General features: G+C 40.2%; 117 protein-coding genes, 2 tRNA genes and 6 pseudogenes (2 of these 125 cut by a window edge). 53 read left to right on the top strand and 72 right to left on the bottom strand.

Annotation, left to right across the window (positions count from 1 at the left end):
• Together C228_RS0100885 and tnpA are read left to right on the top strand one after the other, a co-directional pair.
• Positions 1-703, top strand: the end of a protein-coding gene (locus C228_RS0100885; protein WP_018650846.1) for a GDYXXLXY domain-containing protein. The gene continues 1,703 nt to the left of window position 1, outside the view; the window shows 703 of its 2,406 coding nt (coding positions 1,704-2,406); the start codon falls outside the window, past its left edge; the stop codon is at positions 701-703.
• A 185-nt stretch (positions 704-888) separates the two neighbouring features.
• A pseudogene (tnpA, locus tag C228_RS13075) lies at positions 889-1,173 on the top strand (IS200/IS605 family transposase); the annotation flags it as partial.
• Positions 1,174-1,381: 208 nt separating this feature from the next.
• Here tnpA and C228_RS0100875 read toward each other — a convergent pair.
• The 9 genes and pseudogenes from C228_RS0100875 to radC form a co-directional block, all read right to left on the bottom strand.
• A tRNA-Ser gene (locus tag C228_RS0100875) sits at positions 1,382-1,471 on the bottom strand.
• Positions 1,472-1,553: 82 nt separating this feature from the next.
• A tRNA-Ser gene (locus tag C228_RS0100870) sits at positions 1,554-1,643 on the bottom strand.
• 105 nt (positions 1,644-1,748) lie between these two features.
• Positions 1,749-2,855: a tRNA (uridine(54)-C5)-methyltransferase TrmA gene (gene trmA / locus C228_RS0100865; RefSeq protein WP_018650844.1), complete on the bottom strand. Its 1,107-nt coding sequence runs from the start codon at positions 2,853-2,855 to the stop codon at positions 1,749-1,751.
• Between the two features lie 151 nt (positions 2,856-3,006).
• Complete coding sequence (locus C228_RS0100860) at positions 3,007-3,339, bottom strand: MaoP family protein (protein WP_018650843.1); 333 nt, start codon at positions 3,337-3,339, stop codon at positions 3,007-3,009.
• A gap of 198 nt (positions 3,340-3,537) precedes the next feature.
• The gene (ddc, locus tag C228_RS0100855; RefSeq protein ID WP_018650842.1) at positions 3,538-5,073 is read right to left on the bottom strand and encodes an L-2,4-diaminobutyrate decarboxylase; all 1,536 of its coding nucleotides are present in this window, start codon (positions 5,071-5,073) and stop codon (positions 3,538-3,540) included.
• A 133-nt stretch (positions 5,074-5,206) separates the two neighbouring features.
• Positions 5,207-6,571, bottom strand: coding sequence for a diaminobutyrate--2-oxoglutarate transaminase (locus C228_RS0100850; RefSeq protein ID WP_018650841.1), 1,365 nt, complete (start codon positions 6,569-6,571; stop codon positions 5,207-5,209).
• Between the two features lie 370 nt (positions 6,572-6,941).
• On the bottom strand, positions 6,942-7,112 hold the full coding sequence (rpmG, locus tag C228_RS0100845) for a 50S ribosomal protein L33 (protein WP_005624479.1): 171 nt from the start codon (positions 7,110-7,112) through the stop codon (positions 6,942-6,944).
• An 11-nt stretch (positions 7,113-7,123) separates the two neighbouring features.
• Complete coding sequence (gene rpmB, locus C228_RS0100840; RefSeq protein WP_018650840.1) at positions 7,124-7,360, bottom strand: 50S ribosomal protein L28; 237 nt, start codon at positions 7,358-7,360, stop codon at positions 7,124-7,126.
• 155 nt (positions 7,361-7,515) lie between these two features.
• Positions 7,516-8,201, bottom strand: a pseudogene (radC, locus tag C228_RS13070) (RadC family protein).
• A 203-nt stretch (positions 8,202-8,404) separates the two neighbouring features.
• On the opposite strand from radC, the gene coaBC reads away from it, so the two are divergent.
• From coaBC to crp, 5 genes are all read left to right on the top strand, one after another.
• Positions 8,405-9,610, top strand: a complete 1,206-nt coding sequence (coaBC, locus tag C228_RS0100830; protein WP_018650839.1) for a bifunctional phosphopantothenoylcysteine decarboxylase/phosphopantothenate--cysteine ligase CoaBC — start codon at positions 8,405-8,407, stop codon at positions 9,608-9,610.
• A gap of 8 nt (positions 9,611-9,618) precedes the next feature.
• Entirely contained in the window at positions 9,619-10,074 is a 456-nt protein-coding gene (gene dut / locus C228_RS0100825) for a dUTP diphosphatase (RefSeq protein WP_018650838.1), read from the top strand.
• 102 nt (positions 10,075-10,176) lie between these two features.
• A complete protein-coding gene (slmA, locus tag C228_RS0100820) occupies positions 10,177-10,785 on the top strand; it encodes a nucleoid occlusion factor SlmA (protein ID WP_018650837.1) in 609 nt (202 codons plus the stop codon).
• 5 nt (positions 10,786-10,790) lie between these two features.
• Positions 10,791-11,009: a YheU family protein gene (locus C228_RS0100815; RefSeq protein WP_018650836.1), complete on the top strand. Its 219-nt coding sequence runs from the start codon at positions 10,791-10,793 to the stop codon at positions 11,007-11,009.
• 70 nt (positions 11,010-11,079) lie between these two features.
• Entirely contained in the window at positions 11,080-11,763 is a 684-nt protein-coding gene (gene crp, locus C228_RS0100810) for a cAMP-activated global transcriptional regulator CRP (RefSeq protein ID WP_018650835.1), read from the top strand.
• A gap of 48 nt (positions 11,764-11,811) precedes the next feature.
• On the opposite strand, the pseudogene C228_RS13065 reads toward crp, so the two are convergent.
• Positions 11,812-12,098 (bottom strand): annotated as a pseudogene (locus tag C228_RS13065) (MazG nucleotide pyrophosphohydrolase domain-containing protein).
• A gap of 62 nt (positions 12,099-12,160) precedes the next feature.
• Here C228_RS13065 and C228_RS0100800 point away from each other — a divergent pair.
• Positions 12,161-12,721 (top strand): LOG family protein, encoded by a 561-nt coding sequence (locus C228_RS0100800; RefSeq protein ID WP_018650833.1) that lies wholly within the window; start codon positions 12,161-12,163, stop codon positions 12,719-12,721.
• Between the two features lie 35 nt (positions 12,722-12,756).
• On the opposite strand, the gene hflX is transcribed toward C228_RS0100800, so the two are convergent.
• The 5 genes from hflX to mutL all read right to left on the bottom strand — a co-directional run bounded on the left by hflX (position 12,757) and on the right by mutL (position 18,622).
• Positions 12,757-14,124, bottom strand: a complete 1,368-nt coding sequence (gene hflX / locus C228_RS0100795; RefSeq protein ID WP_018650832.1) for a ribosome rescue GTPase HflX — start codon at positions 14,122-14,124, stop codon at positions 12,757-12,759.
• A 37-nt stretch (positions 14,125-14,161) separates the two neighbouring features.
• On the bottom strand, positions 14,162-14,440 hold the full coding sequence (gene hfq, locus C228_RS0100790) for an RNA chaperone Hfq (RefSeq protein WP_018650831.1): 279 nt from the start codon (positions 14,438-14,440) through the stop codon (positions 14,162-14,164).
• A 67-nt stretch (positions 14,441-14,507) separates the two neighbouring features.
• Positions 14,508-15,452, bottom strand: coding sequence for a tRNA (adenosine(37)-N6)-dimethylallyltransferase MiaA (miaA, locus tag C228_RS0100785; protein WP_018650830.1), 945 nt, complete (start codon positions 15,450-15,452; stop codon positions 14,508-14,510).
• A 127-nt stretch (positions 15,453-15,579) separates the two neighbouring features.
• Positions 15,580-16,629 carry an alcohol dehydrogenase AdhP gene (gene adhP / locus C228_RS0100780; RefSeq protein WP_018650829.1) on the bottom strand — a complete coding sequence of 350 codons (1,050 nt, stop codon included), beginning with the start codon at positions 16,627-16,629 and terminating at the stop codon, positions 15,580-15,582.
• A 139-nt stretch (positions 16,630-16,768) separates the two neighbouring features.
• Entirely contained in the window at positions 16,769-18,622 is a 1,854-nt protein-coding gene (gene mutL / locus C228_RS0100775; RefSeq protein WP_018650828.1) for a DNA mismatch repair endonuclease MutL, read from the bottom strand.
• Between the two features lie 322 nt (positions 18,623-18,944).
• On the opposite strand from mutL, the gene C228_RS0100770 reads away from it, so the two are divergent.
• Together C228_RS0100770 and C228_RS0100765 are read left to right on the top strand one after the other, a co-directional pair.
• Positions 18,945-20,177 (top strand): transferrin-binding protein-like solute binding protein, encoded by a 1,233-nt coding sequence (locus tag C228_RS0100770; protein WP_018650827.1) that lies wholly within the window; start codon positions 18,945-18,947, stop codon positions 20,175-20,177.
• Between the two features lie 17 nt (positions 20,178-20,194).
• Positions 20,195-21,139 carry a transferrin-binding protein-like solute binding protein gene (locus C228_RS0100765; RefSeq protein WP_018650826.1) on the top strand — a complete coding sequence of 315 codons (945 nt, stop codon included), beginning with the start codon at positions 20,195-20,197 and terminating at the stop codon, positions 21,137-21,139.
• 245 nt (positions 21,140-21,384) lie between these two features.
• Here the strand turns inward: C228_RS0100765 and C228_RS0100760 are convergent, their stop codons facing one another.
• Positions 21,385-23,679 (bottom strand): TonB-dependent hemoglobin/transferrin/lactoferrin family receptor, encoded by a 2,295-nt coding sequence (locus tag C228_RS0100760; RefSeq protein ID WP_018650825.1) that lies wholly within the window; start codon positions 23,677-23,679, stop codon positions 21,385-21,387.
• Positions 23,680-23,879: 200 nt separating this feature from the next.
• On the opposite strand from C228_RS0100760, the gene proA reads away from it, so the two are divergent.
• Entirely contained in the window at positions 23,880-25,118 is a 1,239-nt protein-coding gene (gene proA / locus C228_RS0100755) for a glutamate-5-semialdehyde dehydrogenase (RefSeq protein ID WP_018650824.1), read from the top strand.
• Positions 25,119-25,162: 44 nt separating this feature from the next.
• Here proA and C228_RS0100750 read toward each other — a convergent pair whose 3' ends face one another.
• Entirely contained in the window at positions 25,163-25,507 is a 345-nt protein-coding gene (locus tag C228_RS0100750) for a hypothetical protein (protein ID WP_018650823.1), read from the bottom strand.
• A gap of 386 nt (positions 25,508-25,893) precedes the next feature.
• Between C228_RS0100750 and C228_RS0100745 the strand changes: the two genes are divergently transcribed.
• Together C228_RS0100745 and dtd are read left to right on the top strand one after the other, a co-directional pair.
• On the top strand, positions 25,894-26,727 hold the full coding sequence (locus C228_RS0100745) for a virulence factor BrkB family protein (protein ID WP_018650822.1): 834 nt from the start codon (positions 25,894-25,896) through the stop codon (positions 26,725-26,727).
• Positions 26,724-27,158, top strand: coding sequence for a D-aminoacyl-tRNA deacylase (dtd, locus tag C228_RS0100740; protein ID WP_018650821.1), 435 nt, complete (start codon positions 26,724-26,726; stop codon positions 27,156-27,158). Before C228_RS0100745 ends, dtd begins: the two co-directional genes overlap by 4 nt.
• Before the next feature lie 35 nt (positions 27,159-27,193).
• On the opposite strand, the gene C228_RS0100735 is transcribed toward dtd, so the two are convergent.
• Both C228_RS0100735 and nhaA read right to left on the bottom strand, forming a co-directional pair.
• Positions 27,194-27,688, bottom strand: a complete 495-nt coding sequence (locus C228_RS0100735; protein ID WP_018650820.1) for a ricin-type beta-trefoil lectin domain protein — start codon at positions 27,686-27,688, stop codon at positions 27,194-27,196.
• A 141-nt stretch (positions 27,689-27,829) separates the two neighbouring features.
• A complete protein-coding gene (gene nhaA, locus C228_RS0100730) occupies positions 27,830-29,014 on the bottom strand; it encodes a Na+/H+ antiporter NhaA (protein WP_018650819.1) in 1,185 nt (394 codons plus the stop codon).
• Positions 29,015-29,184: 170 nt separating this feature from the next.
• On the opposite strand from nhaA, the gene C228_RS0100725 reads away from it, so the two are divergent.
• The 6 genes from C228_RS0100725 (at position 29,185) to glnA (ending at position 34,288) form a co-directional block, all read left to right on the top strand.
• Positions 29,185-29,613, top strand: a complete 429-nt coding sequence (locus C228_RS0100725; protein ID WP_018650818.1) for an EamA family transporter — start codon at positions 29,185-29,187, stop codon at positions 29,611-29,613.
• A gap of 59 nt (positions 29,614-29,672) precedes the next feature.
• Positions 29,673-30,401, top strand: coding sequence for a 4'-phosphopantetheinyl transferase family protein (locus C228_RS0100720; protein WP_018650817.1), 729 nt, complete (start codon positions 29,673-29,675; stop codon positions 30,399-30,401).
• Positions 30,394-30,813: a phosphate-starvation-inducible protein PsiE gene (gene psiE / locus C228_RS0100715; protein WP_018650816.1), complete on the top strand. Its 420-nt coding sequence runs from the start codon at positions 30,394-30,396 to the stop codon at positions 30,811-30,813. The genes C228_RS0100720 and psiE overlap by 8 nt, the downstream gene beginning before the upstream one ends.
• Positions 30,814-30,822: 9 nt before the next feature.
• Positions 30,823-31,446 (top strand): ADP-ribose diphosphatase, encoded by a 624-nt coding sequence (nudF, locus tag C228_RS0100710; RefSeq protein WP_018650815.1) that lies wholly within the window; start codon positions 30,823-30,825, stop codon positions 31,444-31,446.
• Positions 31,447-31,650: 204 nt separating this feature from the next.
• Positions 31,651-32,478 carry a 3',5'-cyclic-AMP phosphodiesterase gene (gene cpdA, locus C228_RS0100705; RefSeq protein ID WP_018650814.1) on the top strand — a complete coding sequence of 276 codons (828 nt, stop codon included), beginning with the start codon at positions 31,651-31,653 and terminating at the stop codon, positions 32,476-32,478.
• A gap of 394 nt (positions 32,479-32,872) precedes the next feature.
• Positions 32,873-34,288, top strand: a complete 1,416-nt coding sequence (gene glnA, locus C228_RS0100700) for a type I glutamate--ammonia ligase (RefSeq protein ID WP_018650813.1) — start codon at positions 32,873-32,875, stop codon at positions 34,286-34,288.
• 56 nt (positions 34,289-34,344) lie between these two features.
• Here the strand turns inward: glnA and yidD are convergent, their stop codons facing one another.
• The 3 genes from yidD to rpmH are packed head-to-tail and all read right to left on the bottom strand — an operon-like array spanning position 34,345 to position 35,139.
• Positions 34,345-34,650, bottom strand: coding sequence for a membrane protein insertion efficiency factor YidD (gene yidD, locus C228_RS0100695; RefSeq protein WP_018650812.1), 306 nt, complete (start codon positions 34,648-34,650; stop codon positions 34,345-34,347).
• Positions 34,608-34,973: a ribonuclease P protein component gene (gene rnpA / locus C228_RS0100690; protein ID WP_050560369.1), complete on the bottom strand. Its 366-nt coding sequence runs from the start codon at positions 34,971-34,973 to the stop codon at positions 34,608-34,610. Before rnpA ends, yidD begins: the two co-directional genes overlap by 43 nt.
• A 31-nt stretch (positions 34,974-35,004) precedes the next feature.
• On the bottom strand, positions 35,005-35,139 hold the full coding sequence (gene rpmH / locus C228_RS0100685; protein ID WP_018650810.1) for a 50S ribosomal protein L34: 135 nt from the start codon (positions 35,137-35,139) through the stop codon (positions 35,005-35,007).
• Between the two features lie 273 nt (positions 35,140-35,412).
• Between rpmH and hemH the strand changes: the two genes are divergently transcribed.
• The gene (hemH, locus tag C228_RS0100680) at positions 35,413-36,372 is read left to right on the top strand and encodes a ferrochelatase (RefSeq protein WP_018650809.1); all 960 of its coding nucleotides are present in this window, start codon (positions 35,413-35,415) and stop codon (positions 36,370-36,372) included.
• 39 nt (positions 36,373-36,411) lie between these two features.
• Here hemH and C228_RS0100675 read toward each other — a convergent pair whose 3' ends face one another.
• The 8 genes from C228_RS0100675 to truD all read right to left on the bottom strand — a co-directional run bounded on the left by C228_RS0100675 (position 36,412) and on the right by truD (position 41,911).
• Positions 36,412-36,975 (bottom strand): DNA-3-methyladenine glycosylase I, encoded by a 564-nt coding sequence (locus C228_RS0100675; protein ID WP_018650808.1) that lies wholly within the window; start codon positions 36,973-36,975, stop codon positions 36,412-36,414.
• A gap of 52 nt (positions 36,976-37,027) precedes the next feature.
• Positions 37,028-37,390 carry a hypothetical protein gene (locus C228_RS0100670; RefSeq protein ID WP_026313119.1) on the bottom strand — a complete coding sequence of 121 codons (363 nt, stop codon included), beginning with the start codon at positions 37,388-37,390 and terminating at the stop codon, positions 37,028-37,030.
• A gap of 68 nt (positions 37,391-37,458) precedes the next feature.
• On the bottom strand, positions 37,459-38,694 hold the full coding sequence (locus C228_RS0100665; RefSeq protein WP_018650806.1) for a peptidoglycan DD-metalloendopeptidase family protein: 1,236 nt from the start codon (positions 38,692-38,694) through the stop codon (positions 37,459-37,461).
• Between the two features lie 27 nt (positions 38,695-38,721).
• Positions 38,722-38,919 carry a hypothetical protein gene (locus C228_RS0100660; protein ID WP_018650805.1) on the bottom strand — a complete coding sequence of 66 codons (198 nt, stop codon included), beginning with the start codon at positions 38,917-38,919 and terminating at the stop codon, positions 38,722-38,724.
• Between the two features lie 80 nt (positions 38,920-38,999).
• Positions 39,000-39,539: a LysM peptidoglycan-binding domain-containing protein gene (locus tag C228_RS0100655; protein ID WP_018650804.1), complete on the bottom strand. Its 540-nt coding sequence runs from the start codon at positions 39,537-39,539 to the stop codon at positions 39,000-39,002.
• A 9-nt stretch (positions 39,540-39,548) separates the two neighbouring features.
• On the bottom strand, positions 39,549-40,133 hold the full coding sequence (locus C228_RS0100650; protein ID WP_018650803.1) for a YqaA family protein: 585 nt from the start codon (positions 40,131-40,133) through the stop codon (positions 39,549-39,551).
• Entirely contained in the window at positions 40,134-40,898 is a 765-nt protein-coding gene (surE, locus tag C228_RS0100645; protein ID WP_018650802.1) for a 5'/3'-nucleotidase SurE, read from the bottom strand.
• On the bottom strand, positions 40,898-41,911 hold the full coding sequence (gene truD, locus C228_RS0100640; RefSeq protein ID WP_018650801.1) for a tRNA pseudouridine(13) synthase TruD: 1,014 nt from the start codon (positions 41,909-41,911) through the stop codon (positions 40,898-40,900). Before truD ends, surE begins: the two co-directional genes overlap by 1 nt.
• A gap of 257 nt (positions 41,912-42,168) precedes the next feature.
• Between truD and tpiA the strand changes: the two genes are divergently transcribed.
• Positions 42,169-42,939, top strand: coding sequence for a triose-phosphate isomerase (gene tpiA, locus C228_RS0100635; protein ID WP_018650800.1), 771 nt, complete (start codon positions 42,169-42,171; stop codon positions 42,937-42,939).
• A 175-nt stretch (positions 42,940-43,114) separates the two neighbouring features.
• On the opposite strand, the gene C228_RS0100630 is transcribed toward tpiA, so the two are convergent.
• The 5 genes from C228_RS0100630 to pgaA all read right to left on the bottom strand — a co-directional run bounded on the left by C228_RS0100630 (position 43,115) and on the right by pgaA (position 53,252).
• A complete protein-coding gene (locus tag C228_RS0100630; protein WP_018650799.1) occupies positions 43,115-46,702 on the bottom strand; it encodes an autotransporter domain-containing protein in 3,588 nt (1,195 codons plus the stop codon).
• Between the two features lie 805 nt (positions 46,703-47,507).
• A complete protein-coding gene (locus tag C228_RS0100620; RefSeq protein WP_018650797.1) occupies positions 47,508-47,792 on the bottom strand; it encodes a peptidyl-prolyl cis-trans isomerase in 285 nt (94 codons plus the stop codon).
• Between the two features lie 4 nt (positions 47,793-47,796).
• Positions 47,797-49,032, bottom strand: coding sequence for a poly-beta-1,6-N-acetyl-D-glucosamine synthase (gene pgaC, locus C228_RS0100615; protein WP_018650796.1), 1,236 nt, complete (start codon positions 49,030-49,032; stop codon positions 47,797-47,799).
• A gap of 13 nt (positions 49,033-49,045) precedes the next feature.
• Complete coding sequence (gene pgaB / locus C228_RS0100610) at positions 49,046-50,818, bottom strand: poly-beta-1,6-N-acetyl-D-glucosamine N-deacetylase PgaB (RefSeq protein WP_018650795.1); 1,773 nt, start codon at positions 50,816-50,818, stop codon at positions 49,046-49,048.
• A gap of 13 nt (positions 50,819-50,831) precedes the next feature.
• Positions 50,832-53,252: a poly-beta-1,6 N-acetyl-D-glucosamine export porin PgaA gene (pgaA, locus tag C228_RS0100605; protein WP_018650794.1), complete on the bottom strand. Its 2,421-nt coding sequence runs from the start codon at positions 53,250-53,252 to the stop codon at positions 50,832-50,834.
• Between the two features lie 154 nt (positions 53,253-53,406).
• On the opposite strand from pgaA, the gene C228_RS0100600 reads away from it, so the two are divergent.
• Positions 53,407-55,185, top strand: coding sequence for an AMP-dependent synthetase/ligase (locus C228_RS0100600; RefSeq protein WP_018650793.1), 1,779 nt, complete (start codon positions 53,407-53,409; stop codon positions 55,183-55,185).
• 61 nt (positions 55,186-55,246) lie between these two features.
• Here the strand turns inward: C228_RS0100600 and C228_RS0100595 are convergent, their stop codons facing one another.
• The 3 genes from C228_RS0100595 to C228_RS0100585 form a co-directional block, all read right to left on the bottom strand.
• Entirely contained in the window at positions 55,247-57,214 is a 1,968-nt protein-coding gene (locus C228_RS0100595) for a site-specific recombinase (RefSeq protein ID WP_018650792.1), read from the bottom strand.
• Positions 57,215-57,322: 108 nt separating this feature from the next.
• The gene (locus tag C228_RS0100590; RefSeq protein ID WP_018650791.1) at positions 57,323-58,132 is read right to left on the bottom strand and encodes a D-hexose-6-phosphate mutarotase; all 810 of its coding nucleotides are present in this window, start codon (positions 58,130-58,132) and stop codon (positions 57,323-57,325) included.
• 74 nt (positions 58,133-58,206) lie between these two features.
• On the bottom strand, positions 58,207-58,956 hold the full coding sequence (locus C228_RS0100585; RefSeq protein ID WP_018650790.1) for a phospholipid-binding lipoprotein MlaA: 750 nt from the start codon (positions 58,954-58,956) through the stop codon (positions 58,207-58,209).
• A 168-nt stretch (positions 58,957-59,124) separates the two neighbouring features.
• Between C228_RS0100585 and metJ the strand changes: the two genes are divergently transcribed.
• Genes metJ through panF form a run of 3 tightly spaced genes read left to right on the top strand, consistent with a single transcriptional unit; the run spans position 59,125 to position 61,157 of the window.
• Positions 59,125-59,442 carry a met regulon transcriptional regulator MetJ gene (gene metJ / locus C228_RS0100580; RefSeq protein ID WP_014992209.1) on the top strand — a complete coding sequence of 106 codons (318 nt, stop codon included), beginning with the start codon at positions 59,125-59,127 and terminating at the stop codon, positions 59,440-59,442.
• A gap of 55 nt (positions 59,443-59,497) precedes the next feature.
• Complete coding sequence (locus C228_RS0100575; RefSeq protein ID WP_018650789.1) at positions 59,498-59,737, top strand: YhdT family protein; 240 nt, start codon at positions 59,498-59,500, stop codon at positions 59,735-59,737.
• On the top strand, positions 59,730-61,157 hold the full coding sequence (gene panF / locus C228_RS0100570) for a sodium/pantothenate symporter (protein ID WP_018650788.1): 1,428 nt from the start codon (positions 59,730-59,732) through the stop codon (positions 61,155-61,157). Before C228_RS0100575 ends, panF begins: the two co-directional genes overlap by 8 nt.
• Positions 61,158-61,237: 80 nt before the next feature.
• Here the strand turns inward: panF and C228_RS0100565 are convergent, their stop codons facing one another.
• From C228_RS0100565 to cysG, 4 genes are all read right to left on the bottom strand, one after another.
• Positions 61,238-62,530 carry a sulfate adenylyltransferase subunit 1 gene (locus C228_RS0100565; protein WP_018650787.1) on the bottom strand — a complete coding sequence of 431 codons (1,293 nt, stop codon included), beginning with the start codon at positions 62,528-62,530 and terminating at the stop codon, positions 61,238-61,240.
• An 82-nt stretch (positions 62,531-62,612) separates the two neighbouring features.
• A complete protein-coding gene (gene cysD, locus C228_RS0100560) occupies positions 62,613-63,539 on the bottom strand; it encodes a sulfate adenylyltransferase subunit CysD (RefSeq protein ID WP_018650786.1) in 927 nt (308 codons plus the stop codon).
• A gap of 14 nt (positions 63,540-63,553) precedes the next feature.
• Positions 63,554-64,288 (bottom strand): phosphoadenylyl-sulfate reductase, encoded by a 735-nt coding sequence (locus C228_RS0100555; protein WP_018650785.1) that lies wholly within the window; start codon positions 64,286-64,288, stop codon positions 63,554-63,556.
• Positions 64,289-64,301: 13 nt separating this feature from the next.
• Entirely contained in the window at positions 64,302-65,762 is a 1,461-nt protein-coding gene (gene cysG, locus C228_RS0100550; protein ID WP_018650784.1) for a siroheme synthase CysG, read from the bottom strand.
• 274 nt (positions 65,763-66,036) lie between these two features.
• Between cysG and C228_RS0100545 the strand changes: the two genes are divergently transcribed.
• The 4 genes from C228_RS0100545 to C228_RS0100530 are packed head-to-tail and all read left to right on the top strand — an operon-like array spanning position 66,037 to position 69,781.
• Entirely contained in the window at positions 66,037-67,041 is a 1,005-nt protein-coding gene (locus tag C228_RS0100545) for a sulfate ABC transporter substrate-binding protein (protein WP_018650783.1), read from the top strand.
• Between the two features lie 18 nt (positions 67,042-67,059).
• Positions 67,060-67,872 carry a sulfate ABC transporter permease subunit CysT gene (gene cysT / locus C228_RS0100540; RefSeq protein WP_018650782.1) on the top strand — a complete coding sequence of 271 codons (813 nt, stop codon included), beginning with the start codon at positions 67,060-67,062 and terminating at the stop codon, positions 67,870-67,872.
• A 12-nt stretch (positions 67,873-67,884) separates the two neighbouring features.
• Entirely contained in the window at positions 67,885-68,700 is an 816-nt protein-coding gene (cysW, locus tag C228_RS0100535; RefSeq protein ID WP_018650781.1) for a sulfate ABC transporter permease subunit CysW, read from the top strand.
• Between the two features lie 10 nt (positions 68,701-68,710).
• Complete coding sequence (locus tag C228_RS0100530; protein ID WP_018650780.1) at positions 68,711-69,781, top strand: sulfate/molybdate ABC transporter ATP-binding protein; 1,071 nt, start codon at positions 68,711-68,713, stop codon at positions 69,779-69,781.
• Between the two features lie 58 nt (positions 69,782-69,839).
• Here C228_RS0100530 and C228_RS13845 read toward each other — a convergent pair whose 3' ends face one another.
• From C228_RS13845 to ilvC, 3 genes are all read right to left on the bottom strand, one after another.
• On the bottom strand, positions 69,840-71,924 hold the full coding sequence (locus C228_RS13845) for an autotransporter outer membrane beta-barrel domain-containing protein (protein WP_245552735.1): 2,085 nt from the start codon (positions 71,922-71,924) through the stop codon (positions 69,840-69,842).
• A gap of 38 nt (positions 71,925-71,962) precedes the next feature.
• On the bottom strand, positions 71,963-72,094 hold the full coding sequence (locus C228_RS14965; RefSeq protein WP_018650778.1) for a hypothetical protein: 132 nt from the start codon (positions 72,092-72,094) through the stop codon (positions 71,963-71,965).
• Positions 72,095-72,215: 121 nt separating this feature from the next.
• Positions 72,216-73,697, bottom strand: coding sequence for a ketol-acid reductoisomerase (gene ilvC / locus C228_RS0100515; RefSeq protein WP_018650777.1), 1,482 nt, complete (start codon positions 73,695-73,697; stop codon positions 72,216-72,218).
• 232 nt (positions 73,698-73,929) lie between these two features.
• On the opposite strand from ilvC, the gene C228_RS0100510 reads away from it, so the two are divergent.
• Positions 73,930-75,186, top strand: a complete 1,257-nt coding sequence (locus C228_RS0100510) for a paraquat-inducible protein A (RefSeq protein ID WP_018650776.1) — start codon at positions 73,930-73,932, stop codon at positions 75,184-75,186.
• Here the strand turns inward: C228_RS0100510 and C228_RS14710 are convergent.
• The 4 genes and pseudogenes from C228_RS14710 to C228_RS0100495 all read right to left on the bottom strand — a co-directional run.
• Positions 75,183-75,413, bottom strand: a pseudogene (locus C228_RS14710) (IS1595 family transposase); the annotation flags it as partial. The gene C228_RS0100510 and the pseudogene C228_RS14710 sit on opposite strands and share 4 nt — an antisense overlap.
• A 59-nt stretch (positions 75,414-75,472) precedes the next feature.
• Positions 75,473-75,679 (bottom strand): annotated as a pseudogene (locus C228_RS13970) (DUF924 family protein); the annotation flags it as partial.
• Between the two features lie 312 nt (positions 75,680-75,991).
• Positions 75,992-77,203 (bottom strand): NADH:flavin oxidoreductase/NADH oxidase family protein, encoded by a 1,212-nt coding sequence (locus C228_RS0100500; protein WP_018650774.1) that lies wholly within the window; start codon positions 77,201-77,203, stop codon positions 75,992-75,994.
• 57 nt (positions 77,204-77,260) lie between these two features.
• On the bottom strand, positions 77,261-77,572 hold the full coding sequence (locus tag C228_RS0100495) for an ArsR/SmtB family transcription factor (RefSeq protein WP_018650773.1): 312 nt from the start codon (positions 77,570-77,572) through the stop codon (positions 77,261-77,263).
• Between the two features lie 1,135 nt (positions 77,573-78,707).
• On the opposite strand from C228_RS0100495, the gene C228_RS0100485 reads away from it, so the two are divergent.
• Genes C228_RS0100485 through C228_RS0100475 form a run of 3 tightly spaced genes read left to right on the top strand, consistent with a single transcriptional unit; the run spans position 78,708 to position 80,444 of the window.
• Positions 78,708-79,808: a transglutaminase-like domain-containing protein gene (locus C228_RS0100485; protein WP_018650772.1), complete on the top strand. Its 1,101-nt coding sequence runs from the start codon at positions 78,708-78,710 to the stop codon at positions 79,806-79,808.
• Positions 79,780-80,133 carry a mercuric transporter MerT family protein gene (locus C228_RS0100480; RefSeq protein WP_018650771.1) on the top strand — a complete coding sequence of 118 codons (354 nt, stop codon included), beginning with the start codon at positions 79,780-79,782 and terminating at the stop codon, positions 80,131-80,133. The genes C228_RS0100485 and C228_RS0100480 overlap by 29 nt, the downstream gene beginning before the upstream one ends.
• Complete coding sequence (locus C228_RS0100475; RefSeq protein WP_018650770.1) at positions 80,130-80,444, top strand: heavy-metal-associated domain-containing protein; 315 nt, start codon at positions 80,130-80,132, stop codon at positions 80,442-80,444. Before C228_RS0100480 ends, C228_RS0100475 begins: the two co-directional genes overlap by 4 nt.
• 237 nt (positions 80,445-80,681) lie before the next feature.
• Here the strand turns inward: C228_RS0100475 and C228_RS14705 are convergent, their stop codons facing one another.
• Positions 80,682-80,987: an aldehyde dehydrogenase family protein gene (locus C228_RS14705; RefSeq protein WP_245552734.1), complete on the bottom strand. Its 306-nt coding sequence runs from the start codon at positions 80,985-80,987 to the stop codon at positions 80,682-80,684.
• Between the two features lie 207 nt (positions 80,988-81,194).
• On the opposite strand from C228_RS14705, the gene C228_RS0100465 reads away from it, so the two are divergent.
• A complete protein-coding gene (locus C228_RS0100465; protein WP_018650768.1) occupies positions 81,195-82,061 on the top strand; it encodes an AraC family transcriptional regulator in 867 nt (288 codons plus the stop codon).
• Positions 82,062-82,338: 277 nt separating this feature from the next.
• Here the strand turns inward: C228_RS0100465 and C228_RS0100460 are convergent, their stop codons facing one another.
• The 7 genes and pseudogenes from C228_RS0100460 to C228_RS0100430 form a co-directional block, all read right to left on the bottom strand.
• Positions 82,339-82,503, bottom strand: coding sequence for a hypothetical protein (locus tag C228_RS0100460; protein ID WP_155877769.1), 165 nt, complete (start codon positions 82,501-82,503; stop codon positions 82,339-82,341).
• A 140-nt stretch (positions 82,504-82,643) separates the two neighbouring features.
• Positions 82,644-82,970 (bottom strand): hypothetical protein, encoded by a 327-nt coding sequence (locus C228_RS0100455; protein ID WP_155877768.1) that lies wholly within the window; start codon positions 82,968-82,970, stop codon positions 82,644-82,646.
• On the bottom strand, positions 82,964-83,176 hold the full coding sequence (locus C228_RS0100450; protein ID WP_018650765.1) for a hypothetical protein: 213 nt from the start codon (positions 83,174-83,176) through the stop codon (positions 82,964-82,966). The genes C228_RS0100455 and C228_RS0100450 overlap by 7 nt, the downstream gene beginning before the upstream one ends.
• Positions 83,177-83,279: 103 nt before the next feature.
• A complete protein-coding gene (locus C228_RS0100440) occupies positions 83,280-83,723 on the bottom strand; it encodes a S6 family peptidase (protein WP_155877767.1) in 444 nt (147 codons plus the stop codon).
• Between the two features lie 12 nt (positions 83,724-83,735).
• A pseudogene (locus C228_RS15105) lies at positions 83,736-83,915 on the bottom strand (hypothetical protein); the annotation flags it as partial.
• Positions 83,906-84,223, bottom strand: coding sequence for a S6 family peptidase (locus C228_RS14960; RefSeq protein ID WP_050560365.1), 318 nt, complete (start codon positions 84,221-84,223; stop codon positions 83,906-83,908). The gene C228_RS14960 and the pseudogene C228_RS15105, both read right to left, overlap by 10 nt.
• A 299-nt stretch (positions 84,224-84,522) precedes the next feature.
• A complete protein-coding gene (locus tag C228_RS0100430; RefSeq protein WP_018650762.1) occupies positions 84,523-85,371 on the bottom strand; it encodes an MBL fold metallo-hydrolase in 849 nt (282 codons plus the stop codon).
• A 272-nt stretch (positions 85,372-85,643) separates the two neighbouring features.
• Here C228_RS0100430 and C228_RS0100425 point away from each other — a divergent pair, with 272 nt between their 5' ends.
• Positions 85,644-86,855: an ATP-binding protein gene (locus C228_RS0100425; protein ID WP_018650761.1), complete on the top strand. Its 1,212-nt coding sequence runs from the start codon at positions 85,644-85,646 to the stop codon at positions 86,853-86,855.
• A 121-nt stretch (positions 86,856-86,976) separates the two neighbouring features.
• On the opposite strand, the gene C228_RS0100420 is transcribed toward C228_RS0100425, so the two are convergent.
• From C228_RS0100420 to C228_RS0100400, 3 genes are all read right to left on the bottom strand, one after another.
• On the bottom strand, positions 86,977-87,963 hold the full coding sequence (locus C228_RS0100420; RefSeq protein ID WP_018650760.1) for a reverse transcriptase family protein: 987 nt from the start codon (positions 87,961-87,963) through the stop codon (positions 86,977-86,979).
• Positions 87,923-88,240, bottom strand: a complete 318-nt coding sequence (locus C228_RS0100415) for a helix-turn-helix domain-containing protein (protein ID WP_018650759.1) — start codon at positions 88,238-88,240, stop codon at positions 87,923-87,925. Before C228_RS0100415 ends, C228_RS0100420 begins: the two co-directional genes overlap by 41 nt.
• A gap of 678 nt (positions 88,241-88,918) precedes the next feature.
• On the bottom strand, positions 88,919-89,812 hold the full coding sequence (locus C228_RS0100400; RefSeq protein WP_018650756.1) for a LysR family transcriptional regulator: 894 nt from the start codon (positions 89,810-89,812) through the stop codon (positions 88,919-88,921).
• Between the two features lie 122 nt (positions 89,813-89,934).
• On the opposite strand from C228_RS0100400, the gene C228_RS0100395 reads away from it, so the two are divergent.
• The 3 genes from C228_RS0100395 (at position 89,935) to C228_RS0100385 (ending at position 91,947) form a co-directional block, all read left to right on the top strand.
• The gene (locus C228_RS0100395; RefSeq protein ID WP_018650755.1) at positions 89,935-90,387 is read left to right on the top strand and encodes a nuclear transport factor 2 family protein; all 453 of its coding nucleotides are present in this window, start codon (positions 89,935-89,937) and stop codon (positions 90,385-90,387) included.
• Positions 90,388-90,487: 100 nt separating this feature from the next.
• A complete protein-coding gene (locus C228_RS14695; RefSeq protein ID WP_018650754.1) occupies positions 90,488-91,009 on the top strand; it encodes a GNAT family N-acetyltransferase in 522 nt (173 codons plus the stop codon).
• Positions 91,006-91,947 carry a GlxA family transcriptional regulator gene (locus C228_RS0100385; RefSeq protein ID WP_018650753.1) on the top strand — a complete coding sequence of 314 codons (942 nt, stop codon included), beginning with the start codon at positions 91,006-91,008 and terminating at the stop codon, positions 91,945-91,947. Before C228_RS14695 ends, C228_RS0100385 begins: the two co-directional genes overlap by 4 nt.
• Before the next feature lie 39 nt (positions 91,948-91,986).
• Here the strand turns inward: C228_RS0100385 and C228_RS0100380 are convergent, their stop codons facing one another.
• Positions 91,987-92,430 (bottom strand): nuclear transport factor 2 family protein, encoded by a 444-nt coding sequence (locus tag C228_RS0100380; RefSeq protein WP_018650752.1) that lies wholly within the window; start codon positions 92,428-92,430, stop codon positions 91,987-91,989.
• 155 nt (positions 92,431-92,585) lie between these two features.
• Between C228_RS0100380 and C228_RS0100375 the strand changes: the two genes are divergently transcribed.
• The 4 genes from C228_RS0100375 to C228_RS0100360 all read left to right on the top strand — a co-directional run bounded on the left by C228_RS0100375 (position 92,586) and on the right by C228_RS0100360 (position 97,422).
• The gene (locus C228_RS0100375) at positions 92,586-93,476 is read left to right on the top strand and encodes a LysR family transcriptional regulator (protein ID WP_018650751.1); all 891 of its coding nucleotides are present in this window, start codon (positions 92,586-92,588) and stop codon (positions 93,474-93,476) included.
• A gap of 1,254 nt (positions 93,477-94,730) precedes the next feature.
• Positions 94,731-94,880, top strand: coding sequence for a hypothetical protein (locus tag C228_RS13965; RefSeq protein WP_018650750.1), 150 nt, complete (start codon positions 94,731-94,733; stop codon positions 94,878-94,880).
• A 61-nt stretch (positions 94,881-94,941) separates the two neighbouring features.
• On the top strand, positions 94,942-95,145 hold the full coding sequence (locus tag C228_RS0100365; protein WP_018650749.1) for a hypothetical protein: 204 nt from the start codon (positions 94,942-94,944) through the stop codon (positions 95,143-95,145).
• A 12-nt stretch (positions 95,146-95,157) separates the two neighbouring features.
• Entirely contained in the window at positions 95,158-97,422 is a 2,265-nt protein-coding gene (locus tag C228_RS0100360) for an ankyrin repeat domain-containing protein (protein WP_018650748.1), read from the top strand.
• A gap of 47 nt (positions 97,423-97,469) precedes the next feature.
• Here C228_RS0100360 and C228_RS0100355 read toward each other — a convergent pair whose 3' ends face one another.
• From C228_RS0100355 to C228_RS0100330, 6 genes are all read right to left on the bottom strand, one after another.
• Positions 97,470-98,096, bottom strand: coding sequence for a glutathione S-transferase family protein (locus C228_RS0100355; protein WP_018650747.1), 627 nt, complete (start codon positions 98,094-98,096; stop codon positions 97,470-97,472).
• 13 nt (positions 98,097-98,109) lie between these two features.
• On the bottom strand, positions 98,110-98,664 hold the full coding sequence (locus C228_RS0100350) for an NAD(P)H-dependent oxidoreductase (protein WP_018650746.1): 555 nt from the start codon (positions 98,662-98,664) through the stop codon (positions 98,110-98,112).
• A gap of 180 nt (positions 98,665-98,844) precedes the next feature.
• On the bottom strand, positions 98,845-99,276 hold the full coding sequence (locus C228_RS0100345; protein ID WP_018650745.1) for an organic hydroperoxide resistance protein: 432 nt from the start codon (positions 99,274-99,276) through the stop codon (positions 98,845-98,847).
• 23 nt (positions 99,277-99,299) lie between these two features.
• The gene (locus C228_RS0100340; RefSeq protein WP_018650744.1) at positions 99,300-100,427 is read right to left on the bottom strand and encodes an NADH-dependent flavin oxidoreductase; all 1,128 of its coding nucleotides are present in this window, start codon (positions 100,425-100,427) and stop codon (positions 99,300-99,302) included.
• A gap of 129 nt (positions 100,428-100,556) precedes the next feature.
• Entirely contained in the window at positions 100,557-100,943 is a 387-nt protein-coding gene (locus tag C228_RS0100335) for a hypothetical protein (protein WP_018650743.1), read from the bottom strand.
• A 42-nt stretch (positions 100,944-100,985) separates the two neighbouring features.
• On the bottom strand, positions 100,986-101,639 hold the full coding sequence (locus tag C228_RS0100330; RefSeq protein WP_018650742.1) for an NAD(P)-dependent oxidoreductase: 654 nt from the start codon (positions 101,637-101,639) through the stop codon (positions 100,986-100,988).
• A 136-nt stretch (positions 101,640-101,775) separates the two neighbouring features.
• Here C228_RS0100330 and C228_RS0100325 point away from each other — a divergent pair, with 136 nt between their 5' ends.
• Positions 101,776-102,660 carry a LysR family transcriptional regulator gene (locus tag C228_RS0100325; RefSeq protein WP_018650741.1) on the top strand — a complete coding sequence of 295 codons (885 nt, stop codon included), beginning with the start codon at positions 101,776-101,778 and terminating at the stop codon, positions 102,658-102,660.
• A gap of 47 nt (positions 102,661-102,707) precedes the next feature.
• Here the strand turns inward: C228_RS0100325 and C228_RS0100320 are convergent, their stop codons facing one another.
• Complete coding sequence (locus tag C228_RS0100320) at positions 102,708-103,499, bottom strand: HpcH/HpaI aldolase family protein (RefSeq protein ID WP_018650740.1); 792 nt, start codon at positions 103,497-103,499, stop codon at positions 102,708-102,710.
• Between the two features lie 10 nt (positions 103,500-103,509).
• Positions 103,510-103,968 carry a ferritin-like domain-containing protein gene (locus C228_RS0100315; RefSeq protein ID WP_018650739.1) on the bottom strand — a complete coding sequence of 153 codons (459 nt, stop codon included), beginning with the start codon at positions 103,966-103,968 and terminating at the stop codon, positions 103,510-103,512.
• Positions 103,969-104,086: 118 nt separating this feature from the next.
• Between C228_RS0100315 and C228_RS0100310 the strand changes: the two genes are divergently transcribed.
• Positions 104,087-104,941: an AraC family transcriptional regulator gene (locus tag C228_RS0100310; protein WP_018650738.1), complete on the top strand. Its 855-nt coding sequence runs from the start codon at positions 104,087-104,089 to the stop codon at positions 104,939-104,941.
• 67 nt (positions 104,942-105,008) lie between these two features.
• On the opposite strand, the gene C228_RS0100305 is transcribed toward C228_RS0100310, so the two are convergent.
• Positions 105,009-105,908 (bottom strand): LysR family transcriptional regulator, encoded by a 900-nt coding sequence (locus C228_RS0100305; protein WP_018650737.1) that lies wholly within the window; start codon positions 105,906-105,908, stop codon positions 105,009-105,011.
• Between the two features lie 90 nt (positions 105,909-105,998).
• Here C228_RS0100305 and C228_RS0100300 point away from each other — a divergent pair, with 90 nt between their 5' ends.
• The 7 genes from C228_RS0100300 (at position 105,999) to accC (ending at position 112,610) form a co-directional block, all read left to right on the top strand.
• Positions 105,999-107,060: an NADH:flavin oxidoreductase/NADH oxidase gene (locus C228_RS0100300; protein WP_018650736.1), complete on the top strand. Its 1,062-nt coding sequence runs from the start codon at positions 105,999-106,001 to the stop codon at positions 107,058-107,060.
• A 78-nt stretch (positions 107,061-107,138) separates the two neighbouring features.
• Entirely contained in the window at positions 107,139-108,176 is a 1,038-nt protein-coding gene (locus C228_RS0100295; protein WP_018650735.1) for an LLM class flavin-dependent oxidoreductase, read from the top strand.
• A 170-nt stretch (positions 108,177-108,346) separates the two neighbouring features.
• Complete coding sequence (dapD, locus tag C228_RS0100290; RefSeq protein WP_018650734.1) at positions 108,347-109,171, top strand: 2,3,4,5-tetrahydropyridine-2,6-dicarboxylate N-succinyltransferase; 825 nt, start codon at positions 108,347-108,349, stop codon at positions 109,169-109,171.
• A gap of 64 nt (positions 109,172-109,235) precedes the next feature.
• On the top strand, positions 109,236-109,700 hold the full coding sequence (gene aroQ / locus C228_RS0100285) for a type II 3-dehydroquinate dehydratase (protein WP_018650733.1): 465 nt from the start codon (positions 109,236-109,238) through the stop codon (positions 109,698-109,700).
• Positions 109,693-110,481, top strand: a complete 789-nt coding sequence (locus tag C228_RS0100280) for a glycosyltransferase family 32 protein (protein ID WP_018650732.1) — start codon at positions 109,693-109,695, stop codon at positions 110,479-110,481. Before aroQ ends, C228_RS0100280 begins: the two co-directional genes overlap by 8 nt.
• Positions 110,482-110,652: 171 nt before the next feature.
• Positions 110,653-111,120, top strand: coding sequence for an acetyl-CoA carboxylase biotin carboxyl carrier protein (gene accB / locus C228_RS0100275; protein ID WP_018650731.1), 468 nt, complete (start codon positions 110,653-110,655; stop codon positions 111,118-111,120).
• Positions 111,121-111,266: 146 nt separating this feature from the next.
• Positions 111,267-112,610: an acetyl-CoA carboxylase biotin carboxylase subunit gene (gene accC, locus C228_RS0100270; protein WP_018650730.1), complete on the top strand. Its 1,344-nt coding sequence runs from the start codon at positions 111,267-111,269 to the stop codon at positions 112,608-112,610.
• 42 nt (positions 112,611-112,652) lie between these two features.
• Here the strand turns inward: accC and mobA are convergent, their stop codons facing one another.
• Positions 112,653-113,744, bottom strand: coding sequence for a molybdenum cofactor guanylyltransferase MobA (gene mobA, locus C228_RS0100265; protein ID WP_018650729.1), 1,092 nt, complete (start codon positions 113,742-113,744; stop codon positions 112,653-112,655).
• 85 nt (positions 113,745-113,829) lie between these two features.
• On the opposite strand from mobA, the gene C228_RS0100260 reads away from it, so the two are divergent.
• Together C228_RS0100260 and dsbA are read left to right on the top strand one after the other, a co-directional pair.
• The gene (locus C228_RS0100260; protein ID WP_018650728.1) at positions 113,830-114,099 is read left to right on the top strand and encodes a YihD family protein; all 270 of its coding nucleotides are present in this window, start codon (positions 113,830-113,832) and stop codon (positions 114,097-114,099) included.
• A 40-nt stretch (positions 114,100-114,139) separates the two neighbouring features.
• Positions 114,140-114,778: a thiol:disulfide interchange protein DsbA gene (gene dsbA / locus C228_RS0100255; protein ID WP_018650727.1), complete on the top strand. Its 639-nt coding sequence runs from the start codon at positions 114,140-114,142 to the stop codon at positions 114,776-114,778.
• Positions 114,779-114,842: 64 nt separating this feature from the next.
• On the opposite strand, the gene C228_RS0100250 is transcribed toward dsbA, so the two are convergent.
• On the bottom strand, positions 114,843-115,343 hold the 3' portion of the coding sequence (locus tag C228_RS0100250; protein WP_018650726.1) for an SPOR domain-containing protein. 438 nt of this gene lie beyond the right edge of the window; the window shows 501 of its 939 coding nt (coding positions 439-939); its start codon lies beyond the right edge, outside the window; it ends in the stop codon at positions 114,843-114,845.

The following is a 115,343-nucleotide window of genomic DNA, read 5'->3' as shown; positions in this document are numbered from 1 at the left end:
TCGCACACTCTTTGGTACAATGTTAGCCTGGCTCCTTTTTTTATTGTGGCGTTTTTATTATTTCCTCACCATACCACTGATTTATAAATCAATATTACTCGGTGTAATGGGGGTAATTTTCCTTATCGGTTATACTCTATTACGAGAAAAAGTGATTGTTTACAAGGTAGAAGCAAAAAAAAGCTACGATTCCCCTATGCTGAAATGGAAAGCAAGCATAGTTGCATCAGGTACTGTGGCATTGCTGGTATTGTTTAATCAGAAAATCGGCATATATGAAGAAGTACTTGCTAGTGGCAAACCGATCATTTTGCAGTTTGTACCGCGCGATCCTCGCTCGCTTATGCAAGGCGATTATATGGAGATGCATTATCAATTGAATAATGAAGTACAATTGCAGCTCAATAGCTCAGAGATTGAATATGGCAAACACTATGCGCTGTTAAGCACCGATAACAATGGTGTGGCGCATTTATGTCGCTTAGAAGATTCTCATCCTACGAATTTCGAGGGTTGTGATGTCGACGTGTATATACCTATGAAAATTAAAGGTTACTGGGATATTACTTTGCCAACACATGAATACTTTTTTCCCGAAGGTAAAGGCGAGTATTTCAGTCAAGCGGAATACGCTGAATACCGCTTCAAAAACGGTAAAGTCTTGCTGTATCGTTTGTTAGATAAGGACCTAAAAGCATTGTAGTTGTAATAAATTAAAAGTGCGGTTAGAAAAATATTATTTTTTCGAAACCACATTATTTGGTAGTGTTTGGGTTCGCTGAATAGGATTAAATGATATAGATACCAAACTAATTTCTCGCTTGTGCATTGGGACTAGTTTAAACACTGCGTATAGCGTACTACTTTTCGCCATCAACAAGAATGTAAAAAATTATAGAAGCGCATACGATGAAAGATCATATTCATATGCTCTTAAAAATTCCGCCTAAATTAACCGTATCTGGTTTTATAGGATATCTGAAAGGTAAATCATCGCCAATGATATTTGAAAGGCATGCAAATCTAAAATACAAATATGGAAATAGAAACTTTTGGGCGAAACACTGCTACGTAAGTACGGTAGGTTTAAGTACCAAAGTGGTCAAGAAATACATCAGAAATCAAGAAAAAGCCGATATGATTCAAAATAATTTAACATATGGCTCCTTTTAAGGGGTAAACTAGAGAGTTATTGTGCGGTTATCAGTTTTTCACATGCCCCTTGAGGGGCTTGTGAAGTCCTAGGCCCTTATAAAGTAGCTAAAAAACCGCATGTTTTACGTGTGGATTATTATCTACAAGCGGTTAAATTTATCTGGAAATTTGCAAAATTTAGCGAAAAAAACCGCTTGCAATTTACACTATAAGCAGCCCTGAAAGATGGCGGAGGAAGTGAGATTCGAACTCACGGAGGGCGTAAACCCTCGCCGGTTTTCAAGACCGGTGCCTTCAACCACTCGACCATTCCTCCGGATTGAAAACATATTCTAAATTGTATTCTCTTTGAGAGAAAAAACTTGCTGATTTATCAAATCAACAAGCTATGAATTTGATGGCGGAGGAAGTGAGATTCGAACTCACGGAGGGCGTAAACCCTCGCCGGTTTTCAAGACCGGTGCCTTCAACCACTCGACCATTCCTCCGTTGAAAACGAGCGGAATAATATAAGTTTTATAAAAATCGGTCAAGCGAAAAATCGTTAAAAATCACCAAGTGATTTATTTTTCAGCATAACCGACTATTTATGCTTACTTCCTAATCAACCACACACCACTTTCTACATGATGAGTATAAGGGAACTGATCAAAAAGTGCCGCACGCTCAATACGATGCGTTTGGGTTAATGGCGCTAAATTTTCTGCTAGCGTATGCGGATTGCACGAAATATATAAAATTCGCTCGTAAGCCTGCACCATATTTAAGGTATCTTGATCTAAACCTGCCCGTGGCGGATCAACAAAGATCGTATTGCAATCATACGCTTTTAAATCAATCCCTTTTAAACGATTAAATTCACGCACACCGTTCATCGCTTGGGTAAATTCTTCCACCGACATTCGAATAATTTGCAAATTATCGATCTGATTCTGCTCAATATTATATTGCGCAGAGTGAACTGAAGATTTTGAAATTTCAGTGGCTAACACTTTGCGGAAATTCTCCGCTAATGCAATCGAGAAATTCCCATTGCCGCAGTAAAGTTCCAATAAATCACCAGTACTATTTTTAGTACAGCTTCTCGCCCATTCTAACATTTTGATATTCATTTTAGCATTTGGCTGGGTAAAGCTGTTTTCTACTTGGCGATAAATTAAATTACGACCGTCCACCGGCAATACTTCTTCAACATAATCACGCTCTAAAGCGATCTTCTGTTTAGTCGCTCGTCCGATAATTTGTACGTTGAAACCCTGATTTTCCAAACGTGTTTTTAAAGCACCGGCTTCTACCTGCCACTCTTCCGTCAATTTCTTGTGGTAAAGCATTGAAACCGCAATTTCACCGCTTAACGTGCTGAGATAATCCACTTGGAATAATTTACGAGTCAGTAATTCATTGCCCTTAATTTCAGCTAGCAAATTACTCATCATTTTATTAATCAGATGATTGGCAATCGGGAATTGATCAACTCGATAACGTTGCTTAGTTTCCTGATCGAACATAATGTGATACAGCTCATTTTCTCCGGCTTCGTTAGTATCATGCCATACTCGGAATTCGGCACGCATACGGAAATGGCTGGTTTCAGACTCAAACACTTCAAGCGCGGGCGGATTAAAAGGCGCAAGTAAAGCGGTCAAATTTTCTGCTTTTTTTGCAAGAAGATCAGAATATTGTTCAATAGGAAGCGTCATAATTTATCACTGCTAATTTACCCAGCCGCTCATAGCGGCTAAGTTAGAAAATAATATAAAAAAAGAAACCACAAAATACCCTGAGCAACACTTGCGTGTTTTCAGCGTATTCCGTGGCACATTTAAAATTGCAAATACTTAGAAATACCTATTATTCAGCAGCGCTGAAATCATCACCGGCATCGTTACCTGCATTACCTGAAAGCGTATAGATACGTTTTGTTTTGCTGGTTAAAGTACGGTATTTTAACCATGATTTTTCAATAATGCTTTCAGCAATTTCATCACCTTTCATTACAGCAACAAAGCGCTCTTCTTCTGCCGTCACTGGGTTACGTTCGCCAGTTTCTAATGCTAAACACGCTTGACCGAATTGCTCTAAAGTTTGAGATTCACGAATGGTGTAATCACCGTGACGAGCAAAACCACGTGGATAATTTTTATCATCAAAGTAACGACGTGTTACGCTAAAACTCTCTGCCATAATATGCCTCTTATAATTTACTGCTGAATTTGAAAAGAAAAAAATCGACCTACCATTAAATCAACAATTCAAAATAAGTCAAGAAAAAACACATAAAGCAAGCGATTTTCTTGCTGGAAGTCGCTCTCAATCGCCTAGAAAAAAAACCACTTGCAAGACAACCTTACAAGCGGTCTTTTTTCACAAAAGTTTTACCAATTAATCAATCGGTGGCACGTAAGTACCGTTTACAATCGAATCTTTAATACGATCCGCTTCCGCTAATACTTGTGCTAATAACGCTTTCACGTTTTCCAAGGTTGCAATCGGGCTTAACGTAGTCATCTTAAGTGATTGTTTGTCGCCCACTTTGGTTACACCGATATTTGCCTCACCACGAGCGAAAAGCTCGTCCGCTACGTTTTGGTTTAAGGTATCGATAAATTCTGCCGGATAGCCTTGCGGTACCACACGGAATAACACCGAAGCGAATTGGCTTGGCACTAACATTTCTAAGCCGTCAGTCGCGTTAATATAGCCTTCTACTTCTTTAGTTAATTTCACACCGTGGTCAATCATTGAAGCATATAAGTCTTCACCTAACGCTTCTACGGTGAACCATAATTTTAATGCGTCAAAACGACGAGTGGTTTGTAATGATTTCGCTACTAAGTTCGGTACACCGTGCGCCTCATCATATTCTGAATTAAGGTAATCCGCTTTATAGTCGATAAAACGATAGTTTGCCTGATCTTTTAATAAGAACGCACCACACGAAATACTTTGGAAGAAGTGTTTGTGGAAATCTAACGTGATTGAGTCGGTTTCTTCAATACCATCTAAGAAATGACGGAAATCTTTAGAAAGTAATAACGCACCGCCCCAAGCTGCATCTACATGTAACCACGCACCGAATTTATTGGTGATTGCACGAATTTCTTTTAACGGATCGATTGCACCAGCGTCAGTCGTACCGGCTGTTGCCACCACACAAGCGATAATCTTGCCTTGTGCGGTTAAATCCGCCAACGTTTTTTCTAATGCCACAACGTCCATTTGAGCGTTTTCGTTGCACGGCACTTTTACCACAGATTGGAAGCCCATACCCATCATTGCCATGTTTTTTTGCACTGAGAAGTGAGCATTTTCCGAACAAACCACTTTCACATTTTGCATTGCGTCCGCAGGAATACCGTCACGTTGCACTGACCATTCCGAGCCGTCTTCGTTTTTCCAGTTTTTCGCAATCGCCCAGTCACGAGCAAGCAATACGCCCATTAGATTTGATTGCGTACCGCCGGAAGTGAACACGCCTGATGTACCAGCACCATAACCCACTTTTTGACGTAACCAATCAATTAAGTGTTCTTCCATAATCGAACCCGCCGGGCTTTGATCCCAAGAGTCCATTGATTGGTTAGTTGCGTTAATTAACACTTCTGCAATTTGACTGGTTACCATTGTCGGGCAATGTAAATGCGCAAGCGAGTGTGGGTGATGTACTTTAAGACTTGGTTTTAAGAAAATTTCCACTAAGTGCTCAAGTGATTTTTGTACACCTACGCCTTCTTTTGACGGATTAAAACCGTCAATCAAAGCACGCATTTGCTTGATTGAACCACCAGTGTACATTTTGTCGTTTTTTAACCAAGCACTTACTGCTTGTACCACATTATTCATCACATTTTCGTAATCAGCGATAGATTGCGGATCGTTACAGAAAAGTGATTGTCTGTGTTTTGAAATATCTGCCATTTTTTCTCTCGCACCTAGCACAAGCCGTACTAGGTTAATTAAGCTCAGCCCCGTTGGGGCTAGGATATAAAAAGAGCCACAAAGTGGCTCAGATAAAGTAACCCTACACGGCTCGTGTAGGGTTAGAATTAGATTAGCCACGTACTGCTTTGATTGCATCTGCCACAGATTGTTTGAAGCGTTTGATAAACTCTTCGCACTCCGCTTGGTTGATGTTTACTGCACAAAGAACACGTACTACGTTACCACCACGGCCACCACGTTCTAACAATAATTTATTGTTGAAACACGCTTTTTGAATTGCTACCGCTAATTCACCGTCTTGCGGGTAAGCGCCGGTTGCATCTTGTGGTTTACGCTCATCAACGATATCGATACCCATCATTAAGCCGCGACCACGTACATTACCGATACATGAGAATTCTTTGCTTAATTCACGCAATGCGTTAGTTAAGTATTCACCACGTTCTTGTGCATTTTGCGCTAAATTTTCTTCACGCATGATTTTTAATGAAGCATAACCGGTTGCCATTGCTAATTGGTTACCACGGAAAGTACCGGTGTGACCTGCTGGTTGCCATGCATCGAATTCTTTACGAATTGCTAATACCGCTAATGGTAATGAACCACCAACCGCTTTTGACATTACTACGATATCCGGCTCAATGCCTGCGTGTTCGAATGCAAATATTTTACCACTGCGGCAGAAACCTGCTTGAACTTCATCCACGATCATTAAGATACCGTGTTTTTTAGTCACTTCACGTACTTTTTGTAAGAAGCTAATCGGAGCTGGGACTACACCGCCTTCACCTTGAATCGCTTCTAAAATTACCGCTGCCGGTTTTACCACACCACTTTCAACATCTTCGATGAAGTTTTCGAAATAGCGTTCAACCGCTTTCGCACCCGCTTCACCACCGATACCGAACGGACAACGATATTCATGCGGATACGGCATAAATTGCACGCCAGCCATTAAGTTTTGCACCGCATTTTTCGCACCTAAGTTACCGGTTAATGATAACGCACCGTGTGTCATACCGTGGAAGCCACCAGAGAATGCAATCACATTGCCACGACCGGTATAAGTTTTTGCTAATTTGATTGCTGCTTCGTTAGCATCCGCACCTGATGGACCGGTAAATTGAAGGATGTATTGATCTTTCGGGAAGAATGAAAGTAATTCTTCTGTGAATGCATCTTTCAACGGAGTAGTTAAGTCAAGCGTATGTAACGGTAAACCGCTTTCCAATACATCTTTGATTGATTGCATTAATACTGGGTGGTTGTGACCTAAGGCAAGTGTTCCTGCGCCCGCTAAGAAGTCAAGGTATTCATTACCCTCAACGTCTGTCACCCAGCAACCTTGTGCTTTTGCGTAAGCAAAAGGTAATTTACGAGGATAACTACGAACATTTGATTCCATTTTATCTTGGCGATCTAAGAAATGTTTGTTTGATGCGAGAACTGCTTTTACAGGAGTGGTAATTGTCATTTGAAATGAGTTTCCTATTGATAGGTGAAAAAAATAAGTCGGGTGCCTTGCGGGAAGCCTAAGCTTTCTGTTTCTGAAAAAACAGATGCCATGGGGCATTTGACTCGCTACTTATTAAAAAAGCGTTTCAGCTTTTTTGTTTTTACCCTGCCCCTAGATTTAACAAAAGAAAGGCGGTGCAGGTTGGAAACAGGCTTAAATGTGGGTTACATTTAAGGACGCATAATAGTACATTTTTTTGGCAAAAAATAAAGTAATTTTTATTAACTAACCTTAGATAACCCAGTCAAATGTCTAAAGATGTAAACGGTTGCCAAGTTGACGTAAAAAACCCAGCTGAAAAGCTGGGTTCTTGAAACATTGAATCAAATTATTTGATTTTAGCTTCTTTATAAACAACGTGTTTACGCACAACTGGATCAAATTTTTTGATTTCCATTTTTTCAGGCATATTACGTTTGTTTTTAGTCGTTGTGTAAAAGTGACCAGTTTCAGCAGTTGAAACTAATTTGATTTTCTCACGATTACCTTTAGCTGCCATTGGTTAGCTCCTTAAATTTTTTCGCCACGAGCACGGATTTCAGCTAATACTGCATCAATGCCTTTTTTGTCGATAATACGCATAGCTTTCGCTGTTAAGCGTAAAGTTACGAAACGATTTTCACTCTCAACCCAGAAACGGTGAGTGTGTAAGTTAGGTAAAAAACGACGACGAGTCGCGTTTAATGCGTGTGAGCGGTTGTTACCAACTGCTGGACGCTTGCCGGTTACTTGGCAAACTCTTGACATTTTAATTCTCCAATTACTTAAGTAATGTTTAAATGGTTCGGGCGATTAGGACTTATATCAGTTTATCTAATTGCCTCGTCAGGCTTAGCCCGACCAAAGTCATATTTAAAGACCATGAATTATACTCGCTTTAATAGCGTTATTCAAGTCTCAATTTATGAATTATTTCGGCGAAACTTCTCTTCTTCAAAGGAAAAATAATCACCTTTTCCGACGACAATATGATCAACAAAGCGAATTTCAACCAAATCACACGCCATTTCAATCTTCTTAGTGAGTATTCTATCCGATTCCGAAGGCATGCAATGACCTGAGGGATGATTATGGGCAACAATAATTGCCGCCGCATTGCATTTTAATGCTTCTTTGATTATTTCTCTAGGGTAAACCGTTGCTTGATTAATCGTACCGTAAAACATTTTTTCTTTTTTAATTAAGCGATTCTGATTATCGAGAAACATCACCATAAACACTTCTCGTTCTTCCGTCGTTCTTCCGATTCCAGTTCTGTCTGAAAACACATCACAGCTAAATAAGGTTCCGTAATGTTTTCTCGCACTTGCATTTGTTGCGCCAAATAACGCTTAGTCATTTCTTTTGAAGCTTGTAATTGAATAAATTGCGTTTGTCCCAATCCTTTCATCTGACAAAATGCTTTTACATCCGCACTAAGTAACCCCCTTAACGAACCGAATTGTTTGAGTACCGTTTCAGATAATTGCATCACCGGCATCCCCTTAATACCGGTACGCAAAAAAATCGCCAATAATTCCTGATCAGTTAATGACTCCGCTCCATAAGCTAATAATTTTTCTCGTGGCATTAATTCTGCATTGCACATTATTTTTTACTCAGTTAGACCAAATAGGGAAAAAGCATAAAGAAGCTAATTATTTGAATCAAAAGGAAAGTTTTATTTTTTCGACACAGATCGCAAAAATCGCTTTATTGTGAGTGAGTACTTATTAAGGTAGAATTATCCAACTCATCTTCTTTGCTTATGCTCAGAAAATGAATAAATATCTTCTTAAAATAGGAATTGCTATGCTCAGTAACAAGCGCATTTTAGTTGGCATTACCGGTGGCATTGCCGCTTATAAAACGATTGAATTAATTCGTCACTTCAAAAAAGCCAATGCGGACGTTCGTGTTGTATTAACACCAGCGGCAGAAGCTTTTGTGGCCCCGCTTACCCTGCAAGCGATTTCGGCAAATGCGGTCTCCAATTCCTTATTAGATCCGCAAGCGGAATTGGCAATGGGTCATATCGAACTGGCAAAATGGGCGGATTTAGTTGTTATTGCACCGGCGTCTGCCGATTTTATCGCTCGTTTACGTGCCGGTATGGCAAATGATTTACTCTCTGCCCTCTGTTTAGCAACCGCCAGCCCAATTTTACTCGCACCGGCAATGAATCAGCAAATGTTCAAACAAGCGGTTACGCAAGAAAATTTAGCGGTTTTGGCAAATCGCGGTGTGCAGATGATCGGCCCAAATAGCGGCTTCCAAGCTTGTGGTGATGTCGGTGCCGGCAGAATGTCCGAACCGAGCGAGATCTTCCAAGCGGTATGCGATCACTTTAGCCACGCGCAAGATCTGAAAAATATCAGCGTGACGATTACAGCCGGGCCAACCCGCGAAGCGATCGATCCGGTGCGTTATATCAGCAATCACAGCTCCGGCAAAATGGGCTTTGCAATTGCTGAAGCATTTGCCAAACGTAGTGCACAAGTGAATCTGATTGCCGGTCCGGTCAATCTTGCCACACCTGCAAATGTCGCTCGAATCAATGTGGAATCTGCGCTAGAAATGGAGCAACAAGCGGTCAAATTTGCCCAAAAATCTGCAATTTTTATCGGTTGTGCTGCCGTTGCCGATTATCGAATGGCTGAAGTCGCTACACAAAAAATCAAGAAAACCACTGATAACGACGAACTGATTCTTAAATTAGTTAAAAATCCGGACATTATCGCCAATGTGGCAAATTTAACCGAAAATCGCCCGTTTACCGTGGGTTTTGCAGCGGAAACGCAAGATGTAGCAAACTACGCTAAAGATAAACTCAAACGTAAAAATTTAGATTTAATTTGCGCCAATGATGTGTCCGGTGGACAAGTGTTCGGGCAAGAGCAAAATTCGCTCCATCTCTTTTGGCAAAACGGTGAGAAAATGCTACCGCTTGCAGATAAAAGCAAACTGGCGGAAGCCTTAGTTCACGAGATTATTGAGCAATTTAAACATGACAAATAGGAACATAAATGAAACAAATCGATTTAAAAATTTTAGATAGCCGTATCGGCAACGAATTTCCATTACCGGCCTATGCAACCGAAGGTTCAGCAGGCTTAGATTTACGTGCATTAACTGAAAGTGCTTTAACCATAGAACCCGGTCAAACCGTACTGATTCCAACCGGTATTTCAATTTATATAGCTGATCCGAATTTAGCGGCGGTGATTTTACCTCGTTCAGGTTTAGGGCATAAAAACGGTATCGTGTTAGGTAATTTAGTCGGTTTAATTGATAGCGACTATCAAGGTCCGTTAATGGTGTCATTGTGGAACCGCAGTGATAAACCTTTTACCGTTGAAGTAGGCGACCGTATTGCTCAGTTAGTTTTCGTACCGGTGGTACAAGCAAGCTTCAATATCGTAAACGATTTTGAACAAACCGAACGTGGTGAAGGCGGTTTCGGCCATTCGGGTAAACAGTAATTCGATACCCAAGCAAGCGGTCGAATTTGTAAAAAATTTTGCAAAAATGACCGCTTGTGACTTCTTTTAATGATGAGCAGATTACTAAAATAAGAGAGATTTATGACACAACCAACTGTTAAGATGCCTAAAAAATCAGTGAAAGAACGTCAGCAACAAGTTCTCGAAGTGCTAATTGGGTTATTAAATTCCGAAGACGGTATGCAACGTGTAACTACCGAACGTTTAGCCAAAGCGGTTGGCGTTTCGGAAGGCGCACTTTACCGTTATTTCCCAAGCAAGACTAAGATGTTTGAGGCATTGATTGAGCGTATTGAACAAACGCTAACCAGTTATATTAATGCAAGTAAACGCAAAGAGAATTCGACTGCATTGACAGTAAAAGCTATCCTCTACACCGTAATTGAATTTGCTCGCAAAAATCCGGGAGTAACTCGTATTCTAACCAGTCATGCGCTAATGTTTGAAGACGATCAATTAAAAGCACGCGTTGCAAAATTTTTTGACGGCTTAGAATTTCAGTTCGCCAACATTTTACAGATGAGTAAATTGCGCGAAGGTAAAACGTTCGAGGATGAACGAGCGCTCGCCGGCTATTTAGTCAATTTTTGTGAAGGTCAATTTTTACGTTTAGTACGTTCTAACTTTAGTTATAACCAACATCAACATTTTGAAAAACAATGGGCATTGATTAAACCATTATTTGAGTAAGCTTTATGATTATTCCATGGCAAGAACTTGAACCCGCAACATTAAATAATGTATTAGATTCATTTATTCTACGAGAAGGCACCGATTATGGCGAAAGAGAACTTTCTTTAGAGGAAAAACGTGAGCACTTATTTGCTCAATTAAAAGCAGATAAAGTCGTAATTATCTGGTCGGATCTACACCAAAGCCTTGATATTAAAGACAAAAAATCTTTTTTAGGTTAAGTGGGCGTCTTGTGATACAATTTTAACATTTAGGATGTCAGATAATTATAAATGATTTATAGAGGTTTTTATGCAGATGCAAGATATTTCAATTTCAGCACCTCAAATGGATGGAGACATCTCAGCTCCGCCATCAATTCATGCTCCTGCTGTAGAGTGGTTTCTGACTCACTGTCATATTCATCGTTACCCGTCTAAATACACACTGATTCACGCTGGTGAAGATGCAGAATCTTTATTCTATATCGTGAGCGGTTCGGTAGCGGTGTTTATCAAAGATGATGAAGGCAAAGAAATGATTCTTTCCCACCTTGGGCAAGGCGAGTTTGTGGGTGAAATCAGCTTATTTGAAGAATCTATTCAACCACGCACCGCTTGGGTCAAAACGAAAGGTGCTTGCGAAATTGCAGAAATCTCGTATAAAAAATTCAAACAGCTTGTGCATTTAAATCCGGATATTTTAATGTATCTTTCCGCACAAATGGCTCGCCGTTTACGTCAAACTTCACGCCAAGTAAGTAATCTTGCCTTCTTAGACGTAACAGGTCGTATTGCACAAACACTAATGAATCTGGCCAAAATGCCGGATGCTATGACCCACCCTAAGGGAATGCAAATTAAAATCACTCGCCAAGAAATCGGTCAAATGGTCGGCTGTTCACGTGAAACTGTCGGAAGAATCTTAAAAATGTTAGAACATGAAGGCTTAATTTCTGCGCATGGTAAAACGATTGTCGTTTATGGCACTCGCTAAATTTTAATAAAGAAAGACCACTTGTTAGTGTTAAACAAACGGTCTTTTTTATCCTTCTTTTACATAGCGTTTAATGAATTTTGCTTGGTGTTTTTCAATCACTTCCTCAATCGAAATATCGTATTTATCCGTCAAAATAAATAAGTTATCCAGCACATCATCCAGTTCTTCGATCAAACATGCTCTTTTTTCTTGGTAAGAGACTTCGGTTTCGTTCGGGTCACTCCCCCGGCTTCTTCGCTTAAAAAGTTCACTCGAATAAACGGATTGTAACGATACTAGTCCTGTGTCTGATAAAATTCTCTGACCCAATTTTGGTAGTATTGAAACTGCATTTGTATTTCCCTATTTTACTTGTTAGACTAATTTTAATTTAATTGGAAAAATAGGAAGGTCAATGAATATTACCGTTTATTGCGGCGCAAATGTAGGAAATAAGCTACAATATCAACAAGCCGCACAATCACTTGGCGAGTGGATTGCAAAACATCAGTACAAATTAATTTATGGGGGAAGAAAATCTGGTTTGATGGGAATTGTTGCCGATAGTGTATTAGCCCATCAAGGTGAAGTCATCGGCATCATCCCAACCTTTTTACAAGAGCGGGAACTTGCCCATTCTTCACTTACCAAACTGATTACCGTTACAAGCATGCCGGAACGAAAATTAAAAATGATTGAATTAGGTGATGCTTATATTGCCTTACCCGGTGGCCCTGGCACATTAGAGGAAATTACCGAAGTGGTTTCATGGGCGAGAATCGGACAAAATAATAATCCTTGTATCTTCTTTGATGTAGAACATTACTATCAACCACTCAAAGCCTTTTATCAACAAATGGTCAACAACGGTTTTTTAACTCAAGCCGATTTGGATTATGTTTTGTTCTCGGACAACTTAGAGGAGATCGAAAAATTTATTCAAAACTACCGTCCACCTCAAATTCACCTCTATTAAATGCAAAAAGCGGTAGCCATACTACCGCTTATATTCTAGTTTTCTTCCCAACTTGCGAATTTAACATATTCCGCTAACTTGGGGAATTGTTTTAGCCATTTATTCCACTGTACTAAATCCACTTCCACCTTAACCAATCGGTCACCAAACTGATTAAAGCTTTCGTCTTTAATACAATGCTGTAGGTGAAATTGCGTATATATTTGCCCCGCAGTTGCCGGTAATAATACTTTCTCACACACTAACTCATTGCGTAAACATTCCCGAATCGCTTCATACAACAAATCAATACCTTGATTGGCTTGTGCAGAAAGATAAACCACCACCGGTTTACCATCGTCATTACGCTCAATATATGGCATTACGCCCTCGAGTTTATCGACTTTGTTATATACCAATAACGTTGGAATTTCTAACGCACCGATTTCATCTAAGACTTGGTTAACCGCATCAATATTTTCATTTTTACGATCGTCCGTCGCATCAATGACGTGTAACAGTAAGCTCGCTTCGGTGGTTTCTTGTAAAGTCGATTTAAATGCAGAAACCAAATCATGCGGTAAGAATCGGATAAAACCGACCGTATCCGCTAAGATTGTGGTACCGACATCTTGAATCTGCATTCGGCGTAACGTCGGATCAAGCGTTGCGAATAACTGATCAGCCGCATAAACACCAGCATTGGTAATCGCATTAAATAAGGTAGACTTCCCTGCATTGGTATAGCCGACTAAAGAAACGGTCGGAATATCCGCTTTCTGACGCGTTTTCCGATTTTGACTGCGTTGTTTATTCACTTTCTCCAAACGATTTTGAAGTTGCTGAATTCGCACTTTAATCAAACGGCGATCGGTTTCAAGCTGAGTTTCGCCCGGCCCGCGTAAACCGACTGACCCACCCTTTTGCTGATCTTGATTGCCCAAACGGCGTACCAAACGTGTTGCCAAATGTTTAAGTTGAGCCAGCTCGACTTGTAATTTTCCCTCGTGTGATCTGGCACGTTGGGCAAAAATATCTAAAATCAGACCAGTTCTGTCCACGACACGACATTCACATAACGCTTGTAAATTGCGGGTTTGTGAAGGGCTCAATTCGTGATTGACCAAGACCACGGTTGCACCGAGCTCCTCAACAGCTTGAGCGATTTCATCGGCTTTGCCTTGTCCGACAAAATATTTGATATGCGGTGCAGAACGAGAAGTGGTTAGCGTGGCAAGAATTTCAACACCAGCCGATTTGGCAAGTGTTTGGAATTCCATCAGATTCTCAATATCTTTATGTTGAGAAAGAAAGAGGTGGACTAAAATTGCTTTATCTTTCGAATGCGATAACGCCTTATCGGCAGTTTTCCCATTCTCGGATAAAGCAAAACCAAATACAGCATTTTCATCTGTATTTGGCATCTGCTCGACAAAAAAAGCTTGCGTAGTAATAGCTTAATTATTCCGCTTTGTCTGCAGGAGCTTCAACTGCTTGCACTTGTTGAGCGTGTGAAGAACCGCCGTTGTTGTGAGAAACTGAACGTGCAGGAACCACTGTTGAAATTGCATGTTTATAAACCATTTGGCTCACAGTATTTTTTAATAAAATTACGAATTGATCGAAAGATTCAATTTGACCTTGTAATTTAATGCCGTTAACTAAATAAATTGAAACAGGAATACGCTCACGACGAAGTGCATTCAAATATGGATCTTGTAGAGATTGACCTTTTGCCATTTTCTTTTCCTTTTTTATTTTTGTGTTAAATATCGTCTTATTGCTGCCAAAGGCAGTAGAGATATTATCATAGATTACGCCATTTTTGCTCGATCTTTTCAACCATTTTCCGCTTCGAACTGGTCGGATCTAAGCTATCTAGCCATTCAATTTCACTTCTCCAACCACGCAACCAAGTGATTTGGCGCTTTGCAAGCTGTCGGGTGGCACAAATACCTTTATACACCGCCTCATCAAGCGAAATATCACCGTCAATGTGTTCCCACATTTGGCGATATCCCACGCAACGAATAGAAGGCAAGTCCTTATGTAAATCCCCTCTTACATGCAGTTTTTCGACTTCTTGTTGAAAGCCAAGTTCCATCATTTTATGAAAACGCTGTTCAATCCGATGATGTAATACCTGTCTATCTTGTGGTGCAATCGCAAACTGAAACACATCGTAAGGCAATGTCTCCCCCGATTGTGCGGTTAGCTCCGTCATGGTCTTACCAGTAAGATAAAAAACTTCTAAGGCACGATTAATACGCTGGCTATCGTTTGGGTTAATTCGCATCCCGGCTACTGAGTCGATTTTCAATAACTCCGTATGTAATCCTCTCCAACCGATTTGTGCGGCTTTTGCCTCAATTTCAGCCCGAATATCCAGATCTGCCGAAGGTAACGGCGAAAGTCCTTCTAATAAAGCTTTGTAATAAAGCATTGTGCCGCCGACTAATAACGGAATATGTCCGCTTTCGCTAATTTCTGCCATTTCACGCAATGCGTCTTCACGAAAATTCATCGCAGAATAACTTTCTAACGGATCTAAAATATCAATTAAACGATGAGGAGCAAGTGCTAACTCAGCCTTACTCGGCTTTGCCGTTCCAATATCCATACCTTTATAAATCATTGCCGAATCTACACTGATCACTTCCACCGGAAGCGTCTGGCGCAAAGCGATCGCCAAATCCGTTTTGCCCGAAGCTGTTGGGCCCATTAAAAAAATTGCAAAAGGTTTTTTATTCATTTTGTTCTATCTAAAGTTATAAGCGGTCGAATTTTAGCGGAAATTTACCAAAAGCCCAAATCGCAGTGTTCATAAAAACAAAAACGACCGCAAATATCGTAATTTACGGTCGTTATCATACTAAAGATTAATGACTACAGCCGCAACCACAACCTTTTTTCATATCAATAACCATTCTGCCTTGAATTTTTCCGTCTCGCATTTCTTGGAAAATATCATTTGCTTCATCTAAACGGCGTAATTGGACTAACGGCACAACCAAACCTTCAGCACCGAATTGGAACGCCTCGGCAAGATCTTGGCGAGTACCGACCAGCGACCCGACAATTTCAATGCCATCTAACACAATACGAGGAATAGAGAGATCCATCGTTTCCGGCGGCAGACCTATAGCAACCACTCGCCCACCAGCGCGTACACAATCTACCGCAGCACTAAATGCCACTTTAGATACCGCAGTAACCACTGCTGCATGTGCACCACCGACTTTTTCTTGAATAACTTTCGCACTGTCTTCTTTTAGCGGGTTAACCGTTAAATCCGCACCGACTTCTTTGGCAAAAGCCAATTTGTCGTCATTAATATCAATTGCAATCACATGTGCGCCAAATACTTTCTTCGCATATTGCACCGCCAGATTACCGAGACCACCGGCACCATAAATCGCAATCCATTGCCCCGCACGCACACCGGAAACTTTAATCCCTTTATAAGTCGTTACACCCGCACAAGTAATACTGCTTGCTTGTGCTGGATCTAAGCCTTCCGGTACTTTTACCGCATAATCCGCCGTTACGACACAGTGGGTTGCCATACCGCCATCCACCGTATAGCCGGCATTTTTCACGCTACGACAAAGCGTCTCACGTCCGGTAGTACAATATTCACATGAACCGCAGCTCTCAAACATCCATGCAATACTCACACGATCACCAACTTTCAAATTGGTAACGTCAGGTGCGATCGATTTAACAATACCGATGCCCTCATGGCCTAATACACGCCCTGGCTTTTTACCGTAGTCGCCAGCGGCAACGTGTAAGTCGGTATGACATACGCCGCAATATTCAACTTCAACAAGGGCTTCGCCATTTTTGATTTCAGGAATGTTTCTTTCAACAATTTCCACTGTTCCGTCACATTGTGGGGCAACCACAGCAGCACGCATTTTCATCATGATTTCTCCTATGAAGTAACAATAACGGTTATGCCTTTATTCTCCGCTTAAAATTCAAGCAAAGAATAGTTTTAGTATGCCTTAGTACTTTTTTTATGCAATCGGATTTTTTCGTTTTTTTGATAAGCCTCACAAAAATTTAACAAGCAGCTAAGAACGGTGAAAAATCAATTTCAACTTTTAGTTTTTCTAGCTCTGCTTTTGCCAGTTGTTCGGTCTCTGCCAGCCAATTTACTGCTTCCGCTAAGCTATAGGTGGTCGGAATCGACGCAAATTTTGCAAAAAATTGAGCTAAATCGACCGCTTGTGAATCTAATAAACCTAATAAGATTTGTTGTAAATTCTGCTCTCGTAATAGTCGCGGTACTTGAGCAATCGAAAGACGAATTTGCCCCTGCCACACTTTCTCACTGATGGAGAAGCCTAATTCTCTCAATGGCGTTTTAAGCATTTGCCAATGCTGTGTTTGCACTTCATCTAAACTTAAATTCAGCGGAATCAATAACGCTTGACTTTCCCCTTTCGCAAGTTGTGTTTGAAAACGTAAGCGAGCTAATTTTTCCAATGAAAGCAAATAAAATTGTTGCTCAGCTTTTAATAACAAAGCTTGATTTTGCACAATAGTTAACGGCTGCCAATGAGCTGTTGTCGCCGATACTGCTTGATCGGGTTTAGGCTCATCTATCTCTTGTGCAAAAATCACAGGCGTAGCAATACTAGATTTGTTTTCCCTGAAACTGGTTATCTGTTGCGGTTTGCCAACCAATTCTCCATACCATTTTTGCGCTGACTTAGAGGTAGTTGTTGTGTGAGGCTGATAACCGAACGCACGAGAAGCGGCCGGTTTTGCAAAATTTTCTGCAAATTCAACCGCTTGTTGCGGTGCTAAAAAGCTATTACTACCGGCAGCAATACGATTCGTATCACGTTGATAACTCGGCAAAGGTTCATTCACTTGATTAGTTACATCAATTTCAGCTTGTCCTTGTAATGCAGTTTGTACACCTTGCAAAATAAAATCATGTACTAAGCGCCCTTGATGAAAACGCACTTCATGTTTTGCCGGATGTACATTGACATCCACTTGGCTTGGATCAATATCAAGGAAAACCACAAACGCCGGATAATGACCAGCTGGCATATTAGTCGCTTCATAAGCTTGGCGAATAGCATGATTAATGGTTTTATCTCGCATCATCCGCCCATTCACATAGCTATAACACAAATCATTTTGCAGTCTGGAAATATTTGGTGAACCAATCCAACCATGTAAATATAAGTGACCGTGTTGCCAGTCGATATGAATCGCATTTTGGATAAATTCATCGCCGCAAATTGCTGCTACTCGGCGCTGTTGCTGCTCGACCGAATTGTCTTGCGCTTTACGATATTGACGTACCGTTTTACCGTTATGGGTTAGAGTAAAACTGATATTCGGTTTTGCTAATGCGATACGGCGCACCACCTCATCAATATGGGCCAATTCGGTTTTATCGGTACGCAAAAATTTACGGCGTGCTGGCGTATTAAAGAATAAATTCGCCACTTCAATTGTCGTGCCGACCGGATGCGAAGCCGGCTGAATTTCAACTTCCATTTCACGCCCTTGCGCATAAGCTTGCCACGCTTCCGCTTGCCCTTCGGGGCGAGAAGTCAATGTAAGTCGTGAAACCGAGCTGATACTTGCCAGAGCCTCACCGCGAAAGCCAAGACTTAAAATCATCTCCAAATCTTCAAGGCTAGAAATTTTACTAGTAGCGTGGCGAGCCAGGGCCAGAGCTAAATCTTGTTTACTAATGCCACAGCCGTTATCTCGAATACGAATAAGTTGCGCACCACCTTTCTCAATATCAATTTGAATCTGATTTGCGCCAGCATCCAAACTATTTTCAACCAATTCTTTTACGACAGATGCAGGACGCTCCACCACTTCGCCAGCAGCAATTTGGTTGGCTAGTTGTGGTGGAAGGATATGGATCATCGGCTTATTCATACTATTTCTCAAATGATGGTAAAGATATGAAACACATTCTAGCGAAAATATCTGCTTTTTTATAGAAAAAGGCATTCTCACTATATTTAAAACTCATACACAAATCTTTTTAATAATCATTTTTATTTGTATTGAAATTCAACTTTAGCACTGATAAAATCAAAAAAATGTAAATTACTATCATTTTCATGTAAATTTACAAATACTTTATTATTTTAGGCTTATCTATACCGCTTACCATTTCAACAGGACGTATTAGGTATAGCCAGATAATAAGGAAAATATCAACGTAAACTCATTACATTTTTAAAAGGATTACTCTATGAATAAACATTTACGTTTAAGTTTTATTGCTATTGCCTGCTCATTAGCAATTACTGCTTGCTCATCAGACAATAAAGGTGCGACTCGTTATGAGGACTTAGTAAAAAATAAAGTTGATGAAGCCAATAAAAAAGCGGAAGAAAAAGCAAAAAAAGATAAAGAATTGGAAACGGCAAAGACACTTTCCGAGTTGGAAAAAAAGCAGAAAGAGTTAGAACAACAATTAAAACAGAAAAACCAAGAAGCTCCTAAAACAGAACCTAAGCAAGAAGATATGCCTAAGGAAGAGGGAGAATCTAAAATGGATCCCAAAAAGGAAAACCCTTCCAAGCCTGAATCTAAAAACGAAGGAACTAAAAATCTAACAATTACAGAAGCAAAAAAAGAGCTAGAAAAAACATTTAAGGATAATGGTATATCAGATGGCACTGCTTTATTAAGCGGAGGATTATCGACAAGTACTCAAAATAGTTTTTCAGGACGGAATATTGAGAATCATTCTAAAGGAATAAATACATTAATAGTTGATGGAAAAGAAATTACTCTTATTAGTGTTGATGATATGAAAAAACATCGCTCAGAATCAGATGATATTTTAGATGATGATAAAAAAATATTTAATAAAATTTTTGAAATCAATACAGAAAACGGACATGGAAAAGTTGGAAGTTTACCTAAGGCTGCTTCGAAAAGTGATTTTGAACAAATGCGTTATGGATATTACACAGATAAAAATGGAGTTACACACCTATTTGTACAAGGATATCTAACACCAAATACATTAAAAGGGTCTGAGAAAGTAAATTCACCATTCAATTATTATTGGATGAGTCGTAATGGGAACAGCAGTGATCATCAATCCTTACGAGAAATGCCAATATCAGGAGTATATGAATATAATGGTAAAGCCTTTTATGGTAAGGGAGGATCTTATGATGAGCTAACAACAAAAGCCTATGCAGACTTCTCTCACCGTAAAGTAAAAGTTGAATTATCAAAAGATTCTATGCAAACACTTACTTTTGGCGGAGATATTAAAGAAAATACATTCTCTGGCTCTCACAATGGAATTGTCACAAAAGGGGGATTCTATGGTTCAAGAGCTAATGATATAGGCGGAATATTCTATAATACCAACAACGGAAATGATGGTGTTTTTGGCGGTTCAGCTAAACAATGTGGGTATAGTGGTGCTTGCACAAATGCCAATCCTATTACTGAAATAAAATAAAATATAGGAATTCATTTATGAAAAAACTTCCTTTAACTATATTAACCATAATAAGTTCACTTGCATTAACCGCTTGTTATTCAAGCGGTGGTGGCGGTGGTTCGGTTCAACCACCTAAAGTAGCGGATAAAACGCCAAATGTTACAACACCACCAGTGGTTGGTAGCAATTCAAGTAGCAATAGCAGCTCGCAAAATGCTAACAGTAAATTCTTTACCACCGTAAATTCTGCATTTGAGAAAAAACCAAGCACAGAAATTTCCGGCACTATTTTAACTGTCGCACAAAACGGTAACTTAACGGCTAAAAGGCCAGAAACATTGGAAGATTTAGATTCGATTATGGTAGGCGGAGTAAAAATTACTCTGTTCACGGCAGGAGACAAACTTTCTAATGTTGCTGTCGGTAAATTAAAACAATCTAATGAGAACGGTGGTAAGCTTTATGTAGGTAGCATGGCGGACAGTTATGGAGCTTATGGTAGTTACCAAGACCCAAATAGCTTTAAAGCAATGCGCTACGGTGCATATATTTTAAATGGTCAAACGCATTTGTTTGTACAAGGTTTCTTAACACCTGAGCAAAATACCATTAACGTGCTTGGTGATACGTTCTATCCGATGCCAAAAGAGAGTACGTATAAATACACCGGCTTTGCATTATACGGTAAAGATAACCAATACGTTCAACTTAACTCCGAAGTTATTGCCGATTTTAGCAATAAAAAGCTTAAAGTTGAGTTAAAAGAAGCAGGCGCAGCAACTGCCAAAGCAACTTTTGGGGGAGACATTACCGGAAATACATTTAGCGGAACCAGAGATGGAATCGAGGCTAAAGGCGCATTCTACGGTTCTTTAGCTCGTGACGTAGCCGGTCTGTTTAATGATACGAAAAATGGTAACAACGGCGTATTCGGCGCCTCCGACAAACGCCCTATTAGCGCTTCGTTAGAAAGTTTCTAAATATAACGAACATCCTCTCAAGCGGTATAATTTGTAAAATTTTTTACAAATCACACCGCTTTTTTAATATTGGTAACAACGAAATATACAAAATACACGGAAATGCTTTATATATTCTAAAGTTTGTTTAATTACATAATTAACACCTTTTCTCACAAAATTTCCTTTACCCATAAAAAAACACGAATTACAACAATACTGTGTAATCCGTGTTTTCTATAGTTTATTAAAACGCTTATATCAAATCAGAAACGAATTTCTACTGAAGCCGAATAGTTACGTCCTGGTGCAACAAAACGTTCTAAACCTCGTAACTCTTTATCAACCGTATTGGTTGTACCTAAGCGATTGATGCCGCGCAATGCGTCCCACGTATGATATTTACGATTGAAAATATTATATAAACCTGCACGTAAAGTCACATTTTTATGTACTTTCCAAAAGCCGTATACATCAAATAAAGTTGCCGAACCATTTAAATATGGGAACGGTTGGCTTACTCGTTTGGTACGAGAATTATCATAAGTAACAATGGTCGCATCTTTGGCGTGTTTAGCGCCTAAATAAGTCCAACGAGAGTGGATAGCCCAAATATCATTCGGATCTTCATAGCTTAAGCCTAAAATCACTTTTACCGGCTGGACAGAAAGTAAGCTTGCCTCCGTGCCGTATAATTTACTTTTCGAATAACCCACGCTGCCTAAGAATTTAAAGCCTTGCGGAATATATGCGGTAACTTGATCTAAATTTACTTTGCTCGTCACTTCCAAACCGGAAATACGTGCTTTATCCACATTAATCGCTTGGTTAAAAATAGTCGGATTAATTGAGTTATAGCCGTAGTATTGACAATGCGCATCACATTCCATCTGAATTAAACCATTAGTTTCTTGTTCAAACAAGAAATCTTTATAGCGAATGTGGTATAGATTCACATTTAAACGCCCAAGCCGGTTTTCGCCTCGAATATTAATTGAGTTATTAACGCTGCGCTCCGCTTTTAAGTACGGATTCGCAAGCCAGTTACCCGATGGGTGTCTATACGAGAAGAACATCTCCGAAGCAGACGGTACACGATAACCGGTTGAAACGTAATAACCTAAATTCCATACCGGTGTTACTTGTGCATTTAAGCCTAATGAACCGGTTAAATTTTTAAATGTCGTCGCTTTACCACGGGGATCGCAATTATAACATTTAGCATTCAGCTCTTGTGGGACAAGTTGTTCTTGGTCATAACGTAAACCTGCCGAACCGGAGAACATTTCATTCCACTGAATTTTATCTTGTGCGGCAAAATAAAACGCACGTGTGCGAATCGGGTGCTGAATCGCATAAGTCAAACTGGATGTTGAGTTAGAAAATAAATAAGTATCGGTATTTTCATTTTTAAAATCACGTTGTGATACTGCTGTGCGTAACGTGACTTGGTGTGTGCCGTAATCCGTTTCAAACGGGATTGAATCTAAACGTAAACCGATACGATGAAATTCATTATTCATATTACGGTCGTAAATTTCATCTAACGATTGCTTAATATGTAATTTTTGGAAATCACTACTTCCTTTGTAGTTAATTGCACGCACATCGGTTTTTTGGTAATCATATTCGGTTTTTAAATAAGATAAATAACCGCTGGTTGGGAAATACTCGTAAGCCACATTAACATTATGACGTTCACCCTCATCATCGGTATCACGCCATGATGAATCATAAAAGTTATAAGAGCGTTCATCGGTAAATGCAGTTGCAAGTTGGTTACTATAAGAAGCGCTTATACGATGTTTTTCGTTAAATAGGTAACCCAATTTCACTAAATTACTGTGATTACGGTGAAATGACGGATCTGGTGCGCCGCTAGAGTTGTTCCAAGCAACTCTGCCGTTACCTAAACTTTTTTGCTCGTGACCGTAACGGGTGGAATATAAGTAGACCGCCTCCAACTTCTCATCTTTATAGGCTGCGCCGGCAGTATGTACCCATTCGCTGTTTTTGCTAGCATAGCTATTTTTTAATAACACACCGAATTTATTGCCGGGTAACACAATATCCGCTGCATCTAAAGTACGATAATTTACTCCGCCGCCAAGCGAACCGCTACCTGTAGCAAATGAATCCGGACCTCGTACAATATCAATCCCTGTGACTAACTCGGGATCAATGGTCAAACGTGAAGTATTAAAGTTACCATAACGTGCGTAAAGCGAGTTTTCTTCCGAATCCGGCAAGTTTACCCCATCAATACTGATTCCTACGCGGTTGCCCTCCACTCCACGCATAGCAAAACCTTTTAAATGACGACCGCTATCGGCAATCCCCACATCAGTGGTATAACGCACTAAATCTTTAGTATCAGCGATTAATTCCTCTTGAATTGCTCGGCGATTTTTCTTAATTTCACCAATTTTTTTCGACTGCTCTTGTTCAGCCGTTACGGTAATTTCCTCTAGTTCTGCCGCTATTTCTTGTGCTTGTGCCGCATTTACTACGCCAAAAGCCGCAAGTAACGTCGCCATTGATATTTTTTGATAGGCCTTCATTGGATTCCCTTCTTATTTTTCTTACAATTGACTTTTATTTTCGTTAAAGACAAATAATTACAATTATAAACATAAATTGCAACTTCAATCCATATAAATGAGAATTATTTTTCTTACCAATTAACCTAAAATTTCTACTTTCATCTAGACAAATAGCTATGATAGACTGTTGAACATTCCAACTATTTAGAGATACCACTATGCAAATGATCACCCTAGCGCAACAAGCTAAAATCGCCAGTGTTGAATTGGCTCAATTCGGAAGCATTCAAAAAAATCAAGCACTACTTACCATTGCTCAACAGCTTGAACAACGCTCGGCTGAAATCCTTGCCGCTAATGCCAAAGATATTGAATTTGCAAAAAATCAGGGAATTTCGACCGCTATCATCGACCGTTTGTTATTAAATGAAAGCCGTTTACAAGGTATTGCCAACGATGTGCGTAACGTAGCGAAATTAGCTGATCCGGTTGGGCAAGTGATTGACGGCGGCGTGTTAAATTCAGGACTGAAAATTGAACGCCAGCGTGTGCCGCTCGGTGTGATTCTTACCATTTATGAAGCACGTCCGAACGTCACGATTGATGTTGCTTCTCTCTGTTTAAAAACTGGTAATGCGGTAATTCTACGTGGTGGCAAAGAAACTAAATTTACCAATGCGGTGTTAGTGGAAGTGGTGCAACAAGCGTTAGAAGCTGCCGGTTTACCGAAACTAGCTGTTCAGACAGTCACCAATCCGGATCGTGCTTTATTACTCGAATTATTAAAACTCGATCGTTACATTGATATGGTGATCCCTCGTGGCGGTGCCGGTTTACATCAATTCTGTAAAGAGAACTCAACCATTCCGGTAATTGTCGGCGGTATCGGTGTTTGTCATATGTTTGTCGAAAAAAGTGCCGACCAACAAAAAGCACTAGAGCTAATTGCGAATGCCAAAACACAACGTCCAAGCACGTGTAACACGCTCGAAACCTTATTAGTTGAAAAGGAAATAGCGGTCGAATTTTTACCGAAACTTGCAAATCGAATGAAAGCGTTAGGCGTAACATTACATGCCGATGATTTGCAAAAAGCTGAGGGAATTGAACCGCTTGATCAAGCAAGAATGCGCCAAGAATGGCTTTCGTTAGATTTAAATGTGGTGGTAGTCGATAACTTAGCCAAAGCGGTGGAACATATTCGTGAATACGGCTCGCAACATTCGGAAGCAATTCTGACTTCCGATTACCAACTTGCCCGCCAGTTTGTCGCCCAAGTCGATGCGGCGGCGGTCTATATCAACGCCAGTACTCGTTTTACCGATGGTGGTGAATTCGGTTTAGGGGCGGAAGTCGCGGTCAGCACCCAAAAACTCCACGCACGAGGTCCAATGGGGTTAGAGGCGCTCACCACCTATAAATGGGTCTGTGAAGGAGATTATTTGGTTAGAAAATAAATATAAAAAGGGCATTGAAATTAGTTCAATGCTCTTACTTTTAATCATCCATTTACCTTTCTATTGAAATAGAAATAGCTTAAACCACCGATCATAGTTCCCCCAAATATCTTAAAGAGGGGGAATAACAAACTAATTCTGAATCTATCCGTTATAGAAATACCAATGGTAAAAAACATTACATAGCAAGTCAGAAACAAGATAAAACTGATAAAAATACCTAGTACTATTTTTACCAACCATAAGTGATAATACTTATCTGCACAATAACTCATTGCATAACTAGACATTCCCCAAGAAAGAATAAAAATAATCGGATTTTGACTTAAAAAAGAATGTGAAATAAACCAACTTATTTCTTTTAGGATTTCAACAATGGCAGATGGCATATTATATCTTTCCCAATATAGTAATCATTCATGGTTGTTCGAGCTTTTAGTTGGTTTAGGCTTGCTACGTCTTACAAGTGCTCTATAGAAAAATGCCTCTTCCTCTGTAATTAATTCTTTAATTTCTATTGACCATTTATCAATAATATCGATTCAGCTCTCTGTTCCCTTTCTGAGGATCTTGTTACTTCTACAGTATCTAATGAAATTGATGATATAAAATATTCCCCTTTAATTATAATAAAACACCACAACAAAATGTAAGTTTAAGTAAAATAAAGTGTATCATCAATAACGTATAATACAATTTATGACAATAGCTTATGTATACAATACGATTAACAATTCTTTTATACTGATATAAAAATAGGTAAAAAATATAGGAAATGCTCTCTTTTACGCTACCACTCTTTCTAAAGTTATTACTCAAACGCTGGAAAATTCACAACATTCCAATTTCAGCCGGCTACTTAACTTACAGTACAACATTAGCGATTGTGCCGTTGGTTATGGTGATATTTTCTATCTTTACTGCTTTTCCCATCTTTCAGGAAGCGACCATTCAGCTGAAAACGCTGATTTATGATAACTTTGCTCCAAATGCCGGCGATATGGTTGAAGAATATATTGATCTGTTTGTGGCAAACTCAAAAAAAATGGGAATTGTGAGTACAATCGGTTTGGTCGTGGTCGCTCTAATGCTGATTAAAAGTATTGATGAAACGCTTAATAAAATGTGGCGTAACCACCGCAAGCGGTCAATTTTTATCTCTTTTTTGCTATATGCCGTCATTTTATTTATTGCACCGTTACTTGCAGGCAGTAGCATTGCGATTAGCTCATATATCTTTTCAATGGCGATTTTTAATGAAGATGGGTTATTATCCTTTAGTCAATATCTTCTGCAACATGCTCCTTTTGTACTAATTTGGTTACTGTTTACGAGTGTTTATTGGCTTGTGCCAAACACTCAAGTCAACATTTTTCACGCTATGATAGGGGCAATTATCGCAGCTATCTTTTTTACCTTAGGTAAACAGGCGTTTATTTGGTACATTACCACTTTTCCGTCTTATCAAGCGATTTACGGCGCATTAGCCGTATTACCGATTATGCTGTTATGGATTCATTTGAGCTGGCAAGTGGTACTGTTCGGCGGACTAATTACCTCTACTCTAAATGTATATAATGAAATGAAAAAAGGAAAACTCAATTTATGATCGGCTTAATCCAACGTGTAAAATGGGCAAAAGTGGAAGTGGAAGGCCAAACGGTCGGTGAAATTTCACAGGGTTTATTAGTATTACTCGGTGTAGAACAAGGTGACGACCAAGCCAAAGCGGATAAATTACTTGAAAAGGTGCTTAACTATCGAGTGTTTTCCGACGAGCAAGGCAAAATGAACTTAAACGTACAACAAGCCGGCGGAAGTTTATTAGTAGTATCGCAATTTACTTTGGCAGCCGATACCAACAAAGGTTTACGCCCAAGTTTTTCGCACGGTGCAGCCCCTCAAGAGGCGAATGCGTTATACGAATACTTCCATCAGCAAGCTGCTCGGAAAATCCATACTCAAACCGGACAATTTGCGGCGGATATGCAAGTCAGCTTGCAAAATGATGGGCCGGTCACTTTTTGGTTACAGGTTTAAAACGAAAAAAGGTGCAATTAATTGCACCTTTTTACTTAATAGAAAAATTGTTGTCCTCGGCTGCCGTCACATTGATAAATCGCCAGTTTATTACCTTGTTTACCAATATCTAAACATTTACCGCTCATAGCACTACGAATTTGCTGCCCGTCTCTAAACCACTGCTGATTTTCACCGCCATGACAACGATAAGTAATCACTTTTGTACCGTCGTCTTGGTGTTCGCCACCAACATCTAAACACTGCCCATTCATCTTAATCTGCGAATTCACGAATTTAAAACGCTGATTCGCTTTACCGTGGCAACGATAAGCAATTACGCCACGATAATTCGAACCGCTTTGATCCAAGCATTGACCGGATGCCGTTCTAATTAATCCTTGGTGCGTTGAACGAGGATAATCATGTTGATTCGGAATAATAATGACATTCGGCTGATGAGTAGGATAGCTACTCGCATCAGTATTAGGCGGGACAACATAAACACAAGCCGGCAACGCCAACATTAGCGGGAATAGGGTTCTTTTCATGCACATCTCCTTTATTATTTTAACTTTTTTAAAGTGATAAGAATGACGTAACGGCTAAAAGTTCCCAAAGGTTAAAATGAAAATGCCCCAACCGAGTCGTTGAGGCATTTAACTTGCGAAAAGTCACTAAAATCAGACCGCTTACGCCGCTTTCATCAAGTTTGACTTCGTTGTCAATTTTAATAGGAAATAACCGATTATCGCCGAAACGAAAGTTCCCATTAAAATACCTAAACGAGCAAACGCTAATAGGTTCTCGTCCGCATGTTCTTCGCCGAAAGCAAGCCCTGCAATAAACATCGACATAGTAAAGCCGATACCGCACAGTACGGCAATCGCAAAAATTTGTTTAAAATTAATGCCTTTCGGTAACTTCGCAATACGCAATAAAACCGCTAAATAACTAAATAAGAATACACCAAGCGGTTTACCGATAATTAAGCCTAAAGCCACGCCTAAAGGTAAAGGGGAAGTGATTTGTTCTAAACTCATACCACTTAACGACACACCGGCATTTGAGAATGCAAATAACGGTAGAATCGCAAATGAGCACCATGGCGCAAGCGCATGTTCAAGATGATGCAACGGCGCTTCACCGTTTTTACCGCGCAATGGAATACAGAAACCGATAATCACACCCGCTAATGTGGCGTGTACACCAGATTTCAACACCGATGCCCATAAAATCGTACCAATAATCGCATAGTTCATTAACCCGACTACTTTATAGCGATTCATACCGATTAAAATCAAAATCGAAATACTCGCAATAATCAGCGCTTGAATACTCATCTCATGTGAGAAGAACAAGGCAATGACCACAATTGCGCCAAGGTCATCAATAATCGCTAAGGCAAGTAAAAACACCTTGAGTGCCGGCGGCACTCGTTTACTGAGTAAAGCAACAATACCTAACGCAAATGCAATATCGGTTGCCATCGGAATTGCCCAACCATCTTTATAAGCGGGGAAATCACGGTTAATCATCCAATAAATTAATGCCGGAATCACCATTCCGCCGATAGCGGCAAAAGCTGGAAAAGCGGCTTTTTGGTAACTGGATAATGAGCCTTCAAACAATTCTCGCTTTACTTCTAAGCCGACTAAAATAAAAAAGACCGCCATAAAACCGTCGTTTACCCACATGAGTAACGGCTTATCAATGCTAAAGGCACCAAACTTAATCGCTACCTCTGTTTGCAAAAAACTAAAATAGAGTTGTTTTAAATCCGTATTCGCAAAAATCATTGCGAGTAAGGCGGAAACCAACAATAAAATCCCACTTGCTGCTTCTAGTTTCAGAAATTTCTGAATCTGTTTGATCATAAAAATCTCCTATCGTTAAATGAGGTTATTATGTTTAAACTTCGTTTTACCTCTTTTCTGACATTAACATTTTTTTAACCTAATACAAAAGTAGAATTCGTAGTAATTTTGTTAAAATAAGGGGTAAATTTCATCTATTTGCTTATTTTTAAACCAAAAGGAGGATCACAATGTCAAATGAATGGCTTTATTGGGCACTCGCTTCCGCATTATTCGCTTCACTTACTGCAATTTTTGCTAAAATCGGCTTACAAGGTATTGATTCGGATTTCGCCACCTTTATCCGGACGGTAGTCATTCTGATCTCTCTCGCCGCCTTTCTGACTTATAGCGGTAAATGGCAGCCGTTCGGCTCTTTGACTGGTAAAAACTGGACATTTTTAATCTTATCAGGACTAGCAACCGGCGTTTCGTGGCTTGCCTATTTCAAAGCATTACAAATAGGGAATGCTTCGCAAGTTGCCCCGATTGATAAATTTAGTATTGTTTTGGTTACCGTATTTGCCGTGATCTTTTTAGGTGAAAGACCGAGCGCTCAAGATTGGATCGGTATTGCGCTTGTCGCAGCAGGTGTTTTAACCCTTGCGATAAAGCGGTAGAATATCGCTAATTTTCTGCAAAATTTCGATTAAATTTAACCGCTTGTAAGACCCCATTTATGGCAGATTCATTCCCAATTATTGAAGTGGTATTTGCTCATTATGATGAGCCGATACCACTTCCTTTTTTACCGCCGGCAGGGCTTTCCGAACGCCAATTAAAACGTTGGAAAAGCCGCAGAACCGCCCATTTTCTATTGACTCAACTGTTTCAAAAATATCAATTACCACTAAATTTATTGGATGATATTCAACGTACGCAAAGCGGCAGACCTTTTGTGCAACATGAGAACATCGATTTTAATATCAGCCATTCCGGCGAATGGGTGGCAGTGATCTTTTGCTATCATAAAAGTAAATTACAAGTGGGGATTGATATTGAATATCCGCAAAAAGTAAGACGTTATACCGATCTGTTACGTCATTACGCCCATGCGGCAGAAATTGAAGGCTTACTTGAGCGAAATCATACACCGTTTACTGAATTAGCCGATCGCTTTTATTTGAGTTGGTGTTTACATGAAGCGGTACTGAAATCACAAGGCGTGGGAATTGTGAAATTGTCTGAAGTACAACATTTTCCACAACAGCGCATTGTTCGTTCGGCATACTGCCCGACTGGGACATTACATTTTTATCATCAACTACCGTTTTACTTATGTTATTTTTATCAAGATTTAGCGAACTCGCTTGCCGTTCTTAGCGAATGGAAAGCAAGGGAATTGCAAAAAATTTCCGATTTTCAACCGCTTGTTTACCAAGTTAATCCAAGGAATTCAAATGCCTAAACTCACATTAGCAGAAAAACACTCCTGCTTTGGAAAAATTATTTCCGAGTTTTTCCAGTGGACGCTCAATATTTCATTATTAGTAGTGGGGTTATTACTCTCTTATTCGCTCTTTTCCGAAGCCTATTCTTTATTCGAATTATTGGCAAACCACAGCGAAAAATTCCAAATTGCCGAGAAAATTGTGATTTTCTTCCTCTATTTCGAATTTTTAGCGTTGATCGTGCAATATTTTAAATATAATTATCACTTCCCTCTGCGCTACTTCCTGTATATCGGGATTACCGCCATGGTGCGCTTAATTATTGTCGATCATTCTAATGCAATGCATACACTGTTATTTGCGCTATCTATTTTAGTGATGATTATTACATTATTTATTGTTCATACAGACCGCTTATGTAAAAGCTAAGGAATTTATATGGCTGAGATTCTTCAATTCTCACAACACGACTTGCATATACTCAAAGAAGAAACCGTATATAAAGGGCATTTTGAACTGAAAAAAATGCACTTTCGCCATAAATTATTTTCCGGCGAAATGAGCAGTGAAATTGTACGTGAATTATTAATTAAAGGGGCAGCATCTGCGCTGATTGCCTATGATCCTGTTTGTGATAGCGTGGTATTAGTAGAACAGGTTCGTATCGGTGCTTATGATCCTCATTCGAATAAATCGCCTTGGCTACTGGAACTGGTTGCCGGCATGGTAGATAAAGGTAACGAAAATCCGGCTGAAGTGGCAATCCGAGAAGCGCAAGAAGAAGCCGGTTTATACGTAGAAAAAGTGGAGCACGCACTGAGCATTTGGGATAGTCCGGGCGGACAATTAGAGCGTTTACATTTATTCCTTGGTTTAGTCGATAGCTCAACGGTTCAATCGGGAGCGGTACACGGTTTAGAAGAAGAAGGCGAGGATATTTTGGTACACGTTGTAAGCCGTGAACAAGCCTATCAATGGGTTTGCGAAGGGAAAATTGACAATGTGATTGCGGTTGTCGGCTTACAATGGCTGCAACTTAATTATCAAAAATATCAAAAGTAAGAAACGGTTTATTCGATTGACTAAAAGTTTTCGCCCTCTTTTGGAGGGCGAATTTGTGGGATAAATGCTCAAAAAACGTAAATTTCTGTGAAAAATGAGGCATAACGCTCATTTTTAATCATCAATAGCTGATAAACTAAAATAACATAGTAAAGTATTGAACCATGAGAGCACAAAAGTAGTCGCTTAATAAGGAGAAAAATAATGAACGGCTTTTATTCACTAGGTAAAAAGGAACCTGTTGTGCGACTACTCCAAATCACTGATCCCCATCTATTTTCCGCTGAGCATGAAAAATTACTCGGCGTAAACACGACCGACAGCTTTCAGGCGGTACTTGATCAAATCCGACAAACTTCATTTAACTACGATTTAGTGCTTGCCACCGGCGATCTTATCCAAGATCACAATCCTGAAGCCTACCATCGTTTTGCAGAAATGGTTAAACCGCTTGCTAAACCGATTTTTTGGTTGGAGGGAAATCATGATAGACAACCGCAAATGAGCCTCTATTTAGCTAGGCATCCGCATATCCAAGCAGAAAAACAAATTCTAGCAGGCTCGCATTGGCAAATACTCTTACTTAACAGCCAAGTCGCAAACGCGCCTAGCGGCAATTTATCTTTCGGACAACTTGCTTGGTTAAATAGCAAATTAGCTGAATATCCTGAACGTTATACCTTAGTTGTACTACATCATAATATTTTGCCGACTAATTCCGCATGGCTTGATCAGCATTGCTTAAAAAATAGTGAGGCACTGGCGAAAGTGCTGAGCCAATATCCGTATGTTAAAGCTATTTTACACGGACATATTCACCAAGAAGTCGATGCCGAGTGGAAAGGTTATCGTGTGTTGGCAACCCCTTCAACTTGCATTCAATTTAAGCCGAATTGCGATGAATTTACTCTAGATCTCTTACCGCAAGGCTGGCGAGAACTCAGTCTATTTGAAGACGGTAAGATAGAAACCGAAGTAAAGCGATTAAATTCGAACGATTTTTTACCGGACTTCCAGTCAAAAGGCTATTAAGCGAAACAGCGTACACAAATAAAAATGGCTAGGTGTAAAGCCCAGCCCATTTGATACATAATGAATAAAATTTTTAACTGTCAGAATCAAGTCCGCACGTATAGATAGACATATTAGCTTTTAAATAGTTCATGCAAATGATTCTTTTTCGTAGAGATCCGACCATAAATCTATTTCGTAACTAAGACCATCTGCTTTCTGCGCAGATGGTTATCTTTTGTCCTTACACAAACGATTAAGTTCCGTTACAAACAGCATTCGAAAGATTTTTACTTTCGAATCGAAAATTTTTGCAAATAAATCTGTTTATCTATTTAAAATTTTCTCAAATTCTTGTATCTTTTTACTTTCGCAAATTCCTGTGAAAATCAACCCGCTTGAAGGAACTTCCACAATGTCTGTAAAAAGAGTATTTGATTTAATCAAAGATAACGATATCAAATTCGTAATGTTAAAATTTACCGATATCAAAGGTAAAGAACACGGTGTTTCACTCCCGGTAAGTTTAATCGGTGACGATTTAGAAGACTTATTTGAAGAAGGTAAAATGTTCGACGGTTCATCTGTTGAAGGTTGGAAAGCAATCAATAAAGCCGATATGCTTTTAATGCCAATCGCTGAAACCGCTGTTGTTGACCCTTTCGCTCGAATCCCTACTCTTACTATCCGCTGTAGCATCTACGACCCAAACACAATGCAATCTTACGACCGAGACCCACGTTCAATTGCTATTCGTGCAGAAAACTATCTGAAATCAACCGGTATCGCTGATAACGTAATGTTCGGCCCGGAACCGGAATTCTTCTTATTTGATGATGTACGTTATAACGTTGGTATGAACAACGTGTCGTACAAAATTGATGATATTGAAGCGGCTTGGAACACAAATCGTAAATATGAAGACGGCAATACAGGCTATCGTCCACTTAAAAAAGGCGGTTACTGTGCAGTCGCACCAATCGACTCGGCACACGATATTCGTTCGGAGATGTGCCTAATTTTAGAAGATATGGGCTTAGTGGTTGAAGCACACCACCACGAAGTGGCGACAGCAGGTCAAAATGAAATTGCGACTAAATTTAACAGCCTAACGTTAAAAGCAGACGAAACACAGATCTATAAATATGTCGTGCAAAATGTTGCGTTAGAACACGGTAAAACAGCTTGCTTTATGCCAAAACCGTTTGCAGGTGATAATGGCTCAGGCATGCACTGTAATATGTCATTAAGCAAAGACGGCAAAAACGTATTTATGGGTGACAAATATGCCGGTTTATCTGAAACTGCGCTTTATTATATCGGCGGTATCATTAAACACGCAAAAGCATTAAATGCGTTTACCAACCCAAGTACAAACTCATACAAACGTTTAGTACCGGGCTTTGAAGCACCAGTATTATTAGCTTATTCAGCGAGTAACCGTTCGGCATCAATTCGCATCCCAGCGGTAACCAGCCCGAAAGCAACACGTGTTGAAGCCCGCTTCCCGGACCCGTTAGCAAACCCATACCTCTGTTTTGCGGCGTTATTAATGGCAGGTTTAGACGGTGTTATTAATAAAATTCATCCGGGCGATGCAATGGATAAAAACCTTTATGACTTACCACCGGAAGAACTTAAAGAAATTCCGGCAGTGGCAAGCTCATTAGAAGAAGCGTTAGATTCACTTGAAGCTGATTATGAGTTCTTAACTCAAGGCAGTGTATTCTCGAAAGAATTCGTGGATGCATATATCAATATTCGCCGTAAAGAAGTTGAGCGTTTAAATATGACACCACACCCGGTAGAATTCGAAATGTACTACGCATAATTGCAAAAAGATCGAAAAAGGCGACCGCTTGGGCGCCTTTCTTATTGCTATTTTAGCTACTGATCTTCGTGCGAATGTTGTTTACTACAACAACCTGGTACCGGATCTTCCCCCCCTTCGCTCCAAGGGTGACAACGTGCAATACGTTTAGTCGCTAGCCACCCCCCTTTTACTGCACCATGTAGCTTTATTGCCTCGACCGCATAAGTTGAGCACGTCGGATAAAAACGACAACGAGGCCCAATTAACGGACTAATGCAATAACGATAAAAATAGATTGATGACAATAATAAACGAGCCCCAATTGAAGGCGCTACTTTTACGCCTGCGGCTTGTTCGCCAGACGGATGTGACGAGCCCATAGCTTCTCCAGCATCACAAAAAGAGTGGCATTATTGAGCTTACCGATACCGCCTTTTGCCACAAACACGAAATCTGCACTTGGTAATTCATGCTGTTTTAAACGAAAGCTTTCACGCACAATACGTTTAATACGATTACGATCGTGAGCACGCTTTAAATGTTTTTTAGCAACAGTTAAACCAAGACGAGGAATATCAAGACGATTATGGCGAGCGAGAATAGTAAGTTCGGGAGTGCTAGCTCGAAGCGGTTGTTCGAACACAGCTTTAAATTGAATAGGAGCTAACAAACGTAGCTCCCGAGAAAAAGTTAGCTTTTTCACTGATGTGATAAGGCTTTGCTTTACCTGCAAATTATGCAGATAAAGATTTACGACCTTTAGCACGACGACGTGCTAAAACTTGACGACCGTTTTTAGTAGCCATACGAGTACGGAAACCGTGAGTACGAGCACGTTTTAATACAGAAGGTTGAAATGTACGTTTCATTGCTATTACCTAAATATTTAAATATGTTGGCTGGAATTAAATCTTTGCCAAACGGGAACCATAAAAAAGAGTCGCGATTTTACCGATAAATTAAATAAAAATCAAGGACGAAAGCAAAATACCCTTCAATTATTTGCAAAGTTTTTCTGAAAAAAGACCGCTTGGTATAGATTATCGCCTACCTCTGTAATTAACGCAAAAATTCTATTTGTGTTCATATCCGAATTAACGCAAAATTCAGTTATTTTAATCCTTATTCAAACGAACATGAGCATGACTTCAAACAAAATCGGCGTACTACTTGCAAATCTTGGCACTCCTGACGAGCCTACTGCTCCGGCGGTAAAACGCTATCTAAAACAATTTTTAAGTGATCCGCGCGTGATCGACTTACCTAAATTCAAATGGCAACTAATCTTAAACGGGATCATTTTACCTAAAAGATCTCCCAAGGTTGCGAAGCTTTATCGTGAGATCTGGACAGAACAAGGCTCACCGCTACTAGCCATTTCACGCCAACAACAACAAGCACTACAAGATTACTTTAATCAACAAAACCAAAATGTCTTGGTGGAACTTGGGATGAGCTATGGTAATCCGTGCATCAAAAGCGCAACCGACCGCTTAATTAAAGCTGGTGTGAATAAAATCATTGTGTTACCACTTTATCCGCAATACAGCAGTACCACAACCGCCTCGGTGTTAGATGCTTTTGCTCACAGTTTAGCTCAACAGCGTAAAATCGTGCCGTTTGAGTTTATCCATAGTTATCACAACGATCCGCTTTATATTCAGGCTCTAGCGAATACGATTCAGTTAGCTGAAGATGAAAAATTATTGTTTTCGTTCCACGGTATTCCTAAGCGCTATCAAACTGAAGGTGATTTTTATCCGGAGCATTGCCAGCAAACCGCACAATTAGTCGCAGACAAATTATCGCTTGCTGGCGAACAATGGTTGGTAACTTATCAATCTCGTTTTGGTGATGAAGAATGGTTACAACCTTATACAGATGAAACCTTGGAAAGGTTACCACAGCAAGGCGTGAATAAAATTGCCGTAATTTGTGCTGGCTTTGCAGCAGACTGTTTGGAAACATTAGAAGAAATTGCCGAGGAAAACAAAGAAAACTTCCTCAACGCAGGCGGGCAATCTTATCGCTATATTCCGGCACTTAATGCGAATGCAGATCATATCAACGCATTAGCTAAGCTGATTGAAGCGAAGATCTAAGTAAAATGCTGGCGCAAGTGCTCTACTTGCGCCAAGCCTTTAAGATTGGCTCAATTTGCAACAGCAATCATTCAGGTGATCATCCACCAATCCCATCGATTGCATAAAGGCGTAACACGTGGTTTCACCGACAAATACAAAACCTTTCTTTTTTAACGCCTTCGACATTGCAGCTGAAACTTCCGTTTTTGCCGGTACGACTGATAAATCTGGTACATCATTAATTTGTGGTTTGCCACCTACAAATGCCCAGATAAACCGGCTGAAATCTTCTCCATTTGCTTGCATAGTAAGATAAGCCTTGGCATTTTTAACAATCGCTTCCAGTTTAGCGCGGTGGCGAATCAAACCGGCATTTTGCATAAGTTGATCGAGATCTTCTTCCGTCATTTGTGAAATACGCTCTGGATCAAACTGGAAAAATGCCTGACGGTAAGCCTCACGCTTTTTCAAAACCGTAATCCAAGAAAGTCCCGCTTGCTGCCCTTCTAAACAAATTTTTTCAAATAATTTGCGGTTATCAAATTCAGGCTTACCCCATTCTTGATCGTGATAATTGATATAAATTTCACTTTCGCCAACCCAGCCACAACGTGTAACCATTTACTATTTTCCTCATAAAAACAACCGCTTCTCAAATAACAAGCGGGCTAATTTATAAATAAATTTTCCAACCTTCGGCACGCTTGATTAATCGGATTCGATTATCTTTTGATAAGTAGCCGCCTTTTACCGCTTCTAAAATTATGCCTTGCGCTAAGTTTGCCGAAAATAATTCCGCTTGAGATTTATCTTCGGATAAGACGACATAAATCGCCAATTGACTATTTATAGGATCAACTAAACGAAGATTCGCCAGCTTGAAAGGTTGTATACATTCTTTCTGCAAAAATGAGTAACTAAAACCGCTTGATGATAAGCAGCTGGACTTGTCTCGTTTTATACCGATACTTCCTTGGTTAATTTCACAAGAAGCCAGAAAGCCAATACATACGTTGATGAGTAATAATGTTCGCATTGTAAAAAATTGATGAAAAAAGACCGCTTGTTCGCACTCACAAGCGGTCATATTTTAACTAAAAATTACTATTTTTTCGGTAAATAACGTGTTGGGTCAACAGACTTACCTTTGTAACGAATTTCAAAATGAAGTTTGTTACTATTGGTGCCGGTGCTACCCATTTTCGCAATGGTTTCGCCAGCACTTACATTATCTTGCTCATCTACTTTGATGCTATCGTTATGTGCGTAAGCACTTAAGAAATCATCGCTGTGTTTAATGATAATTAAGTTACCGTAGCCTTCTAAAGCATTACCTGCATACACAACTTTACCTGCCGCTGCCGCTTTTACGTCTTGACCTTTAGAACCTGCAATATCAATACCTTTATTGCCGCCCTCTGCAGAAGAGAAACCGGATACAACACGACCGGCTGTCGGCCATTGCCATTTAAAGTTTGAAGCCGGTGCAGCTACCGTATTTGATGTAGAGTAATTCGGTGAAGTTGCCGTTGTCGCACGCACAGCCGGAGCGGTTGCTGCGGTTGCCACTACACCACCGGATGTTGCTGTTGCAGCCGTACCTACTGAAGCTTGAATACCATTATTTGCCACTGATGTCACAGCCGGAGCAGCACCAGTACTTGCTTTTACTGGGCCAGTAATATTACCGTCAGAAGAATAAGTGGTTCCGTTTGCACCTTGCTGATAAGTCACTTTCGGCTCAACCGGCACCGTCACTTTTTCTTCTACCGTTACTGTTTCTGTTGCCGATTTACCTGTTTTCAGTTTTTGCCCTACGGTTAATTGATACGGCTCACTCATATTATTGAGTGCGGCAATTTCTTTTACATCTTTACCGATAATATAAGCAATCAAGAACATGGTATCGCCTTTACGTACCGTATAAGTTGAACCATCATAAAAGCCTTTTTGAATTTGGCTATATACCGGTGCATTATTCGCATCACGCGGGATCTCGAAATTTTGATTTACTTTTTTCTCCACTGTTTTTGTCTTTTTAACAATCTTTGTGACTGTTTGAGGCTGAGCCGGTTGCTCGGTAATGACCGGATTGGCTACCACTGGCTGAGAAACAGCAGGCACGCTTGCCGGTGCATTTCCCATTGTTGTAGACATTGATGCCGGCTGAATATCAGACTGCCAACCGTAAGTGGTTGGTGCTATACCAGATACCGGTTGTATGACACCCGGGCTTAATTCCATGCTATCTTTTGCACTCACTACCGGCGCTGGATCATTTGAACTACATGCAGTTAAAATAAGTGCGGCTACAGGCAATAGGAGAAACGATTTCTTCATTTTGTTACGTGTCCTTTTATAAATAGGTTACTTAGTCATCGATGCCGGCATTGGCGCTGATTCCACTTCTGAAGTCCAGCTATAACTGCCTTCTTCTGCACCAGAACCTGAAACAGGTTGCATAACGCCCGGTGCTAGTTCCAACTCATCCTTTGAATCAGATTGATTTGAACCACAAGCGGCTAAACCTAGCACTAACGGGATTAAACACAATACTTTTTTCATTTTGCTTTACTAAATCTATAAACGAATAAAACGACAGTCGTCATCACGGCTGCCGTTAAATAAATGATTATGTTGGCATATTATCTTACGCGCAGTACTTGACCAACTTGTAACTTGGTCGTGGTACTGATGTTATTCAATGCAGCAATTTGCGTCGGTGTTTGACCAGTTAAGTAGGAAATAAGATACATCGTATCACGTTTGCCTACCGTATAGCTGCTGTCGGTATAACAGCCTTTAATCATTTGCGCATATACCGGTGTCCCCATACTATCGCGAACTACCTGACAATTACCGATAGTCTCAGATTGCGCCACAGAAGCAGGTTGAGGCTGAACGGCTACCGGCTGCGATTGTGTAACCGCTTGTGGAGCCGTGTTATAAGTTGTCGGTATCGTATTGTAAGTTGTTGAGGTCTGTCCGATTGTGTGAGTTGGTGCTGAGCTCATTGAAGCCGGCATATCCGTTGCCTGAATAGTTTCAGATGATTGCCAAGTTGGAATCGCAGAAGTGGTTGATGAACCTGCTTCAGCTACGCTTGCTTCAGATTCGGAAGAAGAATTACAAGCGGTTAATCCTAACGAGACCATTAATGGCAAAAGTAAAAGTGACTTTTTCATATAATATCCTTACTTAAATAATTCATAAGCCAGATAAGCGACAACTGCCAATGCAATCGTCCCCCAGCCAATTAATTCGATAGAACGGCGGATTTTTTCTGCATATTTTTCACCGCCCCATGCCGAAAGTTTGGTAACTAAAATAAAACGAGCAAAGCGTGAAATAGCGGCAGTAACCACAAACGGGAAAAACGCCATTTGCATTACACCAGCACAGATTGTAAACACTTTATACGGAATTGGCGAGAAGCCAGCTAAAAAAACAACCGCCACACCCCAAGTTTCAAACCAAGATTTCGCTTTGTCAAAGTTTGCTTGCATTCCCCAATCAGCAATGATGCCTTGCACCCAATCAAACGCATATAAACCGATAAAATAACCGATTATACCGCCTAAAACCGAAGCAACGGTCGTATAAATCGCATATTTAGTTGCATTTTGCGGTTTACTCATCGACATTGGAATCAACATCACATCCGGCGGAATTGGGAAGAAAATCGCCTCAATAAAACTCACAAAGCTTAACCCAAAAACAGCGAAACGGTGTTTAGACCATTCCATCGTTTTATCATAAATTGTACCGAATAGTTTCATTTAGAAAATATCCTCTAACGCTTGGATTGAATAGTGGGCTGTCATATCCGCCTGAATCGGCGTAATTGACACATAATCGTGTTCTAATGCGTAGAAATCCGTCCCTTCGCTGGCATCCACTGGTATGCCATTCGCACCTAACCAATAAATTGTTAAACCTCGAGGATCTTCTCGTTTTACAATTTCCGCAGCTGGCGAACGATGCCCTAAACGAGTCACCATCACGCCTTTTACTTGTTCATAAGGCACATCCGGCACATTGATATTTAAAATCTGACGTGCTGGTAAAATACCTTTTTGTACTTTCGGTAATAAATCCAAGACTACTTTAGCTGCCGTTTCAAAATGATTATTACCGAATAGATGTCCCTGTGACTTTTTACCGACAAGCGAAATTGCTAAACTCGGTAGCGGTAAATGCCGCCCTTCCAAAGCGGCGGCAACCGTGCCGGAATAAACAACATCATCACCTAGATTCGCGCCATGATTGATCCCTGAAATCACTAAATCAAATGCCGTCGGTAAAAAACCGTTGAGCGCTAAGTGTACACAATCTGCCGGTGTACCCGCAATCACTGAATAGTTAAAATCATCAATTTGATGTACACGAATAGGCTCCATCAATGTAAGGCAACTTGAGGCAGCACTGCGATTGCGATCTGGCGCAATGACCGTCACAGAATGTCCTGCATCACGTAATGTTTTTGCGAGTATTTGAATCCCTTGCGCATGATAACCGTCGTCATTGCTGATTAAAATATTCATCACTCTTGTTCCGTTAATTGAATTAATTCACGTACTAGTGCAGTCGCATAACTACCTGAATCTAAAAAGAATTTAAGGCGTAAACCTTCAGACTCAAATTCCCATGAAAAGTTTTGCGGTTTACAGAACATTGCGCGGCGTGCATTTGACATTCGCTCTTTTTTCATTAATTCGACTAACACCGTATGATGAGTAACGATTGCCGTTTCCATTTCATTCGCATTCAAATCTAAGGATTTTTCACCGATTAATGGTGCGGTTAATAACACATCAGCCGAATTGAGTCGCTGTTGAATTTCCGCAATTTCATTTTGTTCGACCACAAAGAAACTGTTCGAACCAGCCAATTGCACATAATCACCAGCTAAAACGGTTTGGGTTAAACGATCTGCAATACGTTGCGAAACAACTAAATTAAACACTTCACTACGTGCTGCTGATAGATAGAAGCTACACTTTTTGCGATCTTTAACGTTAATTTCGCCGTTTGCCCAACGGAGTGCTTGGGTTAAATTATGACCGTCACGCCCAAAGCGTTGTTCTGTAAAATAATTTGGAAATCCGACCGCTTGTAATTGACTTAAACGTTGGTTGAGTTCATCCGATTCGCTTACATCACGTAATAACACCTCAAAATGATTACCGTCTAAGCTCCCGACACGAATCTTACGGTTATGGCGAGTAACCTCTAAAATCTCTACGCCTTCGCATTCAAATTGTGAAAAATTCGGCGTTTCTTTACCGGCCAAATGTAAGCAAAACCATTGTTCGGTAACCGCATGGCGATCTTTCAGCCCCGCATAACTCATATTTTTTGCTGAAATACCAGCAAATTTCGCTAACTGTTCACCGACAAACAGTGTATTTGCATTGGTTTTACGGATTTTTACCGCAACAAATTCACCTTCACCGCTAAGCGGATAACCAAGCTCTTCTCGCACGATAAAATCTGCAAATTCCGCCTTTAATCTGCCCACTTGCTGTGGCTTCCCTAAGAGATAATTTAATTGCATTATACGCCCTTTTATAAAGCATAAAAAAGGTATCCAAAGATACCTTTCAGCCGTTTCTTTCAAATATCGTTATTCTATCAGTTATAGCTAACTTTTAAACCTGCATATTCGGATTTTAGCCAAGAAAAAAGAAAATGTTCCGTTTGATACTTGATATAAATCGTAATTCTTTCAGAAAAGAATCAAATTCTTTTGCAAAATTTGATATAGTTCACACCGCTTATATTTTTATATTCAAACTCAATAGGAGAAATAAAATGGTACGTCGTCCACTTGTAATGGGTAACTGGAAATTAAACGGTAGCAAAGCATTTACAAAAGAGTTAATTGCCGGCTTAAAAGCAGAATTAGCGGATGTTAAAGGCTGTGATGTTGCAATCGCTCCACCGGTAATGTACTTAGCGGAAGCAGAAGCGGCATTAGCGGGTCAATCAGTAATTGCATTAGGCGCACAAAACGTAGATGTAAATGTACAAGGTGCGTTTACAGGTGACATTTCAACAGAAATGTTAAAAGACTTCGGTGCAAAATATATCATTATCGGTCACTCTGAGCGTCGTACTTACCACAAAGAAAGCGATGAGTTTATTGCGAAAAAATTCGGTGCGTTAAAAGCGGCAGGCTTAGTACCGGTATTATGTATCGGTGAAACTGAAGCGGAAAATGAAGCAGGTCAAACAGAAGCGGTATGTGCAAAACAAATTGATGCGGTAATTGATGCGTTAGGCGTTGAAGCGTTTAACGGTGCGATAATTGCATACGAACCAATCTGGGCAATCGGTACAGGTAAATCTGCAACTCCTGCTCAAGCACAAGCGGTTCACGCATTCATCCGTGGTCACATCGCAGCTAAATCACAAGCGGTTGCGGATCAAGTTATCATCCAATACGGTGGTTCTGTAAACGATGCGAATGCAGCGGAATTATTCACTCAGCCGGATATCGACGGTGCATTAGTCGGCGGTGCGTCATTAAAAGCACCTGCATTTGCGGTTATCGTAAAAGCTGCGGAAAAAGCGAAAGCCTAATTAATTTAATGCGTTAACAAGCGGTCGGATTTGTAAAAATTTTGCAAATCCGACCGCTTTTTTTATGGTTATTCATATGGAATGGCATAAATAAAAAATAGGCACAAACCTCTTGTCTGTACCTATTTTATTAATGGAAAGAAATATGTATGTAAATTTAGAGTATATTATTTAATTAAAAACTTATACGCCCCCCCGTTGATAACACATTGTTTTTACCTTTTCCATGCTCAAGTTTTAAGTCATAGTTTAAATACCACGCAGTATTCGGTGTGAATTCAGTTAGCGCGCCAACACCTACCCACGTTTTATTTTTCGCCAGACCAATACCTTTCACACGGAAGTCTGCATTTTGTAAACCGGTATAACTTGCATCGAAGCTTAAATCTTCATTATTAAATGCAGTTTGGTGGTTTACATATCCCTGTAAGGTTGTCTTCACACCACTCTCAAAGTTGATTGCTTGTGACATACGTACACCCGCTAATCCGCTTGTTTGTTGGTAAGTCGCTTTGTCTGCAGTTAAACCAAATTGGCTGTTGGTTTCACTGAATGCACCACGTTTTACCACATTATGGCTCACACCAATATATGGCGTGAAGGTGAAATTACTTTGTTTAAAATCGTAACCTGTTTCGAAGTAACCTGAGATCACTTTATCTTTATGGTTAATTTTCGCAGTACTGCTGTTATTTGAATCTAAGATAATGGTACGTTCCACATCCGAATCAACCCAACCGTAACCTACACGACCTTGGAAGTACCAAGGCGCATTTTTATTACTCCAACGACCGTATAATGATATACCTACGCCTTTCGCATCCGATTTACCACCGTAACGGTCGAAACTCACGTCCGCTGTTGAGTAATTTACTGCGGTACCTAAAATAAAGTTATCGCTGACTAATTTATCGAAACCGATTTGACCTGCGTAAGTTTTCGTTTTACCTTCGCCAAAACCGTTTTCTTTTAACTTACCGTTACCATAGATACCCGATACCCAAACACCTGCAGTATTATCTGCATTGTTTAATGTACCTAACATGGTAAGACGGTTGGTTAAATCTTTATTTACCGTTTCTGCATTTTGGAATGTTAATGCCTGTGCCGATGCATAAATTTGACCAGAAAGGCTGTCTAACACTGCCATTTGACCCGCTGAAACCGCTGCAAGGCTATTTTGTAATAACGCAGCATCCTGTGCGAAAGCGGTCGAATTTTCCGCATTATTTGCATCAATTCGACGATCTAATGCTGAGAATGAACTTTCTAAGTTGCTTGCAACACTTTCAGTCATTGCATCACGTGCTTCGCTGTTAGCAACAAACGTTTCTACGTTTTGACGGCTTAATGTCGCTGCAACTACGTTTTCAGCTGCTTTATTTACCGCCGCATTTAAGAGACCAGTTGTAGTTTCAACCACACCGAAGTCGCCTTTAATTTCGCTATCTGATGTAATTGCCTCAGTCGTTACACCTTTTGCGGTAATATATTGCGCTTGGCCGTCTTTTTCTGCCGTTAACACAAGGGTTGAGTTATTTAAATCCACACCACCTTTAACTGAAAGTTTAGAGTCTAAGCTTGATACTAAAGTACCGTTTGCTGATGCTGCATAGCCGTTCTCAATCACAGTATTACCGTTATTTACCACCACACCATCATTGCTTACACCGTTTGATAATACGGTGCTATTTGCAATTAAAGTACCATTTCTACCTACGTTTACCGCAGAACCATAGCTCTTACCATTAATCGTAATCGCACCTTCATTTAAGATTGTGTCACCGGTAAATGAGCTTGCGCCGGTAAGTACTAATTCACCTTGACCATTTTTCACTAAGCCCACATCACCCGAAATATCATTTTCAAATGTGTAGCTACCTTGTGGGATGGTTACATTTACATCTTCACCCAGCGTGATACGGCTATCAAAACGAGCTGGGCCTTTCACCGCTTTTTCAACGTCAAGTAAACCCCAACCATATACATCATCTACACCACGAGCGCCGATATCAGTCGCAGTCGTAAGAATTGATTGTTTAATTAGGTTACCGTCCATCCACGGATATTTTTGTTTAACAAGTGCTGCCGTGCCTGTTACTGCCGGTGCAGCAAAAGATGAACCACTTGCGATATAGTTGCTGCCTTTCACATTAAATACATAGTCACCCATTGCAGAAATTGTCCAGTTTTTCGCAAGACCTGCTTGTGAATATGGTAATAAGTTAGACCATGAGAAATCACCTAAACGACCATTATCGCGAGCAGCTAATGCAACAACTGATAACCAACCTTTTTCTAATTGCGTTTCAAAATAGGGGAGCGCCGCTTGTGGAAAAGACTCACGTTCACCACGGTTATTACCTGCCGCCCATACAAATAAACCGCCTTTATCAACCGCATCAGTATAGAAATCTAAAAGATCCTGGCTAAATTGGTGACCATAGTAATAAGCAGAACGCGGATTATCATTAAAGTAAGTTACTTGCTTAGGAATACCGTAAGATTGGTTGAAAATACGTGCACCACGGCTCCATAATTGGTTATAAATATCTGCTGTCGCTAAAAGACCGGAAGAACCGTCTGAATTCACTCTTGTAATATCTGCTAAAAGTAAATTAGCTCTAGGTGCCACACCATTTGCAGTATTACCGCCAACCATCTCTGCAACCTGAATACCATGCGTTGCATCCGCTGGCGCATATCTACCAGTATTTAAGATTGTTCCTCGACGACCGAATTTATTTTGAATATCTCTCGCTACAGTAGGATTATTGAAGCCACTGTCTACAACAGCAACCGTTACGCCTTCACCCTTAAGCTCTACATTCGCTTTATTATTTGGATCTTCCGGGTCGTAACCTCTAGAAATATCATTCCAAACTACACCTGTTCTCGGCACATTTCTCGCTTCAATCGGAGAAGTTGGACTTGACGGCTGCGTTGGCTTGATTACAATAGGATACGAAGGGCTAATAGGAGTATCATCTGCAATCGGTTCTACTACTGGCTTCTCTGGCTCAACTACTGGTGGTTCGGTGGTTGGGCCATTTTCATTTCCTGGGTTTGTTACGTCTGTAACCGGCTCTGTTACTGGTTCAGTTGTTGGTGGTTCAACTTCCGGACCATTTCCATTTTCAGGATTTGTTACATCTACAACCGGTTCTGGTTCTGTTACCGGCTCAGTTGTTGGTGGTTCAACTTCCGAACCATTTCCATTTTCAGGATTTGTTACATCTACAACCGGTTCTGGTTCTGTTACCGGCTCAGTTGTTGGTGGTTCAACTTCCGGACCTTTTCCATTTTCAGGTTTTGTTACATCTACAACCGGTTCTGGTTCTGTTACCGGCTCTGTTGTTGGTGGTTCAGTATCCGAAGCATTTCCATTTTCAGGTGGCGTTACCTGCTCAGTTGTCGGCGGATTCATATCTGATCCGGAAACTACGACACCATCTACAATCTTCGTAATCGTCGTAACACCATTCATCGTTTTATAAATTGTTTGAGTCGTAACACCATTACGAGTTTCAGTCACCGTACGAATAGTGCCTTCATTCGTTGTTCTAGTGTGGTCAGTAATTCGAGTACCTGAATTACTAACCGGTCTAAACCAAGAGATTGGTTGATAACGAGAATAAACACCCAAATCTGATTTAATGTTATATAAATCAGTTTTAATATTGTTAGAAAAATTATCAACCTGAGCATAACTTGTGGTCGCCGATATAATGGCAATTGCTAAGGCAGAATATTTTGTTTTCATAGATTTACACCTCTTATTATATGAAAGAACCACAAAACGATCGTTCATTAACCGTTTGCGTGGCAGATTTTACTCATCCATAAATTTAGATCAAGTCAGATGACCGACAAGTCTTAAACTTACATTTGATTGACAAAATGAAATATGTAACCGGATATTTGCATAGAAACGCAAACAAATCAGACAAAAATTATGCAAAATCACTGATAAATCAAATCAGTAATAATTATAATTCGCATAACGTGCTAAAAGGGATTAGGGGATATGTCGGTCGTTAAAAAAACCAGAAGTTTATTCTGTTCAAAAAATCAAAAAAATTCGTATAAATTAAATAAGAATTCAGCCAAATATAATTTTTTATTTTTACAATTATTTACATAATAAATAATTTGATAATATTTTTATATCCATTCTTATTTCAATAAATACGGCATTTAATAGAGTGTATATATGCAAAAATAGTTCACTTTTTTTATTTATTTTTTCTAATTAAATTAAATAAGATATTTTTCAGTTCTAAAAACGAACAATAAAAATAAAAAAATAAGAGCGATAACTCTCTAAAATTCATTTAATTTTGTCTGAATATTGTTTGGCAAGAATAAATTTTTCTACGCTAAGAGAAAGGTATGACCAAGAGAAAGGTTGTAATATTGAGACACACAAAGTAATTTAGTTGCAATAAAATTATTCATAATGCAACACTATATTGTCCATAAATTGGTAAAAAATCATATAAAATTGACCGCTTGATGCCATAAAAAAGCCCCTAGAGCATGCAACTAGGGGCTTTTAAGCATAACGATTAGTGATTCTTACGTCTACTTTTCGCTAAAAATGACCAACAAATGGTACAAAAAATCAGAGCGAATACAATTGCAAACATCATCAGAATAACTTCACCTATGTAATAAACATCCAACACTGGGTTATCTAAAATATGTTGTCGGTATTCATAAACCATAAATGCCATAGATAACCAAACCGCCCAGGTTAAAGCGGTTAAAAACATACTTTTTAAGCGAATCTTCCACCCGAGCTGTTTTGTTTTATTGATGATCATTAGTTTTTGTAATTGTTGTGCTGGCATATCCTTATACTCCTCTATCTGGGCTTGTCCATACTGCTAATCTTGATTTATTACGGAAAATGGCTTTAGGAATGCCACATAACAACGTGACCGTATTTAACATCCAATACCACCATGGATACCATACACATGAGAAAGCGTACTTCACTACCCCTCTTTCATAACGGTTATCGATATAAAGACTGATACTTAATTGAGCAAAAAACGCAATAAATAAAATTGCCATACTCGGCTTTAATGAGCCCCAATTGATAAAGTTTATACTGCCGTCAAAAGCCAATTGGTATGCGCTTGTAATCATCGCGCTCACCAATGAAATCGCCCAAACAGCAGTAATAACATATTCGGCAAACATCGGCCATAAACGGCGATTTTTTAAATGCCAAATTTTAGGGAAATACTTCATCATCGTTTCAGCACCACCCTGTGCCCAACGTAGACGCTGGTTGAACAGCCCCTTTATCGTTTCTGGCATTAATACCCAACATAATGCACGAGGCTCATAAAAGATATCGTAGCCGGATGTTTGAATTTTCCAACTCACATCAATATCTTCTGTGATCATATTGGTACTCCAACCACCAATTTCATGCATCACGTCTTTACGGAACAAACAACACACCCCTGATACGGTAAAAATCGTCCCCATTAGGCACTGCGCCCGTTTAATTAAACCAATAATAGAACTGAATTCCGATACTTGTAAACGGCCTAAAATAGTACTACGATTACGCACACGAGGATTACCGGTTACCGCACCATATTCCAGATTAGATTCTAATGCTTGCACCATATAATCCAGAGCCATGTAATCCAATACCGCATCACCGTCAATACAACCTACGTATTTACCTTTCGCAATTTTTAAACCATTGTTTAGTGCACTTGCCTTACCTGAATTTTTCTGGTGTAAAGCAATGATACGACTATCGGTTTTTGCCCATTTATCAATTAACTCGCCAGTGTTATCACGACTGCCGTCATTGATAAAAATCAGTTCATAATTTGGGTATTTCAAATTCAGTAAGTGTGGCACGGCTTCATCTAAATTATCCGATTCGTTATAACAAGGAACCATCAAACTTACTAGCGGCACATCTTCTTTACTCATCTCACTGAATTTCGGTGGAACTTTTAGTTTTTCCTTAAATAGGAAATAAACCCCTCCCGCTACAGCCCAGTAAAACGCCATTACAGCGGGATAAGCAAATACAAATAAACTCAATACTTCTAGAATCATATCACCACCTTGCTTATTTCCTTGTGATATCTTTATTACTAGATACATAAGGTTTCAACTCTTTAAGCACCGTTTCATCAAATAAGTATCGATTCGGATAATATCCGAAACTCATAATGCCGTTTCGTTCCAATACATTAATCCAGCTGATTAATTCTTTTGTTGAAACATTTTCAGATGTTTTCGGATTTACAATTGAGAAGTCGAATAATACTTTCTTACTTGAAATACCGGTATCTTTAACAATATGAGTGATATCCTTTAACCAGTCTTTCGCTTGTGAGGCTGTTGTTACGCCACCTAAAGAATAAGGTCTTGCATCAATTAATACCCTGTCATATTCTTTGCTGAATCTCACCAAATCTTGGCTAAAGTTTTGTCCGACCGGATTAATATTTCTTAATAACTTTTGGTGACGCGTACCGAAAAATAAATAAGGTTCAGCAGCCGTTTTCAACTCTTTGGTAAATTCAATAGAGGCAGCATCATGGCTTGCCCATTTATCCTTACCAATCTTGCTATCAAAGAATAAACCGTCTCCTTTAGAATACAGCGAAAGATTTTTATACAGTGATTTCATCACGTCCGCACTTCGCACATGGCTTGGCAAGCTTTCAATTGAAGCAGGCATCCAAGCGTAAATTTTAACACCAGCACGAGTTCTTAGCTGCCAAGCAACTTGGCTATATATGTCTGCTTTTACCGGTAAATGCGGATTTGGGAAATAAACACCATTGATAATCCCATCTCTATCCGGATCCGAATAAGCTTTCAGATACACCGCCGTAACGCCATACTGAGCAACACGGCTAATCAGCGCATCGTAATTAGCTTTAAACACCACAGGATCAGGGCTATATACATGGTCTAAATTAATATGTAACTCACGCTGAACGGAAGATTCGTTCTCCGCATCTTCCGTACGATTTAAATAATCCGCAATCACGGCAAAATTAGATTCCGCATCAATCAAAAAACGTCCGATATGAGTGTCACCGACATGATTAACTTTCTCTTTCAAAGTAAAGTGATATGGCATACCCGCTTGTTTTGCCAATGCAATCGCCGTATCATTAAAAGCACCATATGGCCATACCATTACCCTTGGAGCTTTACCCGTATGCTTCTTAATCAGGCTTACCGACATTTTCATATCGTTTAACAGACGAGATTTATATTGAGCTTCCGTCTCATATTTACCGTTTTTATACTCCGGAGCAATCATCGCAGCAAGCTGGCTGCCACCGGGGTTGGCTTTTACGCCATGATGTAAATCATGCGTATGTGAAGCGATTTCGACTAAACCGCTGTTTTGCATCTCATCAATTTGCTGCCAAGTCGTGAAATACTTAGCACGATCCAGCTTTTCATTACCGTATTGGATTTTTCCGCCCATCGGCGTGTCAATCCAACTGGAGACCGGAGCAAAAACAGCCGGATAGTTATACGCTTTTAACAACGGATAAATCACGCTATACATCGTTTCGTAACCGTCATCAAAAGAAATTACTACGGCTTTCGGCGGTAAAGTTGTTTTTCCTTGTTCTGCATCCAGAACTTGTTGCCAGCTCACCACATTGTAGCCTTGCGCTTTAAACCAGTTAAAATGCGAAATCAATTGCTGTGCGGTAATGGTTTGTGAAACATAAAGACGTTTATCCTTAGGCGCACTTTCATCTACTACTGAGTGATAAGCGAGAACGCTATATGTGTCGGCAGCAAATGCCTTTGCAAAAAATAGCGATAAACAGACCGCTAATGTCTGACCGAGTTTTTTTAATATCATTTTGCTTCACCCATTAAAAAGAATATGAAAGATTTATGTTGCCGTAATTATTGAATTCCGCATCACCATCATAGATATTTTTCTTACGACCAATCTCATAAGATAAACTCACTTTCTTGGTAATACGCCAATCATGTCCATAGCTTAACGACCAAGATCGCTCCGCTTTATGTCCTTGCTGTTTATATTGACCAACACTCGCTCGGGTATGGTGTGTTAAAGCCAAACCATAATTCATTGGCTGCCAATAACTGAGATCCGCACCAAATTCTATATTGCGGCTTTTTAATGGGTTGTAATACCATGCTGAAGCAGTTTCTTTATTGCGTTGATAATCAAAGCGCAGATTATTGGTTAAAGTCCAACGATCTTTTCTGAATGTTTCTGCTGAAGCCCATGCATAAAACGATTTACGCAGATTGCCGTCATCAAATTTCATCACATTAATACCGGCACCGACACGGAACAAATCGCGATAGGTATACGTCGTAGTGAAACCAATATCTTTCGTATAAACACCTTGATTAATTGCTTTAATTGGTGTTCCACTCCCATTCAGATTACCTGATAGCTCAAAACGCCAGCGCTGATTAAACTGATAAGAAGTCGCTAATGATAGATAACTTTTATCATGTAATTTAATCCCCTTACCGGCTTCAATATTCACATTAACAGGATACAAATTTACATATGTACCTACACCAATACGACGTTGTTTTAACACTGTATCTTCTGTCGGTACCTTCTCTTCTGCATAATGCACATAAGCATAATGTCCGTCCGCACTTTTCGGCGAATTCAAATAATACTCTTGTGTGGTTTCATTACTTGATTTGTTTTTTGGGGCAGTCTGGCGTTGTACCCCAAATGAAGCGGTGAAGCTTCCTCGACGAGCATCTTCATAATTTTTTAAAACCGACTCAGCACCTTCACGTTCTTCCTCTGTATAGCCGTCTATCAACTTACGAACTTCTCGTAAATTCCCTTGACTAAATGCAATATTGGCACGCTGATTTTTATAAGCGCCTTGCTCTCCTTCACCTAAGAAATGACTTGCTTTATCTGCCAAAAAGTTTGCTCGGTCATGGTTATTACGAGAACTTTCCAAATCGCTTAACGCCAACATTGTCCAAGGATCACCCGGTACTCGGTGCATTAATCTATCCACTAATTTCTCAATCGCCGTACTTTTATCACCACGCCAGTTATACAGATTGACTTGGTTGTAATAAGCTCGCTCATAATTCGAATTGCTTAAACGAGTCGTACGTGTGAAATCCCAAATTGTTTCACTCTCACGAATTTGATCTTGATAATCTTGTGCTTGTTGGAAATAGCCAGCATCGCTTGAAGCACTAATCAATTTAAACAACAGTGCTGTACTAACAACCTTATGTTGCGCGCGTTCTTTTGCTTCAAGCTCTTGATAAATATCTAATGCTTTAAATGCGGAACCTTCTCTTAATAATGTATCCGCATAAGCTTCTTTCACATAATCCGGAATGCCTTTATTTAAAGCAATTAATCGCTGGTAATCCTCTCTTACCAATTCATTATTATTCAAACGATTAGCAACTGCTAAACGGTCTTGGATCGCTTGTTGATACAAAGGATTTTCAGTATCTATATTTTCAATCACGTGTGTTAAGCGTTTATGTGCATTTTGCAGTTCAACTTTTTTCAAACTGCTATTGCCTTTTACCGCCGAAATCACTTTGCTATGCTCTAACCAAGCTTTATCTTTTGCTGTAAACAACTCGGGATAGATTTGCACAAGCTGATCTTGAACCGGATGAACATTCAATTTAGTCGCTAACCGATAAAGCTGTATTGCCAATTTATGATTCGAAGGATTAGCTTTAATCTGCTCCTGCCAACGCCCTAATTTAGCTAATTCAGGTTCCGTTTGATCTAACAGAAAGCTTGATGCGTCCTTGTAACCGCCATCAGCACCAAACTTTTGCTTATATTGAGCAAGATGAATTTGAGCATCTTGATATTTGCCTAATTCCGTTTCAACAAGCGCACTACCTAACAGACCATTTGGATTTTGAGAATAAGAACTGCGTAGCTTCTCATATAACTGAAGGGATTTTGGAAGATTTTGACTTGTGCGATATGCCTTTGCCAAATTTTCTAGCTCGCTTTCCGAGAAACTATTTACATTACATCTCGAACAGACCTGTGTCGCTTCTTTAAATTGACCTTTCCTTACCATCAATGCGATTAAATCGTCGCGAACTTTTTGATCTTGTGTCTTTTTATATAAAGCCGACATTTGAGTAATAGCTTGTTCAAGCTGGCTATCTCCTTGACGTGCGAAAATAACGATTTCTTCACGTTTAACATCAATCGGAGATTGATTTGCAAAAACCGTATTTGCAGCTGTAGTTGAGAGGAGGGCAAGCACAACGTGATTAAATTTGATACCCATAAGATACATCCATAATGTGTTTAAAATTTATAATAATGTAGATTTTCAGCTCACATTTGTTCGCTTTTTGTCTACTTAGGATCTAGCTTTTATCTTTATTAAATATTAAATTAGCATACATGCGTAAGCTTAAACTAATAAATAAAGGGTTTATATGAATCAGCCGTTAGACTTCCATTTCGTTCATCGAGTACGACAACAAGCAAAAAAGCTACAAAACTCGACCGCTTTACGCCATAAGGAAAATGGCACATGGGTGGATATTTCTTGGCAAGACTTTCAATCACAGATTGATAAAGTTTCTCTCGCATTACTAGCTCATGGTATTGGAATACAAGATAAAATTGGCATTTTTGCTCACAATATGCCGCAATGGACTATAGCGGATCTAGGTGCGTTACAGATTCGTGCTGTAACTGTACCCATTTATGCGACAAATACCGCCAAACAAGCTGAATTAATTATTAATAATGCGGACATCAAACTCTTGTTCGTAGGAGATCAAGAACAGCTTGGTGTTGCATTAAAAATTGCTAAAAACTGTCCTTCGCTCGAGAAAATCATTGTCATGAAACCTCATCTTGAGGAAACGCTTGACAATACTTCTTCGTCGTGTGGTTGGAATGATTTCTTAGGAAAAAGTTCCGGAAAATATCACCCTAAACTCATCCGATGTCTAAGCAGCATCCAGCTCGATGATTTATTTACCATAATTTATACTTCCGGAACGACCGGTACGCCTAAGGGTGTAATGTTAGACTTCTCAAATCTGGCTCACCAGCTACAAGCTCACGATTTAGCCTTACCCGAGGTAGGACATGATGATGTGTCACTGTCATTCTTACCTTTTTCGCATATTTTCGAACGCGCTTGGGTAGCTTATTTATTACATAAAGGCGCAACCGTTTGTTACTTGGAAGACACCAATGAAGTACGCTCGGCATTAGCCGAAGTCAAACCAACGCTAATGTGTGCGGTTCCACGTTTATACGAAAAAATGTATAGCGCTATCTTTGATAAAGTAAAACAAGCGCCTTTTTATCGACGAGCGCTTTTCCAATGGGCATTAAAGCAGGGAAAACATTTCGTTCATACACAAAAAGCAACTTTCGCTTACAAACTTGCGGATAAACTGGTGCTTTCAAAATTACGTGCATTATTAGGTGGTAATATCAAAATGATGCCTTGCGGCGGTGCAAAATTAGAACCAGCTATCGGGGAATTTTTTCATAGCATCGGTATTAATGTGAAATTAGGCTATGGTATGACAGAAACAACCGCTACCGTTTCTTGCTGGGCAGATCGCAACTTTGCTTTAAACTCCATTGGCACGCTCATGCCAAATGCCGAGGTAAAAATCGGCGAAGATAATGAAATTCTGGTTCGTGGCGGCATGGTGATGAAAGGCTATTATAAAAATCCGCAAGAAACCGCTAAAGCCTTTACTGAAGACGGCTTCTTACGTACCGGAGATGCTGGCGCATTAGATGAACATGGCAATCTTTATATTACCGACCGTATTAAAGAGCTGATGAAAACCTCAAACGGCAAATACATAGCTCCGCAATATATTGAAGGTAAATTGACTAAAGATAAATTTATTGAGCAAATTGCAGTGATTGCGGATACAAAAAAATATGTATCAGCACTGATTGTACCTTCATTCGAGGCTTTGGAAGAATACGCTAAGCAATTGAATATCAAATATCATGACCGCCTTGAATTAATCAAGCATTCGGCGGTTATTCAATTATTTGAAAAACGTATTGAAGAGTTACAACAAGAGCTTGCCCATTTCGAACAAATTAAAAAGTTCACTCTACTTCCGCAAGCTTTTAGTATCCATATGGAAGAACTCACGCCAACGCTTAAATTACGCCGTAAGGTCATTCTAGAACGCTATCGTCCGCAAATTGAAGCAATGTATAACTAGCTAAAAACAAGCGGTTAAATTTGTAAAAAATTTTACAAATTTAACCGCTTGTATTGTCTTACTACTTATTCAACTGAACCGGTAAAAATAAACTTAACGGGCGCTTACGAATTATTTCCCATAAACATTTTAAAATTTCCCGCCAGCTATCAATTTCGGTATTGCGTGAACGCAATGCAATCCATAGTGTTAGAGAGAAACTAACAATCAAGTTAACCGCACCAATCATCAACACAAAGCAAATGCTTTGCAGTAATACCTGCCAACCCAATGAGTCACTCACCACCGCATAACCGACATTCGCCGAAGAAAAGGCTACATGGCGAATATCTAACGGCAGCCCTAACCAATAACCGATCACACCGGTAATACCAAGCAGCATACCAAATCCTAAGTTACCGATAATCGACCCTGAATTATCATGCACATAGTCGGCACATTTCTCTCGGATGGATAACGGTAAAATCGCCTTTAACCACGGGTGCTGTCTTAACCGCATACGGGTATTTAAATAGTTGCTGCGGTTATCAAAGTAGCCGGAAATAATCCCCGAGCAGAACAACCACAAACCGGCAATTGCCGCAAACCATAACGTCCCTTTGGTCGGGTCAATCGAACTTAGCTGATATTGTACCATTTCACTGTCTAATAACGTTTTGCCGGTGTGTTTTGTATAGCCATAGGCGATCAATGCCGCCACACTCATCGACACAATCACATTCCCCAATACTGCAATGCTTTGTGAACGCAATACATCCACCAACAATTGCGCCAATTTCATATTCACCGCTCTGCCCTGCGGGTTTCGTTCGACTGCCTCGGCAAAACGCGCGGCAGTCATCGCTGGCTGCTTGGTCGCCACGGTAAAATGTAACATAAAGATAATGGTAAAACCGATACCGTAGTTCAAACCTTCCGCAATACCTTTCCAGACTTTATCGTCAATCATTCCGCCTAGATACACTTTAAATAACGCCATAAGCGCAATCAGTACCCCACCGCCAGCAGCGGAATAAAACATACTGAAATATTCTTTTTTATCACGGGTAATATAGTGTTCGCCGTGATCACTGGTGTGTTGAGTAATGCTGCGAGAAAGCATTTTGACACTCTGTTTCCATAAATCGGAAATACTGTACTGCTTTGCCGAAGCTTCCGCCAACATTTTGGTAATTTGCAACACGCGCAAACGAGCAACTCGGTTGGTAGAAAATAATTCCATCAACATGGATAAACGGTCTAACGTTTGGCTTAAACGCTCAAGTAAGTGCGCCACGCCAAGTGACGAACCTGCTGTCGATCCTTTTTTCTGTAAGCGATCCACCAATTCACGTGATTGGCTAAACATCACTTGTAAGTGGCTATCGTCATAGTATTGATTTTGACGGCGAGCCTCCAGCCATTGAAAGACTTCTTTTTGCAATGCAACAAACGGCGAATCCGCATCTAACAGAGTTCGATCCAAACGAATTAACTCCGGCTCCAAATCCTCTGCCGCAATCCAAATTGAAAGCATTTTGATCGCAAATAATCCTTCGTGACGAATATGCTCATACAGCCAAGCTCTATCCTGCTCGCTTACATTGCGATCTAACGTATTTAGAAAATTTAACCAACTTTTGGTCGGAATAGCATTAATCCAATCCACATCATGCCGATCGCAAAACAACAAAATAAACACATCACGTAAATCATTCACATCTTTAAATGACGGGTTGAGCTTCTCATATAAGCGATTACGCATTTCAGGTCCGAAACCTTGGCGACCTAAAATGCCGCTACTGACTAAAATCGGATATAAACGTAACTGGCAAAGCCAACGGCAGATTAGCGTAACAACCGCTTGAGCGAGTTCCGGCTGTTGCTTGAGTAAATTGGTAAAAAATTCTAATTTTTCGACCGCTTGTTCCGGCTTGCCGGCTCTAAGCCACTGACATAAGCCGTTCAATAAAGTAAAAGCATCATTTTGTTCGATTTGTTGGGTAACAAAGGAGGAAAGTGTCATTTCATTTAGTTTTATTTTTGGCATATTTGATTATATTTGTTCCTATCTTTCATTAAATTCAATAATTTTGAACCTATTTTACGGGAAAAAGTTCAAAATAAAACGGTAAGGTTTCTCCTACCGCTCTCACTATTACACTAATTTAAAGATAACTTCAAAACTTTCGCCCTGTTGTAATTTTCGATTTATACGGGCGGTTTCTACACATAACATCGTTTGATAACCAGTTTCACTCATCGCATTTGTCGCTTTATGCCACGGGTTCCATAACACTATATCGCTTGCATCAATATGCTTAATTTGAATCGTACGCTGATTTTTCGCATCTTCAATGCAATTAATAGACTGTTCCGCACTATAAATACAATCCACATTTTCACTGATCTTACGTGGTGAAGGCACTTGTAAAAATTGTTTAGTCAGCGAATCAAAACACTCATGCGGTAAACCTTTCACTTCGGTTTGCTGAATATCCGCCACATTAAAATAGCTATGCAATGCCGCCTGTGCTTCTTGCTCTGCATAATGAGTGAAAATCAAATGGCATTCTTGGCTAAACGCCATTTCAATTTTCGCTTCAATAATATTTTGTTCGTCATAAAGCAAAAATTCCAAATAAGCATACTCCGCATCCATTTCATAATGACTGAGCGACCATTCACGAATACGAGCCGTGCCGTGTGACGGACTTTTTACTGAACCGAACCACGGATAGCAAATCGGCACTCCGCCACGAATCGCATTGCCTTTTTGGAACGGCTCAATCTCCGAAAGCCATAGCACGTCTTGTTTTGCCGCCACAGGCTGCCAACTTAATAATTGTGCGCCTTGCAAAGCAACCAGCGCTGAGCCTAACTTGTGCTCAACACGAATCACATATAATTCATTACATTTTTCAAGGCTGATACCTTGGCTGATTTGGCGAATAAATTCTGTTTTCATTTTTCATTCCTTTCACATTCTCAAAAACAAGCGGTCAAACTTACAACTTTTTTTGCAAATTTGACCGCTTGATCCTAATCAATATTTTGTAATTCTTGTTCAGAGAGCTGTTCTTTACCGTCCTCTTCCGCCACTTTACCATCACTCACCTTAAATTCGAGATTTTGGAAATAAGCCTCACGGAAAGTAATGTATGGATCGGAAGACTGCTGTAATAATGCATCTTGATCTAATAATTTTGAGCGACTATCTACCCCTTGTACGGCAAATTTTGCCACTGTCCAAGGTATAGTCAGCATAGATAATACCGGATAAGCCGAATCTGCCGCTTTACCGACCGCTTGACGAGGTGTGGTTGCACCATAACCAGGTACCATAATATAAGTACCTGCTGGCACATTATAACTGCCTAGCGTATCGCCAAACTCACGATTACCATTATCCAGCTTGAGATCTGGCGTTTGGCTCGCCCAGTCAATTAAACCGCCTAAACCGAAAATTGAGTTAATCCAAAAACGGTTAAAGTGGATCATTGCCTTTTTACCTTCCCCTTCCAACAAGCGGTTAACAAAGCTTGCCGGTTCATCAAGGTTATTCGCCACGTTGGTTAAGCCGGTTTTGATCGGACTTGGTACATAATCACGCCAACCTGTCGCTACCGGTTTTAATACATAAGGATCGATATATTCATAATTCACTTTCCACATCGAGCGGTTAAAACCTTCCAGTGGATCTTTGCGCTCTCTGGTTGCTGGATCAATCGCCGATGAACATGCCGTTAACATCACGATCCCTGTAACTAAGCCTAATTGTTTTAATTTCATTATCTTTACCTTATCAAAGAAATCATTGATGCATTTTAACCAACTCTTCCTAAAACACAAAGCAAACAAGCGCAAAATTCAAAATAGAAATCTAGACGTCTAGATTGCGATATCAAATAGTTTTGATTACAATACCGACAATTTTTATCGAAGATTAGGAATTTAACTATGGCAGATTGGAGTGGCGAATATATTAGCCCGTATGCCGAGCACGGCAAAAAAAGCGAACAAGTCAAGAAGATCACGGTTTCGATCCCAATTAAAGTATTAGAAATTTTAACTAACGAACGTACTCGTCGTCAGATCAAAAATCTACGTCACGCAACGAATAGCGAATTACTGTGTGAGGCTTTTTTACATGCGTTCACCGGACAACCATTGCCGACAGACGAAGATCTGATGAAAGAGCGTAGCGATGAAATTCCGGAAGAAGCCAAAGCCAAAATGCGAGAATTAGGTATTGATCCTGATAACTGGCAGTATTAATTTTTAGTAAGCCTCATTTTATTGAGGCTTTTCTCTAACAACAAAAAGGTATCTTATGCATCATCAACAACTTGCTAGAGAAGCTCGTTGGGCAGTCTGGCTGGCTTTAGTTTACTTATTCGGTTGGATAGCTTTCGCCTATTTCTCGCCGGCAGGACGCGGCATTTTCGGTTTTCCAATTTGGTTTGAACTTGCTTGCATCGCACTACCGCTTGGTTTTACCGCCACGGTGTATTGGGTGGTCAAAAAGGTTTATCAAAACATTGATTTAAATAAGGAACACAGCAATGAATAAAGAGATGTTATTGCCGTTAATCGCTTATTTATGCTTTGTGTTCGGTGTGGCATTTTATGCCTATCGTAAACGCCAAGGCGGCAGCTTTTTATCCGAATATTATGTAGGTAGCCGCTCAATGTCCGGCTTGGTATTGGCGATGACTACTGCCGCGACTTATGTTGGGGCGAGTTCATTTATCGGCGGTCCGGGGGCAGCCTATAAATACGGACTCGGTTGGGTTTTACTTGCGATGATCCAAGTACCGGCGGTATTACTGGCATTAGGGGCATTAGGCAAAAAATTTGCATTACTTGCTCGTAAATATAACGCAGTAACTATTAATGATTTATTGCTTGTTCGCTATCAAAATAAATTTGTGGTTTGGATTTCAGGCTTTGCCCTGTTGCTTTCGTTTTTTGCGATGATGACGGTACAGTTTATTGGTGCGGGGCGCTTACTGGAGACTACACTAGGCGTGCCGTACCAAACGGCGGTGATTATTTTTGCGGTCACAGTTGGGATTTACACCTTTATCGGCGGTTTCCGAGCGGTAGTGTTAACCGATACGATTCAAGGCTTAGTGATGTTAGTCGGTACATCATTATTGCTAGGAGGTGTGATTTATGCCGCCGGCAGTGTTGAAAATGCGATAAACACTTTACAAAGTATTAATCCACAATTAATTGAGCCATACGGCATTGACGAACGTCCGCTAGACTTTACTTTTATGACTTCGTTCTGGGTATTAGTCTGCTTCGGTTTAATCGGTTTACCACAACTTTCAGTACGTAATATGGCATATAAAGACAGTGCTTCATTACATAAAGCGTTAGTCATCGGTACTTTAGTTGTGTCGCTACTAATGTTCGGTATGCACCTTGCAGGTGTGCTTGGACGTGCGGTCATTCCTGATTTAAAAATTCCGGATCAGGTAATTCCAACCCTAATGATTCAAGTGCTACCACCGTTAGTTGCCGGTATTTTCTTAGCGGCACCGATGGCGGCGATTATGTCGTCGATTGACTCATTATTGATTCAATCATCTTCCACCCTAATCAAAGATTTATATTTAGCGGTGAAGCCGGAAGCAGTCGATAACGAAGCAAAGTTAAAGCTCTTCTCAACTATGACTACGCTCACCTTTGCGGTGTTATTGGTGTTTGCGGCATTAAATCCGCCGGATATGTTAATTTGGCTTAACTTACTTTCGCTCGGTGGCTTAGAAGCAACTTTCTTGTGGATGATCGTATTAGGGCTTTACTGGAAAAATGCGAATGCAGCAGGTGCGATTAGCTCGATGTTGGCTGGTTTAACAAGTTACGTGATTTTTACTAGCTTTAAAATCAGCATTTTTAGCTTCCATGCGGTTGTGCCGTCATTAGTTATCGGTTTAATTGCCTTCCTTATTGGTAATCGTTTTGGCAACAAAACCAACTAAGTCATTCTCCCCTCATTAAAAAAGCGGTCAAAATTTGCAAATTTTTAGCAAATTTCGACCGCTTGTTCCTAAGGCGAACCTTATTCGGTAGCAAGAATCATGCCTGCAGCTACCGTGTGATAAGTCGCTTCGTCAATTAAAATAAAAGAACCCGTCGCAACATTTTGTGCATAAGTGGTGGCGGTAATCGGCTTTTGTAAGCTGAGTTGTAACTCACCAATATCGTTTAATTTCAAGCTGTCCGCTTCCGCTGAATTACTCAAGGTTTTCACATCCAGTACGTGATCAACCGAGGTAACTTTCGCAAACACAGTTTGTGTAGTGTGTTTCAGTAAATATTTACGAGCCAGATTTAACGAACGTTGATCAAACCAACATACCGTAGCAGTTAAGCGTTTGGTGGCGGTAATCGGAGAGTGTTGTGCCACAAATGTATCGCCACGGGAAATATCAATATCATCTGCTAAACGAATCGTGACCTGTTCACTGGCGACCGCTTTTTGCACGATACCGTTCGGGCTAATAATTTCCGAAACAGTTGAAGTGTAGCCATTTGACTCAATGCGAATCGTATCGCCAACACTTACTGAACCGGCTTCGATTCTGCCTTGATAACCTCGGAAATCGTCCGCCTTATCTTGATCTAAACGGCTGACCAATTGTACTGGAAAATGAAAATCTTCCGCTTGTTCAGATAAATTCTCGTTGCTTGGTAAGTTTTCTAAAATAGTGAGTAACGGCTCTCCGTCATACCAAGGCGTGCGTTCGCTTTTATGCACGATATTGTCGCCTTGCAAAGCAGAAACCGGTACAAACTGCACCTGTTGAATGCCAAGTTGATCGGCTAATTTACGGTAAGCAGTGGTAATTGCCTCGAATTTTGCAACATCAAAATCAAGCAAATCCATTTTATTTACCGCCACCAAAATATAGGGAGTATTGAGGTGTTTAAGAATTGCCGAATGGCGTTTGGTTTGCGGTAAAAGTTCCAATTCCGCTTGGCTAAAATCTAATTGCGAAGCGTCAATCAACACCACTGCCGCATTGGCGGTGGAAGCTCCAGTCACCATATTTCGAGTATATTGTTCGTGCCCCGGTGTATCAGCAATGATAAATTTGCGTTTTGCAGTAGAGAAATAACGGTACGCCACGTCAATCGTTATACCTTGCTCACGTTCCGCCTCTAAGCCGTCTGTTAGAATCGAGAAATCAATCACTTCGCCGGCATTTTTAGATTTATTCAAACTTAATAACTGGTCGCTTAATAAGGCTTTACTGTCGTAAAGCAAACGTCCGATTAAGGTACTTTTGCCGTCATCTACGCTACCAGCGGTGATGAAACGAAGTGGTGCATATTGGTTTAAATTGCTCATAATTTATTATCCTTTTATTCCTAACACGGCAAAGCCGTACTAGGTTACGTATAGTATTGTCCCGCTGGGGCAAATTGAGTACTTAGAAGTAGCCTTGTTTTTTACGTTGTTCCATTGCCGCTTCGCTGGCTCGGTCGTCCATTCTGGTGGCGGAGCGTTCCGAGATTTCGGCGACTGCGGTTTCTCTAATAATATCGCTTGGCGTTGCAGCGGTACTTGCCACAGGACAGGTGCAACTAATATCTCCCACAGTACGGAAACGCACAGATACAATTTTGCTTTCTTCATTCGCTTGTTTTGGCGTTAACGGAGTAACCGGCACCAGTAAGCCGTTGCGTTCTACTACCTCGCGTTGGTGAGCATAATAAATCGGCGGTAACGCCAATGTTTCACGTTCGATATATTGCCAAATATCGAGTTCCGTCCAGTTCGAAATCGGGAATACGCGCATATTTTCGCCTTTATGTAATTTGGCGTTATAGAGTGACCATAATTCCGGGCGTTGTGCTTTTGGATCCCACTGACCAAATTCATCACGGAACGAGAAAATACGTTCTTTAGCACGGGCTTTTTCTTCATCTCGTCTTGCACCGCCCATTAAGGCATCAAAGCCGTTAGCTTCAATCGTTTCTAATAAAGTGACCGCTTGTGCCGCATTACGAGAATCGGTTTCTTTGCGTAACACCACCGTACCTTTAGCGATTGAATCTTCAACGCGGCCGACTACCAATTTTGCATTTAATTTTTTCACTTGTTCGTCACGGAACTGAATCACTTCAGGATAATTATGCCCTGTGTCGATATGTACTAATGGGAACGGCAGCACTAAATCACGTCCCTCGAGTTGAAATGCTTTACGTGCCAGAGCAAGTAAAACCACAGAATCCTTACCACCGGAGAACAACAGTGCCGGATTGCTACATTCCGCTACCACTTCACGAATGATGTAAATTGATTCCGCTTCAAGCCAATCTAAATGCCCGTTTTCGATATTGTTTTGCGTTGTCATATTTTCAGATCCTTTTATTTATGTAATCCACACTCTTTACTGTCTTTGTTTTCCCACCACCAACGACCGGCTCGGATATCTTCTCCGGCTTTGACCGGGCGGGTACAGGGCTCGCAGCCGATACTTGGGAAACCTTGTTTATACAGCTCGCTGTAAGGAATTTGATGTTTTAAGATATACGCCCAAATCTCCAATTCGGACCAATCAAAAATCGGATTATATTTATCAATGCCTCGGCCGGTATCTTGTTCGTGCAAAGCAAGTTCGGTACGAGTTACAGACTGTTCTCGGCGTTGTCCGGTTAGCCACGCATCCGCATCTTGTAAGGCTTGATTAAGCGGTTCGATTTTACGGATAAAACAACATTCACGGCGTAATTCCACACTTTCGTAAAAAGCGAATTTACCCTTTTGCCGGTCATATTCCGCCGCTTTTTGCGTATCGGGATAATAAAGTTGGAAATTTAAATTCGGGTAATTCGCTTTCACCTTATCGACCAGCGCTAAAGTTTCCGGATTTAAACGTCCGGTTTCTAAGGTAAACACGGTAATGTTTGCTTGGCTTTTGGCGATCACATCGGTAATCAGCATATCTTCCACCGCCAAGCTACTGGCGAATTTTGCATTACGATGCTGTTGGCTAATCTGTTGAATACGTTGATATAAAGCGGTCTCTTTTTGACTAAGATTTGCAAAATCCGCTTCGCTCGGCGTCGGGATTTTCCATAAATTCGGTCTTAAAAAACTCATTACCTTCCTCCTATTACGCTGCCTGTTTCCAGTACGTTTCTTTATTTTGTAATGTTGGTTTCTGCCAAAGTGTTTCTTGAGTCGAAACAAATTGCACCGCTTTTTTACCGAACCAAGCCAAATCTTTTTGTAATTTCACCACTTCGCCAATCACAATCAATGCCGGTGTCGCTGCTTTTTCAGCAAGTTCCGCTAGCTCGCTTAACATACCGGTTTGCACCTGTTGATTTGGTAATGTACCGTTACTGATGATTGCCACCGGTGTATCAGACGCTTTACCGTGTTTCTGTAATTCTATGGATAATTCAGCGGCTTTAATCATCCCCATATAAACCACTAATGTTTGATTGCCTTGGGCGAGTGTCTCCCATTTAAGTTGGCTACCGTCCGGCTTCAAATGACCGGTAATAAACATTGCGGTTTGTGCATAATCACGATGCGTAAGCGGAATCCCTGCATAAGCGGTTGCACCTAATGCGGCAGTAATGCCCGGCACGACACTAAACGGAATATTTTCTGCTTTAAGCACTTCCAATTCTTCGCCACCACGCCCAAACACAAACGGATCTCCGCCTTTCAAACGCACTACACGTTTACCCTGTTTGGCATACTTAACTAACAGCTGATTGGTATCGTCTTGTTTTACGCTGTGTTTGCCGGCTCGTTTACCGACAAACACTTTATCCGCATCACGGCGAACCAATTCTAAAATCGCTTCGGAAACCAGTGCGTCATATAGCACCACATCCGCTTGTTGAATGGTTTGCAAGCCTTTTAAAGTGAGTAAGCCTGCATCGCCCGGCCCCGCACCGACTAACGAAACCTCGCCTAAAACCGGATTATTGTTTTGTAATTCAGCTTCCACTAATGCTTCCGCTTGTTCGATTTGATGATTTTCAGTCAGACGCTGAAAACTTTGATGAGTAAACAATTTTTCCCAAAAACGGCGACGTTGGGTTAATTGTGGGAATTTGGTTTTGACCGCATAACGCCAACGGGTCGCAATATCTGCCATTGCACCCAAATTATACGGAATCAAGGCTTCTAATTTTTCGCGTAATAAACGAATTAAGACCGGTGCCGCCCCACCGCTGGAAATCGCAATTTGTACCGGAGAACGGTCGATAATTGAGGGGAAAATATAACTACAGCGAGGTTGGTCATCTACTACGTTCACTAAGCGTTGCTGGCTTTCGGCGGTTTCAAATACAAGCTGATTTAATGCATTATCATCGGTGGCGGCAATCACTAAATAGTTATTAGCTACTTGATTCGTTTCAAATGCTTTGGCAAACCATTCAACTTTGCTTTCATCAACTAACACTTGTAGCGAAGAATGGAGTTTTTCCGCCACCACTTTGACCGAAGCCCCTGCTTTCAATAGCGCATCAATTTTACGCAGCGCAACGTGTCCGCCCCCCACAACCAGAACAGGACGATTTTTTAAATCAACAAAAATTGGTAAGTAATTCATATTTTCCCCATTCGCTTAAAACAAGCCACGATTTGTTGTATTAAGTTATAAGAGAAATTTTTTATTCTGAAAAATAATAACAGGATATAGATTAGAGTCTTTTGGAATAAAGCTGATTTTTAAACGCTTTGTCCAAGGTCCTTTGATTTAGAACAAGCAATTCGTGATGTTTTTTATAGTTTTTATTCTCTACAGTTATATCAATAAAGTTTCAGTTCTTTGCTAAAGCCGATTATGCCGTTAGATTTTTTAGCCAATATGAGGATGTAGCACGATGATTGTAAAAAAATTCTACTTTTTGACCGCTTGTTTAATGCTGTCAGTACAGGCTTATGCGGTTGAGTTATTAAACGTTTCTTATGATCCAACCCGTGAGTTATATAAGGAATATAACCGCTTGTTTGCGGAATATTGGCAGCAACAAAGCGGCGAGCAAATTACGGTGAAAACCTCACACGGTGGCTCAGGCAAACAAGCTCGTGCGGTGATTGATGGCTTGCAAGCGGATGTTGTTACCTTAGCGTTAGCCGGTGATATTGATGCGTTAAATAAACATCAAGATCTGATCGATCCGAATTGGCAGCAGCGTTTGAGCGAACGCAGTTTGCCGTATCGCTCGACCATTGTGTTTTTAGTGCGTAAAGGAAATCCGAAACGGATCTACGACTGGCAGGATTTAGTGCGAGATCCGAGCATTGAAGTGATTACACCGAATCCAAAAACTTCCGGCGGAGCAAGATGGAATTTTCTAGCGGCTTGGGCGTATGCTCAAGATCATTTCGGTACAGAAAAGCAAGCGTTGGACTTTGTGACTCGCCTTTATCAACAAGTACCGGTATTAGATACCGGTGCAAGAGGTGCAACTACGAGCTTTATCCAACGAGGATTGGGCGATGTTTTACTTGCTTGGGAAAACGAGGCTTATTTAGCGCTACAAGAAGAAGGTGGCGATCAATTTGAAATCATCACACCTAAAGTCTCGATTGTTGCCGAACCGCCGGTCGCTGTAGTGGATAAAGTGGTGGATAAAAAAGGCACTCGTAAACAGGCGGAAGCTTATCTGAACTATTTGTATAGTGAGGCAGCACAACGCCTGATTGCTAAGCATTATTACCGTCCTGCAAGCGGTCAAATTTTAGCGGAATTTCGCCAACAATTTCCCGAGCTAAGATTACTTAAAATGCTCGACATCTTTGGCGGCGGATGGGAATTGATTCAGCCGAAATTTTTTGATGACGGTGCGATCTTCGATCAAATCTTAGAAAAAATTTATCAATAAATAGGCTAAGGAAATGTTATGCAGCAAACTCGAATTATTCCTGGTTTTAACCTTTCGTTAGGTTATACCCTCACATTTTTAAGCCTTGTGGTACTGATTCCACTCGCCGGATTATTTATTTTTTCCGCCCAAATTTCTGCCGAACAATTTGTTAAATTGATTACCAGCCGGCAGTTATTATTAGCGTTAGGCTTATCTTTTAAAAGCGCATTCAGTGCCGCGTTGCTGAACAGTTTTATCGGCTTGCTATTGGCATGGGTATTGGTGCGTTATCAGTTTTGGGGTAAGCGTTTGATGGATACGTTTATTGATATGCCTTTTGCCCTGCCAACTGCGGTGGCAGGCATTGCTCTCACGGCAATTTATTCTCGCAACGGTATCATCGGGCAATTTTTTGAAACGAAAATCGCTTATAGCTCACTAGGCATTACCTTAGCACTCCTATTTGTCACTTTACCCTTTGTGGTTCGTACACTACAACCGGTGCTGGAAGATTTACCGAAAGATGTAGAAGAAGCGGCAAAAATTTTGGGCGCTAGCCCGTTTCAGACCTTTCGCTATGTGATTTTTCCGGCAATTTTACCGGCTTGGATTACCGGTTTTACCCTTGCTTTTGCACGAGGTATCAGCGAATACGGTTCGGTGGTGTTTATTTCCGGTAATTTGCCGTTTAGAACCGAAATCCTACCGCTTGTAATTATGTCAAAACTTGATCAATACGATTATGTCGGCGCAGCAACCATTGGCGTATTAATGCTGATCATCTCATTTGTACTGATTTTTGTGATCAACCTTATTCAGCGTTACTTCGCTAAGCGGACAGCAAAATAGAAGGAAAGGAATATGCAAAGTTTACTCAAAAAACGACCGCTTGTTGAAAGGCTATTAATCGGCTTAGCGATTCTGCTATTTGTGATTTTGCTACTTTTACCATTATTGGTGGTGATTTCACAAGGATTGGCAAAAGGCTTGGATTTTTTCCTTGCGGCAATCGGTGAGGAAGATACGCTTGCCGCGCTAAAACTAACCTTATTAGCCGCCGCTATTGCCGTACCACTGAATATCATTTTTGGCATTGCCGCAGCTTGGGCGGTGACTAAATATCAATTTAGAGGCAGACAGTTTTTATTAACGCTAATTGATCTACCTTTTTCGATTTCACCGGTGGTGGCGGGGCTTATTTATGTATTGTTATTCGGGGCGCAAAGTTGGCTGTATCCACACTTACAAGCGGTCGATTTTCAAATTGTTTATGCGATTCCGGGCATTATTTTAGCTACCCTATTTGTTTCTGTGCCTTTTGTCGCACGAGAACTGATTCCGATTATGGAAGCACAAGGCACAACAGAAGAAGAAGCGGCGGCGGTATTGGGCGCAAACGGCTGGCAAATTTTCTATCACATCACTTTACCGAATATCAAATGGGCGTTATTACACGGAGTGGTGCTCTGTACCGCTCGTGCGTTAGGCGAATTCGGGGCGGTTTCGGTAGTATCAGGTCATATCCGCGGGTTAACTAACACCTTACCGCTGCAAATCGAAATTTTATACAACGAATACAACATTGTAGCGGCATTTTCGGTTGCGATTTTATTACTCGGTTTATCTTTAATTTTATTATTTATTCGTCAGTGGACAGAAGAGAAATTAGCACGATAGTGGGGCAATTATGGCAATTAGCGTTAAACAAATTAATAAGAGCTTTGAACAATTCCAAGCACTCAATAATATTGATTTTACCATTCAAAACGGCGAATTAACCGCCTTACTCGGGCCGTCCGGATGCGGAAAAACCACGTTGTTACGCATTATTGCCGGACTGGAAACCGCAACAAGCGGTCAAATTTTGTTTGATGATTGCGATGTGACCCAGCTATCGGCAAAAGAACGAGATATCGGCTTTGTGTTTCAACACTATGCCCTGTTTCGCCATATGACAATTGCCGACAATATTGCCTTTGGCTTACGAATGAAGCCGAAACAAGAACGTTTATCGGAGGCAGAAATTCAAGCGAAAGTCAAAAATCTCTTGGAACTGATTCAGCTGGAACATATCGGCGGACGCTATCCCGATCAGCTTTCTGGTGGTCAGCGTCAACGTGTTGCCTTGGCAAGAGCGATCGCAACCGAGCCGAAAGTTTTGCTGTTAGACGAACCGTTCGGCGCTTTAGATGCGAAAGTGCGTAAGGATTTACGCCGTTGGCTGCGTGATTTTCATCACGAAATTAACCTTACCAGTATTTTTGTTACCCACGATCAGGATGAAGCATTGGAAGTGGCGGATAAAATCATTCTGATGAATAAAGGGCAAATTGAGCAAATCGGCACGCCGGAACAGGTTTATAAGCAACCGAGAAGTGCGTTTGTGGCAAATTTTCTTGGCGATGTGAATATTTTACACGGCTATATTTTAGCCGGTATGTTACATATTGATACGTTTCAGAAGCCAATCGAGCAATGTTATGCCACTGACGATGTAGTAGTTTATGTACGCCCGCACGAAATCGCTATTAGCAAGACGCATAAAGAAAATTCGCTAAAAGGCATCATATCCCGCATACATACCGCAGGTCCTACGGTATTTTTAGAGGTGCTACATAAAAATCATGAGCCGATAGAAATATCGGTCAGCTACGCTCAATTCGGACAAGAACAATTTTGCGTAGGCGATGAAGTTTATTTCCAACCGTTACTACTCAATTTCTTTATACAAAATGAATTAATTGAATTTATGATTTAAAAAAGCCCATAAGTTAAATCATAACTTATGGGCTTTATTTCAATAGAATTAAGATAAACTACCAGTTATAACGATACGCAAGTTGTACTTTATATGGCTGATCTAAGTATTTGCCATTAGTCAGTGAAGCCTCTAAACCGATACGATGATTGCCTACAACCGCATTCGCACCGATAGCGCTTTCAATTCGACCTTTAGTCTCCGCCACATCAAAACTATATTGATTTACTCGCACTGCATTCTGATTGGTACGAGTGGTAATGCCGTTTAGCTCTGCGTAAGGCTCAAGCTTCCAACCGCTAAAATCAAGATGGTTTGCAACTCGCACGCCTGCTCTAGCGGTTAATGCGGAAATGCCGTCTTCATCCGTTTTGCTTGAAAGTTTTGTCCAAGCAGCTTGTAACTGTGGCGTAATTGTCCAACGACCTAATGTATGAATACGTCCGATTTCACTCGAAAGAGTATGTGCATTGTAATGGCGTTTACCGGTCTGGGTAGATTTTGCCGTAATGCGTTCATATTTTGCGACATTATCCCAATAGAAACCATTATTCGCCAGATAGGTCGCATATGCACCCACGGCTTGCGCTTTCACTTTCGCCGAGCCATATTCACCGCCAAAATCCAGATCCGAACGTGAATTTCCGACAAAACCACCGACACGAATATTATCTGTTACCGCAGTATCCGCACCAATTTGAAGCGTATGAATATCTTGTTTAAAGCCGGATGAATGCGCATTTTCCGCAACCTGCATAGCATCTAATTCATTACGACCATTTACGTTACGAACCCAAACATTGCCTTTTTCACCTTGTTTCAATTCACCTAAACGCTTATGTAAACCCTCTAAGCTATTTTCCACTAATAAAAGCTGAGCCTGACGTAATGAGACTAACGCATTCGAATATTCACTTAGCATCACTTCATGGTTTGTTGTTGTCGGATTTAACGCTGGCACAACAATCGGAGAAACCGGCACGGTTGGAGAAGCGGTCGAATTTGTCGAATTATTTACAGCCGGCGGTGTACTGTTACTTGCAGTTGCACGTTCTGCGGCATTATTTGACAGAACCCAATGATTACCTTCTTTTGCTAGACGATAGCGGTATGCACCGGCATCAACATAATCACGCCCTAATAAAGCAAATTTCGCCTTACCTGTTTGGGTTTCAACTAATGTTACTTTACCATTTGCGGCTTGTGGCTCATTACCAGAATCTTTCACGTTTAAACCGAATTCCCCGCTATCGTCTCCGGTTACTACAATTTTATCCGCCTGCTGATTAGCTAAGTCTGAATTGAGAGTAAAGCTACCTGTACCAGACAAATTACCAATCGTAAATGTTTGGAAGCCCTCTGCTTTACCGAGGTTTATCGTACTGTTTGTTAAACTCAAATTACTCACTGAGCTTTCATAAGTTGTTCCATCTATAGCAACAACAGGAACATCCCAATTAGAATTGGCTAGGGTAACGTTATAAGTTGTGTTGTTATTTGGGATAACCATTGCGCCGCTAAGCTTTGAATCCGTAGCTTGGAGATCAATATTCTCAATCGCCGTTAGGCCAAAATCATCTTCATTATCCGCTCCCCAAGCAAGAACCTCTGAGGTTACGGTGGTATTGTTTAACGTTAGTTTCAAATTACCGTACTCAGTGCCCGCCCGACCATCCCACCATGAACCGAGCATCGTTCCGCTGTTCATCGTAGAATTATTGACCGTCACCGTGTTATTCGTACCGGAGAATGAAATGGCATCAGCCTCTGAACCCGCTGTAAGCCTACTGTCTTCAATTGTGAGAGATGAATTTTCAACAAGAACCGCTGAATCCCCACCTAGTGTGGTGAGATTACTATTCGTTATTGAACCGCTAGAACTATCAAGGCTAACCGTTCCCCCTACCTCAGCTTGAGTTAATAAATCACTATTGGAAATATTTATTACAGATTTGTTTCTCGCTTGAATAACATACTGTCCATAATCATTCGATGCAGTTACCGATAAAGTACTGTTATTAACGTTAACGGTTGAATTGTCTGTATAGAGAATGGTAGAAAAAGTAGGAGAATCGAATTCGGAAGCACGTGATACTGAGCGACCAAGCGTACTACCGCTAATAGTTAATGTAGAGTTTGTCACGATGGGAGTATAGCCACTTAAATCCATCTTACATTGATTTAAAACAGCATTTGACCTGTAATAGAATCTAGTTCCGTCTTACATTCCATCGCTATCGCACTGTCTGTATAAACGAATAGCCCACCTGCAAATAGTGCCGAATACACAGCTGATAATTTTAATCTTTTCATTCCTAATATCCTTTTATATGAATAACACCGCAAACAAGCGGTCATTTTTTCCTAATTTTTTGCAAAAGCAAAAAAGACAAAAAGCCCGCTTCTTGCAAAGCAGGCTCTTTATAATATTTAATTAACCTTGCGATGAAATACGTTTCATATCTGTCATATAACCACGTAATTCTTGACCAATTAATTCAACCGGGTGATTACGGATTGCATCGTTGATATCACGTAAGTAAACGTTATCAATTTCAGTTGCCGGTGTCGGTTCGCCTAAGTCACCTTTTTGTAACATCGGGATTAATTTCTCTGCAAGAATTGGCGTTGCAACGTGAGAGAATAAATAGTTACCGTATTCTGCCGTATCTGAAATTACCACGTTCATTTCGTATAAACGTTTACGTGCAATCGTATTTGCGATTAACGGTAATTCGTGTAATGACTCATAGTATGCCGATTCCTCATAGATACCGCTTGCAACCATTGCATCGAATGCCATTTCTACACCGGCTTTCACCATTGCCACCATTACAACACCGTTATCAAAGTATTCTTGCTCGGAAATTTTGATACCGTCTGCTTTTGGTGAGTTTTCGAATGCGGTTTTACCGGTTTCTTCACGCCATTTTAATAAGTTTGCGTCACCGTTTGCCCAGTCTGCCATCATGGTTGATGAGAATTCACCGCTGATGATGTCGTCCATATGTTTTAAGTAAAGGTCGTTTAATTGAACTTTGATTTCTTCACTTAATTCAAAAGCACGGATTTTCGCAGCGTTTGATAAACGGTCCATCATTAAGGTGATACCGCCTTGTTTTAACGCTTCGGTAATCGTTTCCCAACCGTATTGGATTAATTTGCTTGCGTATGCCGGATCTTTACCGTCTGCCACTAATTTGTCGTAACATACGATTGAACCTGCTTGTAACATACCGCAGAGGATTGTTTGCTCACCCATTAAGTCAGATTTAACTTCTGCCACGAATGAAGACTCTAATACGCCTGCACGGTCGCCACCGGTTGCTGATGCCCATGCTTTAGCAATCGCCATACCTTCGCCTTTCGGATCATTTTCAGGGTGAACTGCGGTAAGCGTCGGCACGCCAAAACCACGTTTATATTCTTCACGCACTTCTGTACCCGGACATTTTGGTGCAGTCATTACTACTGTAATGTCTTTACGAATTTGTTCACCTTCTTCAACAATGTTGAAACCGTGTGAGTAACCGAATGCAGAACCCTGTTTCATTAATGGAACAACATCTGCAACCACTTTTGAGTGTTGTTTATCCGGCGTTAAGTTGATAACTAAGTCAGCGGTTGGAATTAATTCTTGGTATGTACCGACCTTGAAACCGTTTTCGGTTGCACGAGTAAATGACGCACGTTTTTCTGCAATTGCTTCTGCACGTAACGCATAGCTAATATCTAAACCTGAATCACGCATATTTAAACCTTGGTTTAAACCTTGCGCACCACAACCTACGATAACGATTTTTTTGCCTTTTAAGAAATTGCAGCCGTCTGCAAATTCGCTACGATCCATAAAACGGCAACGACCGAGTTGATCTAATTTTTGACGTAAGTTTAATGTGTTGAAATAGTTAGCCATTTTGTGCTTCCTTATTTATATGTATGATGTTGAGTGTGTTGTTTTATGATGTTGTATTTACACATTGTTATGTTTTATATAATCAATTATACGGATTTTTTATATTGCGTAAATTGATATTATTGCGACATCAAATTGCAAAAAATGCAATATAATTTATTGATAAAAAATGACCGCTTGCAATACAGGCCATAAAGTAGAAAATAGTATTCCTAAAAAATAGGAAGAATAAATGAAAATAAATAAGATAACTTTACAGCAATGCTCGGAATGTGAAACAGTGGTAGAAGTACCGCAAGATCTACCATTTCAAACATCTGTTTGCCCTAATTGCCACGACGTATTGCGTCCTGCGAATAGTTGGAGTTTACGTCGTTGTTCAATTATCGCCTTAGCAATTTTAATTTTATTACCCTTTGCACTCACCTTTCCGTTAATGAGTATCGACTTACTCGGTATGCCGATTCACGCAACCGTATGGGGCGGTGTTTGGAAAATGGCGACTGAAGGCTATCCTTACACCGCATTTATGGTCTTGCTCTGTTCAGTCGTTTTTCCGATTTCGTTTGCGGTATTAGTGCTTACGATTCGGTTACAAAAATTACTCGGGCATCGCCCTCGCTACACCTTGATTTTGTTATCCCGCATTCAAGAATGGGTGATGTTAGACGTTTATCTGGTCGCATTGGCCGTGGCGGCATTTAAAATTCGTGATTATGCCGATCTCAGCTTTAGTATTCATCTCAGCGCCTTTGTGATCGTCACAATTTTAACCACCTTGCTGTTTATTAAAATCGATCCAAAAGAAGCTTGGGCGTATTTCTATCCTGAATACCACCTGCTTCCAAAAGGGTATCCAAGCTATCCATCGTTATGCCCAACGTGTGAATATACGTTCGATGAAAAGATTGTCGATTTAAAAGGTCGCCAGCGCTGTCCTCGCTGCGAAAGCAATTTAGCTATTTCGGATAACATAAAATTACAGCGTGTGTGGGCGTGTTTATTAGCGGGTGTTGTAATGATGATTCCGGCAAATACGTTGCCGATTTCCGCAACCGGATTAGCCGGTTCGGTTTCTGCCGACACCTTATTTTCAGGGGTATTAACCTTTATCAGTATGGGCAGCTACAGTGTGGCAGCGATCGTATTTATTGCAAGTATTGCCGTGCCGTTCAGTAAAGTGGCGATAATTTTATATCTGCTGCTAGCAATTCACTACAAATGGAAACACCCGATTCACTGGCAAATGAAAGCGCTACATTACGTGCATTTTGTCGGACGTTGGTCAATGCTGGATTTATTTGTATTGGCGTTAATGATGTCCCTCTTGGAACGAGGACAAATTCTCAGCTTTTCGGTCGGTGATGCAGCATTTTTCTTTGGGGCAGCGGTATTCCTCACTATGATTGCCTCAAGTAATCTGGATGCCCGCATGTTGTGGCGAATCCACTATTCCAACGAGAAAAAAATGCTAAAGACAAGCGGTTAAATTTGGCTAAAAATTTCGGTATTATGTAGCAAGTAGGTTTGGGAAATTTCTTCAGGACTGAAGGCCGTCATGCCGATTAACTTTTGCAAGCGATGATTGCCTTGCCAATAGCCAGCCTATCCATTCCCTTAACAGTGATACCCATAAGCAACGTTTTAAATATCACTAAATAGGTCGCCATTAGATTTTTGGCAGTTATCCGACATAAAGGCGGTTTGGTTAGCATATCAATAATGACTTTATGTTTAATTTCAAATTCCAAGACGTAAGGATTATCGAGTCTTCTAAATAATGCTAACGCTTGTTTATGAATATATGCCAATTCGGAATGCATATAAGTCAATAACAAACAGTGTTTTTCTTTGGTTATCAGTAATTCAAGCTCAGGTAACGCCACCGCCGTTTGCGCCAATACTAGCACCATACCATCTTGGACAAAAGCTTGTGGTGTATCACGATACAAATTGCGAGAGAACTGATCTAAAACGGTAATTTCCGCCGGTCTTCCGTAAATGGTACTGTGCCAAGCGTCCAGTTCCCCTTATGCCGATCTGTTTTAAGGTATCGACAAAACATCGGCGGATGTCGTTATCAAACGCCTACGATTTGGCAAACCAATATTGTTGATTATACTCGTCATACCAAAAATCCAGTACCGCCTGAGTTCTGGGTGAATCGTTGTCATCATTATCCTCCGAGTAAAATTTTCCCCTATTCTAAGCGCAACCGCTGAAAGTACAAGCGATCAGATTTTCTGAAAATTTTGCAATGCAAAAAACTCATTAAAATTTGACCGCACTTTTCTTTAAGATCGCCCTGTACTCAACCCTGCCTTACCGTTTTCCCAAAGGGTTTTGAATAGCACTTTCCACGGTGAAAGTTTTGGATTTGGCTGTTTGCCGTTGCCGATTAACGCCATTTGTGCCATATACCAATCCATTTCCAGCACGGCACCGAGTTTGTTATCCACAGGGGCGAAACCTGTTTTGATGCGTTTGGTGACAATGGTTTGATAGCAGCCTTGCTGAATTTGGTTCGGTAAATCGGGTTGTAAGGCAAAAGGTCGAGCAATGCCGATAAAATCCAGATGTCCGCTTTGCAGTACCTCGTTCATTGCGTTTTCACTACGGAAACCGCCTGTGATAATCAGCGGTACGTTGCAGACGGATCGGGCTTTTTCTGCATAATCCAAGAAAAAGGCTTCGCGTTTTTGGCTGCTAGCTTTGGCGGATAACATTTCTGGGTTTTCATAGTTACCACCTGAAATTTCAATAAAATCAATGCCCAATTCCGCCATTTTTTGTACCACTTGAATGCTGTCTGTTTCATCAAAACCGCCTTTTTGGAAATCCGCTGAGTTGAGTTTTAAGCCGACCAAAAATTCAGGCTGCACCGCCGCTCGAATGGCGCGGTAAATTTCCACTAAAAACCGCATACGATTTTCCAAACTACCGCCCCATTTGTCTTCACGGCGGTTGTGGTGCGGCGATAAAAACTGACTGATTAAATAGCCGTGTGCGGCGTGAATTTGTACGCCTGAAAAACCTGCTTTTTCGGCAATTTTTGCTGCGGTAGCAAATTGCTCAATTAAAGTATCGATTTCCGCTTCGGTTAAGGCTCTCGGCGGATTAATAAAGCCGTCCATTCCCTGCAAGGCAACCGCACTCGGTGCAACAGGCGTAAGCGACAGCACTTTAGGCGACTGTTTACCTGCGTGGTTAATCTGCATAATCAGCAAAGTATCGTTTTGCGTGCCAGCCTTCGCCCATTGTTGCAAAATCGGCAAACTGCGTTCGTCCGTGAGTACCACATCGTTGATCGAACCTTTGCCGTTTTCGGCGACCATCACATTGCCCGTCACCAACACGCCCGCCCCACCCTTTGCCCAAGTGTCATAAAGTTGCACCAAGGGCATTGTCGGTTGGTTTTGTTTGGCAAGCTGTTCTTCCATTGCGGATTTGAAAAAACGGTTTTTAGCGGTTTTGCCGTTAGCAAAGGTAAAGGGTTGAAATAACATAAAAATGCTCCGTTAAGATTATAAGTTTAAAAACATAAACCTATTTGAATAAAAAAATTATGGCTGAATACAGCCGTCTGCAATAAACGATGCCATCAAACGCTGAAAACGCTCGCCGGCTTGTTGTAGGCTCACAGTGTAATAACGCTCTTTGCCTTGCTGCTCAACACGCACCAAACCTGCATCTAACATAATTTTCAGATGATGCGACACTGCCGGGCGTGATAAATGCAAGCGTTCGGTCAAATCATTGACATTCAAACTGCCGTTTTCAAACAAAATATGCAAAATCATCAAGCGGTTTTCATCGCTTAACACTGTAAAAGTCGGAATGCACTCACGCAAAATATCAACGGTTTTTTGGCTCATATTTGTTTATAGGTTTAAAAATTTGAACAAATCTTAAATGCAAGTGGAGCATATTGTCAAGCGATGGAATTTCTGTCGAATTTTGCAAATGGCAAAAAACTTCACAAAATCTCACCGCACTTTTTATACTAACTAATACAAAAATTCAGCCATTGAAATGATGTTAGATAACTCACTCCTTGCCTTTTTCATTATCCCCTGATTATCCAATATCAGTCTTCGTTCTCTTTAGCGAATTTTGCATACTCCAATAAATATTGTTCCTATACGGATCGCAAGCCTTTCATATCAATAAATCTTGCACTTCGCCATATTTCCTTGTTCAATCGGTATCGAGTCCAGCCAATGTAACACAAAAATAATTTACGGATAGTTTAATTAAACAGCTATATCTACAGGCTATTTATGATTACTAAAGGGGAGCATAAAGAAGATATTTTACCTTTTACAAAGAAATTCACTCCTACTTTTTCCGAAATTTGGACTGATGGACATTTCGCCTATTGAGATTTGCAATATTTATATAATCACCGTTTTGTGAACCATAGCCAAGACTTTATTACCGCCGACGGTGTACACAATAACTATTGTAAAAGTGTAAATTCACGATTTAGGCAACTTTGATACTTCTTGATGTGAATTTTCTTTCAGATAAGCAATAATGGTATAGCGAGGACGTTTCTTGTAAATCTGATGACGAACTTTATGTTTATGATAGATTTCACTATTTAACAGCAAAACACTTTCATCTTGCAATTGCATAATTTGAAGTGCAGAGCGCAAAACAGCAAGGCGTTTGCCTAAGATCGAAATATGTTCAATAACACGTTCACGTTCTCATTGTAACTCATCACTCTTTGTCGAAATCTGAGAAAAATAAATCGGTACTCGGTAGGTATTATGAAATTTCATTCAAAAATCAGTGTTATAATATCAACTCAAAATTGAGTGAAAGTGTCGCAAATTTACAACGATTTGTAATTGTTCATTTGCGACATAATGGCGAAAAATTTGCAAAATTTGACCGCTTATTTTTTGCTTATACGCTTTCTTATTTATAAGTTTTGCTCTATCATGCCCCGTCTCATTCATCCTGAGTGAAATATAACAAGTTTGTTTATTTTAAGGATCTCTCATGCAAAAACTGCTATTAGCCACCTTGCTGGCAAGCTCGGCTGCATTAGCCAACCAAGTTCCAAGCTATAACACTACTACTCACACCTACGAATTTAATCAAAGTTACGACCTTGTTGTACCGCAAGGCTCAAAAGGCGAAACCAATTTATGGGTACCGTTACCATTTAGTAATGATTACCAAGATGTCAAATCGATAGAGTTTAAAGGCAACTACAACAAAGCCTATATCACGGAAAATAATCAATATGGTGCGAAAACGCTATTCGCCAATTGGGATGAAAAAGCGCAAAAACGGTTGTTAAAAGTGAAATTAGTGGTGCAAACCAAAGATCGTGAACCAATGGCAACGGGAGCTTTAAATAGTTATCAGCCGCCTGAAAAAATCATTTATTCAGTGGATGTGCAAGAGTATCTAAAACCGACCAATCACATTAAAACGGACGGCATTGTTAGGCAATATGCGGATAAAATTGTCGGCAAAGAAACCAATCCGCTGAAAAAAGCTGAATTGATTCATAAATGGATTGTGGAAAATATGGAACGTGATAATTCCGTGTTAGGTTGCGGTGATGGTGATGTCGAAAAAATGCTGACCACCGGCGTGTTAAAAGGCAAATGTACCGATATTAATTCTGTATTCGTCGCCTTAGCACGAGCGTCTGATATTCCAGCACGTGAAGTATTCGGTATCCGTTTAGGCTCGGCATCGAAAATGTCGAAATTCTCAAAAACAGCCTTTGGCAGTTCAAAAGACGGTATTGCAAATGAAAATAGTGGACAACACTGCCGTGCCGAATTTTATTTAGCCGGTTTCGGCTGGGTGCCGGTTGATTCAGCGGACGTAGCTAAAATGCGTTTAGCTGAGAAGAAAGCGGTAAATGATGCCGATACGCAAGCGGTTTCAAAATACTTATTCGGTAACTGGGAAGCAAACTGGATGGGCTTTAACCACGCACGTGATTTCGACTTATATCCGCAACCGGAATTAACCCCAATTAACAATTTCGGTTATCCGTACGCTGAAGTCGGCGGCGATCCGCTTAATTCATTTGATGCAAAAGAGTTTGGTTATGAACTTATATCAAAAGAACTCAAATAAGCGCTTTTTTGCCTCACTTATCGCTGCACTGCTAGCGGCGGTAAGCTCAACGGTATGCTGTATTGCCCCATTGATTTATTTGGTGTTCGGTATTTCTTCGCCGTGGCTGGTTAGTCTCAGCGAGTATAAATATTTACAGCTACCGTTATTATTCGTTTCGCTTGGTGCATTTGGTTACGGCTTTTGGTTACTGATGTTTTCTAACAAAATTATTTGTACCAAATATTGTTCACGCCGCACCTTGATGATTTTATATTGGATTGCTTTTGCGATTATTCTGTTTTTCCTGAGCTATCCGTTTGTTTTACCTTGGTTATTAGCATGAAAAAATTACTGTTTATTTTGCTTTTTTCTGTCGGAATTTCACCGCTTGTTTATGCCAATCAAGCTACGCCAAACGGCAATGTAGCGGCTGAACAACAAGCTCAAAAAGAAGTGAATTTCTATATTAAAGAAATGAACTGCCAATTATGTGTCTATTTGGTTAATAAAGAATTGCGAGCGATTGATGGCGTGATTTCGACCAAAGCGAATATGAAAGAACGCAAAGTCAAAATCATCGCGAGCGAAAATGCTTCGTTAGAACAGATGATCAAGGCGATTGAAAAGCTCGGTTATACCGCTAAACAAATCTAAAAAAACAAGCGGTCAAATTTCCTCAATTTTTTGCAAAAAATCTAAGAAATTCGACCGCTTTTCCATGTTTTTCTATTTCATACAATACTTCTTAACCTACTTATCCCAAATAGATAAAGAATCATTTAAATGCGTTTAATCACGCCTTTTCCATGACTCATTTCATAGAAACTGTGTGCACCGTGATAACCCCCATACCGCTGTCACCCAAACCGCCAAAAGGTAAGCCGGCGTGTGTTACGTGAATAAATACAGCGCCAACGGTTTAGCAATCGCTTCATTCATCGTTTTAAAGGTCAACATCGGGAAGATAGAACTGAAAATTTCTTCTTGTATTACCGGGCTTTGCCAATTCACTTCATTGATTAAAGTAAATGCCAATTTGCTGGTTTCATCGTTGTATTCTCCGCCGACTAACACTCGTCCGTCATTCAAAAACGCTTTTAAACGTTGATAATGACGCGAGGTAACCACTTTGACATGATCCGCTATCTCGGTCGGATTCTTACCCTGCTCGAAATATTCAACAACTAATTTAATCAAAAGCACTGAAGAATATATAAATTCCGAAGGTTTTAGGATAATCGTATTACCTACCACCATCGCGCCGATAATCGGAGAAATCGAAAGCTGATTTGTTGTTGATTCATTTTTATTCCATTCCTATTGGCTACGGATGACAACATTATAGAAATCCTCTGATTTTAGTGTTAGCATAAACCACCAAAGTTTTTGCACAATTCTATAAAAATGAAATTACTCGAAAAAATTAAGCTATTAATTGACCCTCAAAAATTTCATCATACTTTTGAAACATTGCTGCCCGATTTTCATATTTTTCACACCAATAAAACCGGCGAAGATGTAATTCAAATTGAAAAATCCGGCTTCTCAGTAGTATTGCAAGGCTCAAAAGAAGTACAAATCGGTGAATATCATTACCAGTATCGGGCAGGTGATTTTGCTTGTTATGCGGTAGATATGCCTATCCTCGCGCATTATCAGGCGACACCTGAACAGCCTTATATTGACTTACGCTTTTACCTGCCGCCGGAGCAACTTCAGCAATTAACCGAAGCTTTACTTAGCCAAGATTATGCTTTTCCCGATTTTTCGGGCAAAAAACCGCTCAGTCAGCTTTCTCCTGCCTTGGAAGACGCTTTATGCCGTTTAATTGATTTACACAATTCACCAAATGATATTCCGATCCTCTATCCATTATTACAACAAGAAATCATTTATCGCCTACTTTGCAGCGAACAAGGGGGGTTATTAAGAAAGATTGCCACACAAGGTTCAAATACCCAGCGAGTGGCAAGTGCGGTTGAATGGCTGAATCAGCATTATAATCAGCCGTTTGATGTAGAAGAATTAAGTGCGAGCATCGGTATGTCCAGTTCCGGTTTTTATGCACATTTTCGCCAGCTCACCGGTATAAGTCCGTTGCAGTATCAAAAGAACCTGCGCTTAGCACAAGCACATCGCTTACTGAAAACCGGTACTAAAACCATTTCTGAAATTGCCTATCAGGTAGGTTATGACAGCCTACCGCAATTCAGCCGTGAATATAAACGAGCATTCGGCAAAACCGCCAGAGAAAGCCTTAAAGCAGGCTAATACAAGCGGTCGAATTTACTGATTTTTTTGCAAATCGCTGATAAAAGAAAGCCCAGCCAAAGCTGGGTTTTCTGATTAGAGAGGTTAGAAACTATAGTTCAGACTTGCTGATATTTTATGGTTTCGATCATTACCGAAACATTTCTTAAAATCTGTCTGTAATAACAAGTTTGGCATCATTTGCCACTGTAAACACGTTGTACTTTCCGTATAAGGTTCACTTAAAGCAGTGAATTCCCCCCTCATTAATCCAAAGTTGCGCTTGTTCGGTTGGTTTTTAGTAATCCACACCTGTACTCAAGGTAAGATTATTTGTTCCCACACTCAATGCGATACCTGAACCGACTTCCTGTGATAGGTTCTGTGAAGCAAGCTGATTGCCATACATATCACGATGGGCGATCATACGATTACTCTCTAAGTTATACATAACTTTTGGCATTAGTTCAAAGTCTTGTTTATCCCACATAATAAAACGATAGCCCAAAGCGGTATTTACCGAAATACCTTTACTATGATAGCCGTCTTAGCCCCTTCACTTTTCACTTGGTGCTTATCCCAATGCTAAACAATTGCACGCCCTCATCTTGAACATATTGGACAATATACGACCGCATTTAATGCGCTAGATTTACCATTCGCTTTATAAGCGGTATAAGTCGGATCAACATTTCCAACCGTTACCGTACCCTTGGCACCACCTAAACGAAGCTGGTCATTATTGAGCGTTTTATTAGCTTCACCGAGTGTAAGAGTAGTTATTGAACCTAAATATAAATTCGTCCCTGCATTAAAGGCACTAATATAATCGGCTAACTTACCTGAAAAGGCCAATACGCCTTGTATACTATTTACAATCACATGTAAGATATCATTTATCTTATCAGTATTGCCCATGGCACTCAGCACGCCCCTTCCAACATTGGCCAAACGCCCGCAGTGTTACCTAAACTTTTAACATCGGCAACATCTGCTTGCCCATCTTCAATTCGTGCCTGATTAAAACTATTTTTACCGTTTAATACCGTGATACCTCTGTCATATTTAGTAAAATCACCGCCTGTAAAGTCAACGTTAATTATAGTGATAAAGTCTTTCTCTACTTCTGAAGTCAATTGAGCGCCCTGTGCTAAGCCACTGTACCGTTTAGTACCGCACCGTCTTGTAAGCCCTGTTTTGGCTGTTTAGGATCTAAACCGCCAACGACAGTATCTACCACTAAAAGGCATTAGCTTGTACATTGAATGCAGCTTTCGCTTTGCGAACTACGGTAAATTTCTTGTCATCTGCAATCTCAACCTTGCTGGCCTTCAGGCTAGCTAGCTGGAAATCAGTATCATCGACATAATTTGCGGCGTGCGGTGTATAGTAATTTCCAAGCACAATTTGACCGCTTGTTAGATTAAAGCTACCTTTAATATCAGAATTACCTTTTAAACACCATTCCGAATTTTTTGCTTTCGGCGTATACGATACATTTAACGTACCGTTCGCATTTTTATCGTTAAATGCAACTAAGAAAGTACGAGTGCCGTTATGCGGCACAAAACTAAAGGTACTTTGTTTATTCGTATTCTTGCACCACGCACGCCCTAATGCTTTTCCAAGTAATGCTTTCGTTTCACTGCTTGATAACATTTCTGTCGGAGCAACTTCCGTCACCACAGAACGATAACGGGTAAATTTATAGTCAAACCCCGGCGTCTCGTTATCTACTGCATGTTTTGTCGTTTCGCCTAACTTATAGTAATTTTCGTTTTTATCCGAACCATTGAATAACGTCCCGTCATTGTGAATATAAAAGCGACGAGCCCAAGTCAGGTTATCTGTATAAGGAACATGAGCTACCGAAATCCCGTAGCTCGGATTGAAAACTGTAGAATAGCCCCGTTATAAGAAGTCATTTTGCCGGTATCGCTATCATTGGTTGCACTAAAATCGGGCATATGTGCCACCGTACCGGAAAGGGTTCCATCCGTTTTATATACAGGAACATTAGTTGCACCCGGTTGGAACACACCGCGGTTTTCCGCAAAATCACGATAAGTTTGCACATCAATATCATGACGCATTACGCCAGCATTAATGCTTTGAGAGGCAAGTGTAGATAAGACCAAAAGGGAAATTTTCGATTTCCGAAATTTAGATTGGATAAGTTGCATTATACTTCTCTTGTAATTGATGAACAGTTTTAGTGTGTTTTTTATACGCAAAATTGTTAGCAAATTGTAATATTTCTAATATATGAAAGCTATTTGCCTTCTTAGTGAACCAACAAAAGAGCTATCATAAAGCTAAGCTTTGCAACAAAATCTACTTTATTTATAAAGAGTTACACTGCTTTTAAAACCAACATAAAGTACTGTAAAGAATATGTTATCCAAACATAAGCAACAAGCGGTTAAAATTCGCAAAATTTTTACGAAATTTAACCGCTTGTTAAATGGAAGTATATATAAAATTAGTATTTAAGCGTTTCACCTTCAATCGGCACAGCCACTTGTTTTAAGTCTTTTTCTTTCACAAACTCACGCATATCTTTAGTGCTTACCGTTGCGTGGTTTACTGCGTCCATATGCACGGTGATGATGTCCGCTTTTGGTGCAACTTTACGCATTTTCGCCACATCTTCTTTAGCCATAATAATCGCATCTTTTGGCTCTAACATTTCGGCACGGCCTGTGTTCATCACGATCACTTCAGGTTTGAAATCTTCTACAGCATTATCTACTGAACGATTCCAAATAGTATCGCCCACCACATAAGTCGTTTTCTCGCCTTTTGCTTCCATCACAAAGCCCATCGCATCGCCTAAAATTTCTGCGAGTTGTGGGTTGGCATACATTGCGTCTGTACCGTGCTGACCGCCTTTAACACGCGTTAATTTCACGCCGTTAAATTCAGTGTGGTTGCCCACTACACGTACATCTTTAAAGCCTTGACCACGAATGATTTTCGCATCGTCCGCATTTTGTACGAAAATCGGTAAATCTTTTGGTAATTTCTCTTGAGCCACTTTATCCCAGTGGTCATCGTGCGTGTGAGTAACGATTACCGCTTGCACACCTTTAATCACATCTTCCGCTGATTGTTTCATATCAATCAATGGGTTACGTTTTTCAAAGTTTACCGTGCCCGCAAAACCTTCATAAGCGCCTTTAGTCGCTAAATACGGATCAACTAAGAATGTTGTGCCTGCGTAATTGATTTTTGCCGTTGCGTTACGAACGTGTTGATATTCCATTGCTGACGCTGAGTTTGCTACTAATAAACCTAATGTTAATGCTGATAAAGTTGCTTTAAGTTTCATATTGTATCCTTTGTAAAATTATTCCGAAAAACGACCGCTTGTTGCGGTGTGGGGATATTATGCAGATTTCCCCAAAACAAAAATATTGACTTATTCTCCATAAAACGAAAGATTCGGGTCAAGTTTTATTGAGTGCTCAAAAGGATAAAACTCACCGCACTTTTGATTTCATTTATAAATGAAACTTTTGGCACCTTCTTAAAAAGTTTAAAGTATAATTGAAACTTTTTTAAATTATTACTATAGTATCAATTATAAATTAAGGGAGAGTTATGAAAAAAGATTTAATCTTTCGCAGAAAATATCTGGAAAAAGTACGTCCATTTATCGGTAAAACCTTAATTAAAGTCTTCACTGGGCAACGCCGTGTTGGCAAAAGCTACTTACTGTTTCAGATTATGCAAGAGATCCAAGTTGAGGATAGAAACGCCCACATCATTTATATCAATAAAGAAGATCTCGCTTTTAGCCACATCACAAATGCCGAAACACTAAATACGTTTGTTCAGGAACAGAAAAAGTGCGGTCAGAAAAATTATATTTTTATTGATGAAATCCAAGAAATCACAGATTTTGAACAGGCATTACGCTCACTCCTGCTTGATGATGAATTAGATTTATATTGCACAGGTAGCAATGCTCACTTGCTGTCACGAGATATTGCCGGTGCATTAAGCGGACGGGCGATAGAAATTAACGTACATCCGCTTTCTTATTTTGAATTTTTAGAATTTATGCAGTTAGAAGACAGCGACAAAGCCATGTCGCTGTTTTTAAAATATGGCGGTTTGCCTTATTTGAAAGATTTGCCGCTACAAGACAATATCGTGTTTGAATACTTGCGAAACATTTATTCCACTATCGCAATTCGAGATATTGTAAATCGTTATTCATTACGCAATGTGCAATTTTTGGAACAACTGACGCAATTTTTAGCGAGTAATATCGGTAACCTGTTTTCCGCAAAAAAAATCTCGGACTTCTTAAAATCACAAAAAATTACCACTTCCACCACACAGGTGCAAAACTACGCTGAATACCTTGCCAATGCCTTTTTAATCCACAAAGTACCACGCTATGACATTGAAGGAAAACGTATTTTTGAGATTGGTGAAAAATACTATTTTGAAGATTTGGGACTGCGTAATGCGCTGATTGGTTACCAAGTGCAAGACCGAGGAAAGTTACTGGAAAACACCATTTTCAACCATCTTCAAATTGCAGGCTATGAAGTTAAAATCGGTGGATTAAACAGCCAAGAAATTGATTTTGTCGCAGAAAAAAATGGCGAACGCATTTATGTGCAAGCTACGCTCACAATCAACGAGGAAAAAACGCTAGAACGAGAATTTGGCAACCTGCTGAAAATTCAAGACAACTATCCGAAATATGTGGTTACCATGGATGAATTTGAGGGGAATACGTTTGAGGGAGTACAGTGTTTGAGTTTGAGGGAGTTTCTTGGGGTGTTGGGGATTAGATAAAAAATACCGTCTGAATGTTATTATTCAGACGGTGATATGTACTTTAAATATGCACATATTTGTAAAATACTTGATTAATCATCATGAAATTTATATAGAAAAAAATAAATGTATTTCTATATTAAATACTTATTCTTTTATTAGAATAACTTAAAAAATCATTCTCTATTAAAGCAATATACTTACTTGATGATGGTTCAAAAAGGTTAAGATAATTAAGTAATCCTAGTAAAGAATCTTTAACTTTTTCCAATTCTTCAAGCGATATTTCTTTATTCTTTATAAAATTTTTCCATTCTCTTAATTTAATTCTACGTTTTTTATAAAGTTCTTTGCTTGCTTCCATTATATCTCCACTAATAAAAATTCCAGTGACAGATTTATTCTCAGTTGAATGTCTTATCTGAGTTTTATTTTTACTAACATTAAATCCATGTTTTTTAATGATCTTCTCAACCACATAAATAACGCTAGAATCAATCTTATCCCCCGAAAAAGAAACATCATCAACCCAAACACTCATTTTTAGATTTTTATCTTTAGCAAACTTATATAAATCATCAAATAATTTCTTATTTACTAAATAAGCTAATCTCATACTTATCTGACTCCCTGTTGGGATGTGATTATTTATTGAACACAAATAAGACATAATATCAGATATTTCTGATGAGCATTGCATAGAATATTTAAAAAATGAATAAATTTTATTTCTATTAGTTGATGGAAAAAACTTAGATATATCTACATTCAGTAGCATTTTACAGCCAAAGTGAACTATAGCATTATCATATATGCTACAACCTTTTTTATCAGAGAAAAGGTAATCAGGAGTAATAATTGCTCTTAAATGATGAGCTATTCTATTATGTATACGATATAGAATTCTATATTTCTTAGGAGATTGAATATCTCTCTTATTCTCTATTCGAATAGAATAATGACTAGTAGGATTATCTAATATATCTTTTAATTCCTCTTGAGACACTCTTAATATAGATAATAATTTTTTAATTGATACAAGCTTAAAGAATGGGCTTTGATTTAAATCATATTCTTTAGTTTGTCTAATTGGAATTTTTAGAGATTTTCTTCTTATCTTGTTCAATTTTCCATTCCATAATTTTTAGTATTTTATCAGCAATAAAAGTTCTTACATTGTGACTAAATGGTTTTTCATTTTCTAATTGTTCGGAAAACAGTAATATTTGAGATGTTTTTATATCAAAAACAGATGAATATTTATTTAATAATTCCATAGATATGGAATTTTTACCTGATTCTATTTCGGATAGATGAGATGGAGATATACCTAACTTGATAGCCATATCTTTTTGTTTGATATGATTGAATTGTCTAATCAACTTTAATGCTTTAGCTAACATAATATAATTCTCAAAAGTTAGGGGTTTTCAAATCATTAAAAAAACTCCTTTAACTGATTAAAAAAATCAATTAATTTATCAATTACATTAGCAATTTTTGTAATGCATTCAAGTAATGATAATAATTTTTTTACTAAGGATTTTCGCTTGTTTTTATCTTTAGATAAATTTCTGCGACTTTTTTTCTTGATTAACGAATACCAAAGGTTGTGTAACGTATACATTTTCATAAATGCACTCCTGTTATTCCTGCATCCCTTTAAAACACAATGTTTTAAACTTGGCAGTGTCATCGCAATAACAAGTCTGCTTTGGTATTCTCACCCCCTAAGATTGAGCAGCTGGCTCAGTCATAAGCCAGCTGCATTACATTTTATGCATTTATATTCTAAATACTTGAATACTTGTGCCCTGTAAATGTTAGGATTTCTCCCAGTTCAAAAGAACTATATATGTAGTACTGACGACATTCAGAAAAATTCACAACGAGCGAATTTTATCAAACACATGAATATTAAGTCAATAAAAATTCGGTAATTGTGAATTTTAATAACATAGATACAGCCGCTAGAGTCTTTATAATATACTCTGTAATCAGAACGAATATATAAATTTCATAAAAAACAAGCGGTCGATTTCCAGAAAAACCTTGCAAATCGACCGCTCTTTCCCTTTTCCCTACCAATCCCCCTTCCCCTCAAACTCTTCCATTAAAAAAGCCACAAAGCTGCGGACGGTTTGGGGGAGTTGGCGGCGGGAGGGATAGACGGCGTACACTTGATAAGTCGGCATTTGCCAGTCGGGTAGCACAATTTGTAGTTGATTGTTTTTGAGCTGTTGTTCAATAAAATACTTCGGCAACATTGCGATGCCACCGTCTGCTAAGGTGAAATTAAGTAACGTCCCTGTGTCATTGATGGTGAGTTGGCTGGTCAGTTCCAGCACGGTTTCTTGCCCGTCTTTGATAAATGTCCACTCTTTTCGGTTTACATTTGCATGTGCTAAATAATGATGATTGGCTAATTCTTGCGGTGAGTGAATTGTGCCGTGCTGAGCTAAGTAGGCAGGCGTTGCCACTAATAGAGAATGGCAAGTGAATAAGGGTCGAGCTACAACATTTGGATCGGGATTGTTCGTAAAACGGACGGCAAGATCGATTCCCTCTTCAACTAAATTTACCGTGTTATCCGCCAAAATCAGTTGAATATTCAGCTTCGGATGTTTGGCTAAAAAAGTACGAATCGCATTGAGTAGATGGGTGCTGCCAAATGCTGCGTTCGAGGCAATTTTCAACGAGCCTCGTAATTCCCCTTGCTTAGTTAAAAAATCTTGCTCAATGGCCGAGGTTAATTCCATCATTTTTTTGCAATATTCGACCACTTGTTCGCCTGCATCGGTCAGTGAAACGTGGCGAGTGGTACGTTGCAAAAGCCGAGCATTAAACCATTCTTCCATAAGAACGACTGCGCGGGTAACTTTCGGGTGTGAAAGATCCAATCGTTCTGCCGTTGCAGTAAAACTGCCTGTTTCCGCCACCATTAAAAACACTTGAATTGCGGTAATTCTATCCATTTTTACCCTTATTATTTCAATTTTTAAAACAATTATATTCAGAAATCAGCCTTTTTCCCATTTTTTATTTCAATATAATGACAACAGATTATTTGAAACTATTTAAACAAAGGAAAATAAAGATGAAAAAATTATTAAAAACAGTCGCAATTTCAACCGCACTTTTAGCCACAACAGCAGCAATGGCACACACCACACCGGAGCAAAATAAGAAAAACGCTCTTGAATTTTATGAATTAGTGTTCAACAAACACAAAGTACAAGAAGGCACAGACAAATACATCGGCAAAGAATATTTACAGCACAACCCAACCGTAGCGGACGGTGGCAAAGCGTTTGTGGACGCATTTGCGCCGTTCTTAAAAGAACATCCACAATCTCGTGCAGAGATCAAACGTGTGGTGGCGGAAGGTGATTTAGTGATGTTGCACGTTCATAGCACATTAAATCCGCAGGATAAAGGCGAAGCGGTGGTGGATATTTTCCGCTTTGATGAAAACGGCAAAATCGTAGAACACTGGGACGTAATCCAAGCCGTACCAGAAAAAACAGCGAGCGGTCGTTCAATGTTCTAACGCAAATTTCAATTTACAAGCGGTCGAAAAACGAGAAAGTTTTGCGACCGTTTTTTTATTGTAAAATAGAATGCAACCTATCTTAAACCTAGGATCGAAAATGTTAGAACTGAAACCGTTAGCAGAAGAAAAGAGAGAATGGTTTATCAGCTCATTACAATGGGCTTTTAAGCAAGCCATGTTAGATGAACTTGCGGAAAATGAAGAAATTATTAGTCGAGAAGAAATTGAAGCGACAATGAAAGCCGATAATGCACAGGGTTTACAGATTGAATATCAAGGACAACCAGTAGCCGGTGCAGTGGTGAGAATTGATGAACAGACCCAACGTAATTCTTTAGATCTGTTTTTCGTTACCGCCAATGAGCATAGCAAAGGCTTCGGGCTAGCTGCATGGCAAGCGATTGAACGACATTATCCACAAACCAAAATATGGGAAACGCACACACCGTATTTTGAAAAACGCAATATTCATTTTTATGTGAATAAATGCGGTTTCAAAATTGTGGAATTTTATCACGAGAAAAATCCTGATCCACATTCGCCAAATTTGCAAAAAAACGAACAAAATTCACCGCTTGATGAAATGTTTCGCTTTGAAAAAGAGATGAAAACACCGTGAAAACTGTCGCCCTTATCCTTTACCCACATTTCAGCTTATTTCATTTTGCCGTGCCACAAATGGTATTTTCCGCAACAGGATTAGCAAACGAGCCGTTATTTGATTTGAAAATTGTGGCAGAACAACCTGAAATCTCGCTTTCAGGCGGCTCATTGGTGCAAGCCGACAGCGATTTAAGTCTGCTTGAAACCGCAGATATTATTATTGTCCCCGCTTGGAATGATTTTGCTGAAAAACCAACAGCGGCATTGCAAACGACGTTGCAACAAGCCAATGCCTGTGGCGCAATGCTTGTCAGGTTGTGTTTAGGCACTTATGCCTTGGCATATTCAGGTTTATTAGATGGCAAACGGGCGGCAACCCATTGGATGGGGGAGGCGGATTTTCATCAATGTTTTCCACAAGTGCGGTTAGATTTAAACGCACTTTATGTGCAACAAGGCAACCTGATGACATCCGCCGGCACAGCAGCTGGGCTGGATTGTTGTTTGGCGATTGTGCGGGAAATTTATAGCGTAAAAACGGCTAATCATTTAGCTCGGCTTTTTGTTACACCGCCCCATCGTGAAGGTGGTCAGGCACAATTTATCGAACAGCCCGTACCACGCAAAACACCTGATGAAAACATCAACGAACTGCTGGACGACATTCGCAAAAATCTGCAAGCGGTCTATTTTATTGATGAAATTGCAAATCGTTTGTCAATGAGCCGTAGCACCTTTACTCGTCATTTCCGTAAAGCCACAGGACAATCCTTCGCGCAATGGTTGATTGACACCCGCTTGCAAAAAGCTCGTGATTTACTAGAAAGCACTACACTCTCTATCGAACAAATTGCAGAACAAATCGGCTTCCAAAGTGCGGTCAGTTTCCGCCAGCATTTTATGATAAAACATCAAATCAGCCCGAGAGCGTATCGTAAGGCGTTTGGGGAATAAAAAATGCCGTCTGAAAGTGAATATTCAGACGGCATTCCTTTATCTGCCCATTTTTCGCTCTTCGCTAATCATAAAATTCGCAATGCGGTTGGTAATCAGCCATTTATCGCCTTGTTTAACATAAGTGTCGTTATAGCGAACATAGTGGCTGAGTAAAATGCTTCTACCATTTTCTTCACGCACCAAGGCCACTTGGCAGTAGTTGATAGCGGTGGCATGAGTGTTATCTTGGAAAGTTACCGTGTGCTGACCGTTCAAATGGTATACCGCTGAAAACGGGGCGAGATAATCACTAAACACTTGTTCTATTTGCGCCACGCCTTCCATAGCAAATACTAATTCGCCACCGATGTAAGTATTTACCACGGCATCAGGCGTGAATAAATTCATCTGTTCTTTGACTTTTTTCTCATCAGCAAGATTTGAAAAGGTATCAACTAAATCTTTGAGCGCTTGGCGTTCGATTTGGATATTGAAGGTCATTGTTGTTCTCCATATAAAAATTCGCAAGTACTTAGGCTTCAACAAACTCAGCCATCGCATTGTAAAAGTGTGGTCATTTTATCGCACCTTTTTTGCCTTGATTAGCCCCTAAATTTTGAATAAAGTAATGAATAAAATTCATCAATAGAACCATTATGAAAGAAAATCTCAACGACTTACGGACATTTTTGTTGGTGGCACAAACAGGCAGTTTTACCAAGGCAGGAGCGATGTTGGGTGTGTCGCAATCGGCGGTCAGTCACGCTATGCGTGCTTTGGAAGAGCGGTTGAAAATCAAGCTGTTTCACCGCACTACTCGCAGTATTTCTACCACTGATGCAGGCGAGCAGCTTTATCAGCGGATTGCGCCACTACTTGATGAAATCAACCACGAGATCAACGAATTAAGCGAGTTTCGTCATAGTTTGAAAGGCACGCTCCGCATTCATGGCACAGAACTGGCATTTGGCATTTTATGGGGAAAATTTGACCGCTTGTTGCGTGAAAATCCTGAAATTCAGCTCGAATTGGCAAGCGACATTCGCTTCACTGACATCGTTGCTGAACGCTTCGACGCAGGCATTCGCTTGGGTGATGATGTAGCAAAAGACATGATTGCTATAAAAGTATCAGACGAACTAGAAATGGTATGCGTTGCCAGCCCTACTTATCTCGCTGAACACGGCACTCCGCAAACGCTCGATGAACTCGCCCATCACAATTGCTTGGCGTTACGCCTGCCAACCAACGGTGGTTTGTTAGAATGGGAATTTCGGACGTTCAAATACAAAAACAAAACGATCAAAATCCAACCGAGCGGCTCCGTGATCGCCAACAGCAACAGCGTGCTTATCAACGCCTGCTGCTCAAGCCTCGGCATTGCGTGGCAGCCCAAAATGTTGGTAGAGCAACAACTTGTAAGCGGTCAGCTTTGCGAAATTTTTTGCGAATACGCAATGCGCTACAGCCCTTTTCATCTCTATTACCCAAACCGCCGAGAAAACTCCGCCTTGTTTCGGGTATTGGTGGAAGCGTTGAGGGTATGAAATTAACTTCTTACTTCATAATCCCGCCATCAGTCTATTGAAACAAATCGGTTTCTAAAGTGCGGTCAGCTTCCGCCAACATTTCAAACAACGCTTTCAAGTTATCCCAAATGAATGGCGGAAGACTTTTGGGGGGTAAAAATTTAATTACTGTGCTATCTAGTACTGTCTTTAGGACAATAAAAATACGAAAAGTGTGAGCTACGCTAGTTCAAATTACAAGTAATATCTTCAGTAAAAATTAGTCCCTTGATAAAATCATTAATAATCGTAAACATATCTTTGTTCACATCTAATTAATTCCACCAACGTTTAAATTCATACATAATGATACCAGGTAACAAATATTCCAGCGTGCATGCATACAATATGAAAATACCGGATATCGCAACAGCTATAGCACCCAACCGCCATAAGATGGACGTTTTGTTGTCAAATATTCAACAGATAAAATATATAGCAAGCGGAATGTAAACAACCAATATCAACATCACAAATAACATGCCCATTTTTATGTCCCTTAATTTTAAATCGATAATTGAATAATATACCAACACCACAAAATGGTACCTAATATACATACAGTTTTGAGTAATTCAAAATAATCGGCATGTCAGCACTCTTCTCTAATAAGGCTAACATCTCACTACTAGCACTAGTGCAATTAATCTCTGCCGTAGCTTAGATTGTAATGTTTCGTGTCAAAATTCTGCTTACGGGCAGATACCCACTAGAAAAGAGATTTACAGAACATTAGGAAAATTAAACCGCTTGTAAATACCTATCAATAAAACCGTTCATTACTATCGAACACTTTCGTTCATTAGTAATGAACGGTTTTGTTTTAGCATAACTAAAGAATACTATTTTTGTTGCTTACTCCTGAGTTTGTAAAATTCTTCTCAAATCCAACCGCTTGATGACTATTAAATATCTATTGATATCAAAATACAAAATTACGAAATATTGAATTTACTATTTCCTTAAAAACTAACGATTTCTGCGTATATCCTTGATTATCTGTAGCTTGAGTTACACTGTATTTTCTAGCTCAGAGGCTTACAAAGTTCTGCTAACATTTCAAATAATACTTCTAAATTACACTGTGGGAAGTGCATAAAATTTCCACATAAATTTCTAATGTACTCATTTTTTCGAAAAAACTCTCCACTGCCGTAGATGAAACGTAGCTTTAATTCTAGCAGAATGTATTCCGCCTAATGTTGGGCTATAACTATATAAGGAATTTAAACTATGTCTAAATCAAAAACACCAATGACTTCATCCGCAGCATCTCGAATCCAATCTGCTACAGCAAAAGCAAATGGAGGGAAAGTACCTTCTGGCTCTTTTGCAACTAGAGCACAGTCAAGTGCTGCTCGTAATTCTAGTGGCAATCAATAGCTAAAAAGATTAATAGGTAGGAATTAATTTCCTACCTATATGCTAGTATTAAGGAAAAAGAATGAAACGTTTTAGCAAAGATTCAAAAATTAATAACTTAGCCTTTTCATTACTAAAAATAGGTTGGAAGTATAGAAAAGGGAAAAAGCATAATGTATTGATTTCTCCAAATAATAAAAGAATAGCGATTCCATCTACGCCTAGTGATTGCAAAGCTTTTTTAAACTTTAATCGTAGTATTAACCATCTCATTCAGATAACTTAAAAGGATTTTCTAATGAAAAAACAAACACCGTTCCCAACAGTCTTGGAAAATATGCGCGCTCTCATGAACATTCTTGACTTACAAATTCCTGATAGCAAAGAGAAGAAACAACTAGATGATCAAATTAACAATCCTAATGTTCGTCAAGAACTCATTGATCATTTCTTTAAAGTAGGCATAAAAAAACCTATTGAGAAGTTATTACCTCATAACATCAGTTCAGAAATTATTACTCACCTAAAAGAGCATTTTAAAGATTATGTATCAAATTTAGTACGAAATACTGATGTTGATAGCTTATCAAGGGTAGAGATAATGTCGATTCTAAATCAATATTACTTTCCTGTAGCAATTATACGTTTCAGAGAAAGAATACCAGAACATTATTTACCATCTCCAGAACAAATAGAAAGAATTTTAGATAAAGATACAAATTCGTTCCAAGTAGTTTTTGATTGGCTAAAAGAAGATAAAAATTGGGTTAATTATGTTGAACAATTAAAGAATAAAGAAATAGAAGAATTTAATAAATTATATCGTTGGAAAACAGGAGAATACCTTCCATCGTATCAAGCTATCCTAAACTTAGGAAAAAATAGTAAAGGAAAGCAAAAACTTGGTAATTCAGTCAATAAAATTAAATTTTGGATTTTTATAGCAAGAGCACCGGATAAAATAAAAGAAAGTAACATGAAAGATTCATTTTTTGATGGTATTTATTTAGATGATGCCTTTGCTTCTTTTTGTATGAATAAATCTATTCATCAAAAACAAAAAGAAGTATATGCCCCCATTCTTCCGACAATGATAAATTGTTTAGAGGAATTAAATACACATTTATTATCACAAAAAACTAAAAAGACAGAAATGGATAGAGATAAATCTCAAACCTTGATAAAAGCGGCAAGAAAAGCATTAGAAGGTATGGGAGATATAGCTAACCATCAATATCATTTAGATAAATTAGAAGCTCGTTGGGAATTATTTTCTGGGAATTTAGAAAAAGCCGTAGAGTTATATGAAAAGGCATTTGAAAATGGATTGTTTCGTGCAGGTAGGAACTTAGATGAAATTATTAAAGAGTCATTAATTTCTACTGCATTTCTTGAAAAAAGCCAAAAAGTTGGTAAACGCAAATTCTTATCGCATTTAAAAAATGCTGCGATTATGTTTGGAATTGAATTACCTTCAATAGATAATAACTCAATAAAAATCAACCATAAGGATATTATTTCCGATTGGGAAGTCGATATGTGGGCAAGGAATTTTAGCCAGTATTTCCCTAAAGAGGGACTATTCCCTGACGTAAACTATGATTATGAATCTTGGCAAGATAGATCTATTTCTTTAAGCCAAACAATGTTTGATGATTTTGAACGTATAAAACCTGATTATAAAAAGCCAGATAGAATAGTTAGTATTGGTAATGGAGCCAAAAGGATGCCACAAATCGTCTATTTCGCATCAAAATTTGCAACAACATATAAAAATGAAGATTTAGAAATTATTAAAAAGCTCCTAGAATATGGAGCTGATGTGAATGGATTATCTAATGCTTCAGAATCTGCATTACTTTGGAGTTTGGAGTTACTTAATTTATGGGAAATACCATTAAGAAAGCAAAGCAAGCAACTTTTTGATTTAATTATAAAATATGAACACAATAAAGAAACAATTAACACAAAAACAGCCAAGAAACAAAAATATCCACTAATGTTAGCAGTTGAAAGTGGCAGATCTGATGTAGTTCAGAAATTATTAGAAATGGGGGCTATTCCAGATTTGACTGGTTTTGATAAAGAGACCCCATTATATAAATGCCTTAGAATGTTAACTCTTTTATCAAATCCAAAGAGTGTATTAAAACGGACTGATATGAATAATATAGACAAAAAACAATTATCAGAATACCTAAGAAGAAATCGATATGGATTAGAAGGTGTATTTTTAGATGATTTAGAAAGACTCTATAAAAATATTTCTGCACCCTCTAAATTTCAATATGAGCAATTAAAAACATATTCATCAATAAATGAGCTATACAAAATTATGGAGTTGTTAATTGCTTATGGGGCGAATGTTAATTTTCCGATTAATGTAGGAGGTATCGAAGGATATACACCTTTTATGCTTGCTATTGAAAATAATGATCCCGTAGCATTCGCTATGATGTTAAAAGCAGGAGGAGATATTTGGCAACCTTGTTATTGCAATGGGAAAAGATATTTTTGTAAAGATATAAAAGCAAGATGGAATAGCGATAAGATAAGTTGGTAACTGTTCAAGCGGTCGTAAACTCCCAACAATTTACGACCGCTTGTATTTTAGAATCGACTCAAATCCAACCCACCTGCTGTTTTCTCATTCGCTTTGAGATAAGCGGGGTGGGTTTCGATTTGTTCGAGGTAACGAGTGATATTTGGATAATCCGCTTTGTTCACATAGTTTAAGCCCCATTGTAAAGGGAAGCTTAATGCAAAATCTGCACCGGTGAGTTGTTCACCCACGATCCAAGTTTTGCCTTCTAACGATTTTTCTACGTGATTGAAATATAAACCAACTTGCGCATTAGTGTATTGGGCGAAGTCGCCTAAATCACCTTTCTTCGACACTAACGCCAGTAAGTTTGCGGAGAACATTGACACTGAAATCGCTAGCCAGTAAACGTAATTGGAATAAGCGTCCGTTTTGTGTGCTGGGGTAAAACGGTTTTCCGTGTCGTAGCGGTCGAGCAAGTGTTGGATAATTGCATTGCCTTCCGCTAACACTAAATCGCCGTCTTGCAATACAGGGGCTTTGCCAAGCGGATGTTGTGCTTTCAGTTCTGCCGGTGCGAAGCCAGTGCCTTCTAAGCGGTCATAAATTTTTAGTTCGTAATCCACGCCTAAGGCTTCAAGTAGCCATACGATACGGTGTGAACAAGATTGTTTTAAATAATGTAATGTGATCATTTTTCTTCCCTTTTTACAGACTTTGAATTTGTTTGATTAAGCGGTTGGCGTGGTCATCTGCTTTCGCTTGCACTTGGGCTAAATCCTCTTCTGAACTTACGCTCGGAATATAAAGCATTCCGCTGCTATGCACCGGCGCTTGCCATACTAAACCTGAGAATTTTGCTGTATCTTTTAATGGCGCAAGCAAATCGTCTAAACGGTGGAACAATTCGCCATTGTAAGCCTCTTCTCCGCCACCAACTGTGTATGAGAAAATCACTTTTTTACCGTGTAATTTATCGCCACCCGTGCCGTAAGCAAAACCGTAGGCAAACACATCATCAAAATAGCGTTTAAGAATCGCTGGAATGCTGTACCAGTGCATTGGATATTGGAACACCACCACATCCGCTTGCACTAATGCCGCTTGTTCAGTTGCAACATCAATAGCTTGATTGCCGTAAAGCCCTGCTAAATCACGCACTTGTACATTGCCAATTTCGCTTTCTAAGCGTTTAAGAATATGTGCGTTAGCAGTTGAATGAGATAAGTTGCTATGACCTGAAATGACTAATACGTTTTTCATTGTTGTGTCCTCTTCGTGGTTAGATAAAGTGCGGTTGGATTTTTACTCGCTTCGCTCGCTCCTTTGGAGCCGTTAGCAAGGCTAACGTTCAAACATAAGCGTTTTGCAAATTTTTAGAAAATCTCACCGCTTGATGAACAAATGCCATTTGAAATATCTATCTCAAACGGCATTTTTCAATTACAAGTCAAAAGTTTGCATCACATTCACGTGTAAACGTACATCGACATTGCCACGTGTTGCGTTTGAGTATGGGCAAGTTGCATGTGCTTTTTCAATTAACGTTTTTGCTTCTTCCAAGCTAATTCCTTCCACTGTGATAGTGATGTCAATTTCAAAGCTGAATGCACCGTCTGGTTTTTGACCGATACCCACGCCAACTGTCGTTGAATGTTTAGTTGGTTTAATGCCTAGTGTTGGGGCAACGTGGATAATCGCATTGTCAAAGCACGCTGCGTAGCCCATTGCGAAAAGCTGTTCTGGGTTCGCCCCCACTTTACCGCTTTCATTTTGGAAACTCACTAAATCTAAACCAAGCGAACCATCATCTACGCGTGTATGACCATCACGACCGCCTGTTGCTGTTGCTGATGTTTTGTAAAAAATTTTCATTGTGTATTCCTTCTAAATAAAGATTAAATATCTAATGGTTTCCAGTCTTGACCTTTCACAGGTGGCAACCACGCACCACCTTGTTGGCATAAGCCCCACAGAATGTCTGGCATACCGTATTGGTCGGCACGAGTTGGATCAAGCTCGGTCGCAATTTCGCTATCACGGTTTCCTTTCAATAAAGTTGCAATGTTTGGATTTACCATTACCGCTTTACCTAAGCCAATAAACTCCGCCCAGCCTGTTTGGAATGCTGATCGGATTTGCTCACCTGAAAGTAAGCCACCCACTCCAATTAATGGCAATTTGCCGTTAATGCGTTCGTGAATAAGTTGCATACGAGTGAGGTTAGTGTCTGCTCCACGACGTGCTTTTTTGTCAAATTCGTGCAATGAAACGTGTAAGTACTGCAATGGTTTTTCCACTAACGCATCAATTAAAGCGAACGTATCCGCCATAGTTAAGCCGTTTTCACCCGGTTCTTCCGGTGAGAAGCGGTAGCCTACAATAAATTCAGGTTTTGCATATTTCTCTTTTAACGCCACGACTGAATCCACAATCGCCAATGGGAAACGTAAACGTTTTTCAAGGCTACCGCCCCATTCGTCCGTACGACGGTTAAATTCGCCCGAGAAGAACTGTTGAATCAAATAGCCATTCGCACCGTGAATTTCCACACCGTCAAAGCCTGCACGGATCGCTAACTCTGCCGCATTGGTATAGGCTTGAATTAACGCCACCACTTCATCAGCTGTTGCTGCTTTTGCACCGCTTTCAGCGTGGTCTGAGGCACTAATCAGTGCTTGTCCGTCTGTTAAATTTGCTTGTGCATTCACGCCACCGTGATGAATTTGTAAAATTGCTTTGGTGCCTTGCGCTTGCAACACTTTTGCCGTTTCACGCAAGCTGTCTAAGTGGCTATCGTCAAGGGCTTCAGGTTGTCCTACAAAGGTTTTACCATTTTTCGCCACTAACGTAGCCGCTGTGATAAACATCCCCATATCCACCGCACGGTTGCTAATAAAAGTACGCTCTTGTGCACCTAATGTACCGTCTTCGTTTGAACCGAAGTGGGTCATTGGTGCAACCACTAAGCGGTTTTTAATTTCTACGCCATTGTTTAAAGTATAAGTTTGAAAAAGTGAATTCATTATGTTCTCCTGTTAAGCGTTATCCATTAGAAGTGCGGTTATTTTAGGAGGAATTTGGTGGTGGGCGGTAGCTTATTTCTCTAAAATACTTGCCTAATTCTCCAAATATTATGGTATTGGTGAAAACATTTAACTATAAGCGATAGGGGAAATCTTTTTTTCAAATTCAGCAAGTTCCATTGATTCTTGGCTTTTGACTAAGCGGATATGATTACCTCGCCGCCAAAGCCACATTGAACAATCTTCAAATTGAAATACCGTTAGGCAGAGATCGTACCAATCGTGGCGATATCTCAACAATTTCCCCCTATCGTAAAAATGCATCGCCAAGTGTTGATACTGATTAACCGCTAAATTGTTTGTCGCAAAGCGAGTTTCTTCAACATAAAAAACGGTGTTGTCTAATTGGATGTTTTCCATCTTTTGTAGTTCACCTAAATGGAGCAAGCGGGGCGAGTGGTTAAGCATTTTCCAAAAAATCCCGCCACATATTAGGCTAAAAATCAACAGAGCCATTATTTACTCCTATAACGAAAAAGGGCATTTCCGCCCTGTTTCTTAGTTCGCTACCGTAAATCGGCTAAATAAGTGGGCTTTTTGCTCCACATCATCAGCGATTGCCACGGCTAAATCTGGAACTGAAATATCTGCTGGCGTGCCGTCAGCGTTGAGCAACATATCGTCTTTGCCTAGGCGATATTTGCCTGTTTTTTCAAACGAAAGTGGGTTTACCGCAAACATTGCCGCAGGCGATAAAAATGCCCAGTTAATATCACGGCGACCTTGTAATTCGGTAAGTAAATTACGCACCACATTTGCCGCTGGGAACACTTCAGGTGGGAAATTTGGCGTATCCACCAGCTGCAAATTAGGGGCAACATAAAGGCTACCCGCACCACCAATCACCAATAAATACGGCACATTAGTAACTTTAGCTGCATTCAAAATAGACGCTGAACCACGCTCGGTATCTTCAGCTAAATTTGGGTTTGTCCAACCGCCATTAAACGCACTCACCACCGCATCAAACCCTGCTAATTTTTCTGCAAAATCTTCTGCATTTACGTCCGCTTGCACGGCTTGAACATTCTCTGCCTTAAACACTTTTTCAGTATTGCGAGCAAAACCCACAACCTCGTGTCCACGAGAAGCTAATTCTTGCACTGTTGCATTGCCCACTAAACCTGTTGCACCAATTACTGCGATTTTCATAACGTTTTCCTTCTATTAAATTAAAAAAATAATGACGTTGCCGTCTTGATGTTGCACAGTATAAAGAAACAAAAAATTGAATAAATGGCGATTTTTGAATAATATTGTTTCTCAACAGGAAACAATAGAGGTAAAAATGGATAAACTCACTGCAATCAATGTTTTTCTATCGGTGGCTGAAACAGGCAGTTTTACCCAAACGGCTGAACGATTAAACATTTCTAAACCGATGATCAGCCGTTATATTGCCCTAATGGAAGACTGGCTCAACGCTCGCTTATTCCAACGCACCACACGCAAAGTGGTGCTTACCGAGCTTGGCGAGCAAGCGGTCGTTTTTTGCCGAAAAATTACCGAAAGTGCGGTGGAAATGGAACGAGAAATTTCCGCTCAAAAAGGCGAATTGCGAGGTGTGATTCGGGTGGCGAGTTCGGTTTCCTTCGGCAGTTTGCATTTAGCAAATAGCATTAACCGCTTTATCAAACAGCACCCCAAACTCAATGTGCAGTTGCAACTGACGGATAATTTGGTCGATTTAATTAGCGAGCGTATCGATCTTGCCATTCGGATTACTCATAACCCTGACCCCCATTTGATTGCTCGAAAATTGGCGGATTGCCATTCATTGCTAGTGGCAAGCCCCGCCTACCTTGCGGAATACGGCACGCCAACCACGCCCAACGACTTGTCGCAACATCATCAGCTTTGCCATAGCAGTATGAAAATGTGGCACTTAACGCAAGGGGAACGCACTGCAGAAATTGATTTGTCGAGTAAATTTACCACCAACGATTCTACCGCCTTGCTCAACAGTGTGCTTGCCGATAATGGCATTGCGATGTTACCAAAATATATGTTAGGCGACCTACTGGCAAGCGGTAAAGTTCTCAACGTCTTGCCTGAATGGACACTCCCCAAATACAGCCTTTACGCTTTGTATCCAAGCCGAGAAAAATTACCGCTTGCGGTGCGACAAATCATTGATTTTTTAGTAGAAGAATTTGAACAGAAAGATTGGTAGGGCATCAAAAAAATGAATGCGTGGGCATTTTAGCCCACGGAAGTTGCCTATTTCTCTAATTTCGCTTTAAAGCTCGCCACTGTGCTATCTGCTGCACTTGCGATAAATGCCGTATCGGCACCGAGAGCAAAGAATGATACGCCAAGATCCGCATAGTGTTTTGCTTGCTCTAGCGTTGCAGCGATGGTGCCAACAGGTACGCCTAATTCACGGATACGCTTGATCGCATATTCCATTTTCGCCACCACGTCAGGGTGCAGAATGTTTGAACCTAATCCCATATCCACTGCTAAATCCGCAGGGCCTAAGAAAATCGCACCTACGCCTTTTGTACTTGCAATAGCGTCTAAATTTTCCATACCTTTTAGGCTTTCAATTTGCAACATAATCATTGATTCATCATCAATGCGTTGTTGGTAATCAGGGATACGTCCAAAACGAGAAGCTCGTACTACGCCCGCGCCCATGCCACGTTTGCCTTCAGCCGGATATTTCGCCCAACGAATGATTTGTGCTGCTTCTTCGCCACTCTCCACCATTGGTACGATAATGTTTTGAATCCCAGAATCCATTAACTGCTTGAATGTACCAGCAGTTGCTTCACCAACACGTACTACCGGAGTCATCTCGTAAGGGGCGATCGCACGGGCTACGTTTAAAATGGTCTGAATATTGTGCGAACCATGTTCCGCATCAATGAAAAGCCAGTCATAATCCGTGGTCGCAAGCACTTCCGCCACATCGGCTGAGGTGGTTTCTAACGCCACGCCATACTGCATTTTACCCGCTTCAATGTTATGTTTTAAGTTGTTATATAAGAAATCTTTTACCATTGCCATTGTTTGCTCCTTATAGCATTTTTGCTAAATAAACTTGTTTTCCGACCGCTTGGATTAAGTCGATTTGCGACTTCGTCCAGTTCAAATCTTCTTCTTCGTCTTTGTAGTAATCTTTGATCAGATCGTAAGTGGTAATATCTAAATAACCTGCATTTAAAACATCTTCAACAATTGGTAAGCCATCTAGTGATGCTTTTAAATCGTATGCTAAGAAGTCTTCAATATCATTGAATATTTGGCGAGTGGGAATTTCGTCTTGGCGAATTTCACCGTCTAAATCTAAAATTCGATTATGGAATTTGGCGATAAAATCTAGCTCTGATGCACCGTGTTCCGCATATTTTTCTGCCAATTTGGTAAAACCTTGACTGGCGAACACACGAGCCATAATTTGGTGGTTAAGGGCGTTAGCAGTCAGTTGTGTAGAGATATGTTGTAAAATTTCAATCGTTTTTTGTACGTCTTTCATTTTGTTTCTCCTTGATCACATCGATAAATTCATTGCGTTTGAAACTGTGATTATCTTATGATAGCTTTTATTTTACAGGTATATTATTTCTCCAAACAACTTGCCTAATTCTACAAATATGCAAATTATTGATAAATTATTACCGCTTGTACCGAAAAACCAAGTTTGGCAAACACCGATTGAAGGACTTGTGATTCAGCACGCCGATCGCCCTACACCGGTGGCGAACACAATTCTTGAACCTCGCATTTGTATTGTGTTGCAAGGCGAACGAAAAATTTGTATCGGTGATCAATGTACGCTATTCAGCAATCAACATTTTATGTTCTGTCCGGTAAACGTGCCATTGTCGGTAGAAGTGGTCGAAGCAAGCCCCGAAAAGCCCTACTTGATGATGACGATGAAAATCGATCTAAAAATGGTGGCAAGTATCGCGCCACATATTCCAAAAACAATTGCAAAAAATCAGCCAAAATCGACCGCTTTCTTACAATGGCAAATGGAAGAAAATCTATTGGCTCAGTTCGAGCGCCTGATTGATTTGCTCAAAACGCCGGAAGATATAGATTTTCTTGCGCCGCTTATTCAGCAACAAATTTACTATGTTCTGCTAAAAAGTAATCAAGGGCAGAAATTACGAGAATTGGTACAAGTAGGTAGCCACACAAATCGAATCGCTCAAACCGCACTTTGGATCGAGCAACATTTGTCTGAACCGTTACGGGTAGATGATTTAGCGAAACAGGCGGGAATGTCGGTTTCAGGTTTTCATTCGCATTTTAAAAAAATGACCAATATGTCACCGCTGCAATACCAAAAATCGCATCGCCTACTGACCGCACAAAAGCTTATTCAAACCAAGCAAAGCAATATCGCTAATATTGCTTTCCAAGTCGGTTACGAAAGCCCAAGTCAGTTTAGCCGAGAATATAAAAGACATTTTGGAGTAAGCCCGAAAGGGGATGCGAGCTAGTATATTTGCTATATGAGTAACAACAAGCGGTCTAATTTCCCTAATTTTTTGCAAATACGCTCGTCAATTATTGTTTCGTCAAACTCTCCACCAACAAATTTCTGAGCCATTGGTAGGCAGGGTCTTGGTGGGTGCGTTCGTGCCACGCTATTTGGATTGCAAAACCTTGTACTTCGAGCGGAAGATCTTTGCAAATTAATCCGCTGAGGTTGTGGGATAAACGTGATGGCACCAACGCAACCACATCGGTACTACGTAAGATATTCGGTAGCAAAGAAAAGTGATTGACCGATACTGACACACGACGGGTTTTACCGAGTTTCGCCAATGCCTCATCGCAAACACCGTAAAATTGCCCGCCGTCATAGGACATCATCGCAAAATCCAATTCACAAAAGTTGTCTAAATGGAGCGGTTGATTTGCCATTGGGTGATCTTCTCGCATCACACAAACATAATGTTCTGTCAACAACGGTTTGCTGTGTAAATCCGCTGGAATATGTTGGGTGGAAACTAAGGCAATATCAATTCTCGCCTGTTCAAATTGGGCTAATAAATCCACATCTTGTGCCGGTAAAAAAGCAACACGAATTTTGGGTGCAAGTTGCTTCAAATGCGCTAAAAAAGGGGTACCAATGGCTTCCAAACCATAATCGGTCGAGGCGATATTAATCGTCATTTCAGCCGTTTGCGGATCAAATTCCACCGGACGTAACATTCGATTCACTTCCGACAAAATAGTTTTAACCGAAGGCATTAATGCCAAGGCTCTGGCGGTTGGCTCAATCCCATGTTGCACACGTACAAACAAAGGGTCACCAAAGCTGTCACGCAGACGATTCAGCATCGCACTCATTGCCGGTTGAGTCACAGACAAACGTTGTGCCGCTTTAGTTACGTTGCGTTCTTGCAAGAGTGCATCAAACGCTTTCAATAAGTTTAAATCAACGGTTCTAATATCACGCATCTTTATAACTTCCATAAACAAATATGATTAGTTTTTATATTATAACAAGCGGTAAAATTTATACAATTTTTTGCAAGTAAGGATTTAGACATGGCGAAATTTAGATATTTACAAACACCTTTCAAGCTCAAAAATCTTGAACTCAAAAACCGTATCGTGATGCCGCCGATGTGCCAATATTCGGCAACAGACGGTGTCCCGAACGACTGGCATTTTGTGCATTACACCGCTCGTGCGATTGGTGGTGTCGGTTTAATCATTGTGGAAATGACCAACGTTGCGCCAAACGGTCGTATTACACCTAAGTGTTTAGGGTTATGGAATGATGAACAGCGTGATGCGTTTAAACCGATTGTCGATTCCGTACATAAATACGGCAGTAAAATTGCGGTGCAAATCGGTCACGCTGGTCGTAAAGCGCAAGATTGCGATGATGTGGTTGCCCCCTCAGCAATTCATTACGGTGAATTAGATTATGCAGGTCAGAATTTAAAAACGCCACGAGAACTAAGTGCGGTGGAAATTCAAGAGATTATCCAAGCCTACCAAGACTCGGCAAGACGTGCGGTGGAAGCCGGCTTTGATGCGATTGAGATTCACGGCGCACACGGCTATTTAATTCACCAATTCTCATCACCGAAATCAAACCAACGTAGCGATGAATATGGTCAAGATCGTTTCTTATTCGGTGAACAAGTGATTAAAGCGGCTAAAGCAGTCATGCCAGCGGATATGCCGTTAATCGTACGTATTTCAGCACAAGAATTCAGTGCGGACGGCTTTGATGCGGATTACGGTGTGGAAATGGCAAAACGTTTTGCAGCCGCCGGTGCAGATTGTATGCACGTGAGTGCCGGCGGTGACGGTGTGTTAGCGGAAGGCAAACATCCGCCATTTAACGCAGGTTATCAAGTGTATCTAGCTCGTGCGGTAAAACAAGCGACCGGTTTACCAACCATTGCAGTCGGTATGTTAGATGATGCGAATGTGGTTGATCATGTGTTAGCAATCGGCGATGCGGATTTAGTCAGTGTTGGCCGTGCACTATTACGTGACCCACAATGGTTATTGAATATACAATACGCACAAAATGCGTCAAATAACAGCGGTATTGAATTTGTACCGGCACAATATCAACGTGGTTATTTCTAATTAATCTTATACAAGCGGTGTAAAAAGAAGCATTTTTTACACCGCTTTCTTATTTATCACACTCGGGTTTATCACATTATGCAACTTTCTATTTTAAATCTCGTCCCAGTGCGTGAAGGACAAGACTACACACAAGCAATGCAATCTATGGTGAAACTGGCACAACTGGCGGAAGAACTGGATTTGGCTCGCTATTGGATTGCCGAACACCATAATATGAAAAACTTAGCCAGCTCAGCAACTACCCTGCTGATTCAACACGCTTTAGCCAATACTCAAAAAATTGCGGTCGGCTCAGGCGGTGTGATGTTGCCGAACCATAGCCCTTATATTGTAGCAGAGCAATACGGAACCCTTGCGACCCTTTATCCGAATCGTGTTCAGCTTGGCTTAGGCAGAGCGCCCGGAACCGATATGCGTACCGCTAACGCGTTACGCCGAGGAGCAAAACATCTCGAATTTCCGGATGAAATCGCCGAACTACGTGGTTATTTCCAAAATACCAATCCGGTTTCCGCTTACCCTGCTGCCGGTTTAGATATCCCGTTCTATATTTTAGGCTCCAGCACCGAAAGTGCTTATTTAGCTGCAGAACTGGGCTTACCTTATGCGTTTGCCGCACATTTTGCCCCACGTATGATGATGGAAGCAGTCGAAATTTATCGTCGTTATTTCAAACCGTCCGACTATTTAGCAAAACCTTATGTGATTATGGGCGTAAATGCAATTGTGGCGGATAGCGATGCGGAAGCACAAAGTCTAGTGACCACACAAACCCAATTCTTTATTAATGTCGTGACAAACGCACAACAGAATTTACAACCGCCAATGGCAAATGATGCGGAAGTATGGCAAAACTTTAACCGTACGGAAAACGAGCTGCACTTCGGACCGGTTGATTTACGTGAAATGCAGATTTACCACCAAGAAAAAGCGGTGGTAGAACAAATGACCGCTTGTACACTAGTCGGCTCGACGGCAACGGTCAAAGCCCAATTAACCCAATTAGCTAAACGAGTGGAAATTGATGAAATTATGGCGGTAAGTTATATCTACGATGAACAAAAACAAGCGAAATCTTACCGCTTGTTGAAGGAAGTTGTTGATCAATTCTAGCCTAGCCAACACCTAAGAGAAAATAAGCGGTTAGATTTGTGCAAAATTTTACAAAAAGTTTTGTCAATCTAACCGATTGTCTTTTTTCTAGTAGCAAAAAATGGCTATTTATGTTAAAAATTGCGACAAATTTTCTCTCACATTCCCATTCACATTAAAGGAACACAACAATGTCTTTACAAGCAATTATTGAAGCAGCATTTGAGCGTCGTGCTGAAATCACACCCAAAACAGTTGATGCAGAAGCTCGTGCAGCAATTGAAGAAGTTATCGAAGGTTTAGATAGCGGTAAATATCGTGTAGCGGAAAAAATTGACGGTGAGTGGGTAACTCATCAATGGTTAAAAAAAGCGGTTTTACTTTCATTCCGTATCAATGACAACCAAATTATTGACGGCGCAGAAACCAAATACTACGACAAAGTAGGTTTAAAATTTGCAGATTACACTGAAGAACGTTTTGCACAAGAAGGTTTCCGTGTGGTGCCGTCTGCAACTGTACGTAAAGGTGCATACATTTCTAAAAACTGCGTATTAATGCCGTCTTATGTAAACATCGGTGCATACGTGGGCGAAGGCACAATGGTTGACACTTGGGCAACCGTAGGTTCATGCGCACAAATTGGTAAAAACGTTCACTTATCTGGTGGCGTAGGTATCGGTGGTGTGTTAGAACCGTTACAAGCAAACCCAACCATCATCGGCGATAACTGCTTTATCGGCGCACGTTCAGAAGTGGTTGAAGGCGTAATCGTAGAAGACGGTTGTGTAATTTCAATGGGCGTATTTATCGGTCAATCGACTCGTATTTATGACCGTGAAACCGGCGAAATCCACTACGGTCGTGTACCGGCAGGTTCTGTGGTTGTATCCGGTAGCCTTCCGTCAAAATGCGGTAAATACAGCTTATATTGCGCAGTCATCGTGAAAAAAGTTGATGCGAAAACTTTAGGTAAAGTGGGCATCAACGAATTACTTCGTACCATCGAAGAGTAATTAAATCTTCCCGCCCCCTCCTTGCAAAAGAGGGGGATTTTTTTACCGCTTGTAAGGAATCGATATGAAAAAAATTCTTCTCTTAAACGGCCCTAATTTAAATATGTTAGGCAAACGAGAACCGCATATTTACGGCTCGCAAACCCTCGCAGATATTGAACAACACTTACAACAATCGGCACAGGCGCAAGGCTACAAATTGGATTATTTTCAGGCAAACGGAGAAGAACCGCTGATTAATCGGATTCATCAAGCATTTCAAAATACCGATTTTATTATCATCAACCCCGGTGCCTTTACCCATACCAGCGTGGCAATTCGTGATGCGTTGTTGGCAGTATCCATTCCGTTCGTTGAAATCCATCTTTCGAATGTTCACGCCCGTGAACCTTTCCGCCATCATTCTTATCTAAGTGATGTTGCAAAAGGCGTGATTTGCGGTTTAGGTGCAAAAGGTTATGATTACGCACTCAACTTCGCAATTTCAGAATTAAACAAAATCCAATTAGAAGAGGTAATGAATGGCTAATCCAGTGAAATATGAATCGCTGATTGTCGTCTGTAACGGTTTAGAACGTTTATTCGGGAATGTGGTGAAGGTACTAAGCTACCCGTTCCACGCTGTTTTTCCTAAGCTTCGTTTTACGATTCCGGAATATAGTCCGGCAAAAATTAAGTCGAACCAAACTACCCGAATCACTAAAACTATCTGGCAAACCAATTATTCAAACAAAGTAACATTACCAGTATATGCAAATTATCTGTTTAACCGCTTAATGTCGCTAAGTTACGATTATCGTTATGTCAGTACCGAAGAACGAGAAAGCTATATTAAAACCCATGCCGATGAACGTATCTTTAATGCCTATAGCAAATTAACCGACGGTGCGGCACAAGCGGATTTTTGGCGCGTATTTACTTTACATCAGGAAGGCGGAATTTATATTGATATTGACGGGCATTTAGTCTTCCCAATCTCACAAATTATTCGGGAAAACAATCAGGAAGTCTTAATTAAACGTCGTGATAAATATACCAATTTCTTTTTAGCTTGCGAGAAAGGTCATCCTATCTTAAAAGACACACTTGAAATTATTGTCAGCAATATCGAAAATCGCCGAATTGAAGGCGGTGTCTTCGTGATGACAGGTCCGGATACGTTAAATATCGCAATCGGTGACAAACAAGTCAATACTCGCCGTGACAAAGTAACTTGTGCTCAAGGTACTTTCACGAATGAGTATTTTCAATATATTGATAAACCTCGTAGTAAATGGAACTACAAAAAGAACGAAGATTTATTAAAATAAGTTCACTTTGTAACTGCTACGATCAGTTATAAAATTGCGTGAATTTCGCCAATTTTACGAGATTTTATTCGCAAAATAGGCGAATTTCAGGTAATCTAGACAAGATTTTTACTCTGCGCAATACTGTGCAGAGTTTCTCTTTTTAATTGACTATAAAAACGGAATCTCACTATGGATATTCGCAAAATCAAAAAACTTATCGAATTAGTTGAAGAATCAGGCATTACTGAATTAGAAGTGTCTGAAGAAGAAGGTACAGTACGTATTAGCCGTGCTCAACCGGCTGCATCAGCGGCAGTGCAATATGTTGCGGCACCTCAAGCGGCAGCGGTTGCGCCGGCAGCGGCTCCTGCTGCACAAGCGGCACCTGCGGCTGCAGCACCGACTGCATCAGCAGAAGTAAGCGGTCACGCAGTGCTTTCACCAATGGTAGGTACGTTCTACCGTAGCCCAAGCCCGGATGCAAAACCATTCATTGAAGTAGGTCAAACAGTAAACGTGGGTGATGCATTATGTATCGTTGAAGCAATGAAAATGATGAATCGTATCGAATCAGACAAAGCCGGTGTGGTTAAAGCGATTTTAGTAAACGACGGCGAAGCGGTTGAATTCGACCAAAAACTTATCATCATCGAATAATTTATTCACCACGGAAATAACGGAATACTGTTAGCTTACAAGCGGTCTGTTTTCTCTCAAATTTTGCAAAAAAATCAGCAAATTTGACCGCTTGTAGCCATATCCCAGTGTTCCGCTCTTTTCCTTGGCAAAAGGGGAAAACTCCAATGTTAGAAAAAGTTGTCATTGCAAACCGTGGCGAAATCGCATTACGTATTTTACGTGCGTGTAAAGAGCTTGGCATCAAGACGGTTGCAGTTCACTCAACGGCAGACCGTGAATTAAAACACGTGCTTTTAGCGGACGAAACAATTTGTATCGGCCCAGCACCTTCAGTAAAAAGTTACTTAAACATTCCGATGATCATTGCCGCAGCAGAAGTGACTAACGCAGATGCAATCCACCCGGGCTACGGTTTCTTATCTGAAAATGCGGACTTTGCCGAACAGGTAGAAAACTCAGGCTTTACCTTTATCGGCCCTACTGCTGACGTGATTCGTTTAATGGGTGATAAAGTATCGGCAATCAATGCAATGAAAAAAGCAGGCGTTCCTTGTGTACCGGGTTCTGACGGCCCAGTAGGCAACGATCCGATTAAAAACAAAGAAATTGCAAAACGTATTGGTTATCCGGTCATTATTAAAGCGTCTGGCGGTGGCGGCGGTCGTGGTATGCGTGTGGTATATAACGAGAAAGATCTCGAAGAATCCATCGCAATGACCAAAGCGGAAGCAAAAGCAGCATTTAATAACGATATGGTGTACATGGAAAAATACTTAGAAAATCCACGCCATATTGAAATCCAAGTATTAGCGGATACACACGGTAATGCGGTTTATTTAGCGGAACGTGACTGTTCAATGCAACGCCGTCACCAAAAAGTGGTGGAAGAAGCGCCGGCACCGGGTATTACCCCTGAATTACGTAAATTCATCGGTGAGCGTTGTGCGAATGCATGTCGTGAAATCGGTTATCGTGGTGCTGGTACATTCGAATTCTTGTTCGAAAACGGCGAATTCTATTTCATTGAAATGAATACTCGTTTACAAGTAGAACATCCGGTCACAGAAATGATCACTGGTGTGGACTTAGTAAAAGAGCAATTACGTGTGGCGGCGGATCTTCCGATTTCAATCAAACAAGAAGACATCAAAGTGAAAGGTCACGCGATAGAATGTCGTATCAATGCGGAAGATCCGAACACCTTCTTACCTTCACCGGGCAAAATCACACGTTTACACGTGCCGGGCGGTTTAGGTGTGCGTTGGGATTCTCACATTTATAACGGTTATACCGTACCACCGCATTATGATTCAATGATCGGTAAATTGATTACTTTTGCAGAAGATCGTGATATTGCAATCCGTCGTATGCAAAATGCCTTATCAGAAACGATTGTGGAAGGAATTAAAACCAATATTCCATTACACAATCTGATTATGGAAGACGAAAACTTCCGTAAAGGTGGTACTAATATCCACTACCTCGAGAAAAAACTCGGTCTTAAATAAGCAACAAGCGGTAAGATTTACTGAAAATCTTACCGCTTTCTTTTAGCTTTTAAGCCATTGCTGAATGAAATCCGCAATCTGCTCAATATCATTAATATCTAAGCGATTCTCTCGTGTGAGCGGATAATCGGTCGCGGTTGCAATCGTCCATTCATCAAGTTCAGGCAATGGTTTTTCAATTGCTTGACGATGCAACTGAATCTTGGCAATCGGCTCGTGCTTAAAGCCTTCCACCAAAATTAAATCCACGGCTTTCGGATCAAATTTTGCAATTAATTGCTGAAAATCAACCGCTTGTGTCGGTGTTTCGGTCATTAATGCCCAACGCTCTTCACAGACAATCATAGTCGGATTTGCGCCGGCAATACGTAAACGGTGACTATCTTTACCCAGTTTATCCACTTCGACATTGTGGTGCGAATGTTTAATCAATCCTACTCTAATCTGACAAGCGGTCAATTTTGGAATTAATTTTTCCAATAAGGTAGTTTTGCCAGTGCCGCTATAGCCGGTAATACCCAATAATTTTGGTGTGTTGGTAGCTGTTAAACTAACATTTTCCAAATCAGCAAAAGTATTTATATTTTGAAAAGCAGCTTTCTGCTCAGAGAAATCCACCGCAACACTTTTTTGCGTTTGGAAAAATTGAAATAGACGACGCTCACCGCTTACCAGATAGTGACGAAGCGATTCAGCTACCGAACGATGAATCAAGGCAATAGTAGGATGTGCTCGCTCGCCGTCATGCACATAAGCGATTTGAGCTTGGTTGATTGCCAATGTAACTGAAAGTTTTTTTACTAAATTACTTGGTAAGAACGGCGTATCACACGGGACGAATAACAGGTATTCACTGTTGATCTTTTCAAAGCCGGCAAGCATTCCGCTCAGCGGCCCTTGGAAGCCACTCAAATTATCGCAATAAAAAGGCAGCTGTGGGAAATGCGTTTGGTATGCCGCTTGTGAACGATTGATATTCAAATGAATCCTAGCGATCTGCGGTGCAAGATGCTCTACAATATGCAAAATCAGCGGTTTGCCCTGTAATTGCTGTAAGCCTTTTTCCACGCCATTCATACGGCGAGCAAGCCCACCGGCTAAAATTACCGCAGAAATTTGATCTATTCGTAACATTTTATGTCCAAGTCTTTTGCAAAAGTATGGCTAAAAGTATATGATTCCGGAAACTTTTCAACAAGGATTTTTAAGGAAGCAACGTATGAAATGCAAACGTTTAGAGGAATTACTTGAGTTATTAGGTGAACATTGGCGCCAGAATCCGGATTTACATCTTATCGATATTCTGCAACAACTTTCAGTTGAAGTTGGAGAGCCGGATAACTATGCCGCATTACGTGATGAGGTTTTAATTTATCAATTAAAAATGCGTAATGCAGATAAACACGAACCGATTCCCGGCATTAAAAAAGATTATGAAGAAGATTTCAAAACGGCATTATTACGTGCCCGTGGAATTTTAAACGACTAATATAGTCCAATAGATAAATCTATTTATTTGAGGAAACATAATGAAAAAATTTGCATTAAAATCAGCATTAGTAGCGCTTTCTGCGCTTTTTACAGTGAATTCAGCCGCATTAGCAGCAATTCCGGCAGAAGGAAAAGAATATAGCCAAGTGCGCCAAGCGCCTTCGGCACAAAAAGAAGTGGTAGAGTTTTTCTCATTCTACTGTCCACATTGCTATGATTTTGAATTAACTTATAAAATTCCAAGCCAAATTAAACAAGCACTTCCACAAGACGCTAGATTGGTACAATATCACGTGAATTTCTTAGGCCGTCAATCTGAGAATTTAACGCGTGCATGGGCATTAGCTATGGCACTTGGCGTAGAAGATAAAGTGAAAACCGCATTATTTGAAGCGGCACAAAAAGATACCTTCAAATCAATGGATGACATTAAAGCGGTATTTACTGCAAACGGCGTTAGCGAAGCGGATTTTGATAACGGTATCAACAGTTTTGCGGTAAACGGTTTAGTAAATAAACAAGTGCAATTAGCAGAAAATTTCAAAATTCGTGGTGTACCGGCATTTTTTGTAAACGGTCAATACCAACTGAATATGGAAGGCTTCGCTGATTCACAATCAACCAACGAATTTATTAAACGTTATGTAGATGCAGTAACATTCTTACTGAAAAAATAATAACGAATCAGTCACAAAAAAGGCTCAGTTACAAAACTGAGCCTTTTTCTTATCTCTAATTATATTACATCGAAACAATTACACATTCCGCTACGCTGCGAGCGTTCGATTGCGCTGTTGATGCTGCCGCTCTGTCTCCAACTGGACCGACAAACACACGATTCCAATCAGAGCTTGAACTGATTCGTGCATTAAAACCAGCCATCGCTAAACGAGCCTGCATATTTTCAGCCTGCGCTTTATTTTTGAAAGCTCCACATTGTAAACCGAAACGTCCCGCTTGATTGGTTGCTTTATCTGCCGGTTTCGCTGCGCTTGCCACTACTTTGGTTTGTTCCGTTTTTTTCGCTTTAGCTTTTTCTGCGGCAAGTTTTGCTTGCTGCTCTGCACTTGCTGCAGTTTCTACCGGTTTCGCCATTTCAACTGGCACTTGATTCTGTTTTGCAAGCTCTTGTTGTTTCTTCAATTCAGCTTGCTTGCGTTTTTCTTCCGCTAGTTTTGTTGCCTTTTGTTGTTCCGCCTCTTTCTTCGCTGCTAACTCTTCCGGTGTTAATGCGACTACCGC

Source organism: Actinobacillus capsulatus DSM 19761 (genome assembly GCF_000374285.1).
Lineage (GTDB): Bacteria > Pseudomonadota > Gammaproteobacteria > Enterobacterales > Pasteurellaceae > Actinobacillus > Actinobacillus capsulatus.
Note: the sequence above shows the minus strand (reverse complement) of the source record. Positions and strands in the feature narration are given on the sequence as shown.

Excerpts from the sequence above, each read along its gene's own strand:
- C228_RS0100595 (WP_018650792.1), bottom strand. The coding sequence starts at position 57,214 with ATGCCAAAAATAAAACTAAATGAAATGACACTTTCCTCCTTTGTTACC.
- trmA (WP_018650844.1), bottom strand. The coding sequence starts at position 2,855 with ATGACGCTTCCTATTGAACAATATTCTGATCTTCTTGCAAAAAAAGCA.
- C228_RS0100360 (WP_018650748.1), top strand. The coding sequence starts at position 95,158 with ATGAAAAAACAAACACCGTTCCCAACAGTCTTGGAAAATATGCGCGCT.
- C228_RS0100725 (WP_018650818.1), top strand. The coding sequence starts at position 29,185 with ATGTCAAATGAATGGCTTTATTGGGCACTCGCTTCCGCATTATTCGCT.
- cysG (WP_018650784.1), bottom strand. The coding sequence starts at position 65,762 with ATGAATTACTTACCAATTTTTGTTGATTTAAAAAATCGTCCTGTTCTG.
- pgaB (WP_018650795.1), bottom strand. The coding sequence starts at position 50,818 with ATGATATTAAAAAAACTCGGTCAGACATTAGCGGTCTGTTTATCGCTA.
- accB (WP_018650731.1), top strand. The coding sequence starts at position 110,653 with ATGGATATTCGCAAAATCAAAAAACTTATCGAATTAGTTGAAGAATCA.
- C228_RS14695 (WP_018650754.1), top strand. The coding sequence starts at position 90,488 with ATGTTAGAACTGAAACCGTTAGCAGAAGAAAAGAGAGAATGGTTTATC.
- C228_RS0100650 (WP_018650803.1), bottom strand. The coding sequence starts at position 40,133 with ATGAAACTATTCGGTACAATTTATGATAAAACGATGGAATGGTCTAAA.
- rpmG (WP_005624479.1), bottom strand. The coding sequence starts at position 7,112 with ATGGCAGCTAAAGGTAATCGTGAGAAAATCAAATTAGTTTCAACTGCT.
- mobA (WP_018650729.1), bottom strand. The coding sequence starts at position 113,744 with ATGTTACGAATAGATCAAATTTCTGCGGTAATTTTAGCCGGTGGGCTT.
- proA (WP_018650824.1), top strand. The coding sequence starts at position 23,880 with ATGCAAATGATCACCCTAGCGCAACAAGCTAAAATCGCCAGTGTTGAA.
- C228_RS0100345 (WP_018650745.1), bottom strand. The coding sequence starts at position 99,276 with ATGAAAATTTTTTACAAAACATCAGCAACAGCAACAGGCGGTCGTGAT.
- C228_RS0100630 (WP_018650799.1), bottom strand. The coding sequence starts at position 46,702 with ATGAAAACAAAATATTCTGCCTTAGCAATTGCCATTATATCGGCGACC.
- C228_RS0100860 (WP_018650843.1), bottom strand. The coding sequence starts at position 3,339 with ATGGCAGAGAGTTTTAGCGTAACACGTCGTTACTTTGATGATAAAAAT.
- C228_RS0100485 (WP_018650772.1), top strand. The coding sequence starts at position 78,708 with ATGCAAAAACTGCTATTAGCCACCTTGCTGGCAAGCTCGGCTGCATTA.
- hemH (WP_018650809.1), top strand. The coding sequence starts at position 35,413 with ATGACTTCAAACAAAATCGGCGTACTACTTGCAAATCTTGGCACTCCT.
- C228_RS0100720 (WP_018650817.1), top strand. The coding sequence starts at position 29,673 with ATGGCAGATTCATTCCCAATTATTGAAGTGGTATTTGCTCATTATGAT.
- dapD (WP_018650734.1), top strand. The coding sequence starts at position 108,347 with ATGTCTTTACAAGCAATTATTGAAGCAGCATTTGAGCGTCGTGCTGAA.
- C228_RS14960 (WP_050560365.1), bottom strand. The coding sequence starts at position 84,223 with ATGCAACTTATCCAATCTAAATTTCGGAAATCGAAAATTTCCCTTTTG.
- C228_RS0100575 (WP_018650789.1), top strand. The coding sequence starts at position 59,498 with ATGCATCATCAACAACTTGCTAGAGAAGCTCGTTGGGCAGTCTGGCTG.
- C228_RS0100495 (WP_018650773.1), bottom strand. The coding sequence starts at position 77,572 with ATGAGCCAAAAAACCGTTGATATTTTGCGTGAGTGCATTCCGACTTTT.
- truD (WP_018650801.1), bottom strand. The coding sequence starts at position 41,911 with ATGCAATTAAATTATCTCTTAGGGAAGCCACAGCAAGTGGGCAGATTA.
- mutL (WP_018650828.1), bottom strand. The coding sequence starts at position 18,622 with ATGAATAAGCCGATGATCCATATCCTTCCACCACAACTAGCCAACCAA.
- ddc (WP_018650842.1), bottom strand. The coding sequence starts at position 5,073 with ATGGCAGATATTTCAAAACACAGACAATCACTTTTCTGTAACGATCCG.
- C228_RS0100260 (WP_018650728.1), top strand. The coding sequence starts at position 113,830 with ATGAAATGCAAACGTTTAGAGGAATTACTTGAGTTATTAGGTGAACAT.
- C228_RS0100425 (WP_018650761.1), top strand. The coding sequence starts at position 85,644 with ATGAAAAAAGATTTAATCTTTCGCAGAAAATATCTGGAAAAAGTACGT.
- C228_RS0100320 (WP_018650740.1), bottom strand. The coding sequence starts at position 103,499 with ATGGCAATGGTAAAAGATTTCTTATATAACAACTTAAAACATAACATT.
- cpdA (WP_018650814.1), top strand. The coding sequence starts at position 31,651 with ATGAACGGCTTTTATTCACTAGGTAAAAAGGAACCTGTTGTGCGACTA.
- C228_RS0100675 (WP_018650808.1), bottom strand. The coding sequence starts at position 36,975 with ATGGTTACACGTTGTGGCTGGGTTGGCGAAAGTGAAATTTATATCAAT.
- C228_RS14965 (WP_018650778.1), bottom strand. The coding sequence starts at position 72,094 with ATGAAAAGATTAAAATTATCAGCTGTGTATTCGGCACTATTTGCAGGT.
- tpiA (WP_018650800.1), top strand. The coding sequence starts at position 42,169 with ATGGTACGTCGTCCACTTGTAATGGGTAACTGGAAATTAAACGGTAGC.
- crp (WP_018650835.1), top strand. The coding sequence starts at position 11,080 with ATGCAGATGCAAGATATTTCAATTTCAGCACCTCAAATGGATGGAGAC.
- C228_RS0100280 (WP_018650732.1), top strand. The coding sequence starts at position 109,693 with ATGGCTAATCCAGTGAAATATGAATCGCTGATTGTCGTCTGTAACGGT.
- C228_RS0100310 (WP_018650738.1), top strand. The coding sequence starts at position 104,087 with ATGCAAATTATTGATAAATTATTACCGCTTGTACCGAAAAACCAAGTT.
- rpmH (WP_018650810.1), bottom strand. The coding sequence starts at position 35,139 with ATGAAACGTACATTTCAACCTTCTGTATTAAAACGTGCTCGTACTCAC.
- C228_RS0100760 (WP_018650825.1), bottom strand. The coding sequence starts at position 23,679 with ATGAAGGCCTATCAAAAAATATCAATGGCGACGTTACTTGCGGCTTTT.
- C228_RS0100590 (WP_018650791.1), bottom strand. The coding sequence starts at position 58,132 with ATGAAAACAGAATTTATTCGCCAAATCAGCCAAGGTATCAGCCTTGAA.
- panF (WP_018650788.1), top strand. The coding sequence starts at position 59,730 with ATGAATAAAGAGATGTTATTGCCGTTAATCGCTTATTTATGCTTTGTG.
- nhaA (WP_018650819.1), bottom strand. The coding sequence starts at position 29,014 with ATGATCAAACAGATTCAGAAATTTCTGAAACTAGAAGCAGCAAGTGGG.
- cysD (WP_018650786.1), bottom strand. The coding sequence starts at position 63,539 with ATGACAACGCAAAACAATATCGAAAACGGGCATTTAGATTGGCTTGAA.
- accC (WP_018650730.1), top strand. The coding sequence starts at position 111,267 with ATGTTAGAAAAAGTTGTCATTGCAAACCGTGGCGAAATCGCATTACGT.
- aroQ (WP_018650733.1), top strand. The coding sequence starts at position 109,236 with ATGAAAAAAATTCTTCTCTTAAACGGCCCTAATTTAAATATGTTAGGC.
- C228_RS0100765 (WP_018650826.1), top strand. The coding sequence starts at position 20,195 with ATGAAAAAACTTCCTTTAACTATATTAACCATAATAAGTTCACTTGCA.
- miaA (WP_018650830.1), bottom strand. The coding sequence starts at position 15,452 with ATGAATAAAAAACCTTTTGCAATTTTTTTAATGGGCCCAACAGCTTCG.
- C228_RS0100380 (WP_018650752.1), bottom strand. The coding sequence starts at position 92,430 with ATGACCTTCAATATCCAAATCGAACGCCAAGCGCTCAAAGATTTAGTT.
- C228_RS13965 (WP_018650750.1), top strand. The coding sequence starts at position 94,731 with ATGTCTAAATCAAAAACACCAATGACTTCATCCGCAGCATCTCGAATC.
- C228_RS0100660 (WP_018650805.1), bottom strand. The coding sequence starts at position 38,919 with ATGAAAAAAGTATTGTGTTTAATCCCGTTAGTGCTAGGTTTAGCCGCT.
- C228_RS0100500 (WP_018650774.1), bottom strand. The coding sequence starts at position 77,203 with ATGTTATTTCAACCCTTTACCTTTGCTAACGGCAAAACCGCTAAAAAC.
- C228_RS0100330 (WP_018650742.1), bottom strand. The coding sequence starts at position 101,639 with ATGAAAATCGCAGTAATTGGTGCAACAGGTTTAGTGGGCAATGCAACA.
- dtd (WP_018650821.1), top strand. The coding sequence starts at position 26,724 with ATGATCGGCTTAATCCAACGTGTAAAATGGGCAAAAGTGGAAGTGGAA.
- C228_RS0100340 (WP_018650744.1), bottom strand. The coding sequence starts at position 100,427 with ATGAATTCACTTTTTCAAACTTATACTTTAAACAATGGCGTAGAAATT.
- C228_RS0100600 (WP_018650793.1), top strand. The coding sequence starts at position 53,407 with ATGAATCAGCCGTTAGACTTCCATTTCGTTCATCGAGTACGACAACAA.
- nudF (WP_018650815.1), top strand. The coding sequence starts at position 30,823 with ATGGCTGAGATTCTTCAATTCTCACAACACGACTTGCATATACTCAAA.
- C228_RS0100735 (WP_018650820.1), bottom strand. The coding sequence starts at position 27,688 with ATGAAAAGAACCCTATTCCCGCTAATGTTGGCGTTGCCGGCTTGTGTT.
- C228_RS0100750 (WP_018650823.1), bottom strand. The coding sequence starts at position 25,507 with ATGCCATCTGCCATTGTTGAAATCCTAAAAGAAATAAGTTGGTTTATT.
- ilvC (WP_018650777.1), bottom strand. The coding sequence starts at position 73,697 with ATGGCTAACTATTTCAACACATTAAACTTACGTCAAAAATTAGATCAA.
- C228_RS0100585 (WP_018650790.1), bottom strand. The coding sequence starts at position 58,956 with ATGAAATTAAAACAATTAGGCTTAGTTACAGGGATCGTGATGTTAACG.
- C228_RS0100800 (WP_018650833.1), top strand. The coding sequence starts at position 12,161 with ATGAATATTACCGTTTATTGCGGCGCAAATGTAGGAAATAAGCTACAA.
- C228_RS0100655 (WP_018650804.1), bottom strand. The coding sequence starts at position 39,539 with ATGAAAAAGTCACTTTTACTTTTGCCATTAATGGTCTCGTTAGGATTA.
- C228_RS0100555 (WP_018650785.1), bottom strand. The coding sequence starts at position 64,288 with ATGAGTTTTTTAAGACCGAATTTATGGAAAATCCCGACGCCGAGCGAA.
- C228_RS0100475 (WP_018650770.1), top strand. The coding sequence starts at position 80,130 with ATGAAAAAATTACTGTTTATTTTGCTTTTTTCTGTCGGAATTTCACCG.
- C228_RS0100665 (WP_018650806.1), bottom strand. The coding sequence starts at position 38,694 with ATGAAGAAATCGTTTCTCCTATTGCCTGTAGCCGCACTTATTTTAACT.
- dsbA (WP_018650727.1), top strand. The coding sequence starts at position 114,140 with ATGAAAAAATTTGCATTAAAATCAGCATTAGTAGCGCTTTCTGCGCTT.
- adhP (WP_018650829.1), bottom strand. The coding sequence starts at position 16,629 with ATGATGAAAATGCGTGCTGCTGTGGTTGCCCCACAATGTGACGGAACA.
- slmA (WP_018650837.1), top strand. The coding sequence starts at position 10,177 with ATGACACAACCAACTGTTAAGATGCCTAAAAAATCAGTGAAAGAACGT.
- C228_RS0100400 (WP_018650756.1), bottom strand. The coding sequence starts at position 89,812 with ATGGATAGAATTACCGCAATTCAAGTGTTTTTAATGGTGGCGGAAACA.
- C228_RS0100305 (WP_018650737.1), bottom strand. The coding sequence starts at position 105,908 with ATGCGTGATATTAGAACCGTTGATTTAAACTTATTGAAAGCGTTTGAT.
- pgaC (WP_018650796.1), bottom strand. The coding sequence starts at position 49,032 with ATGATTCTAGAAGTATTGAGTTTATTTGTATTTGCTTATCCCGCTGTA.
- yidD (WP_018650812.1), bottom strand. The coding sequence starts at position 34,650 with ATGGGCTCGTCACATCCGTCTGGCGAACAAGCCGCAGGCGTAAAAGTA.
- hfq (WP_018650831.1), bottom strand. The coding sequence starts at position 14,440 with ATGGCAAAAGGTCAATCTCTACAAGATCCATATTTGAATGCACTTCGT.
- C228_RS0100460 (WP_155877769.1), bottom strand. The coding sequence starts at position 82,503 with ATGCCAAAAGTTATGTATAACTTAGAGAGTAATCGTATGATCGCCCAT.
- C228_RS0100335 (WP_018650743.1), bottom strand. The coding sequence starts at position 100,943 with ATGGCTCTGTTGATTTTTAGCCTAATATGTGGCGGGATTTTTTGGAAA.
- coaBC (WP_018650839.1), top strand. The coding sequence starts at position 8,405 with ATGCTCAGTAACAAGCGCATTTTAGTTGGCATTACCGGTGGCATTGCC.
- C228_RS0100395 (WP_018650755.1), top strand. The coding sequence starts at position 89,935 with ATGAAAAAATTATTAAAAACAGTCGCAATTTCAACCGCACTTTTAGCC.
- C228_RS0100315 (WP_018650739.1), bottom strand. The coding sequence starts at position 103,968 with ATGAAAGACGTACAAAAAACGATTGAAATTTTACAACATATCTCTACA.
- C228_RS0100850 (WP_018650841.1), bottom strand. The coding sequence starts at position 6,571 with ATGACAATTACCACTCCTGTAAAAGCAGTTCTCGCATCAAACAAACAT.
- C228_RS0100365 (WP_018650749.1), top strand. The coding sequence starts at position 94,942 with ATGAAACGTTTTAGCAAAGATTCAAAAATTAATAACTTAGCCTTTTCA.
- C228_RS0100350 (WP_018650746.1), bottom strand. The coding sequence starts at position 98,664 with ATGAAAAACGTATTAGTCATTTCAGGTCATAGCAACTTATCTCATTCA.
- C228_RS0100565 (WP_018650787.1), bottom strand. The coding sequence starts at position 62,530 with ATGAGCAATTTAAACCAATATGCACCACTTCGTTTCATCACCGCTGGT.
- surE (WP_018650802.1), bottom strand. The coding sequence starts at position 40,898 with ATGAATATTTTAATCAGCAATGACGACGGTTATCATGCGCAAGGGATT.
- C228_RS0100465 (WP_018650768.1), top strand. The coding sequence starts at position 81,195 with ATGAAATTACTCGAAAAAATTAAGCTATTAATTGACCCTCAAAAATTT.
- pgaA (WP_018650794.1), bottom strand. The coding sequence starts at position 53,252 with ATGGGTATCAAATTTAATCACGTTGTGCTTGCCCTCCTCTCAACTACA.
- C228_RS0100325 (WP_018650741.1), top strand. The coding sequence starts at position 101,776 with ATGGATAAACTCACTGCAATCAATGTTTTTCTATCGGTGGCTGAAACA.
- cysW (WP_018650781.1), top strand. The coding sequence starts at position 67,885 with ATGCAAAGTTTACTCAAAAAACGACCGCTTGTTGAAAGGCTATTAATC.
- C228_RS0100670 (WP_026313119.1), bottom strand. The coding sequence starts at position 37,390 with ATGCGAACATTATTACTCATCAACGTATGTATTGGCTTTCTGGCTTCT.
- hflX (WP_018650832.1), bottom strand. The coding sequence starts at position 14,124 with ATGCCAAATACAGATGAAAATGCTGTATTTGGTTTTGCTTTATCCGAG.
- dut (WP_018650838.1), top strand. The coding sequence starts at position 9,619 with ATGAAACAAATCGATTTAAAAATTTTAGATAGCCGTATCGGCAACGAA.
- C228_RS0100745 (WP_018650822.1), top strand. The coding sequence starts at position 25,894 with ATGCTCTCTTTTACGCTACCACTCTTTCTAAAGTTATTACTCAAACGC.
- metJ (WP_014992209.1), top strand. The coding sequence starts at position 59,125 with ATGGCAGATTGGAGTGGCGAATATATTAGCCCGTATGCCGAGCACGGC.
- C228_RS0100770 (WP_018650827.1), top strand. The coding sequence starts at position 18,945 with ATGAATAAACATTTACGTTTAAGTTTTATTGCTATTGCCTGCTCATTA.
- C228_RS0100375 (WP_018650751.1), top strand. The coding sequence starts at position 92,586 with ATGAAAGAAAATCTCAACGACTTACGGACATTTTTGTTGGTGGCACAA.
- C228_RS0100510 (WP_018650776.1), top strand. The coding sequence starts at position 73,930 with ATGAAAATAAATAAGATAACTTTACAGCAATGCTCGGAATGTGAAACA.
- C228_RS0100620 (WP_018650797.1), bottom strand. The coding sequence starts at position 47,792 with ATGCCAGCACAACAATTACAAAAACTAATGATCATCAATAAAACAAAA.
- rpmB (WP_018650840.1), bottom strand. The coding sequence starts at position 7,360 with ATGTCAAGAGTTTGCCAAGTAACCGGCAAGCGTCCAGCAGTTGGTAAC.
- C228_RS0100300 (WP_018650736.1), top strand. The coding sequence starts at position 105,999 with ATGGCGAAATTTAGATATTTACAAACACCTTTCAAGCTCAAAAATCTT.
- C228_RS0100415 (WP_018650759.1), bottom strand. The coding sequence starts at position 88,240 with ATGTTAGCTAAAGCATTAAAGTTGATTAGACAATTCAATCATATCAAA.
- psiE (WP_018650816.1), top strand. The coding sequence starts at position 30,394 with ATGCCTAAACTCACATTAGCAGAAAAACACTCCTGCTTTGGAAAAATT.
- cysT (WP_018650782.1), top strand. The coding sequence starts at position 67,060 with ATGCAGCAAACTCGAATTATTCCTGGTTTTAACCTTTCGTTAGGTTAT.
- C228_RS0100295 (WP_018650735.1), top strand. The coding sequence starts at position 107,139 with ATGCAACTTTCTATTTTAAATCTCGTCCCAGTGCGTGAAGGACAAGAC.
- glnA (WP_018650813.1), top strand. The coding sequence starts at position 32,873 with ATGTCTGTAAAAAGAGTATTTGATTTAATCAAAGATAACGATATCAAA.
- C228_RS0100430 (WP_018650762.1), bottom strand. The coding sequence starts at position 85,371 with ATGAAACTTAAAGCAACTTTATCAGCATTAACATTAGGTTTATTAGTA.
- C228_RS0100480 (WP_018650771.1), top strand. The coding sequence starts at position 79,780 with ATGAACTTATATCAAAAGAACTCAAATAAGCGCTTTTTTGCCTCACTT.
- C228_RS0100530 (WP_018650780.1), top strand. The coding sequence starts at position 68,711 with ATGGCAATTAGCGTTAAACAAATTAATAAGAGCTTTGAACAATTCCAA.
- C228_RS0100815 (WP_018650836.1), top strand. The coding sequence starts at position 10,791 with ATGATTATTCCATGGCAAGAACTTGAACCCGCAACATTAAATAATGTA.
- C228_RS0100355 (WP_018650747.1), bottom strand. The coding sequence starts at position 98,096 with ATGATCACATTACATTATTTAAAACAATCTTGTTCACACCGTATCGTA.
- C228_RS0100545 (WP_018650783.1), top strand. The coding sequence starts at position 66,037 with ATGATTGTAAAAAAATTCTACTTTTTGACCGCTTGTTTAATGCTGTCA.